Genomic DNA, 115,343 nt, shown 5'->3' on the forward strand with positions numbered 1-115,343 from the left:
GGTGAACTGACGGGGATGGACCTCACGTCCAGTGCCACCGGGCACGTGTACGTCACGGGCAAGGCGAAGTCGGCCGCGACACTGCCGGCCACGGTGCACCTGCGACCAGACGCCCCGGCGGACTCCGTGGCCACGACCCGGGGCGAGTCCCTCGTCACCAGGACGGCCTGGGCCGACGGAAACGCCATGGCCACCTCGTCGCCGGGCCGGCCGACGGCCGTCACCCTGGCGACGGCGGCCACGGGCAAGCCGTACGGCTTCACGGTCGGACCGAACGCCGATGCCCTGAGCACCTCCGACGAGGGCTCCCGGCGCTCGCCGGCGCTGCCCGGTCCTGACCCCGGCCCCGGCACGGCGGCCCACGCGAAGGGACAGGCCCCGGCAGCCGCGGCCGGCGTCGCGGCGGCCGGTGCCGCGGCAGGCGGCGGCTTCGACGACGCCCAGCGCTACTGCGCGGTCGCCCGCAACGACCCCGCCAAGCAGGCGATACAGCCCAAACCGCGCCAGGTCGAATGGGCCGTGGACCAGGCGATCACCGGGAACCTCAACAAGTGGATCTCCCGGCCCGCGAACTGGAAGAACCTGGGCATGGCGGCGTACCAGCCCCAATTCCTCTTCCCCCTCCACGACCTCGACGGCGGCGGCCGCATCCCCGCCCAGGTGATGCTCGGCATCACCGCGCAGGAATCCAACATGTGGCAGGCCTCCCGCGTGGTGGTCCCCGGGGTCACGGGCAACGCGCTGATCGGGAACTACTACGGCATCAAGTACGCCTCCAACGGCCAGCAGGTCGACCCCTGGGGCATCAACTGGGCCGAAGCCGACTGCGGCTACGGCGTCACGCAGGTCACCGACGGCATGCGGCTCGCGGGGAAGGAGAAGACGGGCGAGACGGCGATGAGCGTCACCCGGCAGGAGGCCGTGGCGCTCGACTACACGGCCAACATCGCCGCAGGCGTGAACATCCTCGCCGACAAGTGGAACGACACCCGCCGCGCGGGGCTGGTCGTCAACAACGGGGATCCGAAATACCTGGAGAACTGGTTCTTCGCCCTGTGGGCGTACAACTCCGGCTTCTACCCCCAGTCCAAGGCCGGCGACAACCACGGCGCCTGGGGGGTGGGGTTCACCAACAACCCGGCCAATCCGCTGTGGAAGGCGAACCGCAGGCCCTTCCTGCAGGCGGCAGGCGGTGGAGACAATTACGCCGACGCCGCGCACCCGCAGGACTGGCCGTACCAGGAGAAGGTGCTGGGCTGGGCCGCCCGGCCGCTGTCGGCGATGGAATCCCCGGGCACAATGGTCGCCGGGTACCGGCAGGCCTGGTGGAACAACGACTACTACCGCACCACGGTCAAGCCGCCGGAGGGGCTCTTCTGCACGGCGGACAACCAGTGCGATCCCTCCAAGATCGGCCCGGACGACAGCAACGATCCCGGCAAGGGTGCCTGCACCCGTGACGACCTCTACTGCTGGTGGCATCAGCCCGTGACGTGGAAGAACTGCGCCAACGGCGAGTGCGGCAGCGAGACCCTGCGGTTCAACGCCACCTATCCGGAAGAGGCGGACGGTACGGCGTACCCGCCCAACTGCGGTACCGGGGGGCTTCCGGCCGATGCCCTGATCGTCGACGACGTCCCCGCCGGAACCCCGGTGCACCGGCCCAACTGCACCGTGCCCACCACCACGGGCACGTTCAGCCTCGACTTCGGCTCCGAGTCCGCCCAGATCGACCTGCACCAGCTCGGGGCGGGATTCGGCGGCCACTTCTGGTTCGGGCACACGCGCGCGGACGACGAGACGGGCCGGCGGCTGAAGCTCACCGGTACGTGGAACCTCGGCAGGCCCATGCCCGGCGGCCAGGCCAAGGTCCTCGTCCATCTACCCGACCACGGAGCCCAGACCCAGGAGGCCACGTACGAGGTCAAGACCACGCAGGGCTGGCAACGTGTCGCACCGCTCAACCAGCTGCTGGCAGGGGCGAAGGGGACCAACCGGTGGGTGGAGCTGGGCGCGTACCAATTCAACCAGTCCGTTCCCGAGGTCCGGCTGAGCAGCTGGAGCGTCCAGGGGAAAGGCAGCGACGACATCGCGTTCGACGCCGTCGCCTTCGTCCCCGGCGACTACTCCGGCATGCCGTCCATCTCCTTCCCGGACGACAACCCGAACGCGCCGGACATCGACTACGACGTCCAGCCGCTGGATCCGGCGTCCGCTCCCGTCTTCACGTCGGCGACGCTTCCCGGGGCGGCCAAGGCACTGAGCAGCGCCGCCGCCGAGACTCCGCAGAACTGCGCGGACGCGATGAAGAAGGCCAAGGCGGGCAAGTCGCTGTGCGTACGGCAAGGCGCGCCGGCGGCGGCGCCCGCACAAGGGGGCCCCACGCAGGCGCCGCCTGCGGCGGGCGCGGCTGCCCCGGGCGCCGGAGCGTCGTGTCCGCTGCGGCAGAACGTCTTCAACCGCTACCTCGCCTGCTTCGCGAACACCACGCCCATCGAGGTGGTGCTGCTGAACAACGGCAAGCCCGTCGGAAGCGCCTTCTGGAACATCGAACAGCGCATCCAGCTGTACAAGGACGAAAACAGCATCGACCAGACCATCACGATCAACGCGTTGAAGGTGGACCCGGCACTCGCCAGTGTGACGGTGGAGTGGGAGCCCAAGTGCACCGGCGCCTGCACCACCGGCAAGGTGCTGTGGAACGGTTCGCCGACCTGGGTGACCGGTGTCGACCAGCACTCGTCGACTGTCGGCGCCGCCCAGTACTGGACCGGCACGACCGGTGTCAGCCAGCTGAACCTGTCCTGGCAGTTCACGTTCCGCTCGCCGTCCTCGCCCGACACCGGCATCTTGAACTGGTCGGATCCGGACGCCGCGGTGCGCTGCGACGTGATCATGGGCAATGAGGAAGTGCCGCAGACCAAGCCCGGCTGCGTCTTCAACCGGTACGTCCCCACCCGGACGCTCAACACGGCCAAGCGTCCGGCGGCGAACGCCCTGTACTGGCTGCTGATGGAGAAGCTGAAGAGCCATCCCGGCAGCAAGAAGTACAACAGCCCGCTGCACCGCCTGGCCGACGAGACGGCGGCGCAGAAGAACAGGGACAAGATCTGCGACAGCACGTTCGTCCCGCATCCGACGGGCACGGCCGACAAACCGTCGTGCGACGAGTACCCGTTCGCGAAGTCGCGGGAGAGCGGCGGCAGCACGCTCACGTCCGGGAAGGAATGCGCGCAGTTCTACGCCGAGAAGTCCGGGAACCGCTGGCAGCTGAAGTACGACCCCAACTTCAACTTGCCGACCTGGCAGGAGCCGTGCGGCCGCGGAAGCATCCCGCTGCTCCAGAACACCGGCGCGGGAGGTGAGATCGGCCGCTTCACGACGGCCATGCGCCTGCACGACGGGGACGCCTACTTCCTCGACGTGCCCGGCTTCGCCAACTGCAGCCCCACGAGCTGCGACCTGCCGTAGCCGACCGGCGGGGGGTGTGCCGGGGGACGTCTCCCCCGGCACACCCCCCGCCGACCCGGATCCGACCGGCCACGACCAGCGGGCGACCCGGCTGCGACCGGGCCCGTCCGCACCATGGGAGAAGAGGGCCGGTTCCGGCTTGTACGGGGCGCGCGGGCGGTGCGATCCTTCCGCCATGTCGCCCACACAACTGCCGGATTACGGGGAGGTCCTCGCGGAGGTGAGGGAAGTGCGGCGGGCCGGGATCGTCCGACTGCGTGAGCTCCGGCTCCCGGTACTCAGCGGCATGTCGGCCGGTCCGGGGGAGGCCGGCTCGGGAGAGCCGCACTTCCCCGCCGTCGAGCGGCTGTTGCGCACCGCAGTCGCCGCCATGGGCGGGGGCACCCTCCAGGAAGCCGCCGAGTACAGCCTCGGCCTCGCGCGCGGCACCCGGGACTGGCCCCCAGCCGACCGGCGCAGGCGGGCCGCCCAGGTGTACGGGGTCAGCGTGGAGCGCTTCCGCAAACACCAGGAGCTGATGGTGCTCGGGCAGGTGGCCGAACAGCTCGTACGCGCCGCCGCAGGCTCCTTACCCGGCGACGGCGCCGGCCGTCCGCCCGTACTCGGCGGGACGAGCCGTCAACTGGCCCCCAGCCACCGCCCGGTCACCGTCCGCGCGGGCGGCCGCGAGCACCGGCTCACCCTGCACGTGCACCCCGCCGACCTGCTGCGCGACATCGACGTGGTCGTCTCGCCCTCGAACACCCACTTCGCCCTGCCCGAGCCCTACAAGTCCTCCGTCGCGGCCTCCCTGCGCCGCGCGGGCGCCGTACGGGATCCGGCCGGCCGGATCGTCGAGGACCGCATCCGTGACGAACTGCGGGCCTGGACGGACCGGTACGCCCCGCGAGGACTCCCCGTGGCGCCCGGCACGGTCGCCGTGACCGGCGCCGGGGCCCTCGAAGAGCAGGGTATCCGCCATATCCACCACGCCGCCGTGGCGGTACCCCGCCCCGGCACCAACGACTACGACGTCCTGCCGGCGGACGTCACCCGCGCCGTCACCCGCGTCTTCGCCCTGCTGGCGGGCGGCGGCCCCGGCCGGACCTCCGTATGCCTGCCCCTGATGGGCGCCGGCCGTGGCGGCCTCGCCCCCGCCGACAGCCTCGCCGCCGTCTGGGCCGCCGTCGAAGCCGAGCTGGCCCGCGGCGGCGACTGGGACGTCCACCTCCTGGTGCGCAGGCCCGAACGCGCCGACCTTGTGGTGGAGTTGCTCACGACTCCGGAGGGAAGCCGGACATGACCGACCCGTACGCGCGGCTGGCCGCCGCGGCCGCCGACTGGGACGAGCTGCGCCCCCGCCTGGACCCCGCCGCCCTGCGCCGACTCGCTCTCCTCCTCACCACGTTGCGCACGGAGACAGGCGCAGCCGCCCGACGGCGCGCCGCACTGCTCGCCGCCCGGCTGCTGGAGGAGCGGCTGCCGGACCGGTTCCCCGGCGAGAGCCGGCTCACCGCCGCCCCCGATGCCCCCGATGCCCCCGCCGCCGACCATCTCGGCTTCACCGCCGATGACCTGGCCGTCCTCGTCCTCGACGGGCACCGCATGGCCGGGCCTGTCCTCGGGGAGGTCCGCGACCGTCTTCTCGCCGCCCCCGCCCTCGGAGACGCCGAAGTCCTCGAAGCCGGCAGCGACCCGTACGCCCCGTACCTGATCCGGCTGCCCGCCCCCGGCGGGCTGATCCGACTGCCCGCCTTCCAGTTCACCGCCGGCGGACGGGTCCGCCCGGCCGTCCGCGAGGTCAATCTCCTGTTGGGCGCGGACGAGGACCCCTGGGGCGCCGCCGACTGGTGGCTCTCACCGAACGCCTGGCTGGCCGGGTACCCGGCCCCCGTCGCCCTGCTGGACACCCCCGACGAGCAACGGCTCGCCGGTACCGCCGCGTTCCTCGCCGAAGGGGAGTAGCCCGTGCCCAACTACCGGCCGCCCGCCGAGCCGGCCGGCACCCCCGCCAAGGTGACCCTCGCCGCCGGCACCCCGCTCTACCGGGTGCACTCCGCGCGCCGGCCCGGAAGCTCCTTCAACCCCGTGCCCGCCCACTGCCTCTACGGCGGCGGCCGCTTCGACTCCACCTCCTGCGACCGGTACGGCTACCTCTACGCGGGGCTCACCCCGCAGGCCGCCGTCAGCGAGAGCGTCCTGCACTCACTGCCCTTCGACCCGTCGGGCGCGGCCCGGCTGGTGCCCCGGGTGGCCGTCACCGGCCGCCTGCTCTCCGAGCTGCGCCTGACGGAGTCCCTCGACGTCGTCGCCCTGGTCACGGGGCAGGACCTGGCCGCCGTCCACCAGGACGGCTGGCTGGTGCAGGCGGAGGCCCGCGACTACCCGTACACCCGCGACTGGGCGCACTGGATACGCCGACACACCGACCCGTGGGCACAAGGCTTCCTGTGGTCCTCCAAACGGGAGCCGGGCGAGCGGGCCCTGGTCCTCTTCGCCGACCGCTGCCCGCCCGCCGTCCTGGCACCCACCGGCGAGGATCCGGTCGACTTCACGACGCCCGAAGGCCGCCACTGGCTCGACCGGATCCTCCTGCCCTACCACGCGCGCCTCGCGCCCTGAGCCCATGGAGGACCCGTGCCCGCTGCCGCGCACCCCCTGAGAGCCGCCCGCGACGAGGTCATGGCCGCGCTCACCGCGGTCCCCGCCGGCAGCGCCGAGGCGCGGGAACTGTGCGGGCAGGCCGGTGAACTGAGCTACCGGCTGTACGTGGAGCAGGCCGACCGCGAGGACCGGGACCGCGCCGTCGAGGCGTTCGCCCACGCCTTCCGCCGCCGGGCCGAAGGCCCGGCCTGGCCGCTGCGCCGGATCATGTACGGACACCTCCTCGGCCTGCGCCACGACGAGCAGCCCGGCCCGGAACTGGCGGCCGAGATCCACACCCTGCTCGCACAGGGTCTGCCGGAACTGTCCGAGGAGGCCGAACACGACGGGACGGCCGTGCTCGCCCGGTGGCTCCTCGCCTACATCACCAAACGCCGCGTCATGGACGAGCCCGACGAGCCCGCCCTCCTCGACGAGGCCCTGCGGTGGGGCCTGGCCGCACTCGACGACACGGACGGCGAGGACGCGGACCTCCTGGAGGCCCTCGGCTTCCTCTGGCAGCGTCACGCCCTCGCCACCGGCGACACCGCCTCCTACACCCGCTCCGCCGACTACTACGCCCGGGTACTGGCGGCCGGCGACAGGGAACGGGACCTCCCGCTGGCCCGCCTGTCGCGCGCAACGTCCCTCGTACTCCAGGGCTACCACACGGCCGACCGAGCCGTACTGGAGGAGGCCCGGGACGAGATCCTGCGCGCGCTGGCCGAGGCGGGCGGCAGCCACCCCTCATGGGAACGGGAGGCACGATTGCGGGCGGCCTTCGCCCGCGCGTCGATCGCCGCGACCTGGTCCGAGCGGGCGGAGGGCGACCGGGCCGCTGCCGAGCTGACCGCTCTGCTGACCTCCGAGGCGGACATCGACGAGCTGCCCTGGTTCTACCTCGACCGGTTCGGCCGGTTCCTCCTCACCCGCGTCCAGCAGGGACTCGACCCCCAGGCCCTCGACCTCGCCATCGCCCTGCTGACCCGGGCCGTGGACCGGTGGGAGCCCACCGAGGGAAAGGTCACGCCCACGGCCCTGGCCCTGGCCACCGCCCAGCACCTGCGGTACGAGATGGACCAGGACCCGGCGCGCCTGAGCGTGATGGAACGCGCCGGACAGTTGGCCCTGGACGGTGAGGAACTCCCCTCCGACGTACGCGACCTGCTCCTCCTGATGGTTTCCGAGGCGCGGCGCCGCCAGGGGAACGCCCGGTCCGACACCCTGTCCGCCGAGGAGATCATGCGCATCTACCGGGACTTCCGGGAGCGCTACGGGGACGGCGAGTCACCGGACTTCACCTTCGACGAGATCCTGTACGGCGAGGGCTCACCGGCCCGCGCGGCCTGGGACCGGCGCTTCTCGGAGCTGTTCGACATCTGGCGTGCGACGGCGCCCGGAGCCGAGCGGGCCGAGCTCGCGGCGCACCTCCTGCAGAACATGGTGGTCCTGGACCCCGGCGGTGAACGGATCGGTCCCGGGCGCGATGCCGAACTGACCGGAGCCGTCCTCGCGTACGCGGACGAGAACCCCGCCTGGCGCGGCCACGGGTACGCGGTCCTGGGCAACCACCGCCTCGCCCAGGGCATGCTGAACGACAACGCCGCCCGGCTCGCCGAGGCGGTCGAACACTTCGCGGAGGCCACTCGGGCGGGCAACGACAGCCCCTGGGTGACGCACGGCGCCACCATCGCCTCGGGCATGCTCGCGCAACTGCACGGGATCACCAGCGGGGTGGTCCCCGACCAGGCCGACTGGGAGCGGCTGCGGTCCGCCCTGGGCCCGTCCCCCAGGGTGGACCGTCTGCTGCGCCTCCACCAGGCGGGGGCACGGGCGGGCATCGCCGCCAAACGGGGCGACCTGGCCGACGCGGACCGGCATGTGGCAGAGGTGGCTCGGATCGTCGCCGAAGGGGAGGCCGAAGGCGAGGCCGACGACCCGGGCTGGATCGAGGCCTGGGCCATCCTGGAGACCGCGCGGATGTCCCGCAACAACCTCGCGGGCCGCCTCGGAGTCCCCCTTCTGCAGGTGCCCGCAGGACGGCCGTCGACAGCCGAACTGCGGCGCCTGGCGGCGAAACTGCCCCGCGGGCACCGCGCCGGGGTGATCGGTGGCATGGCCCTGGCCTGGAAGCAGGACGCCCTGGTCACGGCCGACCTGCCCCGGATCCGCGAGACCCTCGCTCTCAGCGAGGAAGCCGTCCGACTCAGCGAGCCGGGCGGCGAGACCTGGATCCGCTTCACCTCCGAGGCCGGCTCCGTGTACTGCGCCCTGGTCCTGGCCGAGGAACGGGCGCGCTCCCCGCAGCGGGCCCGTGACCTGGAGCGGGCCATCAGCCTCCTCGAAGGGGCCGTCGGGGCGATGGGCGGCCCCGAGCACCGGCTGTGGGCCATCGCCGTCCACTCCCTCGCGCAGGCCTACCGGCTCCGCTCGGAACCGGCCCGCCGCGACCGCGAACACGGCCGCCGCCTGGGGCTGGAGGCCATGCGCGGCTTCGTGTGCTCCGCGCTGCTCCAGTCCGGCACCCAGGACGCGGCCGAGGCCGCCCGGCTGGCAACCGACCTCTCCGAGGAGGTCGTCGGCTGGTGCGCGGCCGACCGGGCCGCGCAGGACGCCCTCCAGGCCCTCGACGCCTGCCGCGGACTGGTCCTGCACGCCGCCACCACCAGCCGCTCCGTCCCCGAACTGCTCACCGCCGCCGGCCAGGACGCCCTGGCCGCCGAGTGGCACGCCGCCGGCGCCGCGGACGACCCCGACTCCGCGCCGGGCGACCTGCGCCGCCGCGTGGTCCGCGCCCTCACCGAAGCCCGCACCCTGCTGCTGGACCCGCCCTCCCCCGAAGAGATCGGCGCGGCCTTGCGCGCGCAGGGCAAGGACGCCCTCGTCTACCTGGTGGCCGCCACCGCCGAATGCCCCGGCACCGCCGTCGTCGTCACCTCCCGCGGGGACGTCCGCGGGGTGCGCCTGCCGGACCTGCGGGCGGACGCGGGCCCCCTGCGCGGGTACCGCCCCGGCCGGGGCACCGCGCCCCGCGACATCGAACCCGTCCCCGGCCACGGCCCCGCCCGCCCGGACCCGGCCCCGGACCCGCCACTGCGGGACCGGCTCGACCGGCTCTGCTCCTGGGCCTGGCGGGCCGCGCTGCGCCCGCTGCTCGGCCACCTCGGAGTCCCCGGCCGGCCCGGCTGGGTACCTCGGCTGGTCCTCGTACCGATGGGCCCGCTCGGGCTCGTACCCTGGCACGCCGCGTTCTCCGAAGGGAGCACGGGCCGACGGTACGCCCTCCAGGACGCGGAGATCTCGTACGCGGCCTCCGCGCGCCTGCTCTGCGAGGTGGCGGCCCGCCCCGCCGTCCCGCACACCGGCACCGCGCTGGTCGTCGGCGACCCCACGGGCGACCTGCCGTACGCGGGCGAGGAAGCCGACGCCGTCCGGCGCGCCTTCTACCCGGCCGGCGAGCACCTGGGCCTGCGCAGCGGCGACGGCACGCCCGGCGAGGTCGCCCAGTGGCTGCGCGAACGCGCCGACGGCGGCGCCGTCCTGCACCTCGCCTGTCACGGCACGGTCGAGGAGAACCGGCCCCGCAGCTCCTACCTCGCCCTCAAGGGCGGTGTGCTGACCGCCGAGGAACTGACCGGGGCCGCGCACGGGCCGCTCGGCCTCGTCGTGCTCGCCGCATGCCGCAGCCAGGTCTCGGGGCGCGGGCTCAACGAGGCCTACAGCCTCTCCTCCGCCTTCCTCGTGGCCGGCAGCCGCTCGGTCATCGGCTCCCTGTGGCCGGTACCGGACGACGCGACCTCCGTCCTGATGTTCCTGACCCACCACTACCTGCGCCGCGAACAGGAGCCGCCGGCCCGGGCGCTGCGCCGGGCCCAGCTGTGGATGCTGGCCCCGGACCGGACCGCCCCCGAAGGCATGCCGCCCGCGCTGGCGGCCCGGCTCGCCCATCTGGACCCGCACGACCTCTCCGCCTGGGCCGGTTTCACCCACCTGGGGCAGTGAGGGACTGATCCGGCCTGGTCCGTAAGACACGGCCTACGGGACCACCGTGCGCAGGGCCAGGGTGCTCGCCGCCCACTGCCCCGGGCCGAAGGGGTCCGCCGGCAGCAGGTCCCGGCCCCCGGTGGACCGCCCGGGTCCGGCCAGCCGCAGCAGGCCGTCCGCCGGCGCGCGCCGGGGCGCGGCGGCTCGTACGGCATCGGCGTCCGGCTCCCAGCGGCTCAGGTGGAACGGCACCGTGTTCAGCTCCCCCTCGGCCACCACCAGCGTCAGCCAGTCCCGTACCGAGGCCCCCGGACGCACCGGCCGGGACGCGGGCAGCACCAGCCGCAGCGGCTGCCCCTCCAGGGCGTGGCCGGTCATGCCCGGGCCGATGAACTCGCCCGGGAACAGGCCGGTCCCGGCGCCGAACCGGTCGTCGAGGCTGACCAGTACGCACCACAGCGGCCGGGGCCCGGTGTTGCGCAGCCGCACGGTGACCCACGGCTCGCGCCGGCCGGCGTACGAAAGGACGACCTCCCCGTTCCCGTCGGGCCGCAGCGGCTCGCCGTCGCGGGCCTCCCAGGGCAGCACCTCCACCCTGACATGCCCGCTCAGGGGCGACAGGCCGGAGCTGAGGTCGCGGATCCGGTGCCAGTGGACCAGCCGGGTCAGGCAGTCGCCCAGCCGCACCGCGTCCGCCTCCGTGGCCAGTGGCAGCGGCGGCACGTACGGCGATCCGTCTCGGCGCAGCACCCGTGCCCGCGCGCCCCGCACCTCGACCCGCAGCAGCAGCCCCGCTGCGGCCTCCTCCGCCGAACCGGCCGCCACCTCGCGCAGCAGCGGCGACTCGGGCAGCGGGACCGTCCCGGCCCCCTCCCCGTCGAGGAGCACCGCAGCCGGGGGCAGCGCCAGGGCCGTCAGGGCCACCGCGTGCACCGACCCCGGTTCCGGAACCCAGCCGTCGGGAGCGACCAGCGTCCGGTCCGCCCGCACCGCCGTGGCCCGGACGGGGCCGCCCGCCGCCGTGAACTCCGTACCCGCGCCACCGGTCAGGCCGTGCACGCGCCCGCAGTCCACCTCCCAGCCCTCCGGCCCCTCGCGCAGCAGGTACGGGCTCGGCCGCCGGGCCGTGCCGGCCAGCAGCGGCCGGTCCGCGGGCCCCCCGGGCTCGGCCGGGAACAGCACCGGCTGCTGCCCCGCCACCAGCCGGCGCACCCCCGCGTCCGCCTCCGCGAGCAGCTCCCGGACAGTGGCCCCGGGCGCGGCCCGGCGCAGCGCGCGGGTCAGGGCGTACGAGAAGACGCCCTGCGTACGCGGCCCGTCGGGCCCCTCGACGGGCCGCTCGTACGAGGGCTGACCGCTCCGGCTCGCCGCCAACAGGACGTGGCCCGGCGGCCGGGCCGGCCCGCTCAGGTCCCGCGCGCCGACGGCCGGCCGCCACTGCGGCAGCGGCGGCAGCACACGGGGCACGGCCCCCTCCTCCTCGCGGCTGGCGCCGCCCGAGAAGCAGCAGTCCAGCACCGCCACCACCCGGGCACCGCCCGCCGCCGCCCCGTCGAGCAGCGCGCCCAGCCGTTTGTCCGGCAGCGGCCCGTCCGCGCACACCAGCGCCTGGCAGCGGCCGGTCGGCTCCAGCAGCAGCTCCTGCGGGGTGAGCGCCGGGTACTCCGTACCGTGCCCCGAGAACCACAGCAGCGCCGTGTCCCCGGCGCCGGCCCGCCCCAGGTGACCGAGGATCCCCTCCTCCACGGCGGCGGCCGTGGCCGCGCCGTCGGTGAGGACACGGGCACGGACCCGGCCCGGGGCCGCCGCCTCCAGCATGGCGCGGGCACCGGCCACGTCGTTCAGACAGCCGCGCAGAGCGGCACGCATCGCGGCTGGGTACTCGTTGATGCCCACGAGCAGGGCGTACACCGTCTCCATGGCCCCAGTGTGATCCGGCGGGGTGGGCGGCCACTGGCCGGAATCCGGTCGCATCGGGGGCGGCTGCGGGGCAGGAGTGGCTCAAATCCATTTCGCCGGGGGCCGGTTGACGGCAGCAAGTCGATCGGCGAGTCGACCCCACGACCGGCGGGGGCCGACCGGGCGAGAGGGGTTCGCAGGCGCGCTGCCCTGGACAGGATCGACGCATGAACTCCGTGAAGACCGTCCTTACGGCCACCGCCGCAATGCTCCTCGCCCTCGCCACTCCGGCCACCGCAGTCCCCGCGGCTCCCGCCGCCCCGGCCCGCGCCTCCGCGTCCGCCGCGCCACGTGCCTGCGACGGCGCCCCGACCTGCTACGTCGACGTGACGGTCGCTCAGGTCTGGGTGACTCCCGAACAGGTCCGGCCCGTGGACGCTCCGGCGACCACCAATCCCGCGGACATCCGCGGCTGGTTGACCACCATGTCCCTGGACGAGCGGCGTGAGGTCGCCGGGGAGACGCAGGCTCTCCACGGCGTGGCGGTGACCGTCGACCGCACCGAGTGGCAGGGCGGTCTGCTCTGGGACCACGTATGGGTGCACGGCCAGCCCACCCCCAGGGACGAGGCCGGACGGGGCGCCTACCCCGGCTGGATTCCCGACCGGCAACTGACCTCGGAGCACCGGCGCCCGCCCGGCGGTACGCACGAGGAACGCGTTGCCCGCCCCACGGCCCGGGGCTTCGCCACCGCCCAGGCCGCGCTTGCCGACCGCGGATCCGGGCAGGTGGGCGAGTACTCGTACAACACCTCCTTCCCGGTGAAGGCCGGTCCGCTGCCCGGGGTCGTCGCCGCCTACTCCCCCAGCGGTGGCCGGCTGTTCTTCCGGGCTGACGACATGGCGAGGGTGCCGGCCGCACCGAGCGGCGCGGACGTGGTCGCCGCCGCACGCGCCTTCATGGGTCTGCCCTACCTGTGGTCGGGCACGTCCGGATTCGGCTACGACTGCTCCGGTCTCACCGGCCAGGTCTACTCCGCCCTCGGCCTGACGATCCCCCGGGACGCCCAGCCGCAGTTCGAGGCGGGCGGCGGGCAGGTACCCGCCGGCTCGGCCGCGGGGGTGCGGATCACCGGTACGGAGGACCTCAGGCCCGGCGACATCGTCGCCTTCCGCCCCGCCACCGGCACCGAGGTCACCCACGTCGGCATCTATTCGGGCACGAGGAACGGCGAACCCATGATGATCAACTCGCCTCGCACCGGTGACCCGGTCAGGGAGGAGCCCATCGGCTCCACCGGCCGCGTCTACGTGGGCGCCACCCGCTTCCTCACCCGCTGATCCACGTACGCCACTGCCGCACGGCGCGGCCCCGCGGGCCGGTGGGCTCGCGGGACCGGGGCCGGTCCTGAAGGCGGGTGCCGTTCCGGGGGTCAGGGGCAGGTGGCCAGGAGGATGGAGACGACCGTGCAGGTGGCGGTCGCGCTGTCGTTGAGCGGGTTGGGGTCGGACGGAGCGGACACCGTACGGGTGGCGGTGACCGAGACGCGGCCCAGCGAGAGCAGGCTCAGCGGTACCCGGAACGTCTTGGCCGAAGCGGCGCCGGCAGCGATGGTGCCGTAGCCGCAGGTCACGGTGGCCCCCATGGCGGTGCACCCCGGGGACAGCGCGGTGGCGGAGGAGCCCTGCGGCAGGGTCGCGGTGAGCGTGGCCGAAGTGACCGTACCGGGGCCGGTGTTGTGGGCGGTCAGGGTGTAGGTGAGGTACGGGACGAGGAGGCTGAGGCCCGGCTGCGCGGCCAGGTCCACGTCGATGTCGGCGGGCGGGAGCTGGTAGGTGTACCGGCCCGCGCCGACCACGGCGCTGGTCCCGCCCGGCGTGGTGACCTGCACGTCGACGGGGCCGGCGGCGTGCGCGGGTGCGGTGGCCGTGCAGGTGGCTGCGGTGCAGGACAGGGCGCCGGCCGGGTTGCCGGGGCCGAAGGTCAGCGAGGTGGCGCCGCTCAGACCGGTGCCGGTGACCGTGACGACGGTCCCGCCGTCGGTCGGGCCCGCGGAGGGGCTGAGCGAGGTCACCACGGGTACGGGAAGGTAGCGATACCGGACGGCGGGGGACGTGGCACTGGTGCCGGCGGGCGTGGAGGCTTGTACGTCCACCGTCCCGGTCCCGGCCGGTGCGGTGGCGGTGCAGGAGGTCGGGGTGCAGGAGACACCGGTGGCGGGGTTGCCCGCGCCGAAGGTGATGACGGCGCCCGCCAGATCGGTGCCGGTGACCGTGACCGCCGTACCGCCCGCCGCGATTCCGGTGTCCGGGCTGATGCCGGTGACCGTGGGCGCGTCGCGGTGGAAGGCGAACACGATCCTGCCGTCCGCGGCGTTGGCCCCGTCGGTCAGGATGACCGGTGAGCCGGGGACCGTGCCAGAGACCAGGCTGGATCCGCCGCCTCCGCCACCGCCTCCGCCACCTGTGGTTCCGTACCGGCCGCCGGCACCGCCCCGGCCTCCGCCGCCGTAGCCCGCTCCGCCGCGCCCGCCGGCGCCGGCCGGATTGAAGACGCCCTGCGCGGCGGCGCCGCCGGAGCCGTTCGGGTAGGCGCCGGGCGAGCCGTTCGCGCCCTCGTTGTCCGCGCCCTGCCCTCCCGTCCCCGCCGCCCCGCCCGCGGTGTCGGTGCCCGGGCCTCCGCCCGTGCCACCCTGCGCGTCCGGGACCAGGCCGTGGCCGTCGGTGCCCGCGCTGCCGCTGTCACCGCCGGCCGCTCCCGGGTACGCCGGGGAACCGATGCCCGCTCCGCCCGCGCCGCCGCCCGAACCAGCCGTCAGCAAGGGGGTGTTGGAGGCCGTGGTGACCGCGACGAGGGCGCCGCCGAACCCGGACGCGCCGAACTGCGGGTTCGCAGTGGCGTTGGCGCCGCGGCGGCCGACGGTGACGTTGAACGTCTGCCCGGCAGTCACGGGGACGGTCGCCACGAGGTGCGCGCCCTTGCCGCCCGGTGTCCCGTCGAAGGCGTTCCCACCTCCGGCGCCGTCGAGGGTGACCACGGCGCTGGACACGCCGTCGGGCACGGTGAGGCTTCCCGAACCACCCGCCGTGCAGGTGACCGTGGTGACGGCATCCGCCAAGACCTCGGCGGCGCACACCCCTTCCGCCGCCGCCGGAACCGCCAGAACCGCCAGGCTGCCCGCGGTCAGTACGGACGACGCGGCCACTGCCAGCAGCTGGTGGCGCCACCAGGATCTCGGTCCGCTCACCACAGCAGTCGATGACATCGAAGCCTCCCCCTCTCAGCTGCGCCCGGCGGCGGCCGGAGGCGAAGACTCCTGGGAAGCCGCGGCCGGACGCTCCGGCACGACGAACCGGAGCGCCGTCCCGCACACGGGGCCGCCGACGTTCGCCGGTATCACCGAACCCCTCGCGGGGGCGGGGGCCCTGTGACACCGGCGGAAGCATCGCAGCCGCTGAGCCGGGACGCGGGCGAAACTCCAGATCATTCCGCCGGCCTCACCGAAAACGCCGACCGAGGGGACGGGGGCGTTTACGATGCGAAGTTCCGCCCCGACGCCGCTGTTCCCCGAGCCCGCCGCAGGTCCCCGCCGCCGACCCCGCAGCCGGGCACGACCGGCGCCTTGTCGTGCTCGCCGACCCGGTCACCGCGGCCCAGCACCCCTGGCCTGCTCACTCCATGACAGCCGTGATGACGGCTCGACCGCGCCGACTGCTCATCGCTGCGTGCGGCGGGTAAGGCGGGAGCGGCGGGCGGCGGCGAGGTCGAGCACATCGATGGCGGTCTGGGGCGGGCTGTCGATATCGACGGCGTGGCTGCGCAGTATCGAGACCAAATGCCGACCGACCGAGGGGGCTTGGGCGGGGATGCCCCGGTCGAGGGCGGCGTCGAGCATGCCGGCGAGCTCGCGGGTGTGGTGGGCGAGGGCGGTGGCGGCGAGCCGCGCGGCCTCGGCGGGGTGGTGGCGGCGGGTGAGCTGCTGGGTGAGGGTGGCGAACGCTTCCCCGGGCAGGGCGGCGAGAAGCTGCTCGGTGTCGAGCTCGTCGGCGAGTCGGCGCAGCATGGCGGCGGCCGTGGCGCGCGGGAGGTTCGAGCGGACGTCGGCGGGGCCGTGGTTCGGAAGAGTGACGATCAGGCGATGAGTGTCGAGGGAGGCGAGGGTGACGACGTTGGGTGTGCGGTTCACGGGGGCGGGGTTCCTGTCCGGGGTCGAGGTACTGCTCACGCGCGGGAGGAGGCGCGACGGGTCGCGCGGACCGGTCGCGGCAAGGGCTGGAACGGCACATGCGAGCTCTGCGGGGCCCACGGGTCGTTGGGACGATGGCGCGGGTTCCGCGGTCGAAGGTGGCGGCGAAGTTCTCGGCGGCCCGGCGCCGTACCGAGCAGGTCAGGAACAGGCTTTCACCGTCCTTCCGTTCACTGGTCTGCCTTACGAACGTGCGCGGGGTGAATCTGAGTTCGGGGTGAACCTCTTCCGAGTTCAACTGGGCTGGCCATGAGGACTCTTGGGCGGGGCATGCGGCATCGTCGGGTGGTGGTGGTCATGGATGACGCCCTCCCGGTTGCGCAGGACAGGCTCGCCGCGTAGCTGCAGCCGCCCGGCGGGCACGGAGCAGCCGAGTCAACGCTGCTTGGCGTGTAGGGCAGTTGCCGTTGGCGCCGCCGGTCAGGTCGAAGCGGGCGAATCACCGGCCTTCACTGCCGACGGTGACGACCCACGGATCGGGCGAGGCGAGCGGATCGGGCCGCGTCGGTCCGGTCAGGGCGAAGGTGCCCGGGTGGTTGATCCCGAACGGCGACTCGAGGCCGGCGGCGGTACGGGGAAACGGCACCATCGCCACGCCTGCGTCGTTGACCAGCAGATCGAGCCGGTCACGGTCCAGCCGTCACCGAAGGCGCGTACGGGAGTAAGAACGGCCAGGTCAAGGAGGCGCTCCTCGTCTCGTGGGTGAGGGCGTCCGGCGGGCAGCTGGACAGGGACCCGACATAACGCAACCATCAGTTGCGATAGGCTGGAGCCTGACACACAGCCGCCCGCTAACGCAACTAGGAGTTGCAATGGAGTTGGGTTCCTCCGGACCCGTCCGCCCGGTCGGGCGAGGCCGCAAGGCACAGGCGGCGGTGCGCGCCGCCACCCTCGCCGAGTTGGTGGACCGGGGATACGCCGAACTGACCGTCGAGGGCGTGGCTCAGCGGGCCGGGGTACACAAGACGACGCTCTACCGGCGCTGGAAGGACCGCGAGAGCCTGGTCGTCGACGCGCTCTCCGAGCATTTCGCCACCGACATCCCCACTCCGGACACCGGCGCCCTTGAGACCGACCTGCAAACAATCGCGCGTGCGCTCGTGCAGAGCATGACGGGCCCGGTGGGCAGGGCGGTGCAGACCGCGATGTTCTCCGATGCCCGCCGACTGCCAGAGATCGCCGAGGGGCAGCGGCGGGTCTTGGCCGACCGGTTCCGGCGGGCTGCCCCCGTGGTCGCCCGCGCCATCGAGCGGGGCGAGGTCCCGGCAGGAACGGATCCGGCCGAGCTGTTGAAAACGCTGGCCGCTCCGATCTACTACCGGTTGCTTGTCAGCGCCGATCCGGTCGGGGAGGACACCGCTGACCAGGCCGTGCGGATCACGCTCGCCGCTGCCCGCGCCGGCGCGCTGACACAGGGTTCACAGGGTTCTGCCGTAGCCCTCAAGGCGACGGACGAGGACACCGGTCAGGAATGAAGGACAGCGTGCCGTGCCGCCGGGATCAGGTCCTCGGCTTGCCAACGGGAGAGCGGCACGCGGCCGTCCCCCTGTCTGCCATCCGCACCACGTTCGGTGCAGCGGTGCGGACCGCCGTCGAAGCCACCGTCCGACTCCACAGCGATTGACCCGATCAGCGGTCAGTTCTTCTTCAGCTCCTCGGCGAGCATCACAATGATGCCGCTGGGACCGCGGACGTACGCGAGCTTGTAAACGTCCTCGTAGGTCGCCACACCGCGAAGCGGACGGCATCCGTGCTTTGCGGCTGCCTCAAGTGCTTTGTCGATGTCGTCGACTGAGAAGGCGACGCGATGCATGCCAATCTCGTTGGGACGAGTGGGCTCCGTCTCGATCGCTTCGGGGTGGATGTACTCGAAGAGCTCAAGGCGACCGTGCCCGTCTGGCGTCTGGAGCATCGCGATGTTGGCGTGATTGCCATCAAGGCCGACGGCGGTGTCGGTCCACTCACCACTGACCGTGTCACGGCCGACGACCGTGAGGCCGAGGTCGGTGAAGAAGGAGATCGTTGCTTCGAGGTCGCGAACAGCGATGCCGACGTTCTCAAGTTTGATGGCCATGCGTTGCATGCTACCGATCCGGGCCGATCAGGTACTTCCGGCACGGACGCAGCCTACGGACCGCATGGCCTGCCGGGCCTTGAGCCGATTGCTTCCACGACCTGGCCGACGACGAAGAGACTTGGCAGGCCAACCGTCGAGTCGTCCCGCAGGCAAATCGACCGAGCGGAACGGACGACGCACAAAGGCAGCGGCACAAGCCACAGCAGTGCGCTCGCCTCCGGGTCCTGCCGAACACCGCCGACAAGGATCAGTTCGCTCACGAGCAGGGTTTGATTCGTGACGCCTGAGGCTTCGGGCACGCTGGGCCTCCTCCTGCGTGGTCAGACGCCGGCTGGCCTTGGCGCCCGGAACAAGGAGCTGCAGCATCCTGTGGCTTTGTCTCCGAGAGCTGGGTTCTGGCACAGATCTTGGGGAGCGGTCGCGGAGCGTTACCCCGTTGTTCGATTGCGAGGAGACGCTTCGCGTGAGACCGCGTACGCCTTGTCATCCGCCGACCAGAATTGACGCTCCCTCAGGTGCTTGCCTGCCGCTGCTGCGCTCGGTTGTGGGTGGTGATGGTGCTGGTCATGCAGAACGATGCACCGTTGTGGGACTCGCTGGTGTTCGACGGGAACGACGAAGTGGACGTCGAGGCGGTGACGGCCGCGTTCGATACAGTCGAGGTGATGGCAAGAGGCCGCGCGGTGGGGGCGGCATGTCCGGACTGTGGTCGCTTCTCGGACCGAGTCCACGACCGATACCAGCGCAGGCTGAAGGACCTTCCGCTTGCTGAACAGGGCTTCGTGATCCGGCTGACGGTCCGGCGCTTCATCTGCGGAGCGGCGGACTGCCCGCGCCGGACGTTCGCCGAGCCGTTCTCCCGGCTGGCTGCCCCGCACGCAAGGTTCACGACTCGACTCAACCGCGCCTTGGAGCGGGTGGGGCTCGCGCTGGCCGGGCGGGCCGGCGCTCGGCTGGCTGCCCAGTTGGGCTTCGGCGCGGGAAGGATGACCTTGTTACGCAGGGTCATGGCATTGCCCGATCCACTTCAGCACGCCGCGTGTGCTGGGCGTGGACGACTTCGCGATCCGTCGCGGCCAGACCTACTCCACCGTCTTGACCAGCGTCGAAGACCATCGCGTGGTCGATGTGCTCCCGACGCGTGAAGCCGGCCCGCTGGCCGCCTGCCTGATCAGCCACCCAGGCGTGGAGATCATCTGCCGAGACCGGGCGGGTGCCTACGCTGAAGGCGCCCGGCGCGGTGCGCCCGACGCTCTGCAGGTCGCTGACCGGTTTCATCTGTGGCAGGGCCTCGGCCGGGCCGTGGAGACCTGCGTCGCCGCCCGCCGAGACTGCCTGCGCAATCCTTCGCCCAGCGGCATGTTGCCGCAGGCCACCCGACTGGCTTCCGGTCGGCCGCAGGACGACTCGGCGCCCCTCGGCCGACGGGCCGAACGGAAGAAGGCAGCACACGCCCTGGTCCACGAGCTCCTAGCCCAAGGCCACTCACGCCGGGCGATTGCCCGGCACCTGGGCTGGGGTCTCAACACCGTGCTCCGGTACGCGAACGCCGCACGCTGGCAGGACACCTTTCGCGAGAACCGGCCCCGGTCCAGCAGGCTGGACCCCTACAAGCCCTACCTGGAGCGGCGATTCGCCGAGGGATGCACCAGCGTCACCCGACTGCACGGCGAACTCATTGCCGCCAACGCGCCCGTCACCTACCAAATGGTCCGCGCCCACATCGCGACCCTCCGCAGGACTCCGGCCGACGCGGCACCGCGGCCGCCGTCGGTGCGGCAGGTGACCGGCTGCCTCACCCGCCACCCCACCGCCCTGACCGAAGATGACCGCGCCGGACTGAAGGGCATCCTTGCCCGCTGCCCTGAACTTGACACGGCCTCCAGCCATGTCCGTGAGTTCGGCGAGATCCTCACCGGACGCCTCGGCGCCACACTCCCCACCTGGATCGATGCCGTCGACGCCAGCCAGCTACCCGGCCTCACCGGCTTCGCACTCCATCTGCTCCGAGACCTCGACGCAGTGACAGCCGGTCTCACTCTCAACTGGAACTCCGGCAGTATCGAGGGAGCCGTCAACCGCATCAAGAAGATCAAGCGGCAGCTCTATGGCCGCGCCGGATTCGAACTTCTCCGAAAGATGATCCTGCTCCAATAGCACTACGAGACGCTCCCCAAGAGCTACGCGAGAACCGAGAAGTACTGCGCAGGTCAGATACCTTGCAGACATGACCAGAGCGTTGCCTACTGACGTTGCTCACGTACTGGACACAGCTTTGAGCATGGTGGTGGACCCAGGTCTCGCGCTGCATCGGCAGATGCGGCATCTCCGACTGGAGAAGTGCTGTGCGTGCGGCTGCGGTTCGACGTACTTCAGTCTCGATGCGGACGGTGTTTCACCCGCACCCGCGCCTACGGGCACGCAGGTGGTGGCCGACATGGAACTGTTCGGCGCGGACGGAGAGACCGTCGGCGAGGTTCTGGTGTTCGCCGAGGACGGGTATCTGGCGTGGCTTGAGGTCTGCTCTTGGAACGAAGACACCTTCACACTGATCGACGCACACCGGATCCTGTGCCCATGCGACCGATGAGTGCCGGATGAGCGACCAAAGTGCACATCCTGTGCCCATGCGACCGATGAGTGCCGGATGAGCGACCAAAGTGCACTGGAACAGGGGGCCCTGGGCTCGTGACCCTCCCCCGGTAATCGAACGACACCGTCGCCCTCCGCGACCGCTCCCCAAGATCTGTGCCAGAACCGAGAGCTGGCAACGTTTTTTGCTGGCACGTGGGCACGGTCTGTCGGCAGCAGGAGACGTGTTGCCGAGTTCTGGAGACGCACCGGTACTTGCTCGAAGCCCTTCTCGTGTGCTGGTCGACTCGGAACAGGTGGTGATGTGGTGGGCCAGATGCCGAGTGCAGCTACTGGATGCTCGTGAGGTGCGGATGTCCCGGGTCGGCGGGGCAGGCGAAGACGTTCAGCTTGCCCCAGCGGCCCACCGCAACCCCGGTGGACGCGCCACCCCGGCCCACGGCCGGGTCCCGCTCCTCCAGCGGCATCCAGCTGCCGCTTCCGCCGTCCCACTCCGAGCTGTCGATGGTCAGCAGCAGTTCCATCGGGGCCGCGCAGGCAGGGCAGTCCGTGGCGGCGGCGTCGGTCAGGTTCCAGGACGCGTAGCCCCCGGCGCGCCAGCCGGGCGGGATGGACAGGTCGAACTGGTAGGTCGGCCAGTCCCATTCCTCCGCTTCCGCTTCCTCGGCCTCCTCTTCGAGGGCCTCTTCCCTGGCCTCGATCCGGGCGCACAGCTCTTCGGGCAGCAGCCCGGCGAAGGGGTACGTGACCACCTGCTCGGGGTACAGCACGCACGGCTCGGGCACGTAACCCTCGAAGCCCACGACCTCCGGCACGGGCGGCTGCGCCATCGCCCTGTCGACCTCCCACGACCGGCGCCAGCGCAGGTCCAGCAGCATGCCGGTCCGGTTCTCGCCGTGCGCGTCGAAGGGGCACCAGAACACCTGGAGCAGATCGCACTCCTCCGGCCCCGCAAGCAGGTCGGGCACGTCCCGGCGGTACAGCTGGGCCAGACCGATCATCGGGAGCGGATCCGTCTCCCCGCTCTTCCCCGCCGCCCGGTGCCTGTGCCTGAGCTCCTCCAAGAGCCGGCTCTCCTCGTCCGTGAGGCCGGAGTCCTGGTCCCGGGCCCACGCCGCGGCCCGCAGCTGCCGCTCCCGGTGGATGTCTGCGGGGCGCCGGCCGCGCCCGTGGGGGTGCGGATCGGTGCACACCGGCCACGGCTCGTCCGCCGGCCAGAGCATCGGCCCGCCCACGGAGCTCGCCGACGCGTCGGGGCTGCCCGGCCGCGGGTGCAGCCGGGTGGTCGTACCGCGGTGGGCGGCGAGCCCGGGGAAGAGCACCTCGACGTCGAGCGGGCGCGGTGGCGTGGTCCTCGTCATGATCCCGAACCCTAATGCCGCGGCCGGCCTGGCCCCCAGCCGGCCGGTCGCCGGGCCGAGGGGTCCGGCCCCGATGGTCACATCGAAGCAACTGATCCGTCCCCCTCATGTCACGCACCGCAGGGCGCGGTCCACGGGGTCGTGAACAGCCACCACTGGTCAGTGCCGTTCTGCGGGCAGAAGAACGACCGCCACTGCCGAGGTGATGGCGCAACCCTTCACCCGTGTGCGCCAGGCCAAAAACCGGTGCCGGTGGCCCGCGACGAATGTCCTTGCGCTGCGGAGGCCGTTGTGATCAAGGAATCGGCGCCGCTGCGGCCCTACCGGTGACACCCCACGAGGTGTTCGCGCCCACGGGCTGTTCGCCGCGCGACCGAGGATGCGAATGACTCCGTTCTCAAGATCATGGGGAGTAGTGATGGCGCGGACCACCGCGACAACCAGGTTCCTGTTGTACACGGCGTCGGCGGCACTGGCCGTATCGCCCGTTGCGCTGGCCCAGGCGGCACCGGCCACGCAGCAGGGAGCGCAGAGCACGACGACTGCCTGCTCGCCGCAGGAGGGCATGGCCACCGGCACCGGCTGGATTCACGGCAACAACGGCAAGGTTCCCAACAACGAGCTCGCGATGGGCCAGGGCTGCCTGACCACTACGACCTCCGGCGGGACGGCAACGCTCACCTTCAAGGTGAGGGCCAACGCGGCAACGCGCGAGAACAAGGACTCGCCGTGGGTGCCGGCGAAGAACTTCCACGGCTCCGCGAACTGCAAGCTCTACCGGGTGGACAAGAACGGCCACTTCAGCCTGAAGGACAAGGACGTCACCCGGAATTTCCAGGACGCCTCGGGGCCGGTCGACGCCTGCGAGCTCACCGCCAAGTACCCGACGTCCGAGCTGCGCAACCTGAAACTGCGGTGGGGCCTGAGCACCGGCGTGCGCTCCAGCGCGTACGTCACCAAGGACATCAACCTCTACGAGGTGTCCTGGTACTTCGGCCGCGACGCGGCCGCCACCCCCACCGCGGCCGCCGAAGTCGGCAACAGCATCTACCCGCTGTGGTGAGATCCCGGGCAGCCTGACCGCCCCCAGCAGCCAGGCTGCCGAACTGCCCGAGCTCGGTCAGCAGCGCGGCGCCGGTCTGGATCTCGTCCGCTGTCCAGCCGCCACCGACAGCGTGGGCTTGCCCGGAGTCGCCATGGGCTTGCCTGCGTCGCCGGTTTGACAGGTGACGTTGACCGCGTTGACCGCTCGGTTCGGGGCGCGGGCCGCCGGGCGGACACCGGTGGACGCCGCGGCCAGTCGTCCGTCCGATTCGTCCGGTCAGCGGCCACCTGGGCGGCCGAGGGCGTCGCGGAGGAACTCGGTGATCTCCGCCCGTGCCGCCTCGGCCTGCGGCACTACGGCCGGCATGCTGACGAAGGCGTGCGTGGCCTCGGGGAACTCGGTCAGCCGCGCGGGCGTCCCGTCCGCGCGCAGGCGCTCGGCGTAGCGGCGGCCGTGGTCGGCCAGCGGGTCATGGCTCGGCACCACCACCAGCGCCGGGGCGAGGCCGGCGAGACTGCCGGCGTGCAGCGGAGACAGCGCTCGAGGATCGGTTCCCGAGGGGACGGCTAGCCGCTGCAACAGCCGCAGTTGGGGAACGGTCAGGGTCGGACTGTGGGCGTGCTCGGTGACCGAGGGATGGTCGAACATCGTCCTGGTCACGTCCGCGACGGGGTTGACCAGCACCTGCGACCGCAGTTGCAGGCCGGCCTGCCTGGCTCGGACGGCGGCCAGCGCGGTGATCAGTGCGCCGCAGCTCTCACCGAACACAGCGATGCGCGCCGGGTCGATGCCCCAGTCGGCGGCGTGCCGCACCAGGTGGTCGAGCCCGTCCCAGCCGTCGTCTGCGGCGGCCGACAGCGGAGTGTCCGGGGCGAGGAGGCGGTGCTCGACCGAGACGACAAGGGCCGGCAACCGGGCGGCGAGATGGCTGTTGATCCAGTCGCTCTGCACCGCCGTGCCCACGAACCCGCCGCCGTGGACGTGGAGTACGAGGGGCAGGACCCCTGCCCAGTCGGCGGAGCCGGCGCCGAGTTCGCGCACCGGCCGGTGGACCCGGACCGGCAGGCGGCGACCGGTCAGCGCCAGCGACTGCCATTCGATCGCGGCACCGGGGTCCGGCATCCCGGTGATCTCCCGCATCGCGGGTGACGCCCGCCTGCGGTTCTCCGCCTCGCGGTAGGCGGCCAGTTCTTCGGCGGTCATCGCCGCCCAGTCCGGCTCGCCCCCAATGCCTGCTGCCGCAACCCGCCACTGCTCGCCGACGGTTGCCGCGCACCGCTGTCCCCGCTCACGCCTTCTCCTCCCCGAATGATTTCGCTACCTTAGGTATCGATACCTAAGGTAGCGGAACTAGCTATGGTGAAGGAATGACTCGAACGCCTCCTCCCGCCCGACCGCCCGGACGCCCGCGCGCCGGCCTCGACGCCCAGGTCTTCACCGCCACCCTGAGCACGGTCCACGAAATCGGCTACGCGCGCGCCACGGTCGAGCGCATCGCCGCCGCGGCCGGCATCGCGAAGTCGACGGTCTACCGCCGCTGGCCGTCGAAGGGCGCGCTGATCGTGGACTGCCTCCTCGACGCGTTCGGCCCGGTTCCGCTGAAGGACGGCGCCGACCGGGCCGAGCTCATGTCCTCGACCATCCGATGGATCGCAGCGAAGATCGGCGACCCCGGGGTGGGCGACGCGTTCGCGGGCGTGTTCAGCGACGCCGTCAGCGACCCGGCCCTGCGCGAAATCCTCTCCACACGGTTGCAGGACCCCTACCGCCTCGCCCTCCAGGACGCGCTCGACGAGCCGGAGAACAGGGTCCTGTTCTTCATCGATGCCGTCGTCGGCACCCTGCTTCACCGCATGGGCATGACCGGCAGACCGATGGTCGATGCCGATGTCGACGCCCTCGTCGCCATGATGCTGCCGCACTTCGCCCGCGGCGTCGGTCCGACCTGACGGTGGATCGCCGACCCGGCAGCGCAGACCGATGCCGCGGTCGGCACAGACGGCATCGGGCAGGGCTCGCAGGTCACACGAGGACGAGCCGGAGATCAGCTCACGTACCACCCGCTGATCACTGATATCGGCGATTCACAAGAACAGGAGGAGCCGTGTCGCGCTCCGAACCACTGCCCCGCACCGTCCGCCTGCTGTTACTCGCCCGGGTCGTCAACCGACTCGGGGCCTTCTCGCTGCCCTTCCTCACCGCGCTGATCAGCTCCGACCACGGTGCGAGCCTGACCGCCGCCGGGCTGGTCAGCGCCGCCTTCGGGCTCGCCACGATCCCCTCGCGGCTGGCCGGGGGACACCTGGCCGACCGAATCGGCCGGCGCACGACCATCGTGCTCGGGCTCTGCGGATGCGCGGTCGCACAGCTGGCGATCGCGGCCTCCGCGTCGCTCACCTGGGCAGTCGCCGGGGCAGTGCTGCTCGGGCTGGCCTTCGAGCTCTACGAACCCCCGAGCCAGGCGATCATCGGCGAGTCCGTGCCGGAGCAGCACCGGGTGCGCGCGTTCAGCCTGTTCAGCGCCGCTCTCGCAGCGGGCGGCATGGGCGCCGGGCTGCTCGCCGCCCTGCTCGGCCGCTGGGACCTGCGCTGGCTCTTCGTCACCGACGCCGCCACCTGCCTGGCCTGCGCACTGCTGATCCGGCTTGCCCTCCCCCGCGACCGTCCCGAACCACCCGGACCGGACCAGGACGGCACCGCCGTACGACCGCTGCGCGACCGAGCCCTGCTGAGCGTCCTGGCCACCGGCACCGCCTACGCCCTGATCAACCAACAGACCGTGATCACCCTGCCGCTCGCACTCACGCGGCAGGGCCTGCCCGCCGCCGACGCCGGGCTGTTGTTCACCGCCGCCGCAGCCACCACCGTGCTCGCCCAGCCCCTGATCCGCCTGCCCTGCACGACCCGGCTCACCACACCCGTCGCACTCGCCCTCGCCCATCTCCTCCTGGCCGCGGGACTCACCGGCTACGCCCTCACCCGCACCCTGCCGGCACTGCTCGCCTCGGCCGCCGTGATGAGCCTCGGCGACCTGCTGGTCATGGGCCGCATCTACGCGCTCGTCACCGAGCTCGCGCCACCCGGTGCGAGCGGCCGCTACCTGGCCGTCTTCGGTACCAGCTGGGGGATCGCCGCGACGCTCGCACCCGTCCTCGGCACCCAGCTGCTCGCCCACGCGGGGACGACCGCACTGTGGTCCGCAATGGCCGCGTTCTGCCTACTGCTCGCCGCCCTGCACCTTCGCGTGACACCGGAGTCCGCAACGTCAGACGGATCGCCCTACCTGACGGTCGAAAACTGAGCCGGCGTCAGCTGTAGTCGGCTGCGTTCCGTACCTCGCCGAAGCGCGGGAAGCTCCGCTCTACGGTGAACTCGTGCTCGTCCGCGGCCAGTCCGGACATCGCGTCGGCCACGAACTCGAGCTCGTAGCCGTGGTCGGCCGCGGCCCGGGCGGTGGATTCGACGCCCATCGTGGTGACCAGCCCGGCGAGCACCACGGTGTCCACACCGAGCTTGCGCAACTGCTCGTCCAGGTCGGTGCCGTAGAACGCTCCGATGGTGCGCTTGACCACCACGATGTCGCCTTCCTCCACCAGGTCTTCGGCGAAGTCGCTGCCCGGCGGCTGCTCGGCGACGTTCGGACGCTCCACCCGGACCATCACCACCGACCGTCCGCTCGCCCGGAACGACCTGGCCAACGCGCGGCAACGCGCGAGCACTTCATCGCCGGAGTGAGGTGCGAGCGGGAGGCCGATGATGCGCGGCATCAGGTCGATCAGGATCAGTGCGGAGGTCATGGCGACGATCGTAAGGCCGCGGCGGGCGAGGCCGGGGTCGACTGCCGCCTGGTCCGGACGGCGGAACTTCCCCGCGGCGGTCGCCGCGCCTCGGGGCACAGGACGGACCTGAGCTCGGGCGGGCGACCCCGGACCGCCCACTGCTGTCCCGGGTGCCAGGGTGAACAGCCCCGCTGTACCTGGGAAAAGCACTTCTTCAGCCAAGTCATGGGTTTTTACGGAACGTTCCCAGGGGATTGATCAGTTCTTATGGTGGCAAGGAAAGCCCCGTGATAATTTCGCCAACCAGCGAGGGGACTCGTGCCGACTTCTGGGGGACGGTCGGGGGTGGGGAACGTGGTGGTGCGGTTGGGCGTTGGGGAAAAGGCGCGCTTGCGGATGGCGCTCGTGGACGAGCTGAGTGCGCTGGACTGCGTCCGGGATCCCAGCGAGCGGTTGTTGTTCGGACAGAGTGTCGGCGGGTACCTCGAAACAGTCCTGGATCTGCCCGGCAAGAACGCCCGGAACGATACGGTCGCCCTTGTGCAGGCGGTGTTACGGAACCAGCAGGACGTGGAGACGGGCGTGGACGCGCTCCTCTACGCCGTCGAGCTGCACGAGGGCAGTGACGTCGCCGGGCGTGTGCGGGAGCGGGTGCTACGGGCCTGGGAGCCCGAGTCCTCCTCGACGCTGCCCCTGCTCGGCGCATTCGATGACAGAGACCTGAAGGCCGCCCGGGCGCTGCTCGCCGGGCACACAGGGGTCGACGCGGGCGAGTTGCTGGAGCGGCTGAGACGGGAGCTGCGGCTGGATCTGCCCGGCGGACTCATGCCCGGCCAGCTCTTCGACCACCTGGTCGACCTCAACGCCCAGGCCGGCGGACTGCCGCCCGCCGTGGTCCTGCTGGAGTGCGTCGCCGAGCTGATGCCGCAGGACAGCGAGCGGCGGCGCCGGCTCCGGGAGTGGTGCGAGGCCTGGGCGTCCGGCGCGGGAGCCGGCACCGACGAGGCGCTGCACCGGCGGCGCGGGCGGCCGGGCCCCCCGGGCCGGCCGGGCACCACGGGGCCGACCGGCGGGGACGTTCCCCGCTGTCTGATCGTCATGGTGGATCCCGCCCTCGACGGTTCGCCCGACATCTACGTGCGGCACTGGGTCAACCGGACCGCCGGCCACTGGGCCCCGGTCTCGGGCGCCCTGGAACGGGCCACCCCGCCGACCCTTGGCACGGCGGTGGAGCGGGCCGTCCGGCGCGGTGAGGCGTACTGGGCCGACGCGGACAGTGCCGGCGAGGACCCGAGCCCGATCCACATCGAGTTCGTCCTGCCGTACAGCATGCTCAACCACGACGTGGCCGGCCTGGGGCTGCGCGAGGCGGGCGAGGACGAGCCGGTCCCCATAGGGCTGCGCTACTACGTCCACCTGCGCAGCCTGGAGCGGATGCGTACGCGGGACCCGGCCCAGCTGCGCCGCTGGCGGCTGCGCTGGCAGACCCTGCGGGCGGCCAGCGCCGCCCGCCCACACTCCTGGACGGGTGCCGATCCGTCCACGACGGGGCTGCGCATCTGGCGCAACAAGCTGGTCGCGGACCAGCACCTGACGGCGGTGACGCTCGGCGCCCCCGCCCTGGAGGGGCAGGCCCTGGAACCGCTGAAGGCGGCCATCGCCGAGGGCATCGGCGTGGCGCTCTGGGACCGCCGGGACCCCGCGCTGCAGGCTCTGGGCGCCCCGCTCGACATGCTCGTCGGCTATCCCACGACCCAGCTGCCCGGCACCATCCACCGGCTGCGTATGAAAGCCGAGACCGAATTGCACGGAATGCAACTACCCGGCCGCCATGTGGCGTTCTTCTACGATGACCCGTTTCGGCTCATCGACTGCGAGGAGGTACCGGCGTGACCGAGTACGAGCAGGAACAGAAGCCGGAGCACGACACCGCCCCGGCCGCCGGTGGCACCACCGGTAGTGCGCCGGGCGGATCCTGGCACGTCTTCCACGCGACCGGCGCGGCACCGGCCGGTGACCCGCCGACGATCCCGCCCGCCCCGCCCTGGCGGGAGTTCCTGGGCGCGCCGCTCCAGCCCGCCCCCGCAGACGACGACCTTGCCCTGCACCGCCGTCTGGGCGCGCACGACGCCCGGCCCGGACTGCGTGACGAGGAGATCGACACCGTCAACGCCGCGCTGCTGCTGCGCCGTCCGCTGCTGGTGTCCGGGCCGCCGGGGGTGGGCAAGTCGACCCTCGCCTATCTGGTCGCCCGCGAACTGGGCCTCGGGCGGGTGCTCCAGTGGGGCATCGTCAGCCGGACCACGCTGCGCGACGGGCTCTACGAGTACGACTCCATCGGCCGGGCCCAGGCCATCGCGGCCTGGCGGGCGGGCGCCGACCGGCCGGCGCCGGCCGTGGGGCTCCCCGGCCCGCCCGTACCCGAGACGCCCGTACCCGAGACGCCCGTACCCGAGACGCCCGTACCCGAGACGCCCGTACCCGAGACGCCCGCCGCACCGCCCGCCGCCGGGCCCCGGCCCGAACCCGGGCCCTACCTCGGCGACTTCGTCACCCTCGGCCCCGTAGGCACCGCCCTGCTCGCCTACGCCCGCCCCCGCGTCCTGCTGATCGACGAGCTCGACAAGAGCGACATCGACCTGCCCAACGACCTGCTCCACGTCCTGGAGAACGGCAGCTACACGGTCCCTGAGCTGGTCCGCAGCGCCCTGCCGACGGTCAGCGTGTTCACGGACGACCCGGACGGCCGGGCCGAGATCGTCGGCGGCCGGGTCGAATGCCGGGAGTTCCCGCTCGTGGTGATCACCAGCAACGGCGAACGAGAGTTTCCGGCCGCCTTCCGGCGCCGCTGTCTGCCGCTGGAGATGCGTCCGCCCAGTCGGGAGCAGCTCGTCTCGATCGTGGTCAGCCACCTGCGGAGCAGGCCCGAAGCGGTGGACGCGCTGATCGACGACTTCGAGCGGCGGGTGCGTACCGGAGGCACACAGTCGGTCGATCAGTTGCTCAATGCTGTCCATATGACCACAGCGGGTGGTTTCCAGGCGGACTCCGACGGGCGTAAGCTCATTGAACTGCTGTTGCGCGACCTCGCGAAAGGCCGCTGATGGACGGCACTCCCAGGGAGCGCGCACCCGACGCCCGTACCGGGACGGACGGTCCCTCCGGCGACGGTCCGACCTGGCGGGAGGTCGCCGACGCCGTCTGGCTGGCGGCGGCCCGTCGGGCCGCGGCCCCGGCGCCGTCGGCCGAGGAGCAGCGCCCTCCCACGGAGGACGCCCCGGACGACGACCCCGAGCACGCACCGGAGCGCGATCCGGGGCAGGCCGGTGACGTGACCCCGCCCCCGAGCATGCCCGGCGGCCCGCCACAGGCCGAGCCGGTGTCGGGCACGGACGACGCCACCGGATCCCTCGTCACGCCCCCGTCCCCGTCCGACCGTTCGGGCGAGGAGGACGGCCCGGCGGGCCTCCGGGAGACCGGGGCCGAAGCCGAGGCCGGCCGCACCGTGCCCGTCGCCCCCGCCGCCCGGCGGGCCCGCAGACCGGTGCCGCTGCGCCTGGCCAAGGCGCTGCACCTGCTCAGCCGCAGCCTGCCCGCCCGCCACCGCAAGGAACTGGACGAGGAACGCACCGCCCGGTACGGCATCTCCGACAACCTCTGGATTCCGTATGTGCGGCCGGCCACCGAGAAGGCGTTCGACCTCGTGCTGCTCGTCGACGCGGCACCGACCATGCGGATCTGGCAGCAGCGGATCGCCGCGATCGCGGTGGAGGCGGCCCGCAGCGGCGCGTTCCGGGACGTGCGCACGGTCCGGCTGGAGTTACCCCCGAGCGGCCGGGCCCGGCTGCGCTGGCCCGGGGAGGGGACCGGCGATCCGGCGGAGGTCATCGACGCGCGCGGCTCCCGGGTGCACCTGCTGGTCACCGACGGGCTGGCGCACGGCTGGGCCGGACCGGCGGCGGACGACCTGCTGATGCGGCTGGCGCGCAGCGGGCCCACGGCGCTGGTGCACCTGCTGCCCACCTACCTGTGGCACCGCTCCTCCGCCGCGCCGTACCGCGCGGAGCTGGAGGCGGGCGGTTTCGGCGCGCCCAACACCCGGATCGGCCACGGCCCCGCGTACGAGGACCCGGCCGGGGAGCCGCCCTGGGGGGCGGAGGGCAAGCCGGTCGTCCCCGTGCCCGTGCTGAGCCTGAAACCGGAGTCGTTCACTGCCTGGGCCGAGCTGGTGGCCGGGGAGCTCGGCGTACGCCGGACGCTGCCCTTCCTGCTCGCCGGGACGCTGGCCGAGGGCCGGCCGACGCCGGGGCTGAGGCCGCCGCGGACGGAGGGGCCCGGCTCCGCGGAGGCCGCCGAGGCCGCGGTCCGCCGGTTCTTCTCGCTGGCCACGCCGACCGCGCGCCGGCTGGCCACCCATCTGGCCGCCCTGCCCTTCGAGTTCGAGCTGATCGAGGAGCTGCGCGACCGGGCGGTGCCGGAGGCCGGTCCCGGGCACGTGGCCGAGCTGCTGATGGGCGGGCTGATCGACTGGGAAGGCCCGGGCTCCGACGACCGCCCCGACTTCGCCGAGGGCATCCGGGAGGCACTGCTGGCCACCGGTACCCGCAGCCAGCTCGCCCGGACCGTGAGCCTGTTCGCCGATCTGCCGAGCGCCCGCGGGCGCGGCGTACGGCTGCGAGCCGCGCTGCAGGACCCCGAGCACGCCGCCCTGCCGGAGGCGACGGCCGCCGAACGGCCGTGGCTGCGCGTCGAACTGGCCGTGCTCAAGGCCCTCTCGGGCCCGTACGCGCGGCGCGCCGACCGGGTCCTGGCCGCCGTCGGCGGCGGGCCGGGCGGGGCCGGGCCGGGCGGCGTCAGTACGGACCCGGCCGTCATCACGGCGGGTGGCTCCGGCCCTTCCCGCGTACCCGACCTGCCAAGAGAGGGCATACCTCCCCAGGAGATCCCCGTCCCCGCGAACGACGACGCTTCCCCTGGAGAACGTGTGCCGACCACCACCGACCCCTCAGACCCCGCAGTCCGGAAGGCTGAACCGATGGACACCAAGTCCCAAACCCTCTTCGTCCGCTCCGGCCAGCCGAGGGTCATGGGGAACGTCCCGCCGAAGAACCCCAACTTCACCGGCCGGGAGAGCCTGTTGGCGGCCGTCGAGGAGCAGCTGCGGTCGGACGAGACGGCTGCGGTGCTCCCGCACGCCCTCCATGGCATGGGGGGCGTCGGCAAGTCACAGCTGGCCATCGAGTACATCTACCGGCACAGCCACGAGTACAACGTCATCTGGTGGATCCCCGCGGAGCGGGAGAACCTCATCCTCGGCGCCCTCGTCGACCTCGCCCGCGCCCTGAACCTGGAGGTCGGCCCACAGGCCAACACCGCGGTGCCCGCCGTCCGGGAGGCGCTGCGCACCGGACGACCACACGACAACTGGCTGCTGGTCTTCGACAACGCCGAGGACATCGAGACGGTCCGCGGCTACTTCCCCACCGGCGGCCCCGGCAAGATCATCGTCACCTCCCGCAACCGCGACTGGGAGCGGGTCGCCTCCCCACTGACCGTCAACGTCTTCGAGCGCGAGGAGAGCATCGCCCTGCTCCAGCGCCGGGCCCGCGACCTCAGCCACGGGGACGCCAACCGCCTCGCCGAGGCCCTGGGCGACCTCCCGCTCGCGATCGAACAGGCCGGCGCCTGGCACGCCGCCACCGGCATGCCGGTCGGCCAGTACCTGGACCTGCTGGACCAGCGCCGACCCGGCATCCTGGAGCTCGACCCGTCCCCGGACTACCCGGTCTCGGTCGCCGCCGCGTGGAACATCTCCCTGGACCAGTTGGCCGACAGCAACCCGGCCGCCCGCCAGCTCCTGGAGATCTGTGCCTGCATGGCGCCCGAGCCGATCCCCCTGAGCATCCTGCGCGGCACCCGCAACGTCGACATCACCCCGGAACTGGACCCGGTGCTGCGCGACCCGGTACTGCTGGCACGGGCCACCCGCGACCTCAGCAAGCTGTCGCTGATCAAGCTGGACCACAAGAACGGCACCCTGCACATCCACCGTCTGATGCAGGCGGTGCTCGCCGCCGGGCTCGACGAGAGCCGGACCGATGACCTGCGGCGCGCGGCGCACCTGCTGCTGGCCACCGCCGCGCCGGGGGCCCCCAACTCACCCGACCAGTGGCCGGCGTACCAGGCTCTGCTCCCGCACGTGATGGCGAGCGGCGCGGTCCGCACCTCCGACCCGTGGGGCCGCGAACTGATCAAGTCCATGGTGCTCTACCTCTACTACTGGGGCGCACACGAAACCGGTACCGAAGTGGCCCAGGAAGCGTGGCGGACATGGACCGCCCAGTCCGGCGAGGAGGACGCGCAGGTCCTGGTGATGGGCAAGCTCCTGGGGTTCCTGCTGCTCCAGACCGGCGGCGTCACGCAGGCCCTGGAGCTGTTCCAGAAGGTCCTGGAGATCTCGCGGCGGGATTCGGTTCCGGAAGAGGACCTGATCGACTCCATGACGCAGATGGCCGGCGCCCTGCGCTACAAGGGAGACTTCTACGCCGCCCGCGCACTGGACGAGGAGGCCGACAGCCGGGCCCGTGACCTGATCGGCCCGGAGGAGCCCGCCACCCTGCTGGCCGCCCACAGCTACGGGGTGACCCTGCGGGCGTGCGGTCAGTTCGCGGCGGCCCGGGAGCTGGACGAGGAGACCGCCCGGCAGTGGGACATCCTCTACGGCACCACCAACGGTCTGACGCTGAACACGATGAACGGCCTGGCGATCGACATCCGCGAGAGCGGTGACTACCCGGCCGCCCGGGTCATGCAGGAGGAGACGTACCGGATCTACCGCACGGTCTTCGGCGAGGACAACGCGGCCACCATCCGCGCCGCCCGCAACCTGGCGGTGTGCCGGCGCCGGGACGCGGCTCTCCAGGAGGCCTCGGACCTCACCGAGGAGACCTTGGAGCGGTTCACCCTCCGCTACGGTGCCCAGTACCCGGACACCTTGGCCTGTGCCGTGAACGCCACCGTCGACCGGCGGCTGCGCGGGGACTTCACCGCCTCCCGCGAGCTGGGCCTGCAGACCCTGGAGCGCTACCGGGCGACCCTGGGCCCGCAGCACGCGTTCACCCTCATCACGATGACCAACCTCGCGGCGACGCTGCGCGCCCTCGGCGAGGTCGAGGAGGCCGAGGCCCTGGACCTGGAGTCCACCGCCACGTTCCGGGAGACCCTCGGCGAGATGCACACCTTCACGCTGACGGCCATCCTGGGGCTGGCGAACAACCACTACGCCAAGCTGGACTTCGACGCGGCCCGCGCCATCGACGAGGAGAACCTGCCGAAGTTCGTCCGCACCTGCGGCCCCGACCACCCGCTCACCCTCTCCTGCCGGGCGAACCTGGCCCTGGACCTGCGCGGGCTCGGCCGGATCTGGGAGGCCGACGAGCTCAACGCCGACGCTGTGGAGGGCATGACCCGGGTGCTAGGCCCGGACCACCCGTGGCTGGTGGCGGCCCGGCTGCACCAGCGGATCGAGTGCGACATCGCGCCGATGCCCCTGTAGGCGGCGTACGGCGGCACTGCGTCCACGCCGTACGGAGTGGACGGAGTGCCGCCGTCGAACGCCGTGCGCCGCGGTGCCGCCCTTACGCCTCGTACGCGGCCCGCCCTACGTCGCGTACGAGGTGTCAGAGGGCCTCGGCGGAAGACGCGTCGACCGGGGTACGGGGTGGTGGCGGTGAAATGTCCCCGCCCGCACGCTCCGCGCGCGCCCGCAGGCGGCGTACGACGGCCAGCAGGGGCTCGGTGGCCACGGTGGTCGCCAGGGCCATCAGCACCAGCGCGGTGTAGAGCCGGCCGCTGAGCAGACCCGCCTGCAGACCCGCGTTCAGCGCGATCAGCTCGGTCAGACCACGGGTGTTGAGCAAGACGCCCACGGTCCGGGCATCGTGCCGGTCCAGGCCCGCGAGCCGGGCCGCAACGGTCCCGCTCACCACCTTGACGGTGACGGCGAGGAGGGTCACGGCGATCACCGCGATCACACCGGCGGAGTCGAGCGCGCCGATCTCCACGCTGCGACCGGAGACCACGAAGAAGAACGGCAGCAGCAGCATGCCGATGTCGTGCAGCGGCCGGACCAGGTCCGGGTCCAGGGTGCCCCCGTCTTCCCGCGGGGTGACCACGCCGGCGAGCAGGGCGCCGAAGATGACGTGCAGCCCGAGGGCCTGGGTGACCCAGGCCGAGGCGAACGCGAAGCCCACCAGGACGGCGAGCCGCACCGAGGGATCGACCCCCGAGCGCCACAACAGGCGGCGCAGGACCGGCCGGGCGGCGAGCAGCATCACGGCCGTGAACGCGAGCAGCAGCGCCAGCCGCACCGGCCGGGAGAGCCCGCCCTTCGCCTCGGTCTCCAGCAGCGTGCCCACCAGGACGGTCCAGCCCATGACGTCGATCAACCCGGCGGCGGCGACGGCGACGATCCCGGGAACCGTCCCGGCCAGGCCGTTCTCGCGGACTATGGCCGTCAGGACGGGCACGGCCGTGATGGACAGCGCCACGCCGAAGAACAGCACCGAGGCCGCGGACATCTCCTGGGGCGCGCCCAGCTCCGCCAGCCGGTCGTGGAAGACCAGCGCGACGGCGCACCCGGCCGCCATCGGCAGCGCGAACGCCGCGAGCGAGACCGCCACCACGGTACGGGCCCGGCCTCTGACCACGCCGAGATCGAGTTCGTAGCCGACGGCGAACAGGAAGAGGACCAGGGCGATCTGGGAGAGCCCGGTGAGCACCGGGCCCAGTGCCGGGGGGAACAGGATCCGCGACAGTTCCGGGGAGAGCGCCGCGAGCATGGTCGGGCCGAGGGCGACGCCGGCGATCAACTGCCCGATGATCGTGGGCTGTCGCCACCGCCGGGCGAGCCAGCCCGCGGTGTGGGCGACGACCAGGATGAGCGCGGTGGCGCCGACGAGATGGGTGATCATCGCATCAGTACCCATACGGTCCCCCTCGAGGAGTCCGGCGCCGGGCCTGAACGGCCACGGCGGGTGCACGGCAGACCAAAGAGCGCGCACCCGGGTCGAGGGGCACGATTTCAGCATACTGCCAAGTTGACGGCTCGTTATGTGCCACGATCGCGTTCACGGTGACTGGTTGACGTCGGGGTGGGGGCGTATGACGACGGCATTGTTCATCCATGGCACGGGGGTCCGGGAGCCCGGGTTCTCGGAGTTGTACGGGCGCTTCTCGGCCGGGCTGCGCGCCGTGGCCCCGGCCGTCCGCCCGGTCCCGTTCTACTGGGGCGGGGAGTTCGGCGCGACGCTGGCGGCCGGTGGCCTGTCCCTGCCGCAGCCGGGGGGACGCAGCCGCGGCGGCCTCGGCGAGTCGCCCGACGCGGCCCCGGCCGAGGACACCGACAGCGAGCGCTGGGCCGACCTGTACGGCGATCCGCTCGTCGAGCTGACGCTGGTCGCCGCTGACGGCCCGGCCGCCCCCGGCGAACTGCCCCTCGGCGCCGCGATCCCCGGGGAGCGGCCTCGGGCGCTGCTGGCCGCCCTCGAAGGGAAGCTGGCCGATATCGCCGAACGCACCGGTGTACCGGAACGGCACCTGGCCGAGGCCGCTCTGGCGCTCACCCGCAGCCCGCTGCCCGGCCGGGCCGCGAGCGGCCTGCCCGACGACGAGGACCTCGCCCGGCTGCTGGCCCGGGCGGTGGTCGCGGCGGCGCTGTCCGCCGTACTCGCCGAGGACGCGCCCGTCGTCCCCGACGGCGAGGCGCGGGACGCGGCCGTGGTCGCCCTGGCCGAACTCATGGGGGCCCGGCCTGCGGGCTCCGAGCGGGGCCTCGGAGCCCTGCTCGCCCGGCCGGCGCTCCGGCTCGCCTCGCATGCCGCGGTCCGGCGCCGCCGGGCGCTGACCGAGGCCGCCCATCCGGCCGCCGCCGACATCATGCGGTACCTGGCCCGGGGCGGGGCGCTGCGGCGGAGGCTGCGCGAGCTGATCGGGGAGCTGCCGGCGCCGGTGGTCGTGGTCGGGCACAGCCTCGGCGGCATCATCGCCCTGGACACCCTGGTCAGCACGGAGCTGCCGCAAGTGGAACTGCTGGTCACGGTGGGGTCCCAGGGGCCGTTCCTCTACGAGAGCGGGGCCCTTCCCGGGCTCTCGCACCCGGAGCCGCTGCCGCGGCACGTGCCCGAATGGCTGAACGTATACGACCGGCGGGACCTGCTCGGCTACCTCGGGGCGGGGCTGTTCCCCGACCGGGTCACCGACGTCGAGGTCGACAACCGGCAGCCGTTCCCGGCCGCGCACAGCGCCTACTGGACCAATCCGGCCGTCTACCGCGAGATTGCGGCCCGGCTGTCGTGACGGGGACCGCGGCTCCCGCGCCGGAGCGCACCTTCGCAGTGGTCGTGGGCATCGAGCGGTACGCCGCCGGGTCCGGCTGGGACCTGCCCGGGCCTGCCGGGGACGCCCTGCGCTTCCGCTCCTGGCTGCTGCGTGCCGGCGTACCGGAGCAGAACGTCCTGCTCCACCTCGTCCCGCTGACCGACCCGGGCGTGCCGTACCGGCCCGCCGACCACGCGACGCTGCGGCAGCTGGTGGTGTCCGGGCTGCACTCCCTGCGGGGCGAGGCGCTGTGGGTGTGGTGGGGCGGGCACGGGGTGCTGGACCGGGCGGAGCGGTTGCGGCTGTTCTGCGCGGACGCCACCACCACCGACAAGCGCAACCTCGACCTGGACTCGATGCGGCGGACCCTGGCGAGCGACACCTTGCCCGGCTTCGGCCGGCAGATCTGGATCGTGGACGCCTGCCAGACGTTCGAGGAGGAGTACGGCTTCCAGCACACGCTGCCCGCCGAGACCCTGCCCGTGGGACGGCGGGTGCAGTCCCACCACCAGACGCTGCTGCTTGCGGCGACCCGGGGACAGCGGGCCACGAACGACCCCGGGCGCGGCACGGGTCTGTTCTCGGCCAGTGTCCTGGAGGCCCTTGACAGCAGGCGCGGCGCGGTCGGCGCCGGTACGCCTCAGTGGGCGGATCCGGAGGCACTGTTCGGCGACGTCCAGGAGCGGGTGGAGCGACTGCGGGCCGAGCGGCGCACCGACCAGTTGCCGATGATCTGGCTCTACGGCCCCCAGCGGTCCGAGCACCCGGCGCCGCCGACCCCCACGACGACGGCACCGCGGGCCGCCGCGGGGGTGGCGAACACACCCGCTCAGCGGACGGAACGCCTGATCAGCGCCCTGCTCGCCTACCCGATGATGACCGATCCCGAGGAACGGCAGTCGATCGTCACGGAGTTGAGCGAGGCCACCCGCACCGTGGAACGGATGCGCAGGCACGCCAAGCCTCGCACCGACCTCATCGCGATCGTCCGGGCCCTGAGCGAGGTCCCCGGAGAGCTGTGGCTGCTCCACGACGCGGTCACCCTGCTGGACGACGACGAGCAGCGGGCCGTGGCCCTGGAGGCGGCCGTCCACGCGTGTGCCGGACCGCGACCCGCCGGATGAAGGGCCGAGGCATCGTCAGATGGCTTGATCACATGGGCTTTTCGGCACAGCTCCCGTTCGTCATCATGGAGGTGACTCCGGCAGCGCCGGCGGCACGTCCCGTCCGATCGGTGGGAGCGGGGCACTTGAAGGGGGAAGCACGTTGCATGAGCCGGCCAACGCGGACCATCCCGGTGCGGACCGCGCGGAGCACGTCGAATCCGATCTCGCGGATCTGACCGGGGTGAGCCTCGCCGCGATGCGCGGGGTTCCCGCACAGTTGCGCAGCCGACGGCTGCTCGCCCAGGCCCGCCGTGCCCGGAGCAACACCATGGGGCACAGCAATCCGACCGGCGGGGCCAGGGCCGAGTAGATGGCGTCGCAGGAGCACGAAGCGCGGTTACGGATGCCCGGCGCCCGGTTCGACGAACTCGCCTCGGGCGGCGGCTCCGCCGAAGCAGTCGCGTTCCTGGTCCGTGGCGAACGGACCAGGCGCCTGATGCTCCTGGGTGAACTGCTCGACCGGCTGAACGAACTGCCGGGCGCACTGGGCGCACTGGGCCCGGCCGCACCGGTCTGGGAGTTGTTCGCCGAGGCGGCCGAGGCAGCACCGGACGCGTGCGAGACGTTGTTGATGAGCCCGCACATGGGCTGCTGGACGGCGCACATGGTGCGCCGTCTCCACGGCACGACGGGCGGCCCGCCGCTGTGGGCGGATGCGGGGCACCTCTGCGCCATCTCGCTGACCGCCCGGATCCTTGCCGGGCTCGATGTCGAACTGGACGTGCCCCTGCGGGACGGCGGCCTGTCCCTGCCCACCCTGGGCCTGGTCCGGATCGGCGGTCTTCAGGGCTACGGAACGGCCCGGGCGCGGCTGCGGAGCGGCGATCTGCACCTGACCTCGGGCGGCCGCACGATCCTGGTCCGCCCGCTGGACGAGGCCTGGCGCAGCCACTGGACCCCATCGCGCACCTTCGCCGGCACGTCGACGTGGCTGGACGATCTGGACCCCTACCGCGACCTGGACGAACCGGTCAGCCCGCAGCCGCTGTCCGGAGCTGAGGCGGAGCGCTGGCAGCGGCTGTTCACCGAGGCCGCGGCCATCCTGGAGGGGCCCTCGCCGGAGGGGCCGGGCGGGCTGCGGGTGGCCGAGGTCCGGCGCATCGTGCCGGCGGACCTCGCGGAGCCGGGCGGGCCGCCCCGTACGGCATCGAGCGCGCCGGGCCCCGCCCCCACCGACGTACTGGTCAGCGCGACCACGTCGGACGCCTTCGGTTCCATGGTCGTCTCGCGCCCGCCCGACGCGCTGGCGCTCGCCGAGGCGATGGTGCACGAGTTCCAGCACAGCAAGCTCGGCGCGCTGCTCCATCTCTTCCCCCTGCTCCACGACGACGGCGCCGAGATCCACTACGCGCCGTGGCGGCCCGATCCGCGCCATACCACCGGGCTGCTGCACGGCGCGTACGCCTTCACGGGGGTCACCGGCTTCTGGCGTGACCGCATGACGGACCCGGGGGTGGACCCCGGGACCGCGGCGTTCCACTTCGCTCTGCGCCGCCTGCAGACCCGGCTGATCGTCCGTACGCTGCTGACCCGGGCCCGGCTCACAGCACCCGGCACCCGGCTGCTGCGCGGGCTGGCCGCCACCCTCGACGGCTGGTTGCGCGAGCCCGTGGCACCGCGCACGGCGGAGCGGGCGCGGGCCGCCGCGCTGAGCCACCTCGTCGAGTGGCGGCTGCGGAACCTGCGCTGCGACGAGCCCGAACGGATCGCGCTGGCCACGGCGTTCGCCGTGGGAGGCACTCCCCCACCGGCGGGTGCGCACCAGCCGGTCCTGGCCGGTCCGCCGGGTCCGTGGCACGACCCCCGCGCCCGTCTCTACCGCGATCCGCCGCTCACACCGGCCGGTGCGGACGCCCAGCTCGTCGCCGAGGCCCCGCGCACGGCCCAGGACCTCTACGCCGAGACCCTGCGCCGGTCCCCCACGGACCCGCACGCCCTCAGCGGCTGGCTGCTGGCCGAGGCCGTGCTCACCCCGGCCCACCGACGGCTCCTGGCCCGCCCGGAGCGTCTGTCGGCCCTGGCCCCGGGCACGCCGGAGGAACTGCGGGAGGCCGCCGCCTGGCTGGCCGGGGCGTAGCTCGCTTCAGCCGATCGGCTGTTGGGGACCCAGGAGCCCGGGCCTGCAGCGGGTCGGACGGCTCCCCTGGCTGATTTGCCCGCCGCCAGCGACTCGGGCGTCAGGACGCGGGCTGGTGGAGCCAGGGTGCGCTGGTCGCCCAGAACATCACGTCCGCGCCCAGACGCCGGCCGCCGAAGTCGACGAACTCCTCCTTGGTGTACGGCTTGCCGGTCGACGGGTTGGTGTACTCGAAGTCCGGTTCCTGCACCGCCATCGCCACCATGGGGAGCAGCCCGCGGTACCGTTCGAAGAAGGGGTAGGAGTTCTCCATCTGCGCCGGGCGGTTGGGCAGCACGTCCGGTCCGCCCAGACCCACACCGTGGGCCTTGGCGAATTCGAAGGTCCTCGCCATGTAGCCGTGGTCGTTGTTCCACTCACCGGGCCAGAAGTTCACGTACTGGATGAACTGCGTCCGCTTGAAGACCTTGGCGCCGAAGGCCATGTTGTCGAGTTCGGCCCGGAAGTACGATTCGTCGGTGTAGCCGCTGTGGTCCTTTCCCAGATCCACTTGGGTGGCGGTCTCCGGAAGGTTCACCCCTGCCAGACGCCCGTCGAAGCGGTCGGCGAGCGCCCGGAGCAGGCTCTGGAAGCGTTGGCGCACCTCGGGGTTCCACTGGGCTGCAACGGCTCCGGGTTCGCCGGGCCCCAGTCCGTTCTCGTTCGTGGTCGGGGCGGCGCCGCCGGCGTACTCCGGGTCCGTGAGCAGGTAGTTCGGCAGCCGGGTGGGAGCGCTGAAGAAGCGGTCCTGTACCTGGACGAACAGCTTCTTGTGACGGGCCCGGAGGTAGGTGAGGGCCTCTTCGATCGCGGAGAAGTCGTACTGGTCCTTCTGCGGTTCCAGGGCCTTCCAGGGCACGACCACCTGCACACCTGCGATGTCGGGCCGGTCGATCAAGGGCTTGACTTCGGTGTCGAAGTCCCCGATCGAGGAATAGAGGTACTGGGCCGGAGCCGGGGTCCGTGCCGCGTGCCCGGAACCGGCGGGAGCTGCCGCGGCCGTCGGCACGAGGCCGGGGTGCGCGAGGGCCGCGGCAAGGAGAACGCCGAGCACGGCGGAGAGTCGTCGGGTCGTCATGAGCGGCGAGAGTAGGAAGCAATCCTAAGAAGATCGTAAGACCGCCGACGTGCTCAGTTGCTCGTTGTGGCCAGCTTCGCCGCAAAGCCGAGGAATACCGCTCCTGCCGCCGTCGTGAGACCCGCCGACAGCTTTCGGCGGCGGCGGAACTGCGAGGCGAGGTACGTACCACTGAAGATCAACACGGTGACGTACGCGATGCTGATGACCTGGTAGACGACGGCGAGCAGCGCGAAGGACAGCCCCGGGTACGGGTACTGCGGATCAACGAACTGGACGAAGAACGAGATGAAGAACAAGATCGCCTTCGGGTTCAGAAGGGTGATCACCAGGGATCGCCGGAACAGCTTGTCGCCCGTCGACGGATCGGGCGCAGCTGCGGCGTCCTCCGCGGTCTGCCGGTTGCGGCGTCGCCACATCGCCCACGCCGCCCGGATCATGCCCACCGCGATCCAGGTCAGGTAGCCGGCGCCGGCGTACTTCACGACGGCGAACACCAGCTCGTTGGCCTGCAGCAACGAAGCGAGCCCGGCAGCCGTCGCAACCATGAGCAGGGTCTCCCCCAGGAACACCCCTACCGCGGAGCGATAGCCGGCCCTGACCCCGAGCCGCGCGGCGACCGACAGCGTGAACAAGGAACTCGGCCCCGGCAGCAGAATGATCAGCAGCGCTCCCAAGGCATAAGTCAGCGGATTCTGTACTCCCAGCATTCGGCACCCTTCTCCTCGCCCACCGGCTTCCGGCGGGCGACCGCGCTCCTAGCGGCACGGCTATCCGACGTTGTTTCCCGTGCGCACGTTGTGCGCGCTCACCATCTCATCCACTTCACCGATGCGCTCAAGGGCGTAACTCTCGCTGATGTGAGTGAACTTCTCCGCCCAGAAAGCGCCCAGCTCGTCGATGTCGAGCAAATCCTGATCCCCGAACCTGGCGAACATCTCCTCCCTGTCCCGCCGCGTCACGGTGATTCCCAGAGCGGCCAGGTAGCTGTCGATCTCTTCGCTGCTCTTGAAGAAGTTCGGCCGCTCGTAGTCGACCAGCAGATCCCATGCGGGGCTGTTGGGCAACGGAATAAACCGTGAGAACTCCACGGAGGATAGCTCCACCTCCCCCAGCATCTGCCGGATCCCGGCGATGGTGCGGTCCAGCGTCTCCGGCCGCTCGCCCGGCGCTCCGGCGATGTACGAGGCGTGAACCGAGATACCCGCTTTGTTCAGCATGCGGATGGCTTCGAGATTGGTGGCGCCGGTCGTCTTGTTCTTCCGTTGCGCCTCAAGCATTTCGGGGTCGGCGGCGTCCAGTCCGATATTGGCACGTGTGACGCCCAGTCGCCGGAGCTTGTCCACGTTGTTGCGCTTGGTCAGCCCGAGGGCGCGCGCGTAGACCATGACCTGCAGATCGCCGTCGTCGATGCGGCGCTTCAGGTGGGGCGGTGTGGAGTCGATGAGGGCGTCCACGTAGCGGGGGCTGGCGGTGAAGCTGTCGTAGACCTCGAAGAAGAGGTTGATGCCGTGCTCGCGGTTGTACTGGTCGATCGTCTTCCAGAATCCTCGGGGATCACCCGTATTGACGGTCAGGTCCGCGATGGAGCAGTAGGTGCACCGCTTGTAGCCGTTCTCGCAGCCACGTGCGTTGTTCACCGTCACCGGACGCACGTGATGGCCGTGGAGGTGGCCGAACTGCTCGCGGTAGTTCTCTGCATAGACGTCGAGCACGTCGTCTATGAAGGCGAGGTCAGGAATCGTGTTGCGCAGCGAGAGCGCATACTTGGGTGCGGGATTGACGTGGATCATGCCGTCCCGCCGGTAGGCGAGTGACGAGACCTCGGATAACAAGCCCGTGCCGTCGAGGAGCGTGCGGATCAGCTCCACGAACGGAATCTCGCCGCCGTCGTTGGCTATGACGTAGTCGATCTGTGGCCGGTTGCGAAGAATCATGTCGGGAAAGAAGATCGCGTGGTCGTCACCGAGAACCACCTCAGCCCCGCACGCCTTGGCCGTCTCGGCGATTTTGAGAGCCTCCGAGTAGGTGGGTGTCAGCGCGCTGATGCCTACGACGTCGGGCGCGAAATCCCGCACGTACTGCTGTACGGCCTCGGTGTTGCTGATGCCGCCATCGACGACTCGGATGTCGACGCGGTCGCCCAGCGCTTCTCGCGTCGCCGTGGCGAGCTGGACGATCCCTATGTGCGGGTAGCAAGCGTAGTTCGACGCGTTCCTGTTGTCGGTGGGGTTGGGGGCATTCGCGAGCAGTAGCTTCAGCGTCATTCCATCACCTTGTGCAGGGGGATCGAAGCGGACGGCTGGCGGCAGCACGTCCGCACGGATCATGAACATTTGCACACGGGATGTGTATGTACGAGGCACCTATCGGCCAGCGTGGCAGTCGAAACCGGACATCCTGGTTCCGCGGACCGGATCAGCTCGCCAGCGGGGCTCGCCAGCGGGCGTGGCCGCTCTCACCCGTGCATGGCTCGGGCCGGGGAGGGGACGCACAGGCACGGGTGCGCTGCCTCTTGTGGCAGCGCACCCGTGCCGGGATGTCGGTGCGAGCCGTCAGCCGCGCTGTCCTTCGCGGGCGAGGGCGGGTACGAAGCGGGCCGCGTCCAGCGTGCCGACGCCGGTGGCCATGTCGTAGCCGTTCACCGCCGTGTAGCCCGTGACGCCCTCGTAGCTGTTGTTCGTACCGTCGTTGACGTCGACGAGGCCGGTGGAACGGTCATGGGCGGAGCGCCCGTACAGGCAGTACAGCGCCTCGTTGATGTTCCCCAGGCGCTTGCCCGCAGCCTGGTCGGCCAGGGCCACGATGCCGGAGAACAGCGGGCTGGACTCGCTGGTGCCGCCGGAGACGTCCCAGCCGGCGGACGCCGGGTCATAGCTCGTGTAGATCCACGCGCCGCCGTCGACCGCAGCGGCCATCGAGATGTCCGGGGTGCCGCGCTGCGCGCCGACGATGCCCTTGACTCCGTTCTGGAAGGCCGGGCGCTTGAACACGTGCGACTGGCCTCCGCCACCCGCGCCGTTGTCGTTGTAGACGCTCTCGGGGGCGGTCCGCCTGCCCGCGTCGTTCAGGTGCAGCTGGGTGCCGCCGATGGAGGTCACCAACGGGTCCGAGGAGGGCCAGGAGTTGACGGGGTGGTCGTAGTAGGCACTGCCGTCGGCGTTGTAGTCGGTGGCTCCGCCGTCGCCGGAGGAGGCGAGCACGGTGACGTGGTTGCGCGCCGCGGCCTCGAACGCGTAGCGCAGGTTCTTGATGCTGGAGAAGTCACCCTTGTCGAAACCCGGGAAGGTGTTCTCGGTCGCACCGAAGCTCTGCGTGATCACGTCGCCGATGCCGCGGTCGATGAGGGACTTCTCGGCGTCCATCATCTCCGGCAGGCCGGTGGTGCCTTCGGTCTCCGCGACCGCCGTCTCGACCACGACGATCTTCGCGTCCGGCGCCACCGCGTGCGCCATCTCCACGTCGAGGGTCGTCTCGCCGGCCCAGCCCAGCATGTCGGCGTTCTTCGGGTCCCACGCTGGGACGTTGCCCCACTTGATCACCTCGACCTTGGTGCTGGGTATCCCGAACTGCTTGCTGTAGACGTCCAGATCGTGCTGGACGGTCGGCGAGCCGAAGGAGTCCACGATGACGATCGTGCGGCCCTTGCCGGTGATGCCCGCCTTGTACAGCGGGTTCAGGTGGTACGCCTCGCGGTACTGGAGCGGGGTGTAGCAGGCGATCTTCCACTTGGTCCGGCACTCCTCGATGGAGAGCGGGCTGCCCACGGAGCGGATCAGCTGATGTCCCGCGACGGCCGGACGGGCCACGGTGTGCGGGACCACTGAGGTGTGCGCGGCGGAGGCGGTCGCGATACCGGTGCCGGAACCGGTCAGTGGGGCGGCCGCCATCGCAGTGAGCGCGAGGCCGACGGCAGCGGCCGTGGCGGCTGCGGAACGCGGCCACGTACGACGAACTGGATGCATTGCAGACTCCCTGGGGGGTGGCGCCGCGCAGAGCGGCTTCCGTGATCTCACCCGGCAAGTCATGTGCAGGACAAGGCTATTTGACGCTTGATGCCGAACGCTTTACCTGATTGCGCAGTACGCCGCCTCCACGGCCGCCCGCACCACCACGCCCCGGCCACCGGCGAACGCCCGCAGCACCCGCACACCCCGACCCGAGCAAGTCCCGCCCCAGGTCAGCCCTGTCGGGCGCGCCCGAGGCAGCCGATCGCCCACCCAGAACGTCCGCTCAGCGAACACCCAACGGCGAAATCCGGACCCGATTCGGCCGATTCATGACGCGCTCCTGACAAAGATCGCGATCGCTGGCACTCTCTCCCCATCCCCGCACGGACCAGCTCCGCACAGCTCTGCCCGGCCGGCCTCATCCCAGCCGCCCGGTAACCCCCCACAGGCAGAAGGAGTCAGCGTGAAGTCCACGCCTCGTCGTAACACCACCGCCACTGGTGCCCTGCTCGCCGCAGCCGCCCTGCTCACCGTAGGTGTCCAGGCAGGCAGCGCCAGCGCGCAGCCCGAGCAGTCCGCGAAGGCCGCAGCCCCCGAGGGCCAGCCGGTGCGCAACCCGGGCGCACTGCCCGCACAGCTCTCCCCGTCCCAGCGCGCCGAGCTCATAGCGAAGGCCCAGAGCGCCACGGCCGCGACGGCCAAGGAGCTCGGCCTCGACTCCCAGGAGAAGCTCCTCGTCCACGATGTGGTCAAGGATCAGGACGGTACCACCCACACCCGGTACGAGCGCACGTACGATGGACTCCCGGTCCTCGGCGGCGACTTGGTCGTCAGCCGTACGTCGGCCAACGCGACGCAGAGCGTCAGCAAGGCGTCCGACGCCCAGCTGGCGGGCGTCTCCACGTCCGCCCCGGCCGACGCTCCGGCGGCCGCCTCCGCGCAGGCCCTCGACGCCGCGAAGGCGGTCGGCTCCAAGGCCACCAAGGCCGACGCCGCCCCCCGCAAGGTCGTGTGGATGGCCAAGGGCGTGCCGACCCTCGCCTACGAGACCGTCATCGGCGGGCTCCAGGACGACGGCACCCCCAACCAGCTCCACGTCATCACCGATGCCAAGACCGGCGCCAAGCTCCACCAGTGGCAGGGCATCGAGACCGGTGTCGGCAACACCCACTACAGCGGTCAGGTCACCCTCGGCACCTCGAAGTCCGGTTCGAACTTCACGCTGAACGACACGGGCCGCGGCAGCCACAAGACGTACAACCTCAACCACGGTACGTCCGGCACGGGATCACTTTTCAGCCAGACCACCGACACCTGGGGCAACGGAGCCAACTCCAACGCCGCCACCGCGGGCGCCGACGCCGCCTATGGCGCCGGGGTCACCTGGGACTTCTACAAGAACGTCCTGGGCCGGTCCGGCATCCGCGGCGACGGCGTCGCCGCCTACTCCCGGGTCCACTACGGAAACGCGTACGTCAACGCGTTCTGGGACGACAGCTGCTTCTGCATGACCTACGGCGACGGAACCGGCAACAACGACCCGCTGACCTCACTGGACGTCGCCGGTCACGAGATGACGCACGGCGTCACCGCCGCCACCGCCGGTCTCGAGTACAGCGCCGAGTCGGGTGGCCTGAACGAGGCGACCTCCGACATCATGGGCACCTCGGTCGAGTTCTACGCCAACAACTCCAGCGCGCCGGGCAACTACCTCATCGGCGAGCAGATCGACATCAACGGCGACGGCACCCCGCTGCGCTACATGGACAAGCCGAGCAAGGACGGCGGCTCCAAGGACGCGTGGTACTCGGGCATCGGCAGCCTCGACGTCCACTACTCCTCCGGCCCGGCGAACCACTGGTTCTACCTGGCCTCCGAGGGCTCCGGCGCCAAGACGGTCAACGGCGTCAACTACGACTCGCCCACCTCCGACGGTCTGCCCGTCACCGGCATCGGCCGGGACAAGGCGCAGCTGATCTGGTACAAGGCGCTCACCACCAAGTTCAACTCCAGCACCGACTACAAGGGCGCCCGCGACGGCACGATCGCCGCGGCGACCGAGCTGTACGGCGCCGGCAGCCCCGAGGTCAAGAACATCACCGACGCCTGGGCCGCCGTCAACGTGGGCGCCCGTTCGAACGGCGGCACCCCCACTCCGGGCAAGGTCTTCGAGAGCACCACCCAGGTCGCCATCCCGGACTCCCCCGGCCCCGCGGTCACCTCGTCGGTCAGCGTCACCGGTGTCACCGGCAACGCGCCGAGCACCCTCAAGGTCGGCGTGAAGATCATCCACACCTACATCGGTGACCTCCAGATCGACCTCGTGGCGCCCAACGGGACGTCGTACCGCCTGCAGAGCTCCTCCTCGGACTCCGCGGCGAACCTCGACAAGACGTACACCGTCAACGCCTCGGCCGTCGCGGCCAACGGCACCTGGAAGCTGAAGGTCCAGGACAAGGGCGCCGCGGACGTCGGCACCATCACCGACTTCAAGCTCACTTTCTGACCGCCTGACCGCATGACCGCATGACCGCCTGGCTGCAAGACCGCACGACTGGATGACCTGAGCCTGCAAAGGGTCTGAACCCAGGTACGCCGACACCCCCGCCTCCAGGACACAGGAGGACGGGGGTGTCGTGCTGTGGGTGGAGCGAAGTCGCTAGACGAGGAGCCCTCCTATGGGCTGCTCCGTCCAGATGGTCTTCCCGGTACCGGTGAACCGGCAGCCCCAGCGGTCGGTCAGCTGGGCCACGAGGAAGAGGCCACGCCCGCCTTCGTCCGACTCCCGTGCGCGGCGCAGGCGTGGCTGGGTACTGCTGGGGTCGGACACCTCGCATACGAGCACCCGGTCGCGGATCAGCCGGAGCCTCACCGGTCCGCCCGCGTATCGGATCGCGTTCGTGACCAGCTCGCTGACGACGAGCTCCGTCACGAAGCCCAGTTCGTCCAACTCCCATTCGCCCAACTGGCCCACCACCAGTTCACGGGCGTGCGCGACGAGGGACAGGTCGGGTTCGAGCTCCCACTCGGCGACTTGATCCGACGAGAGGGCGTGGGTGCGGGCGAGCAGCAGAGCGACGTCGTCGGCGGGCTCTTGAGGCAGCACGCTTTCGAAGATGCCCTGGCTGATCTCGCCGAGGGTCCGGCTCGGGTCCGCGCCGGCGAGCGAGCTCCTCAGCCTCTCCATTCCCTCCTCGATGTCGCCGTCGCGGCTGTCGACGAGTCCGTCCGTGAAGAACGCGAGCATGCTGCCGGGCTGTACTTCGAACTCCGTGACCTCGAACGGCATGCCGCCGACTCCGAGCGGCGGTCCCGGCATCATGCCGACGAAGGCCGGCTCGTCACCGGGCGATACCAGGGCGGGCGGCGGATGTCCCGCTGTGCCGACGGTGCATTTCCTTGTCACCGGGTCGTAGACGGCGTACAGGCACGTCGCCCCGAGCATCGCCGTCTCGGAGCGCGAATCGCCGGTCATCTCCTCGCTGGAGAGACCGAGCACCAGGTCGTCCAGGTGCGTGAGCAGCTCACCCGGATCCAGATCGAGGTCGGCCAGGGCCTGCACCGCGGTCCTCAGTCGCGCCATGGCCGCGGTGGCGTCGAGTCCATGGCCGACGACGTCCCCGACGACGAACCCGACGCGCAAAGAGGGCAGTGGGATCACGTCGAACCAGTCCCCGCCGACCCCGACGCCGCCACCCGCCGGCTGGTAGACGCCCACCGTCTCCGCAGCCGCGGAATCCAAGGCCGAGCGCGGCAGCAGGCTCCGCTGCAGGGCCACCACCGACCGGTGTTCCTTCGTGTAGCGGCGCGCGTTGTCCACACCGAGCGCGGCTCTGGAGGCGACGTCCTGCAGCAGGGCAGCGTCCTCCCCGCTGAACGCGGAGGGCAACTGACTGCGCCAGACCGTGACGCAGCCGAGGATCAGGCCTCGGGCGTAGAGCGGCACCGCCACGGAGGAGTGCGCCCCGCTCGGCACGAGCAACGGCAGGCTCTCCGGATCCACGCCGAGTCTCGCGTGCAGGATGGCGGCGTCCGGTACCAGCACGGGCAGCCCCTTCATGAGGGGGCGCATCAACGTACTGTCCGTCACGGGAGGAAGTGCCTCGCCCACCGCCAGGAGGTTCTCGGCGGATATCTCGGGGCTCTGCGCAGCGGCGGTCCGGCGCAGGCGGACGTCGCCGCTGGTGTCGAGGTGTGGGGGCTCGTCGCCCACCAGCACCTGCTCGGCGATGTCCACGGTCGCCAGGTCGGCGAAATCAGGAACGAGCAGATTCGCGAGGGTCTCGGCCATCTCGACCACGTCCAGGGAGGCGCCGATGCCCTCGGCGGCGGCATGTGACAGCCCCCTCCGGCGTCGCCACGCGTCTCGCTCCGCTGCCTCCACCGCGGTTTCCGCCGGGGTGACCAGGACGAGCCACTGCGCGGCGGCGTCAGAAGCGCCGGGAGTCTGAGCTGCAAGCCGGACGACCGTGCAGACCAGAGAGCCCATAGGACCCGGAACCTCTTGACCCGCTTGATCGCCACCCGGAACGGTGATCAGGCGACCGGCCGGTCCCTCCCCCGTACCGGCGCGCGGCAGGAGCCCCAGCAAGGAAGCACAGACCTGACCCGGCGAACATTCCAGCAGGGTCGCGGCCAGCTCCGAACGGGCCATGACCACACCTGCGCCGTCCAGTACGACCGCTGCCGTTTCGATGACGGGCACCGAGGCGGGCTTCGGGCCACGACGCTCCGGTTCACGCATGTCGCCTCCACGCACCGTGACCTTCAGTATCGTCCCCGGGGGGAGACCCGGCACCCTCACCGCGCCCCGGCCGGGCGGCGCCTCCGGCTACGGGCCGGTCATCGCATGTCGGCGCTCGGTGACCGTGGCCCGCAGGGCGACCGGAACACCCCCGCTCCCTGAGGGCGGGGGTATCGCGGCTGTCAGGTCAGAAGCTGCATACGACCATTCCGGCGGTGGCTCCGCCGATCATGCCGAGAACGCCGCCGGCGAGGGCGCCGACACCGGCCGCCGGGGCACCTGCCACGGCTCCGGTGATCGCGGTACCGACGGTCCACTGGGCCACGCACTTGTCCCAGGCACCGGCCTTCTTCAGCTTGTCCCCGTACGCCTTCTTCTCCGCGTCCGAGCAGGTATGGCCCTGGGCCCTGGCGCAGGCCTCACCGAGGTCGTCCGTCTGCTGCATCCGCAGCGTCTTCATCAGCTCCGCTGGGCCGTGGCGGCGATGACGAGCCGGCTGCGCCCGGCGGTGGCCGACCGCGCCCGCAGCCACGACGACCCCCGGGTGCGCCGGCTGGCCCAACCGGAGGCCGCCTACGTCGAGTTCCTCGGCCAGTACCCGCCCTCGCTGGAACTGGTCCGGATGGAACGCACGGCCTGTCCGGAGCGCGCCTCGGCAGCTCAATGGCGGGCGAGCGCCTACCTGGCGGGCGCGCCGGGCCTTCCCGTCGACCTGGTGGAACGACTGGCCGCCGACGCGGAGCCCGGTGTAGGGGCATCGGCCGCCGTCAACCCCGGCCTGCCGCTGCACTGCCTGGCCCTGCTGCTGGCGGACCCCTCCCCCTACCTCGCCGAGGCAGCAGGCGCGTCTGCTCTCCTGCCGGTGGCCTGGATGGACTCCCTGCTGGCTCAGGAGGGGCTCTGACCCGGCCGACTGGAGCACCAAGATGACGTTCCCGGCCGGAACCCGTGAAACGCCTGTTCGTACACCGGACCTCGGGACCGGCGGATGGTTTGGGCGGCCCGGCGCTACTGCCTCCAGAGCGCTCTGGTCACCGGGCCTCGCCCGCGCACGCCTTGTCGACGCGGACTGAGCCGACCATAGCCACAGCAAGTCGGCGCCCCGCCTGAGAAGCACAGCATTCGGCATCCCGTGTGACATGCGCGGTCGAGCGTTGACGCCCCACACTGACACCAGGCGCTGGACGGTCATCCCGGAGGCGGCCTTCACCAGTTCCGCCGGCACATCCGGGGACGCGGCACCCCGAGAGCCCCTCCTGCGCGTTGGCTCCGCAGCCTCGCATCCTCGAAGCCGTCGTTCGGAGAGATTTCTCCGTCCATCCGTCACGTTCTCCCTTCGGGGCCCGTCAGTGATGTGACGCGGACCGCCCGACGGGAGGACAACACGATGCTGAAGAACATCATGTACGTGACGCTTTGTGTCACCGACCAGGACCGCGCGCTGAGGTTCTACACGGAACAGCTCGGCCTGGAGAAGCGCGTCGACTCCGCGACCGCAGCGTGACCTTCGACCAGCCCGAACCGGAGGACTACGGGTTCGGTGTTCGCATCGAGGCAGCGGATCCCGACGGCAACCGGATATCGCTGCGCCAGCGCGCGGCCTGGCAGAGCCATGGCGAAGGCTGAGCATTCGCAGGACCGGGGTGGCCGGCGCCGTCCGCCGCCGGTCACCCCGGGATCGGATCTCCGCCGACAACACCAGGCCCTCGTCCGGGCCGGCCGGGGTAGCGCCCGAGCCCGAGCCGAGGCCGGAGACGGAGTCTGGTGATGCGATCAAGGCGGGACGGAGGTGCGATGGAACCGTCCCCACAGACCGTCGCGCGGCCCGCGGCTTCCCTGGAGAGTGACGGTGATCCCCGTGACGACCGTACGCGCCGTGGCCGATGGACGGCGAAACGAACGCCCCCCGCGCGAGCGGAGGTGGAGGGCGGCGGCCGCCGCCGCTGTCTGCGCGCTCTGCGTCGCGTTCGCCTTCGCCACCCCGCCGGCGCAGGCCGCCCCCACCCCGTCCGAGCCGTGCACGTCCGGCTGGGTGTGCGGCTGGACCGGCCCCGACTACACGGGCGTGGCAAGCTTCGTCTCGCAGGACATGCCGCGTTACCCGGAGACGACCGCGTACGTCGGATTCAACGGTGGTGCATCCGTGTGGAACGGTGCCGGAACATGGCGCCGCGGCGGCCTGCAGTGGGGGCGCTGCGTCACCGTGTACAGCGGCACCGAGTATCGGGGGCAGAGCCGGACCATACGCCCTGATCAGGGCATCGCCCGGATCCCCGCGTCGTTCGGGAACATCCACTCCAACCGGTTCCACACGTGCCGGCTGACCTGACCCGGTGCCGGCGGCCGCGCGGGACGATCGCCGCGGTGCCTGCCGCCAACGGCACCATGTCCTCGGCGCTGCCTGAGCCGGCGGGACGGAAGTAGAGGCGGACACCGCCGGTCAGGCAGCACACCGCCTCCTCGGCCTCCGTCTCCGCGTGGAACGCCGCGATCTGCCAGGCGCCGGGACTGCTTCTGCTCGTATGCCGCACCCACGCCCACATACAGCGCGGCCGGGCCGGGCCCGTAGGCGGCCCGGCGCGTCATCCGTCCGAGGGGCGCGCCGGGGCGGTCCGGGCCGGTTGGGGGCCCGTTTGCGGGACGGCGGCAGCATGCGCCGCGGCCCCCTCCCTCTGCGTCGACGCATCCGCGGCGCCTTCGCCGAGCAGTAGTGCAGCGACCGCCTCCGGGGCCTCATGCATCGCGTCGTGGCCGGTTGGGAGGTCGTGGACCTGCCAACCGGGATCGGCTTGGAGTCGGGTGCGGAGTTCGGAGAACGGCGTCCGGTCTTCCCATCCCGAGCAGTAGATGAACTCCCGACGGGGGACCTGGGCGAGCGTGCCTGCGAGCCGGATCGTTTGCAAGAACGAGGCGAGGGGATGAGGACGGCGGCGGGGATCGCCGCCGTCCGGCGGTCGGACGGAGTAGCCGGTGGTCGCGGCGCCGACAGCGAACGCTTCCCGGTAGCGCTCGGTCGTTGACGACCAGCACGACTCGCCGTCGCGCGGTACGTAGGCGTCGAGATGCACCAGTCGTGAGATCCGGCCGTCAGCGCGATCGGCGGCGGCCGCGATCACCATCCCGCCGTAGCTGTGGCCGACCAGCGTCGCGCTGGCGATGTGGGCACGATCGAGGAGCCGCAGTACGTCGTCGGCATGCGTGTCGAGGTTGGCGGTCGCGACCGTCACGTTGTCGTCGTCTGGCCGCAGACCGGTCAGGGTCAGGGCGTGAACGGCATGACCTGCACGCTCCAGCAGCGGAACCACCGCTTCGAACGACCATGCGCCATGCCAACCGCCGGGCACGAGGACGAACGTCGCCATGCGCTTCTCCTTCTCCCTCAAGCCGCGGCATCGAGGCACGCTGCCTCCATGACATGTGGTTCGGTCAGGCGCTCTGCGCGACTGAAGACCACCCCGGCATGGAGGAAGTGTCACCAGATGAAGGTGTGGCTTGTTACCGATAGGATGCCAACTCATGCCTGTTCGCCGCCGACCTTGCCTGATCGCCGGCGTGACGTCACACGTGTGGCCGTCCGGCGGGCGCCACCTCTGGCCGTCCGGCGAAACAAGCGCAGTGCAGTCGCACGCACGGGGACACCTGGTGTACGCAGCCAGCGGAGTCTTGGCAGTTCACACCGGGCGCGGCACGTCGATCGTTCCCGCCAACCGGGTCGCCTGGACCCCCGCCGGGTTCACGCACTATCACCGCGCCCACGGCGACACCGACATGCGGATCGTCTTCCTCACGCCATCCCTCGCCCGGCTCACACCAGACCGTCCCGCCGTGTTCCTGGCCACCGACCTCGCCCGCGAGGTCCTGCTCGCGCTGACCGGCCCCCGCAACTACGACGACGCCAGCGCCGCTCCTGAGTACAGCCGCTCCGCGCGCTCTCGCCTCCTTCGAGTCCTCGTCGATGAACTCCGCGAAGCACACGAACAGCCACTGCACCTGCCGGAGCCGCGGGACGACCGACTACAAGCCATTGCCCGGATGCTGTACGAGAAGCCGGCGGACAACGCCACGCTCGCCGAACTCGGGAAGACGATCGGAGCCAGCACCCGCACCCTCAGCCGACTGCTCCGCAACGAACTCGGCATGACCTTCTATGAGTGGCGCACGCAGCTACGCGTCTACCACGCGCTCGTGCTCCTCGCCGATGGCCACGACACCATCCGAACCGCCTACGCCTGCGGATGGGCCAACCCCAGCAGCTTCATCGCGGCGTTCACCAACATCATCGGAACGACCCCGGGCCGCTACCGAACCAGCCAGCCATCGGCTTGACCACGCGACAAGCCAGGTCCGCACGATCAGGCTCGGAGCGTCGGCCGGCTCCTGCTGAGCCGGCCGCGCCCGCGCGCCTCTTCCCGTACCAGCCGTCAGCTGTCAGCTGTCAGCTGTCTGAGCGCAATGCCCCGTGGACGCGTAGGTCGCCGTTGATCGCAACCAAGTCGTCGCGGGTGTGCATGATCCATCCGACGTCGGCGTTACGGACCGACAGGTGTCCGTTCGCGTTCACCTTTCCCTCGAACTCCGACTCCGCGTGGACGATCAGTCGCGGTGGCCCGTCCTGCGTCTCCAGCACGTTGTCGACGGTCAACCCTCCCTGGAGGGTGAGACGTTCCTTGACCTGGGCTCGATGGGTGATCAAGTCGTTCAGGTCCGCCTTGTCGGCCGCGACGGTGCCCCACTGGCGGTTTTCGGCGCCCTGGAAGACGTTCAGCCCGGCGGCCGGGAATTCGATCCACCCGTCGGCGGCTGTACGGCCCTGCACCCACTTGGTGTTGATGCCGTTCAGGTCCGCCTTGTCGGCGGCGACGGTTCCCCACTCCTGGTTCCCGTCCTTGCGTACGCTCACTCCGGACTGCGGGAACTCGATCCACCCCTTGCCCGCGTCGCGGTCCCCCACCCACTGGGTGTTGATGCCGTTCACGCTGATCTTGTCAGCCGTGACAGTACCCAGATCGCCTCCCGCGCCATGGCCGACCTTGATCCCGTCCGACGGGAACCGGATCCACCCGGCACCACTGTCCCGACCCCGCACCCACGTCGCGGTCACCGTCTCGACGTCTGCCGTGGCCGCCGCGACGGTGCCCAGCGCCTGGGCGTCGTCCTGGAACTGCGCGCCCCGCGTGGTGAAGGTGACCCGGCCCCTGTTCTGCGTGCCTTCGACCCACGGGGTGTGCACCCCGGTCGTCGCCGTCACGCTCTCGAACTCGGGGCTGCGCAGGTGGACGGTGGTCGTGAGGAAGGACCCCGGCTGCTGCGAGCCCGGTGAGGTGGCCATCAGGATGTACGTGGCATCCCGCTTCGGCTCCTGGCCCGCCTTCGGCGACCACTCCCAGCCGGACGCCCCTTTCAGGCGATAGGCCGCGTCGCTGCACGCCTTGTGCGTGGCCGTCACGTCCAGCCAGCCCGCCGAGAACTTGTGCGAGGCCCCGGGGTACTTCTTCGCGAGCGACTCAACCTTCGCCGTCACCGCGTCCACGAACTTGCCGTACGTCGCGTCGCCGTGCGCGCTGTCGGGGAGGTCGAAGTCGATGACCTCGTCCACGCCGATCGCCTTCGCCGAGGCCGTGAACTCGGCCGTACGCGCGGACACGATCTTGTTTGCGCCGTCGGTGGGCCAGTTCAGGTCGTGCCAGTGGTCCGGGGCCGCACACCGGTCACGCAGTCCCCAGGCTCCGACGTTCATCAGCCTGGCCAGGCCGTCGTTCTCGCCCCTGCTGACGAGCACGAGGTACACCGGACGGCCCGCTGCCTTGTGCTCCAGGATCGACCCGGCCATGCCGATGGCCTCGTCGTCCTGGTGCGGGGCGTAGAAGATCGCCGGGGCGCCGGCTGCGGAGGCGCGAGGAGCTCCGAGGGCGGCCTGTGTCGCCACGGCGGCCGCGGTCAGTGCGCCGGCGGCCAGGACGTGGCGGCGGGAAAGGCCATGGGTGGTGCGGTCGTTGTGCTGTTCGTGCTCACGAGTGTTCCCCTTGAGATGATCGGATCGCTCCCTGACGTACGGTGGCGGGCACCCGGACCGGTGCGCCGTCACCGCTGCGTGTACGGCCGATGCGAAGGCAGGCGTGAGGCGGCGCACCCGGCCGGCCGTCGGACACGCGCGCCCGGCGACCGCTGCCGCGTTCCCCTGTCCGGGACGCTGCCTCGCAGGCCAAGTCGATCACTGCGGAGTGGCTGGTTCCAGACGGTTTCACCAGCAGGAATACGGACCGGCTTACTCTTGCCGGAAGCAACTCGCGTGGCTGTGCCGCGCCGACCGGGGGACGCCGCACCATCCCCCCTCGCAGCCAGCCCCTCCGCCAGGGCCGGCTGGACAGGCCGGCGCACCGCGCTGCCCAGGCCAGGGCGGCGGCCACCGTGCCAGTACACCCTCCACGTAGGTCGCACTACTCCCACGTGACCAGGTAGCTCTCGTGCCGAACGCACCCGCCGTCGGCAAGGAGCGTCGGCTCCCCCGAGTACCAGTCGGGCCTCAACGACAGTTCGATGCCATGGTCGTTGGTCGTCCGAACCCCCGGCAGGCCGGCTCCCGGCTCACCGTTTCCGGGCGCGGCTATGTCGTGCACCTTCAGGCCCTGCCCAGACCACGCATCGCGGAGTGTCTCCAGCGCTGCCGCGTACGCCCCGCGGTCCGCGAAGTCGGGTGCCCAGGTGACGCTCGGCTGGTCACGGGTGACGCCCTCGGAGTCGACACCGAGATCGTCCTTGCAGGAGGCGTTGGCCATCTCACGCCGGTCCACGATTGACGAGGGGACCATCCCCAGCCCCCGCACCGCGTCCTCGCCCGCCTCCTGCGTCAGCCTCAGGTGCTCGCGAAACTCCGTCTCCGACATCACCCGACCGCCCGCGCAGCCTTGAGTAAGTGCCCCGACGAGCAACACCGCGCCGCCCACGGTCAGCACCCTGCCTCGCCGGCGAAACGGCGCGGGGTCCCGCGGACGGGTGGTGGGAAAGAGAGTCGTAGTCATGGGCCCATCCCAGCAGGCGGATCCCACCGGCCACTACCGCTCCCGTACTCAGACGCCGGTGAGTACACGGAGCACCTGCGACCAAACGACCGTCGGCGCGACCGGCCGCGATCGTTGAAAAGGAGGGCGCTGCGCGTTCAGTCTCTCGCTGACCAACCCGGCAGTCCCTGCCGAGCAGCGGGTCCGGATGGCAAATCCCTCCCGGACCACGACCTGGTCCCCGTCGAAACCGGTGATCGCCTTCCCGGAGGAGACGCGCTGCGCCGGGAGCCGGGTCTCAGGTACTCCGGTGGCGACGATCTCTATCCGACCAGGCGCCGGCGCCACTCCAGGGAGGCGGTGATGCCCCGGCCCGGGTCACCGTCCCAATCGGCCTGGAGACCGACTGCTTCCAGGGCGGCCACGACCTCGTGGCCGATGGCCGCAGTGGTCTCGGACGAGCCGTCGAAGCCTCCGTACAAGAGCATCAGTCCGTGGCCGGCAGCGGCGGAGTCCGTGCACTGGGAGTGGAAATAGACGAAGCCACGGGCGTCGGTCCCGCCTTCGCCACCGATCTCGGACTGGCCGCAGCTGCGGCAGCAGGTGAAGTTCTCGCGGGCGGTGATACCGGCCTCCTGCAGGGCGGTGAACGCGCGGGTGAGCCGTTCCGGGTCGGTCTCGCCCTGCCATCCGGCCTGCTCCGCGACGCGCTCCAACCACATCCGGTCGGCCAGTGCCTCCGCCTGCCCGCGGGATACGGGCCGACGGTCCGCGGTGACCAGGTACTCCTCGGCGAGCTCCGCCAGTTCGGCGCGGTCGGCATAGCCGCCGGCCAACACCTCGCGGACGCGCTTCTCCAACTCCTCGCGCTCGCCTTCGTCCAGGTCGAGCGGCGGCACCTCACGCGTGGGGCCCATATCCAGCAGAGACCAGGTCAGATCAGTGCTCCAACCAGACCGCTGCCTGGCCCAGCCGGTCATCGCCTCAATCACGGCCTCGGAACCGTCGACCATCACCTGGAAGTGCCGGTCGGCGGCACCGTCGCGGTGCTCCAGCGTGTAACCCCCGCCGGCCTCGTGCCAGACCTGGGCGAAGACGTCGGGCAGGTCGGGTATCCGATGAACCACCAGAAACCGGTCACCCTCACCGCCGATTCGCCGGACCAGCCCAGCCAACCCTTCGGCGAACACACGAACGTGCCGCTCCCCGTTCTCCGCCTTCACCACGATCTCAAGCATGCGCAGACTCTGACACACCCCCCTGACCGCAGACCCCCCGGGACCCACGACGCAGCTTGAGGAAACGGCTTTGCGCCCCATGTGATCGGCGTGGATGCTGACTGACCGGAGGTACTGAAGATGATCGATGTTGTGCTGAAGCTGTCAGCCCGTGATTTGGTGCAGGCGGATCTGGCGTCGTGCGGGTGGGCAGGGTCTGACCACCACTTGGCCGGCGTCGCCGAGCAGTTGGAGCGTGCCCGGATCGGTGAGGTCGACTACCTGGCGGTCTGCCCTGCAACGGACATCCCAGTGGCGAAGGGCGGCGTCGACTACCAGGCCAAGGAGGGCGTCGGCACTTTGTGGCAGCTGGCAGTCCACCCCGCATTGCAGTCGTGCGGGATCGGCACGTTCCTTGTCGAAGCAGCAGAACTGCGGATCAGGAACCGCGGTCTGCGGCATGCCGAGCTGGCTGTGGAGGAAAGCAACCCCCGGGCACGTGCGCTATACGAGCGGCTGGGCTATGTCGCATACGGCCGCCAGCCGGACTCGTGGGACGAACAAGCTCCGGATGGATCGCTGCACCGCTACGAAACGATGTGCATGTTGATGCGGAAGGAGCTCTCTTAGGCTCAGCCGCGGGCGCCACCCTCCAAGTTCGTCAGCCATGGTGGAGGCCTCACTGTCGGAGATCCAGTAGCTGTGGCGAAGCGACCGCCTCGCATGGGTGCGCAAGGCGGCCGGGGCCAGGTGCTCTGCGGGCAGAGTCAGGCGGACCGGCGACTGCCGGCGCCGGGTCGCGCAGGCCGAGGGGCATCATGATCCGTATGACTTCCGCAGAGTTCCTTCCTTCCATCGATGCCTCCTCTTCCAGCGTCACCGCGCGGGATTTTGCGTCGACCGGCCGTCGTGTGCTCATCAGCGGTGCCTCGCGGGGACTGGGCCGTGCGCTCGCTCAGGCGTTCGCAGCCAATGGGGACCGGGTGGCTGTCCACTTCGGCTCGCGGCGTGGGAAGGCTGAGGAGACCCTCGCTTCCCTCGCCGGTACGGGGCATGTACTTGCCGGGGGCGACCTGTCCACACCGGACGGTGCGCGAGCCGTGGCCGAGGCCGCGGCCGGAGGGCTCGGCGGGCTGGACGTACTGGTGAACAACGCCGCTGTGAACCTTCCGCATCCGCTCGCCACCACCTCGTACGAGAACTGGGCGGCCGCCTGGCAGAGTCACGTATCCGTCAACCTCCTCGCGACGGCGAATCTCAGCCACCTCGCGGCCAGCCGGATGATCGAGCAGGGCGGCGGTGGCCGGATCGTCAATGTCGGCTCGCGCGGAGCCTTCCGTGGCGAGCCCGACCACCCGGCGTACGGGGCGACGAAGGCGGCGGTGCACGCGCTGGGCCAGTCCCTCGCCGTGCACCTCGCCCCGTACGGAATCGGCGTCGCCTCCGTCGCACCCGGGTTCTTCGAAACGGAGCGGGTCGCGCACCGGCTGAGTGGGGCGGAGGGCGATGCGATCCGTGCCCAGAGCCCGTTCGGGCGAGTGGCGTCGGCGGACGAGATCGCGGCGGCCGTGCTGTGGCTGGCGTCACCGGCGGCCGAATGGGCCTCGGGGACGGTTCTGGACCTCAACGGGGCCTCATACCTGCGTACCTGAGACACGCAAACAGGAAAACTACGCCCGCGCGCCGCCCTCCGCGAAGGCTTTCCGGTAGCCGCAGTCGGTCGACCTACCAGGTCACGGCGCCCGTTCTGCCCAGCCGTGGAGCCTTGACGCAGCGACGGAGATCCATCGCGTCGGCAGCGGACTCGCTCGGCTGCGGGCCGCGCTGCACTTGGCCGCCCGCGACGAATTCCAGCGGGCACTCACCCGGGACAGGATGCGCCAGAAGGTCTGACGGCCGGCTGCGGCCCGCCGGCCGGCGTAGCGGCGCGTCCCCGGCTTCGCGAAATCGGTGTCGGATCTGCGCCGGTCGTACACGGCCTCGCGGCGCCAGCGGGCTCGGGCGGGTGGCGGTGGCCCGGTCCCGGCCGGCCTACGCCGAAGCCGGCCCGATCGCGCCAGCCCGGCCCTCTGCTCATCCACGCTCGAAGGCGTGAACGCCGTTCGTCGCCCTGGCTCCCTGACCAGCGAAGACAAGGCCCACGGCTGTGGTGTCAGTCTGCTGAAGTATCCTTCCCGCCACCGCACACCGACTCGGAGGACCAAGAGAGTTGACTGGCCTGTCTGCGTTCCCTCTGCCCTTTCGTGCTTCCCGTTCCATATCGTTCGCGACACCCCGAACGCTGCGGGAACTTCAGATGATGCAGTGCAGCGCACTCATTCGGGCGAAGCCGGCGTGGTTCGACAAGATGAACGATGCCGACATCGTCGCCAGGTGGACGCAAGAAGCGGTCGCCCAGGGCCTCACCGAAGCGCAGGTTCGTTACGTGCTTGCCGAACTCGTGCATTACGCCGCGCTGCGGGACGGACGAACCGGCGTCGAGGTGTCCGCCGTCGACGGGGTGTGGCAGTCGGACACGCTGGTCGACGACAAGCTCAGGTCCCGGCTGCGCGAGGCGGTGCAGGTTCTGGAGCAGGTCCCGGAATCGGAACAGGACTGGCATCCCGGATCCGATGGCCAGGTGCTGGATCTGGTTCATCCCTCGCTGTTCTGCCTGGTGAGAGAGGTGAGCGGTGCTCCCGAGCGGGCTTGGCAGAATCCGACGGACCGCTATTCGAGGTACGAATTCTCGGAGAAATTCCAGTGGCTGCCCACGGACGTCGACGTCAGTGAAGACGGCGATGTCGCCTTCCGTTCGTACGTCAACAACGTCCACCCCGAGAATCATTGCGAACTAGTGTCCGTCCTGCCAGACTTGTTCGCGCGCTTTCGCCCGCTGCTGGAGAACGTGCTCACCGATCTGCGCCATCCGCGGCCCCTGCGGATCGAGGCGGATCCTTACGGGTGGTACGACTCGGAGCCGGAATATCCGGACAAAGCCTCCCACGGTGATGATGAGGCTTACGCAGAAGCCGTTCGTGCGTACGAAGAGGCCCAGGACGACTGGTGGGAGAACCGCCGTCCGGTCATCCCGGACGCCCCGGCGTTCACCCCTCCCGAGTTGCCCGACGCATCCGCCCGAGTCGACCTGCGCGGCCGTCGTCTCCAGGTCATCGTCAAGCTCGCAACCATTCACCTCACCCCGGACAAGCCCGAGTACCCCGGCGGTTCCTGGCACGTCGAAGGGATGATGAACGAGCGGATCGTCTCGACCGGCATCTACTACTGGGACAGCGAGAACATCACCGAAAGCCGGCTGAGTTTTCGGGCGGCGCTCGACGACCTGAACTACGAACAGAACGACGACAACGGCATGCGTGAGGTCTACGGCCTGGAGGACGAGGACACACTGAACCAGCTGCTGGGATCGACATCGACCCCGGCGGGCCGCTGTCTGGCGTTCCCGAACATCCTGCAACACCGCGTCGACTCATTCCGCCTCATGGACACCACCCGACCGGGATATCGCAAAATTCTCGCGTTCTTCCTGGTTGACCCGTCGGAAAAGATCGTCTCGACATCCGATGTGGCACCGCAACAACCATGGTCCGAAACCTCGACCATGACGCTCGAACAGGCAAAGAACCACCGCGAACAACTCATGCAGGAGCGCAAGTTCTTCGTCGACGAACACAACGAGCAGCTCTACGAACGAGAATTCTCGCTCTGCGAGCACTGAAACCTCGGCCTTGGACCCGCCGGAGCAACGCCAGATTAGATGATTCCTGAGTTCCTGAGTCATCTCCTGCGTGCTCTGTCAGTCACGAAGGATCTTCCAGGTCTTCATGCGGGCGAAGACGTGTCCGCCGTGGGCGCGGGCCTGCTCATGGGACTTGTTGTGGGCCCCCTTTCCGGTCCGGGAGTTCGGCCTGGCCGCGCTCGCGGCGGTGCGGGATGAGGAGTCCGGTGCCGGGGCAGCCGCCGTCAGCGAACGTTGTGGTCTTGCCGACGGCGGCCATGGCGCCGGATTCCTCCAGGCTCCGCAGTCGTTGCGGTTTCCGGCCGACGGCTGCCCGACCACGACGGCCGGGCGGGCGTCGGCGTCGATGACGGCCTGGCGGATGTACGTCTCCCCGGCAGGGCCACCACCTCCCCTGCATCGGTCCGGGATCGGTCCGGGATGGCGCGAAGATGGGTAATTCCGGGGATTCTCATGGGGGTTCCGCCCCCGCCCGTTCACCTCTCGGCGACCTCCGCGTCGTCTCGGACGATGAGGTTTGCTGCCATGGACCTTCCCGATTTCGGTATCCCCCAGAAGCTCGCCTCCCGGATGAGCATGGCCGAGCAGCACGACTACCTGCGTGCGAAGTTCACCCGGCGCGGCGCGCTGCGCGCGGGTGCGGTGACCGCGGCCGTCGCCGGTGCCGGCCTGAGCGTCGGCGCGGCCTCGCCCGCGTACGCGGCTCCGGCCGTGCTGACCTCCACCGAGCGGCGCGGTGTCGACGGCGCCCTGGCCGCACCGTTCGCACGGCACCTGCAGTACGGCGCCGACCCGAAGACGCAGATGCGGGTGTCCTGGCAGGTGCCGTTCGCCGTGAAGAAGCCGTACCTGCGCGTGGGCACCAGCCCCTGGGCGCTGAGCGTGAAGATCGATGCCGAGGTCCGGCACCTGAGCACCCCGGTCCTGAACGGCGGCAAGATCGCCGCGGCCGAGCAGTTCTACCTGCACGTGGGCCTGGACCGGCTGAGGCCCGGTCAGACCTACTACTACGGAGTCGGTCACGACGGCTTCGACCCCGCCGACCACCGCAACCTGGGTACTCTCGGCACCTTCACCACCGCCCCCTCACGCGCCGAGAACTTCACCTTCACCGCCTTCGGCGACCAAGGCGTGAGCTACCACGCGCTCGGCAACGACGCAGTGCTGCTGGCCCAGAACCCGGCCTTCCACCTGCACGCGGGCGACATCTGCTACGCCGACTCCTCCGGTTCGGGCACCGCCGGCGACACCTACGACGCGCGGGCCTGGGACCAGTTCCTGGCCCAAACGGAGACGGTGGCCAAGACCGTGCCGTGGATGGTGACGACCGGCAACCACGACATGGAGGCCTGGTACTCCCCCCAGGGCTACGGCGGCCAGAACGCCCGCTGGTCCCTGCCCGACAACGGACCGGACCCGGTCAACCAGCCCGGCGTGTACTCGTTCGTACACGGCAACGTCGGGGTCGTCGCGCTCGACGCGAACGACATCTCGTACGAGATCCCCGCCAACTTCGGGATCAGCGGCGGAAAGCAGACCGCGTGGCTGGACCGGCGGCTGGGCGAACTGCGCCACCACCGCGACGTGGACTTCATCGTGGTGTTCTTCCACCACTGCGCGTTCTCCACCACCAGCGCGCACGCCTCGGAAGGCGGGGTGCGCGACGTGTGGGTGCCGCTGTTCGAGAAGCACCAGGTGGACCTGGTCATCAACGGCCACAACCACGTGTACGAACGCACCGACGCGATCAAGGGCAACAAGGTCGGCCGGAAGGTCCCCATCGGCGAGCGCACCGACCCCACGCAGGACGGCATCGTGTACGTCACCGCCGGCGCGGCGGGGCGCTCGCTGTACAGCTTCCCGGTGCCGGACTCGTACGAGGGCCACGTCGCCGACCGCGACAGCGTGGAGTCCTACCGCTGGGTCAAGGGCGGTTCGAAGGCGACCGAGACGGTCGAGTGGTCGCGGGTGCGGTACACCAACTACTCCTTCCTCGCGGTCGAGGTCGAGACGGGCCGCTCCCCGAAGCTGAAGGTCAGCGCACTGGCCGAGACGGGCCAGCGGATCGACCACTTCGAGATCCAGAGGGGACGCGGCCGCTAGCGTCTTTCGCGGCGGAAGCCTGTCCGAGTCGAACGAAGCCCCGGGCCTGCGACCTGGGGCTTCTCGGCCCCCGGCAGGAACGGCCGACAGGCCTGACCGGCATCCCCTGGCGTCACCTGCGTACGCCTTCGCTCCGTGCGAGACGGGCCACGGGTACTTCACGGCAGGAAGGCGTCTACGGCCAGCTCACCGGCCCGGCCGAACAGCCCTGGGCCCGCTCCAGCAGAGCGCCGCCGAGCTCGCTCGTCGCGTAGTGCACCTCGCGCCGGTAGCGGTGGCTCGTGACGAGACCGGCGTCGCGCAGCACCGCGAGGTGCTGGGAGACCGCGCCGAGGCTCAGCCCGGTCCGGGCGGCCAGCTGCGTCGTGGTGGCCGGCGACGTGGTGAACGCCAGGAGCCGGGCCCGGCTGCGGCCCAGCAGCCGGGCCAGCCCTTCTCCGGAGGCGGCTCGCCGCTCCCACAGGGTGCCGACGGCCCGCGACGGGTAGACGACGGCCGGCGGCACCGGCCCGGGTCCGGTCAGCAGCCGGCAGCGGAGCGCGAACGCGCTCGGGGCCAGCGTGAGCCCCTTGCCGTCCAGGTCGAGGACGGCCGGGGCCAGGTCCGGTGAGTCCAGCCGGTCGCCGCTCCAGCGCAGCGTGGGATGCAGGCGGGCGAGTACCTCTTGGATGCCGTCCTCCGCGAGCTGCCGGGTCCGGTACGCGATGTCCGCCTCCAGGACCGCCCGGATCCGGGGCCAGTACGGTCTCACCGCCGCCTCCCACCAGGCCCGCAGGGCCTCCCCCAGCCCTGGCAGGTCCGCCCCGGGTTCCGGGGCCGCTGCGGCCATCAGGATCGCGAGCTCCTCCTCGAATTCGGCCAGCGGGCAGCGCGGAGGGGGCGTCAGGAAGCCCGGCGGGTCCGGCCGGAGGGGATCCGCGCTGACCAGGGCCCGCAGCGGAGCGGTCCGCCGGGCGAGGGCCCGGTCCTCCCACAACGGCCGTACCGCCGCGATCCACGGCAGGTGGACGGCATGGCGCCCCGGATCCGCGACGGCCGAGAAGCTCACGACCGTCTCCCACAGCGGCGATATCGCGAACCTGACCCCCGCCACGTCATGCACCCCGAACCGCACCTCGCCCATGCCCGGGCCCCCCTCAACGCCGCCCACCACGTTTCGGCCCAGACTAAAACAATGGCCGCGCGGCCCCCGCGCCGGTGATCTTCGCACCCATGACGCACTCCCGCCCGGGCACCGCCCACCGCCACCGACGAGCCGAACGCCCCTCCTCCACAGCCGGTTTCCGCACGCTCTGGGCCGCCGACACCGTGAGCCAGTCCGGCTCCGCCGTGACCCTCCTCGCCCTTGCCCTCGTCGCGATCGGCACCCTCGACGCCACGGCGTTCGAAAACGGCCTGCTCCTCATGTCCGAGTACCTGGCCTTCCTTCTCATCGGCCTGCCCGCCGGTGCCTGGGTGGACCGGCTGCCCCCGCGGACCGTGCTCGTCGCGGGCGACCTCGGCCGCGCCGCCCTGCTCCTCTCGATCCCCCTCGCCGCCTGGCTGGACGCACTGACACTCCTCCAGCTGTACGCCGTCACCTTCGGGATGTCGGTGTGCACGGTCTTCTTCGACGTGGCCGCCCAGAGCGCACTGCCGCGGCTGGTGGGCGGGACGGAGCTGATACGGGCGAACGTGCGACTGGAAGCCACCCGAAACATCGCCCAGGTCGGCGGCCCGGGCCTGGCCGGAGCACTGGTCGCTGCCCTCACCGCACCCGTCGCACTCGCCGCCGACGCCCTCAGCTACGCCGTCTCGGCGCTCCTCGTCGCGCGCGTCAGGCCCCTCGGCGAACGCCCCGCGGCGCGGCCGGACGCGTCGCTGCGCGGCGAGATCACCGAAGGCCTCCGCTTCGTCTTCGGGCACCGGATCCTGCGGGCACTGACCTTCGCCGCCGCCGTCTCCAACCTCTGCGGTACCGTCGGGGCCGCCGTGCTCCTGGTCCTGCTCGCCGGAGACCTCGGGCTGTCACCTCTGCTGTGCGGTGCGGTCTTCGCCGCAGAGGCCGTGGGCGGGCTGATCGGCAGCCTCCTCACCCGACGGATCGCCGCCGCGCTCGGGCAGGGGCGGGCCATGTGCGCGTCCGTCGTCGTCAGCGGCCTGCTGTGGCTGCTGGCGCTGCCCTTCTACCAGGCGGACCGGCGGTTCGCCATCGCCGTCCTGCTCCAGGGTCTGGGGTGGACCGCCTTCATGACCTTCAAGGTCACCTCGGTCGCCTACCGGCAACGGCTGTGCCCCGAGCCCCTCCTGGGCCGGATGACCGCGACCATCCGCTTCGTAGTGTGGGGGGCCATGCCGGTCGGTGCACTCCTCGGAGGGCTGCTGGGACAGCACTTCGGGGCCCGGACGGCTCTGTGGATCGGGGCACTGGGCGAGTTGCTCGCCGTGGTCCCCCTGCTCCTGTCGCCGCTGAGGTCAGCCCGCGAACTGCCGGCGCCGCCGCTGTGCGCTCAGGCTTCGACGTAGGCCACGATCGTGATGGTCCGCAGGGCCGTTACGTAGTAGATGACGCGTATCCCGTCGATCTCGTCCGCATAGTCGCGCAGCAGGGTGCCGGGCACCTCGGTGCCGAGCTCGGGGTTGACGCTGATGGCGACGATCGCGCGGTCCAGGCGGTGCGTCTCGTTCGCCGTGAGCTTGGCGAGCTGGGTGAGCGCGGGCTCCACCATGACGACGCGCGAGCGGCGCGCGGAGGGGTCAGGCGACACGGGGCTGCTCGTCCGCGAGGCGGTTGAGGTGGCCGTCGCGAGCGGTCTCCCACAGCACGCCGGCCTCCGGGGACGGGTAGCCGTTCGCGGCGATGTCCTCGAGCACGGAGGCGAGGACGTCCACTTTCGCGCGCTGGTCGGCCGCGTAGGCGAGGACGGACGCGGCGGCGTGCTCGTCGAGGGGTTGGCGGTCCGGCACGGGCGCGGTGGCCGGCTGCTGGCTCATCCGGGGCTCCTGGGCTGTCATCTGGCGTGGTGCGTCCACGGTATCGCCACGCTGGGGCACGGGAAGCTGGTACGGGCGAACCCGGCTCAAGGAGTCGCATGCGAGCGGTCCGGGGGCCGGCCTCGGCGCACGGCGCCCTCAGTTCCGCCGGTTCCGTACCGCCAGAACCGCGCTGACCAGCCCGGCCATCCCGCCGCCGATCAGCGGGGCGGCCTGCCCCGAGGCCTTGTGGTCCACCGCGTAGAAGCCGAGCCAGACGAAGGCCACGCCGAACCCCACGACGATCGCGTACTCCAGCAGCCGGAAGCCGTAGCCCGTCCACTGGTCGAGGCGCTCCTGCCGCAACTGGCGCTCCACCAGGGCGCGCCGCCACGCGAGGTGGTCCGGTTCGATGTCCTTCCACTTCGACGCCTCATCCGCGTGGGGGAAGGAGGGCATGGCACTCGGGGACGGTGCCGCGGGCGCGACCGAGGCAGCCGCCGGTGCCGGTGTCGGTGTCGGAGTGACGGGCTCCTGGTCAGGCATCGATGCCCCCGTTCCGGTTCGGCCGGGGCGAGGCGGCTGCCAGCCGCTGGTCGACCCGGAGCAAGGACTCGTCCACGGCCCGCTCGGCCGCCTCGCGGCGGGCCGCGAGCTCGTGCGGCGACCACCGCGGCGGCGGTAACAGCGACAGCCGCGACCGTACGGGGTTCCGCGCGCCCTCCTGCCGTACGGTGGCCCGCGCTTGGTGCCCCAGTACGAGCAGTCCGAGCGCGAACACCAGCCACGACAGCACGGCCGGCCAGAAGGAAGCCGCCGCGAGGGAGCCGGCGTACTCCAGCACCGGGCGCGCCAGCAGAACGCACACCGCGACCAGGGACAGCAGGAGCAGAGCCGTCACGACCAGGGCGCTGTTGCCGCCGGATGCCGTAATGGGGGGAGGGTGCACGGGCATGGGCATGGGCTCGGGCATGGCTTGCGCGGGGGCGTCCTCGCGGACGGGCGCAGCAGCCATGGGCATGCGGTCGAGTCTGGTTCGCAACGGGGCGTCCTCGGCGGCGGGCGCAGAAGGGTGGTTCAGGTAACCCCAGGCCTGGGCGATCGTGAGGCGGGCCGCGGGGTCCCTCCGCAGGAGCCCTTCGATCAGCGGTTCCAACGGCGAGGCGCGCCGCATCGGTGGGGGCGGCCGGTGCAGGATGGCGGTCAGGATGGCTGCGGGAGAGTCACCGCGGAACGGCGAAATCCCCTCGACGGCCTCGTACAGCGTGACCCCGAGGGAGTACAGATCGCTCGCCGGCTCCGGAGGGAGTCCCTGGATCCGCTCCGGCGCGAGGTGGTCCAGCCGGCGCATGAGCCCGCTGACTGCGGCCGGGTCGCCGTCCCCGAAGTCCCCGTACTCCCCGAGGTGGACAACGGTCTCCGGGTCGATGAGCAGGACCACCCTGTCGCCGTCCAGCATCACGTTGTCAGGACAGACCGCGCCGTGCACGAACATCGCGTTGTGTGCCGCCTGCAGAGCGGCCAGCAGGACGGTGGCGACGCGTACGGCCTCCGGTGCGCGCAGCGGCCCCTGCTCCCGGAGACGGGCCGCCAGCGATCGCCCTTCGACGAACTCCATGACGGTCCAGAGGCTGTGGCCGTCCACCAGCAGGTCATGGACGGCCACCAGGTTCGGATGCCGGGGCAGTCCCGCAGCCCGACGGACCTGCCGTTCCGTCCGCCGTAGCCAGTTCCCGCGCTCGGCGTCCGTCAGCGTCCAGGGCGCCCGTAACTCCTTGGCCACCACGCGGGTACCGAGGAGCTCGTCGTGCGCCTGCCAGGTCAGTCCGGATCCGCCGGCACCCATCGGGCGCACGAGCCGGTACCGGCCCCCGAGCACGAGCCCTGCTCCCTCTGCGCCTGCCATGTTCCCCCAGTCGGTCTCACCCCTGCGGATGCACGCAGCGTACGGAATCACAGGAGCGTGCGCTGGGCCATCGACCGAATCTGCGGCGCCCATGCGTCCGGCCCCAAAAGGCAGGCAGGGGTGCCCTCGTCGTGCCGCGCGGGGTGAGGATCCCGGGACCCGACCGACCGGCCATCTGTCCGTCGAAGGCGGGGCCACCGCCTTGTGGGGCGGGCGGTCAGCAGTGCCCGCGGCCGTGTCGAGGTAATCCGTGAGCGAGCCACCACAGGTGTCGGAGACGCCCACATCCTCGGTCGTGCCGTCCACAGCGTGCGCGGAGGGGACTGCGCGCAGGCCGACTGCGGCCGTCAGGGCGACGAATACGAGACCACCCGTGGCGTGATTCATAGTCCGCCAACGAGCCGGGCGCCTGATCGTCTCAGCCCATGCACCGGGACCGGGCCGGGCAGCGTATGGCGGGTGCCCGTCAGGAGTCCGGGGGTGGGGCTCCCGGGTCGTTGCGGTCGCGGTCGTCCTTCGTTTCCCCGGGTGCCTCGTCCTGCGCCGGGCCGATGCGGATCTCGAACCCGCCCGCGTACTTCTCGTGGCCCGCGACCACGGCTTCCTCCACCGCCTCCTCGGCGAGTTCGCTCCGGACGATCAGCGGGTCCTGGCGGAGGTCCCGCAAGAGGGCCCAGCACATGCCGATCATCACCAGGGCGAACGGGGCCGCGACGAGGATCGTCAAGTGTTGCAGGCCCGCGAGGGCTTCGCCCTTGCCCTCACCGACGAGGAGCATCACGGCCGCCACACCACCGGTCACCACGCCCCAGAAGACGACGACGAACCGATCGGGTTCGAAGGTGCCCTTCTGGGACAGGGTGCCCATCACGATCGACGCCGCGTCGGCGCCGGAGACGAAGAAGATGCCGACCAGGATCATCACGAGCAGGCTCATCACGCCGGCGATCGGGAACTCCTGGAGCACGCCGAAGAGCTGCGCCTCGGGCGTCGTCGCGCCGCCGAGCTTTCCCTGCTCCTTCAGGTGCATGGCCGTACCGCCGAAGATGGCGAACCAGACCAGACTCACGGTACTGGGCACCAGGATGACGCCGCCGACGAACTGACGGATCGTACGGCCCCGGCTGATGCGGGCGATGAACATGCCGACGAACGGCGTCCAGGAGATCCACCAGGCCCAGTAGAAGACCGTCCAGCTGCTCAGCCAGTCGGCGACGTCACCGCCGCCGGTGGACGCCTCGGTGCGGCCGATCAGCTGGGGCAGTTCGTCGAAGTACGCGGCGAGGGAGGTGGGGATCAGGTCGAGGACCAGGATGGTGGGGCCGACGACGAACACGAAGCCCGCGAGGATGACGGCCAGCACCATGTTGATGTTGGAGAGCCACTGGATGCCCTTCTCCACTCCGGAGACGGCGGAGAAGACGAAGCAGACGGTCAGCACGCCGATGACGGCGACGAGCAGCCCCGTACCGGCCTTGCTCAGCCAGCCCACCTCGTGCATGCCGCTGCCGATCTGGAGCGCGCCGAGTCCCAGGGACGTGGCCGAGCCGAACAGCGTGGCGAAGATCGCCAGGATGTCGATCACCCGGCCCGGTGCGCCCTCGGCGCGCTCCTTCCCGAGGAGCGGGACGAAAACGGCGCTGATCGTCTGCCGCCTGCGGCGCCGGAAGGTGCTGTACGCGATGGCCAGGCCGACCACCGCGTAGATGGCCCACGGGTGCAGCGTCCAGTGGAAGAGCGTGGTGGCGAGCGCCGTCTGCATGGCGTCCGCCGAGTCGGCGGGGTCGGTGCCCGGCGGTGGATTGGTGTAGTGCGCGAGGGGTTCGCTGACGCCGTAGAACATCAGGCCGATGCCCATGCCGGCGCTGAACATCATGGCGACCCAGGAGACGGTGCTGAACTCCGGCTTCTCGTGCTCCTGGCCCAGCTCGATCCGTCCGTACCGGCTGATGGCTAGCCAGAGCGCGAAGACGACGAACCCCGAGGCCGCCAGGACGAACGCCCAGCCGGCGTTGTGCATCAGGCCGTTCAGCAAGATGTCGGAGACGCTCTCCAGCGAGCTGGTGGCCGTGACTCCCCAGATCACGAAGCCCAGGGTCAGTACGGCCGTCACTCCGAAGACCACCCGGTCCGTGACGGCCGTCTCGTCCTCGTGCGGGTGGCGGCCGGGCAGGGCCGCCTTCACGGGCAGCCGCCGCCTCTGCCCCGGCTTGCGTTGCTCCTGAGACACAGGCGGCACCTTTCGCGATCACGGGCCGATTTGGCTTCTGACATCCCCTACCACGGCGCGCACGCCTACCCCGGCACCAACAGGCGTCGACGGGCGCCCCGCTGCGAGGCGATAGGCCGCACAGGTGCCGAGCAAGATCCCAGGCTCACTGCGGCCTGGTACAGCCCCGGCGGCACGTGCTGGTCCGAGCGCGGGACGGGCCGGCTCAGGTGGCAGGCCTCGGCATACGCGAGACGATGGGGAGGAGGACAGGAGGCTCTGCAGCCTGTTCCACTACTCGGATCCACCTTGCAGCGATGAGCCGGCAAGGCGGTTGACGCCCGGCTGACGGTCTTGGGGAGCCGTGGGCAGAGGAGCCGTGGACCATGCCCTGGAACTACTCGACAATCCGAGCGGAACCGCGTAACGGGGTCCTCTGGGCCACGATCGACAATCCCCCCATCAACCTGATCGACGAACGGTTCGTAGCCGACCTGATCTCATTGCTCGACGACACCGACACGCACGGCAGCGTGCGGGTCGTCGTCTTCCGCAGCGGGGACCCCGACTTCTTCATCCCGCACGTCGACCTCAAGCGAATCGCCGAGTACACGGCGATGGCGGCGACGTCCGGCGGGCCCGATGACAGCAGCCTCGGCACACTGTTTCGCAGACTCAGCGAGGCGCGCCCCGTGACGATCGCGGTCCTCGAAGGCCGGGCGCGCGGCGCCGGCGCGGAATTGCTGTACGCGTGCGACATGCGGTTCGCGTCTGCCGAGCATGCGGTGATCGGCCAGCCGGAGGTGGGATCGGGCGTCTTTCCCGGCGCGGGTGCGGTGCAGCACCTCGTGCGGCTCGCCGGCCGCGGTCAGGCCATGCAGGTGATCCTGGGGTCCGAGGACCTCGACGGGCGAGAGGCCGAACGCATCGGCCTGGTCAACAAGGCCTTGTCGGACGATGAGTTGATCCCCTACGTCGAGCACCTCGCCGAACGTATCGCCAGATTCCCGGAGGCGGCGGTGCGGCTGGCCAAACGCCGGATCAACGCGGCCGGTCTTCCGCCCAAGGAGGATGTCCAGGTCGACTCGGCCCAGTTCCAGATACTGGCACGTGATCCGGAGAGCGCCGACCGGATGGCCGCCCTCATGCAGCGCGGGCTGCAGGAGCGCTCCCGCACCGAGCTCGAGTACGGTTCGGTGCTCGGCGAGCTGTGAACGCGCGGGGCAGACGTCCTCCCAGCCTGCGCCACCGTGGTCACCGTGCCGGCCACGAACCACTGGAGCCGTCGTTCAGGAGCACCACGCCGTTTCGGGTACCCGCGGTCCGTCCCCAGAGGCGAAAGCAAATCCCTGCGCCCACGGGAAGCCCGCAGCCCACGCGCCGAAGGCGCGCTGCGGTCCGTGAGGAGTGCCTCCCGCGCCCCCTCAACTGGTGGTTTCACTGCGTGAGGACCATGAAGGCCGTGGCGGTGCCCCTAGCTTCGGGTGTGCCGGCGGCCCGGGGAGGCCGCAGGCACACTCCACAGAGGGGAAAACTGCACATGCCCATGAGCAAGAGGACCCGCGCAGCCGTATGGACCAGCGTCGCCCTCGGTCTCCTCGCCGGCGGAACATGGGCGGGGACAGCGGTGGCCGCTCCCCCGGGCTCCGCAAAGGTGACCGCCCCCTACGCGCAGGCCGCGGCCGTGGTCAACGCCAACGGCAGCGTCAACCGGTCGAAGGGCGTCGAGGCCGTCACCAAGCCTGCGGCGGGCCACTACTGCGTCGAGTTGGAGGACAAGGACCTCGACATCCGCAAGCTCGTCCCCACCGCCACCCTGCAGTACATCAGCTTCGAATACGACGTCCGGATCTCGATGTGGCCGCACCCCTCGTGCGGGACCCGCCCCGACACCTTCCTCGTCATCACAGGAAAGCCCGGTGTCTACGAAGACGCCGCCTTCTCCATCGTCGTCCCCTAACCCCTCCACGGGCCGCGGGCCGGCACGACAGGTTCCCGCGCGCAATGCCGGCCCGCGGCCCGTCCCCCGCGCCCGAACCCAGGTCGGGGCTGAACTCCAGCCGCCAGCCCCGACCCGGCAGCACAAGGGCCAGTCCCTGGAGGGCGGTTGCGCCGTGCTCAGTTCAGCCGGGTGGTGGCGTAGGCCTCGATGGCGTCGCGCTGGTACGCGGCCAGACCCGGGGCGATCGCTTCGTAGGCCGTGCGCCAGGCGTTGTTGTCGACGCAGGAGCGCCCGATGGCCCGGAACTGCTCGACGGAGACGCTGTGCAGCCGGGTCAGCGCCCGGTACTGGGCGTCGATCTGGGCCTGCACGGGGTCTGCGTCGGCCGGGTTGCCCGCGGCCATGAGTTCGGCCAGCCGGATCATCTGCGCGGTGCGCTCACGGTGCACGGCGTCGGCGTCGGCCTGGCTCATCGTGGCAGCGCGGCGTCCGACCGCCTCGGCGAGGTCGGGGAAGTCGGACATGTTCTGCGCGTACTGGGAGGGCTGGACGCCCTCGAAGAGGTTCTCCGGGCGGTTGATGGTCATGGGGTTGCCATCCTTCCTGGACTGCTCCAGTTCGGCGATCGTGCGGGAGACGGTGTCGGCCAGGGCATCGAGCCGGTCCCGCTCCGCGAGCAGCCGCTGGTGGTGGCTCCGTAGCGCGTCCACCTCGTCGACCTGCGCCGCAAGGATCCGGCCGATCTCCGGCAGCCCGACGCCCAGCGCCCGCAGTACGAGGATCTGCTGCAGCAGCAGTAGCTGGCGCTCCTCGTAATGGCGGTGGCCGTTGGCGCCGATCCGGGCCGGCGGCAGCAGGCCGATCTCGTCGTAGTGGCGCAGTGTCCGGGCGGTCACGCCCGACATCCGGGCCACCTCCGAGATCGGCCAGTCCATCACGACTCCTGCACGTGTGTGTCGCCGGGCCGGTCTCTCCGGCCCTGGTCACGACGGTAGGAGCTGCCGCAGCGGCAACTTCAACCCCCGAAACCCGACTCATCGGGTCAGCAGAGACGGTGCTCCCGCTGCCCCGCTCATGATCAGGACCGTCGTCCGCAGCCATGCGGAGCAGCGGGGTTACCGAATGTGGGGCCCGCACTTCCTAGTCAGCAGCCCGCAGGCCTGCTACCTGCGCGGTCGGCAATGCGGGCACGCGTCGATGCCGTCGGCGAGGGCCTGGACGCGGGCCGCCGGAGCGGAACTCGCCTGGACCAGCCTCCGGGTGTCTGACCCGCTCGATCGCGGCGTGCGGTCGATGAGCCTTCCCAGGCCCGGTCGGACGGGTCGGACGGGTCGGACGGGCGGATCAGCGCAGTCCGGCGAAGAGATCGTTCTCGGGTACGGCCGCGCCGGTGGCGTCCTTGACACGTACGAAGGTCTCCATGCCCATCAACTCGCCGAACCTCTCCTTGCCCATCCTGAGGAAGAAGATGTTCTCGCCCTGGCTGGCGTGCGCGGCCAGCGCATCGAACTTCTGACCGCTGAATGCGGTGCTGTCCACCCACGTGGTGATCTCATCGTCGGGGAGGCCGATCTCGGCCAACGCGGCGGCCTCGGCAGGATCCGGCTCCGGCATGTCCTCTTGGAACTCGCGCATGATCTCCCCGAACCGCTGCATCATCGAGCGGGGCATCGTCGTCCAGTACACCTTCGGTGTCAGTTCGGTCATCTCCAGCGCCGCCATCGTGATGCGGTGGGCCTGGATGTGGTCGGGGTGGCCGTAGAAGCCGTTCTCGTCGTAGGTGACGACCACATCGGGTCGGTAGTGCCGCATGAGTTCCGCAAGTCGGGCGGCGCCTTCCTCCACGGGGGTCTGCCAGAAGGATCCGGGGGCGTCGTTGCTCGGCCAGCCCATCATCCCGGAGTCGGCATAGTCCAGCATCACCAGATCGCTGACCTTCAGGACGGCACAGCTCGCCTCTAGTTCTTGACGGCGCATCAAGGCAATGGTCGCCGGATCGTGCCCGGGATCGCCCGGCTTGGAACCACCCGGTCCGTCACCGCAACGGCCGTCGGTACACGTCACGAGAACCGTGCGGATGCCTTCCGCCGCGTACCGCGCAAGGACCCCTCCGGTTCCGGTGGCCTCGTCGTCGGGGTGGGCGTGTACTGCCATGAGCGTCAAGGGCCGGTCAGTCATGAAAACAGTCCTCCTGCAGAAATACTTCTTGGTCCGAGCGCGCGGCGGGCGTACCGCGATCCTGGGGCCCGGATCCTGGGTGGAGCGGACGACCTCGTGGTCTCCGTGTTCCCCGCCCGTGCGGCGCCGGTCCCTCGGTCGATGCAACCACGCCGACCGGACCGGCTGTTCCCGGCATGGCCGCTTGGCTTCCAGGCGTCGGCGCGGCCAACCTGGCGGCCGGCCTCTTCCAGGTCTTCCCCGTCAGTACGAGCGGGTGGCGTACGGCAGTGGCGGAGCGCGGGGGCCGGGAGCCGACTCACCCCGGCCGCCCGCCACCACGCCCCGTGGGGACGGGGTCAGGCGGCGTCCCGTCCTGCCCGGCGCGAGGCTCCGGGCAGCGGCCCAGCGCGGCCCGCAAACCGCCGCCGCCCGGTCCGGATGGCAGGACCTGGCGGGGCCTGGGAGCATGGCTCCCTGGAGGAAGCCATGACCCGTGACCCGCAGGTGCCTCCGCTGCAGGAGCCGGCTCCGCGCACGCGCCACCGGCTGTTCCACCTGACGCTCCCCGGCTGCTGGGGCGCGCTGGTCCTGGCGTGCTTGTCCTTCACGCCGTCGCTGCTTCCCCGCGGGGGCATCCTGCAGGGGCTGATCTGCGGCATCACCGCGGCCATCGGGTACGGGATCGGGGTGCTCGCCGCCTACGTGTGGCGCGCCTTCGCCGACCGGGACCCGCGGAGCCCCTCGCGCAGGTCGTGGCTGGTCCTGCTGGTCTGCGCGATCGTGCTGTTCGCCCTCGCATTCGGGCTCGGACAGTACTGGCAGCACGAGATCCGCCGGCTCATGGGCGTCACCGACTACAGCGTCATCGGCGCCGTCGCCTCCCCGTTCGTCGCCGCGCTCGTCTTCTGGCTCCTGCTGCTGGTCGGGCGGGGGCTGCGGCGCGTGTTCCACTGGGTCGCCGACCTGCTCGACCGGTGGACCGGTCCGCGGGCGGCGCGGGTGGTCGGCTGGCTGCTGGTGGTGGGGCTGGCCTGGTCCGTGTTCAGCGGGCTGCTGCTGGGCGGCTTCGTGAACGTGGCCAACGAGGCCTTCTCCGTACGCGACACGCAGACGCCCGAGGGGGTGCACCAGCCCACCACCGTCCTGCGCTCGGGCGGGCCCGGCTCCCTGGTGCCCTGGGACACGCTCGGCCGGCAGGGCCGGGCCTTCACCGGCAGCGGTCCGTCGGCCGGTGAGATCGGCGCGTTCACCCACCGCACGGCGCAGGAGCCCATCCGGGCCTACGCCGGGCTGTCGACCTCCGGGGACACGGAGAGCCGCGCCGAGCGGGCCGTCGCCGACCTCGAGCGGGCCGGCGGATTCAAGCGGGCGAACCTGCTCGTGATGACCACGACGGGAAGCGGCTGGGTCGATCCCGCCGCCGTGGACTCCTTCGAGTACCTGGGCAACGGCGACTCGGCCACCGTGGCGATGCAGTACTCGTACCTGCCTTCGTGGCTGTCCTATCTCGTCGACCAGTCCAAGGCGCGCGAGGCGGGCCGGCAACTCTTCGACGCGGTCTACGACAAGTGGTCCAAGCTGCCCCAGGACCAGCGTCCGCGGCTGTTCGTTGCGGGCGAGAGCCTGGGGTCGTTCGGCGGCGAGACGGCTTTCAGCGGGGAGTACGACCTGCGCAACCGCACCGCCGGCACCCTGTTCGCCGGGCCGCCGAACTTCAACACCCTCTTCCGCGAGTTCAGCGACCACCGCCAGGCGGGCAGCCCCGAGATCGAGCCCGTCTACAAGGACGGGCGGACCGTCCGCTTCACCGACGACCCGACCGCCGGCATCCCCCCGGCGGACCGGCCCTGGGACGGCACGCGGGTGCTCTACCTCATGCACCCGTCCGACCCGATCGTCTGGTGGAGCCCCAGCCTGGCCCTCTCCGAACCCGACTGGATCGGACAGGCGCCCGGCAAGGACGTGCTCGGCGCGATGGTCTGGATGCCGTTCGTGACCTTCTGGCAGGTCACCGCCGACCTGCCGTTCTCCACGGGCGTCCCGGACGGCCACGGGCACACCTACAAGGCGGCGTACGTCGACGGCTGGAACGCAGTGATGCGGCCGACCGGATTCACGGCGCAGGACCTGGACCGGCTGAGGGACATCGTCCGGCCGGCGCCCTGAGCCGGCCCGCCGCGACGGCGCGCCGTCCCTCACGTCCCACGTCCGACCCCCTGGGTTGCACGGTCAGCGCAGCAGGAATCCGACGAGGTAGCCGAAGGCGTTGACTGCCCAGTGCAGGCCCATGGGAGCCAGCAGACTGCCGCTGCGGCGGCGCAACTCGCAGAACAGGACGCCCGCCGCAGCGGTGAACAGCACGGCGCCCACGACCGCCAGGGCGGCGCCGAACGCGGAACCGCCGAAGACCGTCGTCAGGGTGGGTTTCGCCGCTGCCAGGTGCAGGGACGGCAACACGTGCCACAGACCGAAGAGCAGACTCGACACGGCGGTCGCCCAGACCGCCCCGCGCACGCGTAGCACCAGTCCGTAGAGCACGCCGCGGAAGGCGACCTCCTCGACCAGGACGGTGCCGACGGGCACCAGTACGAGAACGCGTACGAGTACCTCGCTGCCGCTCATCCCGTAGTACCGCCGGTCCTCGAACAGCATTCGGGTCGCCGGCAGCAGTGCCCCGACGAGGTAGACGACGCCGACCATGGCGATCAGTGCCAGCGCCCACCGGGCCCCGCGGGCCAGGGTGCCCGCAGCCAGGCCCGCGTCCGCCCGGGTGCCGCCGGCCCAGCGGAGCACCCCGAGCAGCAGGGCGCTGACCACGACGGCCGTCACCAGGCCGGGCAGACCGCTCCAGCGGTGCAAGGCCAGGTTGGCGGCGACCAGGACGGCCATCGTGATGCCCACGGCCGTCCACGTGCCGATCCGTCGGCGGCGGTCGCGGGGAGGCATGGGGGTCCTTCCTTCGGTTCCGCCGATGGTGCGTCTCGCCTTCCCCCGGCCTCACGCTACCGGGCGCCGCCGCGGGCGACGGGGAATCGCCTCCCCGTCGCCCCGTGTTGCGCCAGCAACGCTCCCGACCGAGGGGGCCGGCGGCGGGCTCGGGTTCAGTCGAGGGTGACGACCATCTTGCCGAGGGCTTCTCCTGCCTCCATGGCCCGATGGGCCTCGACGATCTCGTCGAACCGGAAGACCCGGGTGGGACGGGCCCGCAGGGCGCCGGCGTGGACCTTGGCGTAGATCTCGTCCAACGGCACGTCGGTGAGCGGGAACGCGGGGGTGCCCAGGACGAAGGCGCTGCCGAAGAAGCTGAGCCGCACCCCGCTGGGGAGATCGGCGATCGGGTCGAAGTCCCGCACCGGCTCGAATCCGCCCAGGAAGCCGAGCTGGCACACTCGGCCGCGCGGCCGGACCAGGGCCAGCGAGTCGCGCAGGACGTTGTTGCCGACGACGTCGAACACCGCGTCGACTCCGACCTCCCGCTCCGAGACCTGGGCGGCGAGCGCGCCGTCGTCGATGAGTACGTCGGCGGCCCCGAGCTCCTTCAACAGCGGCGCTCGCCGCGGGTCCCGGGTCGTGGCGAGCACGGTCGCGCCGTGGTCGACGGCCAGGTTGACGGCGGCCTGGCCCAGCGAGGAGGTCGCTCCCCTCACCACGACGGTCTCGCCGGCCCGTAGGTCCAGATTCCCGAACAGGCCGCTCCACGCGGTCGCGTACACCTCGGGAACCGCCGCCAGATCGGCCCAGTCCAGTGGCGAACGCACGGCCACCACGTTGGTCGCCGGAACGGTCACCAGCTCCGCGTAGCTTCCGTTGCGGGTCCTCCCCATGCCGCCGAGGATCGCCACCACTCTCGTCCCGACGGGGAGCCCACCGGACGGGTCGGCCTCCACCACCCCGGCGCACTCGATCCCGGGGACGGCGGCGACCTTCCCCCAGGCGCCGCTGCGCATGTACGCCTCGGCGTGGTTGAGGCCGAACGCCTTGACCCGGATCAGCACTTCGCCGTCGGCGGGTACCGGGTCGGGCAGTTCGGTGGAGGTGAGGACCTCGGGGCCGCCGTGGGCGGAGATGACGATGGCTTTCATGTACTGACTCCATTCTTGAGCGGTCATTCAACTATCGGTGCGGAAGAAGGGCCACCGCGTACGGTGGCCCGAGTGGCGTGCGCCCCGCCGTCAGGCGAGAGCGGTGAAGGCGTTGTCGACGATCGTTCGCAGGAGCGTCTCGTCGGGATTGGCCTTCCCGACGACCATCAGCCCCTGGCAGGTGGCGACGAGCAGCTTGGCGCTTCCGGCGCAGTCCAGTGAGGCGCGCACCTGGCCCCTGCGGGTGGCGTTCTCCAGGGCGTGGGTCATGCACCGTTCGAGCCGGGCCAGGTGGCCGCGGACGACGGCCGCCGCCTCGTCGTCCTCGGCGGCGTTCTCGATCGCCGTGTTGACGAGCAGGCAGCCCTGCCGACCCTCGGGGCTGAGCAGGTCGCGCACCAGCCCGTCGAAGTAGCCGCGGATCTCGGCCACCGAAGCCCCCGGAGCCTCCAGCTCGCCCAGCTTCTCGGGGACGACCAGCTTCGAGTAACGCTCCAGCGACTTCAGGAACAGCGCGTGCTTACCGCCCGGAAAGACACCGTAGAGGCTGCCGGGCTTGACTCCGGTCGCCTTCACCAGATCCTCGATGGACGTCGCCCGGTACCCGCGTTCCCAGAACCGCAGCATGGCCGCGTTCAGGACGGCGTCGGGCTCGAACTCACGAGGTCTGGGCATACCTGAAAAATACATGAACGATCATTCAAGAACAACTGTCGCCGGCGATGCAGCGCCCGGCTCTCGCGCCGGCTTCATCGCCGACACCCATGGAGCAGCCCTCGGCCGCACCGCCTACGGGGTCTGCTCCGGGGTGAACTTCGCGAGGATCAGCAGGGTGTCGACGAGGTCCTCGGCGGGGGCCCCGGTGGCCAGGCGGCGCAACTGCTGCCCGAAGACCAGGGCGACGGCCACGCCGGCCAGGCGTTCGGGGTCCGCAGCACCGAGTTGGATCAGGATCCGCGTGGCCAGCAGGTCGTAGGCGGCGAAGCATTCGGCAGCGGCGGCGCGCAGCCGCTCGTCGCGGCCGGCCTGGACGTACAGCTCGAAGGGCGCGATGTGGCGGCTGTCGAAGGCGTTGCCGCCCGCGACCTGGGCCACCACCTCGGCCGCCTGCCCGATGTCGAAGCGGTCGTCGGAGCATGCGTCGGCGAGCGCCGTGAAGTGCCGGGTCTCCTCGCCCACGAAGTGCAGCAGGCTCTCGCGCAGCAGCTCGTGCTGGGTGGCGAAGTGGTAGGTGACGGAACCGAGGGAGACGCCGGCCTCCTTGGCGATCCGCCGGTTGGTGACGGCGGCGATGCCGTCCTGCCCGATGATCCGCAGTACGGCGTCGATGATGCTCTGGCGGGTGTCGGAAGCGTGGGGCATGTCGACATTCTGCCCCATCGGCCGCCTCGATCGTCCGGGCAGGGGCAGGGAGTTGGGGACGACCGTGGTGTGGACACGGGGCGGAGCGATCCCTACGAGGGGCCAGGGGACCGACACGGTGACCACCACCTACCAGGGCCATTCCCCGTACGGCAACGACCAGTGGGCGTACGTCGCCTTCGACGTCCCCGCCGGCGTGCAACGGATCTCCGTCTCCACCTCCCACGACGCGGCCGCCGGCATCCTGGACCTCGGCGTCTTCGGCCCGTCCGGCTTCCGCGGCTGGTCGGGCGGCGAACGGTCCGGGTTCACCCTCTCCGCGGCGGACGCCACTCCCGGGTACGTGCCCGGGCCGGTCGAGAACGGCGGTTGGTCCGTCATCCTGGGGCCGATGGTCGGCGCCGCCGGCGGCATGGCCTGGCAGGTCGACGTCATCCTGCACGCCGGAGACCCGCTGCCCCGGACCCCGTACGACATCCTGCCGGCCTCGGTCGCGGGGCGGGGCCCGGGCTGGTACCGGGGCGACCTGCACCTGCACAGCGTGCACTCCGACGGGAAGCGCACGGTGGACGAGATCGTCGCGGCCGCCCGCCAGGAGGGGCTGCACTTCATCGCCACGTCCGACCACAACACCAGCTCCACCGGGGTGACATGGCACGGAAACGTCCCGACGGACCTGCTGGTCATCAACGCCGAGGAGGTCACCACCCGCCACGGCCACTGGCTGGCCGTCGGCCTGCCCCAGGGCGAATGGGTGGACTGGCGCTACGGCCCCGCGGACCAAGGGGCGTTCGAAGGCCACGCCCGGCGCGTGCACAGCCTGGGCGGCCTGACGATCGCCGCCCACCCGCTCACTCCGGCAGCGGGATCCTTCTGGGAGTTCGGCCTCGACCGCGTGGACGCGCTGGAGGTGTGGAACGGCCCCTGGACCCTGGACGACGCGGCGAACATCGCCGCCTGGCACGTCATGCTCTGCCTCGGCAAACGGGTCGCCGCCGTGGGCAACAGCGACGCCCACAGCCCCGCGGACGCCGTCGGCCGGCCCCACAACGTGGTGCGCGCCACCAGCCTGTCGACGCCCGCCGTGCTGGACGCCCTGCGCCTGGGCCGGTCGTACGCCGTCGAATCCGCGGCCGTGACCGTGGACTTCACCGCCCGCGTCGGCGGCGGCACGGCCGCGGGGCCGGGTGAGGAGCTGCCCTTGTCGTTCTTTGACGCCGTCGACGTCACCCTGAACGTGACGGGCGCCCCGGACAGCATCGCCACGCTCCACACCGAGTGGGGCATCATGGCCGCCACCTGTATCGACGGCAGTGGTCAGGGACAACTGCGCTGGCGCGGCTGGGGCAAGGCCTCCCTGTTCGCCCGGGCCGAGGTGCGCAGACCCAAGCCCGCCTCCACCACCCTGGACCAACTGGTCGCCATCACCAACCCGGTGTGGTTCTACTCCGCGCAACTGCCCCCGTACGACGTCGAGCGGCGCGCGCTCTTCCACACCGAGCGCCGCCCCGACGGGTCGTGGAGCAGTATGCGTCCGCTCCCGGGTGCCGCCTCCGGCGCCGCATCGTTCGCGGGGGTCCAGAGCGCCGCAGCCGGCATGGCGGACGGCTCCGTCGTGGTGCTGGGCATCGCGCCCGACAACGATCTGTGGCTGACCGCCGTACGGGGTGCGGCCACGCTCCAGCCCTGGCAGCGCGTCGCAGGGCCGGACGGCTCGACCGGGTTCACCGTCCGGGAGGCGGACATCGCCGCCTTCCCCGACGGCACCTGCCAGATCGTGGTGACGGCCATGGACGGCACCGTCTTCCACCAGCAGCGCCGCGCCGACGGCACCCTGCCCGGGTTCCGGGCCCTGTCCGGCTTCACCGTGAACAGCCGCTGGGGTGCGACGAAGGTGTCGATCGCCGCCATGCCCGACGGGTCCGCCCAGCTGCTCAGCTACGGCATGGACGGCGCGATGTACCACTGCGTCCGGGGGCGTGACGGTACGTGGACGGCCTGGGGGCGCCTGGCCGGCTACGACGGGGCCCCGACGTTCTCCGGCCCCGCCCTGGCGATCACCGGTATGCCCGACGGTTCCTCCCAGGTCCTCGCGATCGGCCTCGACGGGTTCGTGTACCACCAGCAGCGGCGGCCCGACGGCTCGTGGACCGGATTCCGGCCGCCGCGGGGCGTCACCACCGCCGCCATGGGAGCCAGCGCCATCGGCATCGCGGGGACGCCCGACGGCTCCGCCCAGGTCGTGGCGGTCGGGCTCGACGGCCGGATCTGGCACAACGTCAGGATGCCGGACGGCTCCTGGACGCCGTTCTCGCAGATACCCGGCCCGAACGGGAGGGACCCCTTTCCCGCGGGACAGGTCCGCATCACCGCTCTGCGCGACGGCACCGCGCACGTGACAGCCATCAGCGCCGGCTAGCCGGAGCCTTCCGCCACCGCGAAGACGTGCGTCCCCAGGGCAGGTCTCGCGCGCAGGTGAAAAGGTCTGGGCGGTGGTGTCTTCGTGCGGGGAACCGGCGTTGGGCTAGCGGCAAGTCCATCGGTCTTGAGCGGCGACCGTGCCGCGCAGCGAAGTACGAAGTCTGGAGTGGTTCTCATGCTGGACATCCCGGTCGGCGGGACGGGGCGAGCGCCTCATGTGGCCGTGTTCAACGTGCCGATGCACGGGCACGTGATTCCGACCTTGGCAGTCGTACGGGAACTGGTGAGCCGTGGCCACCGGGTGAGCTACGCGGTGACCTCGGAGTTCGCCGATGACGTACGCGCCGTCGGAGCGCAGCCCGTTCTGTACGAGGCGACTGCGGTGGGTGAGGCTCCTGAGGACATGGCTGTGGGCGTGACCCAGGCGGTCGTCGTCAACGTGGCCGCGCTGCCGGAGCTGGAAGCCGCGTTCGGCACGGACGTGCCGGATGTGGTGCTGTCCGACGTATACGCCTGGGCAGGACCGCTGCTCGCGGCCCGCTGGGGCGTGCCCGCCGTCCAGCTGGCGCCGACGCACATCCCGTACGACGGCCTGGTGCGGGAGTTCTTCGGCCTCGATGACATCGCGCAGATCCCCGGCTTCCCCGAGCTCGCCGGGGCGCTGGAGGAGTTCGGCGTGCCGGGCGGAGTCCATGCTCTGACGCTGGCACCGCCGCGGACCGTCGCGTTCTTCCCCCGTTCCTTCCAGCGGCGGCCGCAGACGGTGCAGGCGGGCGAAGCGCACTGGGTGGGGCCGGCGATCTCCGACCGGTCCTTCCAGGGCCGGTGGCGCAAGCCGGACAGTGGACGGCCGGTGCTGTACGTATCGCTGGGCTCGCAGTTCAACCGGCGCCCGGAGTTCTACCGCTCCTGCGTGGAAGCATTCGCGGGCCAGGGGTGGCACGTGGTGATGAGCGTGGGTGCCGAGGTGGCGGCGGCCGGACTCGGTGTGGTGGGTGACGGTTTCGAGGTGCATGCGAGCGTGCCGCAGCTCGATGTCCTGGCCGCCGCATCGGTGTTCGTGACGCATGGTGGGATGGGCAGCCTGATGGAGGCCTTCTCGCTGGGCGTACCGGTCGTCGTGGTGCCGCAGATGGCCGAGCAGCGGGTCAACGCGGGCCAGGTCCAGGAGTTGGGTGTGGGCCGCTGGCTGCCCCGTGAGCAAGCCACCGCTGAGGCGCTGCGGGACACGGTACGGGCGGTCATGGAGGACCGGCAGATCGCGGCCGCGGTGGCCGGGCTGCGGCAGGAGATCAGCGAGGCCGGCGGCGCCACGGCCGCCGCGGACGTGATCGAGAAGGTCCTGGCGGACCTGCCAATGTTTCGGACTGTCCCAGCTGCTGGCTGACCCGCTCCTGTACCCCCGGCCCCCGGATCAACGGTGACCTGTTCGACTCACGGTGGTTCAGGTCACCGTCGGCAGCGTCGGCGCGGCCTGCTCCATGGCATCGGACGGCGCTCGGCCTCGCATACGGATACGGATACGGATCGCGGGGCCGGTCGCGGGCGTGGTCAGGAGTCCCAGTACGGCGACCGCGGCACCGCCCCACAGGACGGCGGCCAGTCCGTGGGTGAACGGGACGGGCCCGGCGGTGGATCCCTGGCGGGTGAAGAGCGCAGCGGAGGCGGCGACCCCGGCCAGAGCGCCGAGCTCCCGGACCGAACTGTTGACGCCCGACGCCGCCGAGGCTCTCCCCTCGGGCGCGTTCGCCAGGAGAGCCTCCGGCGCCGCCGTGAAGAACAGTGCCATCCCCACCCCGCCGGCCAGCAGGCCCGGCAGCTGCATCACGTACGCGGTCTGCGGGGTGAGCAGCACCGCGAACCAGGCCGAACTTGCCGCGGTCAGCAGGAAGCCGGCCGCAAGGACGGGACGCGTCCCGGTACGGGCCATCGCCAGTCCGGCCAGGGGCGCCACCAACAGGGGCATCGCCGTCCACGGGAGGATGCGCAGGCCCGCCTCCCAGGGGCTGTAGCCCTGAACGGCTTGGGGAAATTGCGCCAGCCAGAACACCGTCCCGAAAACGGCTGCGTGCATCAGGAAGCCGCAGGCATGCACGGCCGGGACACCCCGAAATGCGTGTCGGCGCCCGAACCCGGCCCGCAGGCCGCCCAAGGGGCGGGGCCCGGCCACGGCCCGAACCCCGGCTGCGGGCGGCTCGCGCAGAAAAACCAGCGCTGCGACGGCCAGCAGACACCCCAGGGGCACGTTGATCCAGAAGACGTACTGCCAGCCGCCCCACTCGACGACGGCGCCGCCGACCAGCGGACCCACCGCCACGGCCAGCCCGCCCAAGGCCCCCCACACTCCCAGTAGTACGGGCCGGCGGCGCGGGGACACGGCGGCCGCTACCAGGGTCAGGCTCAGCGGCAGGACCCCCGCGGCGCCCACCCCCTGCACGGCACGGGCGATCGTGAGGAGTTCCGCGGTCGTCGAAGACGCGGCCGCGGCGGATCCGGCGGTGAACACCACCAGCGCGGCAGTGAACACGCGCAGCTGCCCGTAGCGCGAGGCGAGCCTGGCCACGGGAAGAGGCAGAACGGCCACCGGCACGAGATAGGCGTTGACGAACCAGCCGGCCGCCGCGCCTTCGGCGTCCCGGCCCAGATCGGAGCGGATCGTGGTCAGCGCGGTGAGGAGAACCAAGTGGTCGAGCCCGCACAGGAATACCGCCAGCGCAGTGACCGCACACGCCGGCCAGGCGGAGCGCCCCTTGGCCGTCGGTACCTCAGCACCCATCACGCGCCCCCTTCCCGACGACAGCACGACTCGGGCTGCTCGGGCCTTGCATCCATCGGCCCTTGTCCCACGGGCATGGCTACGACGGCCCGAGGTCACGAACACGGACCGTCAAACGATCAAGAGCGGGCGAGGACACGATCCCCCGGCTTGCAGACGGCGACCGCCCACTGCCGCAGGCCGCTGCCCGGCGGACTCAGTGAAGGCAGAGGCAGAACGGATGGCCGGCCGGGTCCGCGTAAACCCGCCAGTTGGCGTCCGGGCGGAGCTGGTCCGTCCGCTCCAGCACGGTCGCGCCGAGGGCGAGCGCCCGCTTCTCCTCCCCGTCGAGGTCGTCCACGTCGAAGTCCAGGTGGAGCTGCTGCGGGTGCCGCTGGCCGGGCCATTCGGGCGGTCGGTAGCCGTCCACCCGCTGGCAGGCCAGCGGCGTTCCCTCGAATCCGTGCACCTCGACCCAGTCGGAATCCTCCGGGTCCGCGACCACCCGGCCGCCGAGCAACTCCGCGTAGAACTGTGCGAGCCGTACCGGATCGGCACAGTCCAGCGCCACCGCCTGCAGCTTTCGAATCACTTCCGACACCCCTCATTCCACGGCAGTACGGGAGGCGTCGTACCCGCCACCCCGGCGGACATGCGTGCACGACAGGGTCTGCTGCGGACTCGGCGTCCTGATCGCGCGGTGACCTGGGAGGATGCCGGCGCGCGACCTGCGACGTCAGCCGATGCTCTGCCGATCCTGGATGTCGCAGTCGGTGTAGACCGGCGGCCTGGTCATCAGCGCCGAGAGCTGCTGAGCCAGCTCGTTGGTCTCGGGCGCTTTGCTGTTGGCCATGGCGGCCTCGTAGGAATCGAACTCGACCACGGCGAGGTAGCGGTTGGGGTTGGCCCGGTCCTTGAGCAGGGTGCGGGAGTCGGGGGCGCCGGTCCGGCCTTCCGAGCGGGCCCGCTCCTCGTAGGAGCGCAGGAGGTTGCGCACCTCGTCGATGCGCTCGGTCTCGAAGTCGATGATCTGGGCGAACTTCATGCTTCCGGTTCCTCCTGGCGTATACCGGCCCCGCGGGTGAGGCCCTTGCTGCCGCCAGCAAACACCGCCGCACGGGCCGCCCCCGGCTCACACACCCGCCGACGCGGCAATTCCACGAGGTTGGCCGGTAGCGGGCCGACAAGTTCAACCCGCTTGCCGATATGCGCAGCTCCACCAGCTCCGGCCGATCCCCGTTTGACACGCCTCGGAGGGATGGCAGGGTGGTACGTGGGGTCATCGCTGGGAGGCTCGGCATGGTTTCCTGTGGGGCATGGCGTTCGGCGGCGCGGCAGCTTCCGCTCAGGCTCACGGCCGGCGCGTTCTTCCTGAATTCCGGGCTCGCGAAACGCGGTGCGGACGAGGCCACGGCCGAGCGACTCCATCAGTTCGCCGCCGGGACCTACCCGTTCCTGGGCGAGCAGGACGCCCAGAAGTTCGTCCGCGTGCTCTCCGCCGGGGAGCTCGCCATCGCCGCCACGCTGCTGGTGCCGCTCGTCCCTGCCGCTGTCGCCGGTGTGGCGCTGACCGCGTTTACCGTCGGCACCCTCGGGCTCTACCTCCGTACGCCGGGCATGCGGCAGGAAGGCAGCCTGCGTCCCACCGAGCAGGGGATCGCGCTGGCCAAGGACGTTTGGCTGCTGGGCATCGGCGTTTCCCTCATCGCCGAGGGCGTGAAGGAACACGGGTGACGCGCCCGAGCGCGTGGCCCGGGCCGACTGCGTGCTCCCTCTCCTGAAGCGTCCAGCACCGAGAATTCCCGTCCGGTTGAATGGATGCCGTGACGCATGCTCTGGCTTTCACCGAGGAAGACCTGCGCCGACTGGCGGGCGCACGCTCCTTCGAGCGGGGGGTCGGCTATGCGTCGGCGGTGTCCCGGCTGGAGATCGGGGGCGAGACGACCACCGTAACCGTGGACGGCACCGACGCGTACGAGGTCGAGCTGACCGAGGACGAAGACGGCCGGCTCAGCGGATGGTGCGACTGCCCGTACGGGCGGGAAGGCAACTTCTGCAAGCACTGCGTGGCGGTGGGTCTGGCCGTCCTGGAACAGGCCGGATCGGCGCCGCGGCAGCGGTCGGCCGCCGCCTCACGCACCCGGCTGCTGGACGACTGGCTGGAGTCGCGCACCCGCGAGGAACTGGCCGCCCTCATAAGGGAACAGCTCGCCGTCGACCGTGGCCGGGGCCGCCGGCTCGAGCTGCGTGCGGCCACCGCCGGGGATGACACCGCCATCGTCCGGGAGCGCATCCTGAGCCTCCTGGACACCCGCCCCTTCGCCAGCTACGGCTACGTCGAATACGCCTACGGGCAGCAGGCGGCGGAGGCGGTCGCCGCCCTGCGGGCACTGACGGCGGGCGGCCGGGCCGCCGACGCGGTGGAGGTGGCCCGCGAGGCGCTCCGGACCTTGAGCCGGACGTACGGGGAGATCGACGACTCGGACGGCCTGATCGGGGACATCGCCACCGGCCTGGCAGAGGCCCACTTGGAGGCCTGTCCTCCCGCCCCGACCCGGTGGAGGCCGCCGAGTGGCTGGTGCGCCACCTGTTTAGCTGGAGGGCGCGGGCCGCAAGGCCGAGGCCCTGGAGTGGGCCGAACGTGGGTTGCGGGGGCCGAGTCCGAGTGGGGGCCGGATGACGAACTGGTCGCTTTCGTCTGCGATCGGGACACGCGGGCCGGCCGCCTGGCCGATGTGGTCACGATCCACCGGGATCTGCTGGGGGCCCGTCCTTCCCTGACCGCCTACCAGCATCTTCGTACCGCGGCCCGTACGGCCGGGACCTGGGAGGGCGCCGAGCGCGCGGGCGCCCTGGGGGCACTGAGGGCCTCCGACCTGCCGGTGAAGGGCCGTTGGTACGGCGGTTCGGTGCTGGTCGACGCGCTCATGGACGACGCCGACGTCGAGGCCGCCTGGCAGGCCGCCGCTGACGGATATGCGGACCAGCGGCAGTGACTGGCCCTGGCCGACCGGATCCGCGACGAGCAACCGGCCGACGCGCTGACCGTCTACCTGCGCTGGATCGAGCCACTGCGTACGGAGACCGGTGACCGCACGTACGAACGCATGGCGGAGCTGCTGCTCAGCGCCCGCGCCTGCCACCGCACGCTGGGCACCGAGTCCGAGTTCGCCACGTACCTGGCCGCTCTGCGCGCCGACCGGAAACGCAAGCGGAAGCTGATGGCGACGCTTGATCAGCACGGACTGTGAGTGCTCCCTCGATCAGCTCACCCGGAGACCGCACGCCGACAGGGGCCCGCATGAACCCTCCGGACACGGGCAGTCGCCCGTATGTCCGCCGCGCCGATCGCGGCGTGGGGGGGCGATCGAGGAGGTGAGCGGTATGGCGGGAGAGAGCACGGACCCGGACGTCGTCGCGGTGATCCTCAAGGACCATCGCACCATGGAGGAACTGTTCCGCCGCATGCGGAGCGTCGAGGCCGACCGTGCGGGGGCCAGGGAGAAGTTCGCGGCCCTGCTCATCGCGCACGGCGAGGCCGAGGAGGCCGAGGTCTACGGAGCGCTCAAGCGCTTCAGGGGCGTCGACAACGAGGAGGTCGAGCACGGCGAGGAAGAGCATGCCGAGGGCAACAAGGCCCTGCTGGCGCTGCTCGAAGTGGACGACATCGGCTCCGAGGAGTGGGACACGCGGCTGGAGGCCCTGGTCAAGGCCGTCTCCCACCACCTGGACGAGGAGGAGCGGACGATCCTCAACGGTGCCAGGGAGAGCGTTCCCGACGAGCGCAGGGCCGAGCTGGGCACCGCGTTCCTGCGGGAACGCGAGAAGCAACTGGCGTCCGACTGCGGCCGCATCGAGAACATACGCAAGATCGTCGGCCGGTGATCCGGTCGAGGCTCAGGCGACGAGCGGTGTGCACCAGGTGGTAGCGCCGCTTGATGTCGTCGAAGTCGACCGTGTCCTGTCTGTCCCGTCCCGTACCTAAGGGACACGCGGCGGGCCGACGGCCGCATGGGAATCCGGTCGCCGGGTAGGCGCCGGGTGCCTTGGGCCTCGGCGCGCGAGCAGCATGTGCTGCTGAGGCACCGTGGCGGACGGCGCGCGCGGCCCGTGGCCGCCGGTGCTCCAGTCGATCACGTGCAATTCGCCGTTCGATCTCGGCGCCGCCGAAGCCCTGTGGCAGGGCCGGTCTGGACCCGGGCGGGATCACGCGGGGCGAGGCCCTCTCCGGGTCGCGGGAAGGACGGTGGGCAGACCATGGCACGCGTGAGCATCGAAGGGGCCGAGGTCGTCGTCCGGCTGGGGTTGCGGGAGGGGCTCGCCGCACGACGGCGCGAGGTCCGCGTACCCGTCTCGGCGCTGCGCCGGGTCGATGTCGAGAGCAGCTGGTGGCGCGTGCTGCGCGGGCAGCCCGGTCACGGCCTGTGGGCCCCAGGGCGGTGCGTCGGGATCCGGCACGCGCTCGGCGGTGAGGACTTCGTGGCGGTGCGGGCCGGCAGTGTGGTGCTGTGCATGGATCTGGGCCCCGGCGCGCCGTTCAGCCGGGTGGCCGTCTCCGTTGCCGAACCCGAGCGGACGGGGCAGGCCCTGCGCGCGGCGATGCCAGAAGAGCCGGCCCCGGCTTCAGGGGCACCGCAGCGGCCGCTTCTCCAGCACGAGGAGGAAACGGCGGACGACCACGGGCGGCCGCCCCTCGACGAGGAACGGGTGCGCCGTGCCAACGCCGACCGGATCCGGTGGGACCACGTCATCCACCGGGACGAGGGCCAGGGATAGGCAGCCTTTCCGGTGCGGGTGCGGCGAACTGCGGCCCGTTCCGCTACGGCTCCCCCTCTTGCCCGTCCAAGTCCTCGATGACGTGCATGGCGGCCTCCTCTGCGGAGGCGGCACCGGCATCGATGCCGACGTCGTACGCAAAGACGTTGTTCTCGTGGGGGAACGTGGTGGTCGGCGCCAGCCGGCCGGCGCGCGCACCGCCCGCCTGCGGGTCCACGGGCTCGCCCGCACCACCCGTCAGGTCCCCGATCCCGTCGCCGTCGGGCGCCTCTCCCTCGGGGAGTTCGCGGGCGAGGCGCTCGTCGAGGCTGTCCCCCCGCTCTTTCGCGAAGGGCCAGTCGGGTGGCGAGTAGCCCTGGTCGATCAGGGCATCGGTGCCGGGTTCCCCGATGCTGTCGTCCATGTCCGGCTGCCGCTCGGAGGGCTCGTCCTCGGGCTGGGGCTGGTAGACCTCGTCGCCGCGGGCTTCGGAGTCGCTCATGAGACTGTCCTCTCCTCGTCGCAGCGCCGGTTCGGGTCGCGCTGCGCGCTCTCTGTGCGTCTCCCCAGGAATGCGCAGAACACGCGGCGCGGCAGGGGACCGCGCCCGTACGACCGACCGACCACACCGGCCCCGCGGAGCACACGAAGCGCGCGCGGAAGCCGCTGCCCGGCAAGGTGCCCGAGGGACCGCCCGACGAGCGGTTCGTGTACCTCTCCGACGTACTGCCGACGGCCGGGGCAGGGCCGGACCCCGTCCCCGCAGCCCGCCAGGAGGTCAGTGGTGCGGTGACCAGAGGGCCGTCAGGTACCCCGCACCGGGGGTCAGGGCCTCCCAGCCTCCCGGAAGGTCCACCACCGCGACCGCCGAGGTCCGCAGCCCCGCCCTCAGCTCCTCCAGCAGCTTCGGCGGACCGGAACCGCACAGGGCCGAGGCCAGGTCGTGAATGCCGGGGTTGTGGCCGATCAGGGCCACGCAGCCGAGGCCGGCGGCCCGCTCCGCCAGTACGGTGACCAGCGCGTTCGGCGGCCCGCCGTAGAGGCGCTCGTCGTACACGGCGGACGGCGCCTCCGCCAGCGCCGGGACCAGCAACTGCCATGTCTGCCGTGTGCGGAGTGCCGGGGAGCACAGCGCCAGGTCGGGTGTGAAGCCCGACTCGGCCAGCCAGCGGCCCGCCCGGGGCGCGTCGGCCCTGCCGCGCTCGCTGAGGGGTCGCTCGGCGTCCTGGGCCGGATCTTCCTTGGGTACGGCCTTCGCGTGCCGCACCAGCAGCAGCCGACACGCGGCGGCCCCCTCCGAGGCCGAGGACGTCGTGGGTGGGGCGGGACCCGAGGACATGGCCGCCTCCTTCGCCGCGGGGTACCCGTACACGGTCATGGTGCGGTCCGTGCGGGATCGGCGCACCCTCACCCCGGCCGGCGAGCACGGACTACGCTCCGCAGGATGGAACGCGCAGAGGTACTCAAGCGGGTGATCGGCATCCTCACCGAAGCCCAGGACATCCGCCGGGCCATCGAAACCGGCCAGGACCACGACGGTTACGGCGACGCCCACGGGGACGGTGACGACGGCCCCGGCGCGACGGCCGGTGTGGCCACCACGCTCCTGAACGAAATCCTGCCGTCCATCAGCGTGCCGGCCGACGCGTCTCCTCAACAGGTGGCGGCGCTGGTGGCCGAAGCGCTCGGTCCGGCCCTGCACACGATGGTCTCCGGATTCAGCCTGGCGTTCACGAGCCTCGCGATCGCGCACGACAGCGGCCGCACGGACGTCACCTCGATCGAGGTCCTCCAGGAACTCGCCCTCGAAGTCGAGGCGGGGACCTACGACGAGGGGGCGTAAAGACGCAGGTGCGCATCCGCGGGACTGGCGCCCGTACGGCTTCGGCGATCGAGACGGAATCATTCGTCCATCACCGAAACAATCAGGCATCCTGAAGACATGAACGAGCCCCCCTCCTCGATGCCCACCGATGCCCCGGCCCCCGCGGCCCGCCTGGCGGCCTTCGCCGCAGCCCTCGCCGACGAGACGCGGGCCGCGATCTGCATGACGCTGCTGGAGGGCCGCGCCTGGACCGCGGGCGAGCTGGCCCGGATCACCGCCGTGGCGCCCTCCACCGTCAGCGGCCACCTGACCCGTTTGCTCGACGCCGGCATCTGCGTGACCGAGCGGCAGGGGCGCCACAGTTACGTGCGCATCGCCGACGCCGCGACCGCCCGCCTGGTCGACGAAATCGCCTCGCACGCGATTCCGGACCGGGACGCGGCGCATGCCGTACCGGTGGTGGCCGCGCCGGACCCGCTGGCTCGCGCACGGACCTGCTACGACCACTTCGCCGGGCGGTTCGGCATGGCGGTCACCGATGCGATGGGGCGGCGCGGGCTGCTGCGCACCCAGGGCGTGTTCGAGCTGACGGATGACGGCCGGGCCTGGTGCACCGAGGCCGGGATCAGCCTCGCCGGCGCCGGTTCGGGTCGCAGACCACTGGCGAGTTCCTGCCTGGACTGGACCGAGCGGCGCCGCCACCTGGGCGGCCTCACGGGAGCACGCCTGTGCGCGCGGGCGCTGGACGCGGAGTGGGTGGTGCGTCCGGCGGGCGGGGGGCGGGGGCTGGAGGTCACCGCGGCCGGGGAGCGGGCCTTCGGGGAGCTGCTGGGGATCACGCCCGCGGCGTGGAGCTGAGCCGAAGCGGAAGCCGGAGCCGGAGCCGGAGTCGGATCAACATTTCGGTCGACACCGAAACGTTCGCCCCATAGAGTGGACCAATGACGTTCCGCTCAAGTCACCTCACACCCGGCGTCGTCACGGTGGGCGCTGTTTCCTTCACCGTGTTCGCCTGGGCCTCCGCTTTCGTATCGATCCGCAGTGCGGGCGCCGCCTACTCACCTGGTGCGCTGGCCCTCGGCAGGCTGCTGTCCGCTTCACTGGTGCTCGCCGTCCTGCTCCTCGTACGCCGCCAAGGCCTGCCGCCCCGCGAGGCCTGGCGCGGCATCCTGCTGTCCGGCGTGGTGTGGTTCTGCGGCTACACGATCGCGCTGAACTGGGGTGAGCGGCTGGTCGACGCGGGTACCGCGTCTCTGCTCGTGAACACCGGGCCGATCCTCATGGCGCTCCTCGCGGCCCGCCTCCTCGGCGAGGCGCTCCCGCCGCGGCTCTTGGCGGGCATGGCCGTCTCCTTCGCCGGAGCGGTGGTCGTGGGGCTGTCGATGTCATCCGGGGACGGCGGCTCGACCTCGCTGCTCGGGGTCGTGCTCTGCCTGCTCGCGGCGGTCGCCTACGCCACCGGCGTCATCGCCCAGAAGCCCGCCCTCTCGTACGGAACGCCGCTGCAGATCACCGCGTACAGCTGCCTGACGGGAACCGCGGCCTGCCTGCCCTTCAGCGGGCAGCTGCTCCAGGAACTGCCCCGGGCGCCGGCGTCCGCCACATGGAACATGGTCTACCTGGGCGTGGTGCCGACCGCCCTCGCCTTCACGACGTGGACCTACGCCCTGGCCCGCATGCCCGCCGGCAAGCTGGGGGCGACCACGTACGCCGTCCCGGCCGTCGTCGTCCTGCTGAGTTGGGCCCTCCTGGGCGAGGTACCGGCCTGGCTGACCCTCCTCGGTGGCGTGCTCTGCCTGGCCGGAGTGGCGGTGTCCCGGTACGCGCCGCGCCCCCGGCGCACTCCGGTCGACGAAGGCGGCAAGCCTGGCACGGACCGGCCCCGGACCGAATCCCCGCTCCCCTGAACCCTGTCGGTGATCCATAGGCGATGTGTCGGTGGCTGCTGGAACCGTGGGTGTCGAGTTGCCGGCGGAGCAGTCGCAGCCGCCTTCACCAACAAGGGAGCCCCGTCGCCATGTCGTCCGCATTTTCCGCCCCCACCCCGCCTTGGAACGTCCAACGGCTGCCGCGTGCCGATGGCCGCGTCTTCCTGGTCACCGGCGGCAATGCCGGCATCGGGTACTTCGTCGCGGAGCAGTTGTCGGCAACCGGAGCCACCGTCGTACTCGGCAGCCGGAACCCCGCCAAGGCCGAGGTCGCCACGGCCTCGATCCGCGCGCGCGTTGCCGGTGCACGGGTGCGGGCCGTACGGCTGGACCTCGCCGACCTCTCGACGCTCGAAACGGCGGTGGAGTCACTGGAGGTGGAGCGCCTTGACGCGGTGGTCCACAACGCCGGCGTCGCGCTCGACGACCCGCCGCGCAGGGTGACCGAGGACGGTCACGAGCTCATGTTCGGAACGAACCACCTCGGCCACTTCGCCTTGACCCAGTGGCTGATGCCGCTGCTGTCGGCCGCACCGGCGGCCCGAGTCGTGACCATGGGCAGCTTCGCGGCGAAGTCCGAGCGGCTCGACCTGGACGACCTGCAGTCCCGGAAGGACTACCAGCCCAAACGCACCTACGGACGCTCCAAGTTGGCACAGATGTACTTCGGCGTCGAACTCGACCGCCGCCTGCGCGCTGCCGGCAGCACGGTGACGAGCATGGTGGCCCATCCCGGCGGGGCGCTGGACTCCCTCACCCCGTCACGGCCGCCGGTTCACGTACGAACCACCGGAGCCCGGCTGAGCGCGGCACCTGCGGCCCTCCTCGTCCAGGGCAAGCACGCCGGCGCATGGCCCGCAGTACGAGCGGTGCTCGACCCGGCCGTGCGTGGAGGCCAGCTGTGGGGACCACGCGTCTTCGGCCTGCGCGGCGAGCCCCGACACGAACCGATGTGGAACCACCTCGCCGACACCTCCGTCGCGGCACGGTTGTGGGACGCAAGCTGCGACCTGACCGGCGTCGACCCCGGTGCCATCCCCGGATAACCCACATACAAATATCCCCGCCTCTCGCGAGTGGAGAGGCGGGGATATTTCGCTGACGTCATCAGCCGTCATCAGCCGTCGTCGGCCGAGCGGGAGTGACGCTTCTTCCGGATCGCGCCACCCGCCACACAAACAACGAGGAGTACGAACACAACGGGAATGAGCGGGCCAAATCCCATGGTTCCGAACACGGCATCTCCTTGACCACAGAGAAATCAGCTAGCCGATACAATGCATTTCGGCGACCGTAGGCCCATGGGACCTACTCGTCCTTGAGGTAACCGCCGACGAAGCCCCGGTAGTCACCCCAGACGCGCTCCCGCTCGTCCCAGGAGCTGCCCCAGCACGACGCCGTCCAGACGGTCTCGCTCTGGGCGTTGTCGGCCGGCGGCGAGGAGATCCACTCCTTGACCGGGCTGTGGGAGAAGTCGCATCCCGGCACGTAGAGGTAGTGGGAGGCGCTGCCCGGGTACACCTTCGTGGTGTCCTTGCCCTTGACCTGGTAGTTGGTCCGCACCGTGACCCGCGAGACCTTCACGCCCAGGAACTTGTCCGTGTACGAGTACGAGGCCCACATGTCGTGGTAGCCGGCGGCCCTCAGCGCGATGCTGGAGTTGGGGGAAGCGTCGTCGCCACCGCCGGTGGACTCGCGCTCGACCACGACGTCACCGCCCGCCAGCACCGACCGCGTGATACCCGCGACAGCCGGGGACTCGGCATCCTCGAAGAGCTGCTTCATCAGGGATCGGTCCTCGAGCAGGTCGAGGAACCGGGTCTTCTGGGCGCTCGAAAGGGCCGAGAACCCCTGCACGGTCTCCTTGGCCTGCTCGTCCCCCTGAGCCGCCTTCATCGCGAGGTAGGCCTGGTACTTGGCGACCCGGGCGGCCTGCGAGACCAGGCCGTCGTCGGCCTGCGCCGAGCCGGGCACCATCGCCAGAGCTATTCCGGCAAGAGCGACGGCGGCAGTGGTGGTGAGGCCTTTTCTGATCACGGAGCGCATTCTGGTTTTCTCTCCCCTTCGCTTTCCACTCGATTAATTCGGGCAGGAAAGGGAGAGGTGCACAAAATGCGCCCCCAGACCCCGGCCCCCCGTGTCGCGCCCGCCTTTTCGATCCCCGCGGTCGCGCCTCACAAAGATTGCCCGAGCGCGTCGCGACACGTCAATCGATCTCAAATCTTTTGAGGTTCATCTGAGTTAAGGCGACCCCGCAGCCCGCCAACAATCCGGAATCAAAGAATCCGCCAATATGGAATTTACTAGTCCATGAAACTGGAACGTGCTAATGCCCCGGAATACCCGCTTTCCCCTCGCCCCGGACCCCCGCCTCCTCCCGGGCCGCCGCCGGGACCGGGTACACCGAGCCGTCGTACGAGGCTGCGAGGAAGGTGTCCGCCTCCGGTGCGTAGTGGAGGCTGGAGATGCCCGCGGTGGTCGGCTTGCCGACGTACGGCCAGGTTCCGGTGCGCGTGTCGTAGACGGCCACCGTGCCCCCGTACGAGCCGGTGGCCACCAGGGCTCCGTCGGCCGAGGCGGCGACGCACTTGACGGAGTGGTCGTGCGGGGTGGGTACGGCCGTGGCGCCGTCGCCGTCCCACAGGCGCAGGACCAGGTCCCGGCTGACGCTGGCGAACCGGCCGCCGGGCAGCGGTGCGCAGCCGTTGGCGATCCGGGTGTGCGCCTCCTCCACGCGGGCGGTCTCCTGGAGGGTCTGCGTGCTGAACCAGCTGGCCGAGGCGTCCGCGCACACCGCGAAGATCGTGTCGCCGGAGACGGCCAGGCCCTTCACGGCGTTGGCGAGCAGCGGGAGCGTCGCCACGTGCTCGACCACCCCGTCCGCCCGTACGGCGAAGACGAGACCCTCACCGGTGTAGGCGCCGACGACCACGTGCGGTACGCCGTCTCGCTCGAAGGCGGCCGCGCAGTTCAGCGGGGAGCGGTGCTGGTGGAGCGTCTCGCCGGTGTCGGCGTCGAAGACCCTGCCCAGCTGGCCGCCGGTGAGCACCCTGCCGCCCACGGGGACCAGGAAGTTGCACAGGCTGTCCGGGCGTCCCCCCTCGACCCCGTCGACGCGGACGACGCCCGCGTCCCCGACGGTGTAGGTGCGCCCGTCCGGCAGGGTGGTGACGGCGTTCACGCACCGGGTGCCTTCCACCAGCTCCAGGTTCCAGGTCGCGGAGACGGTGTCGTACGTCGCGTACGTGGAGCCGAAAGTGGCGAAGGCGAGCGTGTGGTCGTCGAGGAACGCACAGGACCGGGCCCAGATCTCGGCGGGGAACTCGGTGGTGTGCAGCGGGCGCAGCCCCTCGGCCGTGTCCCAGACGCGCAGGGAGCGGTCGTAGCTGAGGCTGACGAGGGCGCCGGTCGCGGAGTTGAGGACGAGGCGCTTGATGCCGGCGTCGTGGGCCGGGAAGTACTCGGTCTCGCCGTTCTCGATGCGGATGATGGCGCCGTCGTCGTTGCCGGCGAACACCACGCCGCCGCGCGTGATCGCGATGGTGTCCGTCTCGACGCCGTCGAGGTCGATGTCGGCGGTCATCTCACCCGTGGCCAGCGACCAGCGCTTGATCGTCCCGTCGTCGCTGGAGGAGATCAGCTCGCCGGTGGCGGGCAGCCATTCGACGGAGATCACATCGGCGGTGTGGCCCTCGAAGCGGCGGACCACCGCGCCGGAGAAGTCGTACACGCGGACCGTGTGGTCGCGGGAGGCCGTGGCGACCAGCTGCTGCTCGGGGTGGAAGACGGACATCTCCACGTCGTCCTTCTGGTCCCCCAGCACCGCGCGCAGCCGCAGGTCGGGTACCGACCACAGGCGTGCGGAGTAGTCGCTGGAGGAGGTGACGAGCAGCGAGCCGTCCGGACTGAACGCCACCTGGTTGACCAGATGGTCGTGCACGCCGCGGGCCAGGGGTGTGTGCCCGGCGGCGTCCCAGAGGATGACCTGGTTGTCGTAGCCGGCGGTGGCCACGTAGCGGTCACCGAAGGTGGCGACCCCGCTGATCGGGCCCTGGTGCTTGATCACGCGATCTTCTCCTTGAGGCTGATGGTGTGCAGCGTCTTGTCGGCCTTCGCCGTGAGGTACGAGATGTTGTGGGGGTTGGCGAACACCCCTGTCCGTACGGTGCTGCGCACGACGATGCCGTGCCGGGTCAACTGGCCGGACTTGTCGGGGTTGTTCGTGAGCAGATCGACCTCGGTGATCCCCAGCGTGCGCAGCATCTGCGCCGCGGCGGTGTAGTCGCGGAGGTCATCGCCGAGGCCCAGGGCGCGGTTGGCCTCGTACGTGTCCAGGCCGTCGTCCTGGAGCCGGTACGCGTCGAGCTTGTTGTAGAGGCCGATGCCGCGCCCCTCCTGCCGCAGGTAGAGCAGCACGCCGCCGACGCCGTCGATCATCCGCAGGGCCTCGTGCAGCTGCGGACCGCAGTCGCACCGGGCCGATCCGAAGACATCGCCGGTCAGGCACTCCGAGTGGAGGCGGACCAGGGGGACTCCGTCGGCCGGGCGGACACCGAGTTCGAGGGCCAGGTGCTCCTTGCCGTCGGCCAGGCCGTCGAAGGTCATCACCTGCGCGTCGAGCTGGGGGCCGGGCCCGAAGCCGATCGGGACGCGCACCTGGGAGCGCACCGCGGCGCGGGACCGGAGGGGCCCGGGGTGGGCCGTCCTACGGGATACTTCGGCAACTTCCTGCATGGTGTTTCCTCCTAGACGTTCGATTCGGAGGCGCCCGGCGCGGACGGCCGGACCCAGCCCTTCCGGCCGCGCCTCAGGTACCAGAGGGCGGAGCATGCGCCGAGGCCCAGCACGAGGAACGTCCCCCGTGCTCCGACGGCCTCGGTCAGTGACGGGGTGACGGCGGGCGAGAGCAGCGCGGCGCCGCCGGTGATGAGCCACATCAGCCCCGAGGCGCGCCCCAGCACCGGGCCGGGCAGGTACTTGACCCGCATCATCACGACGGTGCTGAGGACGGCGCCCTCGCCGAGCGCGCCGAGCGCGACGGCCGCGAGGAACACCGGCCACCACGGCACGGCCAGCAGCAGCAGCGACAGGCCGCAGGCCGTCATTCCCAGCGTCAGGGAGATCCACGGGCGGATCCGCTTGCGCTGGGCGACGAGCAGGTTGCCGGCGAGCATGCACGCGTTCATCACGGTGATGACGGTGCTCACGGCGCGGTCGGAGAGGAGCCAGGTGTGGCCCAGCGAGTAGACGACCAGGGCTTCGAAGCCCGCACCGCAGGTGATGGCGAGCACCACCTGCACGATGAGCATGTCGAGGACGCGGCGGTCGGCGACGATCGCCTTCCAGCCCTCGGAGAGCTTCCAGTTGCGGCCCGCGCCCGGCACGCCCGGGTGAACGCGGGGCGGGTGCACCCCCATCGCCCAGACCGCGACCGGCGCGAAGAAGGTGGCCAGGTTGAGCCACAGCAGACCCTCGTAGCCCATGAAGGGCAGGCAGAGGGAGAAGACCACGGGGCCGATGAGGGTGGCGGCGAAGAAGAGGCTGTTCAGCGTCCCTCGCGCACGCACCGGGCAGTCGGGGAACATCCCCGGCACTCCGGTCATCCAGCCCGTCCGGTACGCGGCTCCGCCGATCGCGACGAGCAGCGCGCAGACGAAGAGCGAGGCCGGGGTGGGCGTGCCCGCGTGCAGGACGAGGTTCATGACCAGGGCCGCGGCGGCCTGGAGCAGCAGACCCGGTACGACCAGGGCCCGCGGCCCCCAGCGGTCGGCCACCCAGCCCAGGGACGGCGCGAGGAGCATGCCGACGGGGACCGCGGCGGCCAGCAGCGTCATGATGGCGAGCGAGCCGGTCAGCCGGTAGGCGAGCAACGGCAGGGCCGTGGCGTACATCGCCTCGCCGATGTTGTTGATCGCGTTTCCCGCGGCGAACACCGTGAACCGCGGGTTCTGGAAGGGTGAGGGCTCCACCACCGAGTCCGAGCCGGAGGCGGAGCCGGCCTCGGGCGTGGTGGCCGCGGGAGAGCTCATCGTGCGCCGGCGTTCGGGTAGTCGCCGGTGGAGGTGGGGAGCCACAGGTCGCGCACGGCGGTCAGGACGCTGTCCTTGCGGTCGCGGTCCAGCCGGTAGAGCCGGAGGAATCCACCGCGGCCGCCGATGACGACGTACGTGGTGCCGTCCTGGCCGCGCAGCAGGGCGATGCCCTTGGGGAAGTCGGGCAGATCCTCGTGGAGCCCGAGGAGTTCACCGGATTCGTGGTCGTACGCCGCGACCTGGAGACCGTACGTGATCGCGACGAGGATGCCGTCGGCCACGACGCAGTTCTCGCCGGTGTTGTCGAGCAGCTCGGTGAAACGCTGCGCGAGTCGGGGCTGTCCGACCTCGAACTCCTTGATGCCGCCGCCACCGGTGGCGCGTACCCGGTGGCCGTCGACGAGGAGGCGCTTGGGGTAGCTGCCGAGTTCGGTGGTCCAGGTGGCCTCGCCCTCGGCGGAGTAGGCGGCCATCACCCCGTTGCGGGTGGCGATGAGCCGGCTGCCGTCCTCCAGGTAGGCGCTCGCCCAGGCGCTGGCGGGCAGGTCGTCGATCCGGGACAGCTCCTCACCGGTCGCGGCGTCGAGCTCGATCGCGCCGGCGTTGCAGGCGACGAGCAGCCGGCTGCCGTCGGGGGACCGGCTGAGCGTGTGCGAGATGGCGGGCATCTTCCGCTCCCACAGCAGCTGGCCCGCGCCGGAGACGCGGCGTACGGTCCCCGGCCAGAAGACTCCCGCCCAGCCGCCGTCGAGGGTGACGAGGCGGCGGGTGAAGCCGAGGCCCGAGAACTCCTGTCCGGCCAGGACGAGCGCCGGGTGGCCCGGGACCTGCTCGACCAGGCGCAGCAGGGCGGTGCCGTCGTCGGTCGCGGCCAGCAGGGCGCGGTCGTCGCCCGGAACGGGCTGGAGGTCCCACACGCACTGGCGCTCGTAGCCGAGCCGGGCGCGTACGGTGCCGTCCGCCGTCAGCGCGGTCACCTCACCGTCCTGGGTGAGAGTGTAGACGTCGCCGTACTCGTCGACGGTGATGTCGATGATCTGGTGGCTGAAGCCGCCGACCCGCTTGGCCACGCGCAGCTCGGGCTCGGTGTTGTCGAAGATCAGCAGCTCGCCGTCGAAGCCGCCGGTGTAGACGGAGGTGAAGTCGGGCGAGAAGACGAGGCCTTCGACGTCGTTGCGCGCGTAGTCGAAGCGCTCGCCGACGGTGCCGTCGAGACCGACCGTGATCACGCCGTTCTTGATGTTGTGGGTCTCCCCCAGTCCCGCGTCGCCGAGGGCCCACAGGCGGTTGTGCCGGGCGTCGTAGACGACCCGGTGGACGTTGGAGGTGTCGACCTGGACGACCGTCGGGAAGGAGAGTTCCGGCAGCGAGCCGAGGTGGATGCGGCCTGACCGGTCGGAGACGGCGTGCACCCCGGGGGCGTCGGTGCAGAACCATTCGAGCATGTCGTAGCCGTGCGGCCATTCGGTGATCCGCTCGATGGTGAAGGTCTCCAGGTCGATGACGACCACCTGGAAGTACCCGTTGTTCGTGTAGAGCTTGCCGTCCCAGACGCCGATGCCACGGAGCATGGTGGGGGCGGGCTGCTCGCCTTCGAGGAGCAGCGAGGTGTCGGCGGTCGCGGCGGCGTCGAGGCGGTCGGAGAGCCGCAGGGTGTCGGCGTGCCAGCGGGAGATCGTGCCCGTCTTGTCGCGCGTGATGATCCAGTCGTCGACGAAGGTGACGGCGTAGACGGGGTCGCCGGCGGGGTCCTGCGACGGGGCGGAGGAATTGGACGAACTCAGCACGTTGAGATCGCGGTCGAGCCAGTGCAGACCACCACGGGCATCCGCGCCCAGGAGGCCCCGGCCGGGACTGTTCACGATACGGGTAAGGCGCTCCAGGTTCGCCATGGGAATACCCCCTGTTGGTAAATGGGTTCAATGGGACAGCCCCCGGGGAAAGCCGATCGCTTTCCCCGGGAGACAAGTGCCCGAGGGGTTCACCCCTCAGCCGAGATGCGGCTTCCGCATCAGATGTCGTGGCGGACGACACGACGAATGATCTTCTCCATGGGAATCACCTCCCTCTACGGGTGAGATACCGGAAGTGATCCGGCCCCGGGGGCTCATATCTCGTTGCGGATGACCCGACGCACGATGCCCTTGGCCATGGAAGTCACCTCCCTCACTGCGCGATACCGGGAATGATCCGGCGGCCCCGGAGGACGCGGCTCAGATCTTGTTACGGGTCACGCGGCGGGCTACCTTGTTCACGGAAGCCACCGCCTTCGCGAATACGCCGGCGGAAGCGACCGATCCGGCCCGGAAGGGCTCAGATCCTGTTGTTGACGACGCGACGGACGACATTCTTCTTCATGGAAATCACCTCCTTCTGCGGGTGGAAAATGGCCGTGCCCGGCTGGAGACCGCCGTCTCGACGGGCATGTCTGTGGGTGTGTCCGAGGGAGCCTGGGGATCTAGGCCGCGACAGGGACTCGCTGGTGAGCGCGTACCGCGGCGACGGCGGCGTCGACGAGGCCTTCGAGCTCCGCCACCACCGAGGGGTCGGTGATGGTCCCGTCGCGGCCGACCAGGAATTCGGCGTTGCCGACGGCCACCCGCGCATGGTCGATCAGTACGGCGCCGCACCTTTCGAGGACCCTGCGCGTGTCGGGCTGCGCATCGACGCCGCCGTATGTCCCCGGGGAAGCAGTGAGGAGCGCGACGGGTTTACCGGAGAGCGAACTCGCCTTCCATGGCCGGGAGAGCCAGTCGAGGGCGTTCTTCAACGCCCCTGTCATGGCACCGTTGTAGGAGGGTGTGCTGATGATCGCGGCATCGGATGCGATGAGCAGCTCGCGTGCGGCACTCACCGCTGCCGGCCCGGGGCCCACGTCCAGATCCTCGTTGTAATGGGGAAGATCGGCGACCCTGATCTCCGACGTGTGGAATTCGCCGTCACGCCGGTCGAGAATGCTGCGGATGGTGGCGAGAGCAGCAGTGTTCACCGACTGCCGGCGCAAACTCCCCGACACGAGAACGATTCTGGCCATACCCCGACTCCCTACCGATCAGCGACCCTCCGTCTCCTTGGCGGTTGGCCTTCCTCGTAGGAATGAGATTGCCGTCTGGAGTTCAATGGCGAGAACTCGTATTTCAGGCTGAATCAAGTCGGAGCCGAACCGGTCCCGGAATCTGGCATTCCCACCGGTGCGGCTCAGATATCGGCTCGCGCTCGGGGCCCTCGCGCTGTCACGACGAGCCTGGGCGCGGCTTTCCGCGCAGCCAGGCCCGCTTCACCCGGCGCTGCGGCCGCCGCGTCGGGTCCGGAAGCCGAACAGGACGCCCCCCAGGGCGAGCAGGAGAACCGCCAGCCACGGGCCGTTCCCACCCCCACCCGTCAGCCTGGTGGCGTCGTCCTTGAGCCCGTCCCAGACGCCCTGCTTCGGCGCCTGGACGGAGCCACCCAGCCAGATCGCACCGTCAGCCGTGGTGACCGGCTTGCCGGCGGAGCCCTGCACTGCCTGAGCGACCTGCGGGTACCGCTGATGCACTTCGGCCGCGCCCACGGTGGTCAGTTGGACGTTCGTGAGGTCTGCCCCGCCGTAGACGTACCGGGTGACGCGCCGGCCGCCGCCGTCGGTGGTCTCCCGCGTGATGTCGAACTCCTTGTCACGGTACGAGCGGACGTAGTCGTCGAAGACCCGCTTCGGGCGCCAGTTGTCGTCCAGCCGGGCCGGGCCCAGGTTCCTGGAGTCGATGATCTTGTCGAACGAGGTCCTGTGCCCCTGCTGGTGCCGCTCGCGGACCCACTGCGCGATGATGCGCGCCATGAACGCGCGGCGCAGGGGTGCGCACCGGCGCGGTGTTGACAGCCTTCACCACCTCGGGCAGCACGAGGGTGCGCTCCAGCTCCTCGTTGCGGGCATCGGTGGCCGGATCGGTCTTGCACGGCTGGGAGTACGGGTCGTCGACGTGGTCCGACTTCGTCTTCACGTCGAGCAGCGCCTTGAGGATGTAGAGCGACCCGCCGTCCTCGCGCACCTCCACCTGCCCGGGCACGATCCACATCCGGGCGGAGAAGCGCCGGTGATCCGGTGGTCCACGCTGAATCCCACGAAGGTCACGATCCCGAGCGGGAGCAGGTAGGACTTCGGGGTCAGTGGCCCTTCGCGCAGCTGCCGGAAGACGATCGGGATGAGGGCGATGTCGGTGATCCATGTGGTCGTGGTCATGCCCTCAAGCCTGCTGTGAGCAGGCACGCGGCGCCTGGACCCAAGGGTGGAGACAGGGGGTGGAGATCCGCGCCGTCAAGAGGGGGATGGATATCAGGGGCGGTTCAGGGCCCACGTCTGCAAGGTGTAGGGCCGTCCCTTCTCCTCGCCCTCGATCAACGGGACGCCGAGCAGGCTGAAGCCCGCCTTCACGGCGACCGCGACGCTGGCGGCGTTCTCGGCCTCCAGCTCAAGGATCACCTGGTCCACGCCCAGCTCCTCGAAGGCATACGCGGCCATCACCCGCACTGCCCGTGCAGCCAGTCCCCGGCCGCGGTGAGCCGGTCCGACCGCGTAGCCGAGCTCCGTACCCTCGGGAGCGCGCCGCAGCATCACCTCGCCGAGCGGTGCGTGGCCGTCGACGGTGATGGCGAGCAGGACGACCGTGCCCTCGGCCCGCATCTGCCGGTCCCGTTCCAGCCGTGCGCGGGCGGCCGCTCCGTCGAAGGGCGAGACGATGGGCGTCCAGTACGCGACGTCGGGGTCGTCGAACAGCGCGGGCATGGCGGTCAGGTCCGCTTCCGTCCAGTCGCGCAGGATGAGGCCCTCCCCGGTGAGTTCGATGCGGTCGGGGAAGGACGACGTGGTGCTGCTCATGGCGGGGTGGCCTCCGTGGTCTGTTGACGACTGACCAGGGTATCTGCGGAGTCTTCGGCTCCGCAGATACCCAAACCCCTGAGCCACTGAGCCCCTGAGCCCCGGTAGGGCGGTGGGGCCGAGTCAGCGGGACGTCAACGGCCCTGCAGGGTCTTGACGTTGTCGCCGAAGGTCCAGCCCTTTGAGCCGTCCCAGTTGACCGACCAGGTCATGAGCCCCTTCAACGACCCGGCGAAGGCGTTCCAGGACTGGCTGACCAGGTTCGGAGCCATGTAGCCGCCGCCCGCGCCGGGCTGGGCGGGCAGGCCGGGCACCTGCTTGTCGTAGGGCACCTTGATGGTGGTGCCCTGGATGGTCAGGCCGTTGTTCAGGCACGTGGTCTGCACGGTGAAGCCCTGGACCGTGCCTGCCTGGTAGGAGTCGCCGGAGCAGCCGTACATGCTGCCGTTGTAGTACTGCATGTTCAGCCACCACAGGCGGCCGTTGTCGGCGTACTTCTTGATGACCGGCAGGTAGGCGCCCCAGATCGACCCGTAGGTGACGCTTCCACCGGTGACGTACGCGGTTTCGGGGGCCATGGTGAGGCCGAAGCCGGCCGGCATCTGCGCGAGGACGCCGTCGATGATGCGGATCAGGTTGGACTGGGAGGGGGACAGCGTGTTGATGTCGCCGCTTCCGGACAGGCCGGTCTCGATGTCGATGTCGATGCCGTCGAAGTTGTACTTCTTGAGGATCGGGATCACAGTCGCCACGAACCTGTCGGCGACGGTACTTGAGCTCAGGTCGATGCCGGCGGCGGCGCCGCCGATCGACATCAAGAGCGTCGCCCCGGCCGCCTTGGCCTGGCACATCTCGGCGGGGGTCGAGACCTTGACGCTGGCATCCATGCCGTCCTGCCACAGGACGGTGCCGTCCGAGAGGATCACCGGGAAGGCGGCATTGATGACGTTGTAGCCGTGCGCGGCGATCCGGCTGTCCGTGATGGGGACCCAGCCCATGCCGGGGTGGACGCCGTTGGAGGCGCCGTCCCAGTTCTCCCAGTAGCCCTGCAGGACCTTGCCTGACGGCCTGGGCTTCGTGGGACAGGTGTCACCCGGCGGGGTGGTGGTCGGTGGGGCGGTGGTCGGTGGGGCGGTGGTCGGTGGGCTGGTCGGTGGGGCGGTGGTCGGCGTGGGGTCCGTGCCGCCGGGGCCGCTGAGCGACACGTCGTCCGCGTAGTACGCGGGCTGCCCGTACCAGCCGTGCAGGTAGACGGTGACCGAGGTGGTGCTCGGCCCGGTGGTGAATGCGACGCTGAGCCGGCTGTACGACGGGCTGTCCGGCGTCCACGTGGACGTGGTGCCGGCTAGGAGGCATCTACCAGGCATCCAGGAGGGACGCCATGCCGTACCTGAACATCACCGAAGTCGAGTCCGGCGTGACCAGCCTGGCCGCCGCGTTCCCGACGGCCGACCTGATCGAGCTGCCCGAGCCGACCTTCGAGGGCCGGACCTGCCACGCGCTGCGCATCGGCACCCACCGCCTGGAGCCGAAGCCCGCCGTCGTCCTGATCGGCGGCGCACACGCCCGCGAGTGGGGCAGCAGCGAAATCCTGGTCAACCTCGCTGCCGACCTGTTGCACGCACACGCCGGCGGTACGGGCCTCGCGTACGGCGGTACGAGCTTCACCTCCGCCCAGGTGCGCACGCTCATGCAGGAGCTCGACGTCGTCGTCTTCCCGCTCGTCAACCCGGACGGCCGGCACTACAGCCAGACCGTAGATCCCATGTGGCGGCGCAACCGCAATCCGGCCCGGTCCGGCGGCAATCCGGCGGCGGTCGGCGTCGACGTCAACCGCAACTACGACCACCTCTTCGACTACCGGACCGCCTTCCACCCGCTCGCCCCCGTGCGGGTGTCGGACGACCCGGCCGACCCCGACCAGGTCTACCAGGGCCCTGAGCCCTTCTCGGAGGTGGAGACCCGCAACGTGCGCTGGTTGCTGGACCGGTTCATCCGCACCCGTTGGTTCATCGACGTCCACAGCTACACCCAGAAGATGCTCTACGTGTGGGGCGACGACCAGAACCAGTCCGTCGACCCGGCCAAGAACTTCCGCAACCCCCTCTTCGACGGCAAGCGCGGCCTGAAGGACGGGCTGCTCTACGCCGAGTTCATCGACGAGGGCGACGCCGACGACTCCGCCGTGCTCGCCGAGCGGTTCTGCGAGGCCCTGAAGGGCGTACGCGGCACGGAGTACACCCCTGAGCCCGCCTTCGACCTGTACCCGACGTGTGGAACGAGCGACGACTACACCTACGCCCGCCACATCCTCTCGGGCCAGGAGGAGGAGAAGATCCTCGCCTTCACGATCGAGTGGGGAACGGCCTTCCACCCACCGTGGGCGGAGATGAAGAAGATCGTCCTCGATGTCGACGCCGGCCTCGTGCAGTTCTGCCTGACCGCTGCCGCGTAGGACACCTGTTGAGGGCATGCGTGTGCATCACTTTCGATGCGTTTCACAATCCCGCCAAGTCAAGCCTTGGGGGCACCCATGACACAGATCCGGATTTCCACGTTCAACCTTGAGAATTTCGACGAGACCGCACCGACCGACCACCCGACACTGGACGAGCGCATCCGGCTGATGAAGCCGCAGATCAGGCGGCTTCGGGCCGACATCGCTTGCTTCCAGGAAGTCCACGGGCAAGAGCGCCCCGGCCAGCCGCGTGCGCTGCTGGCCCTCAAGGAGCTGCTCACGGGGACCAATCTCGACGGGGCCGAGCTGGTGAGCACGAAACCCGAAGACGACGCGGTCTTCGACGTCCGCAACCTGGTCATCGCCACCCACCTGCCGGTCATCAAACACGAGCAGCTGAAGAACGAGCTCGTCGCCGAGCCCCACTACCAGCGGCTCACCGCGCTGCCCCCCGACACGCAGCCGATCGCGATCGGGATCGAACGCCCCGTCCTGCACGCTCAGATCGACACCGATCACGCAGCACCCGGCCGCGTGCTGCACGTCATCACCGTGCACCTGAAGTCCAAGATCCCGAGTGAGATCCCCGGTCAGGTGATCGAGCCCAAGAAGGGCAACTGGCGCAGCGCCGACGCCTGGGCCGAAGGCAGCTTCCTGTCATCCATGAAGCGCATGAGCCAGGCCCTGGAAGTGCGGCGCCTGGTCGACCAGATCCTCAAGGACGACCCCGACGCGCGGATCATCGTCGCCGGCGACTTCAACGCCGAGCCGGAGGAGGTCCCGGTCCTGGCGATCTGCGGCAACATCGAGGACACCAACAACGGCGAACTCGCCCCGAAGGTCCTGGTCCCCATCGAACGCACCATCCCGGGCGATGCCCGCTACACCCTCTTCCACCACGGTCGCGGCCAGATGCTCGACCACATGCTCGTCACCCGCAACCTCCTCGCCCACTACCGCGGCTCGGAGATCCACAACGAGCTCCTCCACGACGACTCCCTCGCCTTCGCCACCGACGACAAATTCCCCGAATCCGACCACGCCCCCGTCGTCGCCACCTTCGAATTCGACTGAGTCCTGGAATCCGTTCGGCTCCGCCGGGTCCTGCGCGGTCGTCTACGGTCGGTGAGATCCGGTCGCCGCAAGGGCCCGGCCGCGCAGCAGCTTCTTGTCGGGCTTGCCCGCGTCGGTCAGGGGCAGTGCGTCGACGAAGTCGATGCTTGCGGGCTCGTACATGGCACCCTTCCGCTCCCGCACCATGGCCCGCAGCTCTTCCTCGCCGACGTCGCCGCCCGGCCTGCGGACGACGACCGCGTGGACCTGCTCCATGAGGTTGGCGTCGGGGACTCCGAGCACTGCGCTCTGCAGGACCTGTGGATGGGAGTTCAGCACGTCTTCCAGTTCCGCCGTGTACACGTGGCCTCCCACCACCACGATCATGTCCTTCAGCCGGTCCACGATCGTGATGTAGCCGTCCGAGTCGACGAACCCGATGTCACCGGTGTGGAGCCAGCCGTCGCGCAGTACCTCCGCGGTGAGTTCGGGCTGCTTCCAGTAGCCCTTCATCACGTGCGGGGAACGTACGCAGATCTCGCCGTACTCGCCCGCGGGCAGGTGTCGTCCGTCGGGACCGCGGGTGGCGACCTCGACACCTTCCATGGCCTTCCCGGCGGTCCGCAGCAGCTCCGGGCGGCGCGGATCGTGGTCCTGGGGGGAGAGCATGCTGATCCCGCCCGCTTCGTTCTGGCCGTAGAACTGGTTCAGTACGGGGCCGAAGCGGCGGACCGCCGCCGCGAGTCGGGTCGGGGAGGAGGCGCAGCCCCCGTACGTGAGCATGCGCAGGCTGGAGGTGTCGGTGCGGTCGACATCGGGGTGGTCCATCAACTGGTAGAGGAGCGGCGGCAGCAGGAACATGTGGGAGATGCGCTCGCGCTCGATGGCGGCGAGCACTGCACCGGCTTCGAACTCGTCCAGCAGGACGACGGTGCCGCCGCGGCGCAGCGTGGTGTCCGCCACGAGGCCCGCAGCATGCGCAAGAGTGGTGCACACCAGGGCCCTGACCTCCCCCTCCTCGGACCAGTCCGGTCCGATCGACGCGCACTGCTCGAAGGTCGTGCAGATGGCCTTGGGGTGACCGGTGGTCCCACCGGTGTGACGGATGGTGCAGATGTCCTGTGGCTGGGCCGAACCGGTCAGGACTTGCGCGGACTCCTCGGCAGCGAGCTCCACCAGGTCCAGGCCCGCGCCGGGGCCCACCTCTGCGCCAGCGCCTGCACCGAGGACCAGCACCCGTTCCAGCGGGACCCGCTGGGCCAGGTCTGCGGCGCGCGCCCCGTAGGCGGGGTCGACCATCAGCGTCCGGGTCTCGACGTCCCGGAGGATGTCGGCGTGCACGTCGGCCGAAAGGCCGGCGTAGAGGTGGTTCACGGCGCAGCCGAGCAGCCCGGCGGCGTAGCGGGCCGCGATCGTCTCGGGAATGTTGCCGGAGAGGAGGGTGACTGTCTGACCGCGCGTCACCCCCTGGGACCGCAGCGCACGGGCCATGCCGTAGACGAGGCCGCGCAATTCACCCGCGCTCACGCGCCGGCCCCGGTGCACCAGGGCCTCACGGCCCGGTTCCTTCTCCAGGGCGTCAAGAATCTCTTCCACGTGGCTGCGGAAGTGTGCGGTGGTGTCGTCCATACCCGATCCCTATTGGTTGACTTGAGCAACTAGGGGAGGGTAACGGCCGATGATCCACACGCCCAAGCCGGACGCCGACATCCAGCCAACGTCCGTACCCCCGCCCGCGGAGCTGCACCGTAAGGGCCTGACGGGCGTGGAACGGGCCGCGGCCGCGCAGGCCGGCGGGCCGACCCGTTGCCGATGATGGCCGAACTCACCCGCTGAGACCGTCCCCGCATCTGACGGACGGCATGCATCCATTAGGGAACAAAACTGGTTTTCCGCTGATGTTTCGGGACATTAGCGCTGAGGAGTGTCGGGCAGGAATCCTGGCGATCCGTGGTTCCGCGGGAGTGGCTTGCGGACCGGTCGGGCAAGGCAAGGGAGCCCCGCATGCGAGCGAACCGTACGTCCGCCATCGTCGTCGCCGCCGCTCTGGCGGCCGTCGCGAGCGCGGGCACCGCGCGGGCGGCAACACCGGGCGGCCTCGGGGCCCCATCGGCCTGTCGGCCGGCCAACCACCTCGCGAAGATCACGCAGGACCAGGCCAGTTCCGGGCACATCCACTTCCGCGTCACACTGACCGCGCCGAAGGGGTACGCGGCGTGCAGGCTGGCCGGATCCCCGACCGACGTCGTCTTCGCACACCTCGGAACGACGCTGGACGTCACGGTCGGCCGGTATGGCGACCAGACCACCGGCGTGACCTTCGGGCCGGGCCGGCCCGTCCACTTCGACATCCAGGTGCCCGACCAGGGCCACGGCACCCCCGCGGACGAGGCGTCGTTCACCCTCCGCGCCCCGGACGGCGAGATTCCGGGCACCTCCGTTGCCGAGGGCCGCTTCGAGGTGGCCCCCGGCACCGTCATCGGCCCGGTCCGACCGGGAGCCTGACACGGGTTCGGATCACCCGAGCCGGCGCTTCCCTCTCTAGTCCTCTCGGTGAATCGTGTCGAGCAGTTCGTCAGCCCAGGCGGTGCTGTAGTCGTCCAGGCGCGGCAGGCCGCCCTCGTAGGGGGAGCCCGTCCACGTGAACGTGGCGCCGGGGTTGTGCGAGGCGTAGCCGCCCGCGGCGAAGAGGTGCGGGCTGCCCTGGATCTGCGGCCCTTCGGCGGTCCGCCACTGCGCGTAGACCTCGGCACGCCCGTCGCCCCGGGCCAGCGCCTGCGCCAGCGCCTTCGCGTCGACGTGCTCGCACTGCTCGGCGATGTCGAGGATCACCGCGTGGACGCTGATGCACCTGCTGTCGGCGTAGAACGCCCGGCGCAGTCCCTCGTCCAGCTCGTCGCTGCCCCGCAGCCCGCCTATCGCGGGGTCCTTCGCGGCCTGGATCGCTTCGAGGGCCGGCAGGGTCGTCACCGGGTAGGTGTGCGCCGGGCCGTCCCACATCCGCCAGCCGAGCTCGGGCAGACGGGCGGCGATCGTCATGATCTCCGGGTCCACGATGAACTTGGGGGTGGGCTCCCGGTTGAACAGCTCCAGCGGGAAGGCCAGGTGGTCGATGAGCAGCGGCAGGGAACGGCGCCGGGCCGCGGCGCGCAGCGTGTGCAGGGCGAGGGTCGCCCAGGGGCAGCCGACGTCCGACCAGACGGTCACCGTCGGGATGTTCGTTTCAGTCACCATGTCAGATCCTCCTGGGTGGGGGCACACATCGGTCAGAGCTCGACGCGGACGTCGTACTCGGTGACCCAGGTGTTGAACTCGATGAGCCGCTCCAGCACGGCGCGGGCGCTCCACGGGCCGCCGACGGCGTAGGAGCCGACCGGCCGGTCGAGCAGCTTGCGGATGTCCGCCTCCGAGACCAGCCGGAGCACCGGGGCGCCCTCGACGAGGATGCCTTCGACCTTCTCGCGCAGGGCGATCTCGTACTTGCGGTCCTGGGTGGAGGGGTACGGGTTCTTCTTGCGGTCGAGCACCGAGTCGGGCAGGACTCCGCGCATCGCCGCGCGCAGCAGGCTCTTCTCCCGGCCGTCGAAGCTCTTCATCGCCCACGGGGTGTTGTAGACGTACTCGACGAGGCGGTGGTCGGTGAAGGGAACCCGCACCTCCAGGCTCGCCGCCATGCTCATGCGGTCCTTGCGGTCCAGCAGGAAGTTCTCCCAGCGGGTGAGGTTGAGGTAAGTCCGCTCGCGCATCCGCTCCTCGAAGCCCGTCTCCCCCTCCAGCCGGGGCACTTCCTCCAGGGCCTGGGTGTAGCGGTCCTTCACGTACTCGGTGAGCCCGAGCCGGTCCCACAGGCCTACGTCGCGCAGCGCGCCGATGCCGCCGAGCTTCTCGAAGGGGTGGTGCCAGGGGAAGTTGTCCAGCTCGACGGCTTCCTTGTCGTGGAACCAGGTGTAGCCGCCGAAGAGTTCGTCCGCCGCCTCACCTGAGAGCGCTACGGTCATCCGCTCCTTCAGCGCACGGCACAGGATGAGCAGCGAGAACTCCATGTCGCCCGTGGAGACCGGCAGGTCCTGGGCGCGCAGGACGGTACTGCGCACCTCGGGGTCGAGGATGTCCTCGTTGTCGAGCTCGACGATGATGTGCTCGGCGCCGACGCGCTTCGCGACCTCGACCGCGAACGGGGTGTCCGGGTCGGCCCACTGCATGTTGGTTTCGAAGCGGTTGTCGTGACCGGTGAAGTCCACGGAGAAGGCGCGGATGGGCTGTTCGACACCCTGCTTGGCGAGGGCCTTGGCGGCGAGGGCGGTCACCGCGCTGGAGTCGAGGCCTCCGGAGAGCAGCGTGCCGACGGTGACGTCCGCGACGAGCTGGCGCTCCACGATGTCTTCGAGCAGATCCCGGACGTTGGCGATCGTCGTGTCGAGGTCGTCGGTGTGCGGCGTGGCCTTGAGCTCCCAGTACCTCGTGCTGCTCTGCCCCTCGCGGGTGAAGCGCACGGTCGTGGCGGGGACGACCTCGTGCATACCGCGGAAGACCGCGTGCCCGGGGGTCTTGACGATGCTGAAGATCTCCTTCAGCCCCTCGGGGTCGACCACGGCCTCGGCGTCCTGGTGGGCCAGGATCGCCTTCGGCTCGGAGCCGAAGAGCACGCCGTCGGCGGTCGGGTAGTAGTAGAGCGGCTTGACGCCCATCCGGTCGCGGACGAGGAGCAGTTCCTCGGTACGCGGGTCCCAGATCGCGAAGGCGTAGATGCCGTTGAGGCGCTCCGCGAAGCCGGCGCCCCACTCCAGGTAGGAGCGCAGGACGACCTCGGTGTCGCTGGACGTACGGAACTCGTGGCCGAGTCCGCGCAGTTCCTCGCGCAGCTCCCGGAAGTTGTACACCTCGCCGGTGTAGGTGATGACCGGCTGCGTGTCGTCGTTCTCGACGGCGGCCATGGGCTGCCGGCCGCCCTCCAGGTCGATGATCGCCAAGCGGCGGTGCCCGAGGATCGCGCGGGGCGAGGTCCACAGCCCACCCGCATCCGGGCCGCGGCACTCCAGGGTGCACGTCATGGCCGACGCGATTTCCGAGTGCGCCGTCAGATCGCGCTGAAAGCTGACCCATCCGGCAAGGCCGCACATAGGTGATCGGTTCCTCTCGACAAAGGGGAGATGAGCAGGCGACCAGGTGACCAGGTGTCTGTGGCCGATTCCCCAGAGTGTCGAGCGGCCCGGAATCCGAAATCCAGCGGCGCCGGTTCACTTTGTCAGGTGGCCAGGGCCCATGCTCCCTGAGGCCGCACAGGGAGGGGAATCGGGCCGCCCGCCCGACCTGACACAGGGCTCCCCCGTCGATTGCGGCGGCCCGTGCTCGGGCGCACATTCCATGAGGTGACACAGACGTCTCTCGACACCGATTCCGCGGCCACGAGCCGTCCCGTACGCGCGCCCGGGCGCCTGCCTCCCCTCCTGGTGACCGCCGGCTACGAGTTCGCGCTCACCACCGGCATGCTGTTCACCGTGGTCACGGCCGCCCGCTGGATGGCGGGACCCGGCTCTCCCTTCTCCGGCCTGCTGCCGACCCCGCGCGGCCAACTGGTGGTGATGGGGCTGCTGGTCGGAGCGGTCGTCACCGCCGTACTCGGGCCCTCCATGCGCCGGGAGACCGCCGGGCATCTCAATCCCGCGGTCAGTATCGGGCTGTGGCTGCTGCGCGTCTTCCCCGGAAGGGCTGTGCTGCCCTTCGTCGTGGCGCAGCTGGCCGGCTCCGTGTGCGGGGTCGCGCTGGCGCGGCTCGTGTGGGGCGACGCGGCCGACGCGGTCGGCGACGCCGCGCTGGCCCCCGGCCCCGGCTGGGGCGCCGGCCCCGTGTTCCTGGCCGAGGCGGGGTCCATGGCTGTGATCATGCTGATCGTGGCCTGCTTCGGTGCCCGTCCACCGCTGCTGCGCCATCTACCGCCCGTCATCGGCGCCTGTGTCGCGGCCGTCATCATCTTCCTCGGGCCGCTCTCCGGCGGTGGCGGGAACCCGGCGCGCCAGCTCGGGCCGGCCCTCGTCTCCGGTACGACCGGCTTGCTGTGGGTCTACCTGCTCGCACCCGTCGCCGGAT

97 protein-coding genes and 1 pseudogene (2 of these 98 running past the window's edge) are annotated in these 115,343 nt (G+C 70.9%); 49 read left to right on the forward strand and 49 right to left on the reverse strand.

The genetic code is table 11. The features are described from left to right. The 5 genes from OG509_RS02055 to OG509_RS02075 all read left to right on the forward strand — a co-directional run. A protein-coding gene (locus OG509_RS02055; RefSeq protein WP_406179541.1) for a hypothetical protein crosses the window boundary here: on the forward strand, positions 1-3,471 show its 3' portion. The gene continues 936 nt to the left of window position 1, outside the view; the window shows 3,471 of its 4,407 coding nt (coding positions 937-4,407); the start codon falls outside the window, past its left edge; the stop codon is at positions 3,469-3,471. A 175-nt stretch (positions 3,472-3,646) separates the two neighbouring features. Then, on the forward strand, positions 3,647-4,753 hold the full coding sequence (locus OG509_RS02060) for a hypothetical protein (protein ID WP_406179542.1): 1,107 nt from the start codon (positions 3,647-3,649) through the stop codon (positions 4,751-4,753). Further along, on the forward strand, positions 4,750-5,415 hold the full coding sequence (locus tag OG509_RS02065; RefSeq protein WP_406179544.1) for a hypothetical protein: 666 nt from the start codon (positions 4,750-4,752) through the stop codon (positions 5,413-5,415). The genes OG509_RS02060 and OG509_RS02065 overlap by 4 nt, the downstream gene beginning before the upstream one ends. A gap of 3 nt (positions 5,416-5,418) precedes the next feature. Beyond that, positions 5,419-6,072, forward strand: coding sequence for an RES family NAD+ phosphorylase (locus tag OG509_RS02070; RefSeq protein WP_406179546.1), 654 nt, complete (start codon positions 5,419-5,421; stop codon positions 6,070-6,072). A gap of 15 nt (positions 6,073-6,087) precedes the next feature. Then, positions 6,088-10,095, forward strand: coding sequence for a CHAT domain-containing protein (locus OG509_RS02075; protein ID WP_406179548.1), 4,008 nt, complete (start codon positions 6,088-6,090; stop codon positions 10,093-10,095). Positions 10,096-10,128: 33 nt separating this feature from the next. On the opposite strand, the gene OG509_RS02080 is transcribed toward OG509_RS02075, so the two are convergent. Beyond that, positions 10,129-11,997: a caspase domain-containing protein gene (locus OG509_RS02080; RefSeq protein ID WP_406179550.1), complete on the reverse strand. Its 1,869-nt coding sequence runs from the start codon at positions 11,995-11,997 to the stop codon at positions 10,129-10,131. 206 nt (positions 11,998-12,203) lie between these two features. Between OG509_RS02080 and OG509_RS02085 the strand changes: the two genes are divergently transcribed. Next, positions 12,204-13,316: a C40 family peptidase gene (locus OG509_RS02085; RefSeq protein WP_406179551.1), complete on the forward strand. Its 1,113-nt coding sequence runs from the start codon at positions 12,204-12,206 to the stop codon at positions 13,314-13,316. A gap of 92 nt (positions 13,317-13,408) precedes the next feature. On the opposite strand, the gene OG509_RS02090 is transcribed toward OG509_RS02085, so the two are convergent. The 3 genes from OG509_RS02090 to OG509_RS02100 all read right to left on the reverse strand — a co-directional run bounded on the left by OG509_RS02090 (position 13,409) and on the right by OG509_RS02100 (position 16,811). Beyond that, positions 13,409-15,223: an IPT/TIG domain-containing protein gene (locus OG509_RS02090; protein WP_406179552.1), complete on the reverse strand. Its 1,815-nt coding sequence runs from the start codon at positions 15,221-15,223 to the stop codon at positions 13,409-13,411. Between the two features lie 468 nt (positions 15,224-15,691). Further along, a complete protein-coding gene (locus tag OG509_RS02095) occupies positions 15,692-16,162 on the reverse strand; it encodes a hypothetical protein (RefSeq protein WP_406179554.1) in 471 nt (156 codons plus the stop codon). A 499-nt stretch (positions 16,163-16,661) separates the two neighbouring features. Continuing rightward, positions 16,662-16,811 carry a hypothetical protein gene (locus OG509_RS02100; RefSeq protein ID WP_406179556.1) on the reverse strand — a complete coding sequence of 50 codons (150 nt, stop codon included), beginning with the start codon at positions 16,809-16,811 and terminating at the stop codon, positions 16,662-16,664. A 286-nt stretch (positions 16,812-17,097) separates the two neighbouring features. Here OG509_RS02100 and OG509_RS02105 point away from each other — a divergent pair, with 286 nt between their 5' ends. Then, a complete protein-coding gene (locus OG509_RS02105; RefSeq protein WP_406179558.1) occupies positions 17,098-17,697 on the forward strand; it encodes a TetR/AcrR family transcriptional regulator in 600 nt (199 codons plus the stop codon). Positions 17,698-17,858: 161 nt separating this feature from the next. Here OG509_RS02105 and OG509_RS02110 read toward each other — a convergent pair whose 3' ends face one another. Continuing rightward, positions 17,859-18,296 carry a VOC family protein gene (locus OG509_RS02110; protein ID WP_406179560.1) on the reverse strand — a complete coding sequence of 146 codons (438 nt, stop codon included), beginning with the start codon at positions 18,294-18,296 and terminating at the stop codon, positions 17,859-17,861. A gap of 569 nt (positions 18,297-18,865) precedes the next feature. Between OG509_RS02110 and OG509_RS02115 the strand changes: the two genes are divergently transcribed. The 3 genes from OG509_RS02115 (at position 18,866) to OG509_RS02125 (ending at position 20,889) form a co-directional block, all read left to right on the forward strand. Beyond that, positions 18,866-19,444, forward strand: a complete 579-nt coding sequence (locus OG509_RS02115) for a transposase family protein (protein WP_406179562.1) — start codon at positions 18,866-18,868, stop codon at positions 19,442-19,444. Next, positions 19,395-20,456 (forward strand): transposase, encoded by a 1,062-nt coding sequence (locus tag OG509_RS02120; RefSeq protein WP_406179564.1) that lies wholly within the window; start codon positions 19,395-19,397, stop codon positions 20,454-20,456. The genes OG509_RS02115 and OG509_RS02120 overlap by 50 nt, the downstream gene beginning before the upstream one ends. A 70-nt stretch (positions 20,457-20,526) precedes the next feature. Continuing rightward, complete coding sequence (locus OG509_RS02125; RefSeq protein ID WP_406179565.1) at positions 20,527-20,889, forward strand: hypothetical protein; 363 nt, start codon at positions 20,527-20,529, stop codon at positions 20,887-20,889. 331 nt (positions 20,890-21,220) lie between these two features. Here the strand turns inward: OG509_RS02125 and OG509_RS02130 are convergent, their stop codons facing one another. Continuing rightward, positions 21,221-22,252, reverse strand: coding sequence for a hypothetical protein (locus OG509_RS02130; protein WP_406179567.1), 1,032 nt, complete (start codon positions 22,250-22,252; stop codon positions 21,221-21,223). Positions 22,253-22,670: 418 nt separating this feature from the next. Here OG509_RS02130 and OG509_RS02135 point away from each other — a divergent pair, with 418 nt between their 5' ends. Then, entirely contained in the window at positions 22,671-23,315 is a 645-nt protein-coding gene (locus tag OG509_RS02135; protein ID WP_406179569.1) for a hypothetical protein, read from the forward strand. Positions 23,316-23,573: 258 nt separating this feature from the next. On the opposite strand, the gene OG509_RS02140 is transcribed toward OG509_RS02135, so the two are convergent. Beyond that, entirely contained in the window at positions 23,574-24,500 is a 927-nt protein-coding gene (locus OG509_RS02140) for an alpha/beta hydrolase (RefSeq protein ID WP_406179571.1), read from the reverse strand. 164 nt (positions 24,501-24,664) lie between these two features. On the opposite strand from OG509_RS02140, the gene OG509_RS02145 reads away from it, so the two are divergent. Both OG509_RS02145 and OG509_RS02150 read left to right on the forward strand, forming a co-directional pair. Next, positions 24,665-25,246, forward strand: coding sequence for a TetR/AcrR family transcriptional regulator (locus OG509_RS02145; RefSeq protein WP_406179573.1), 582 nt, complete (start codon positions 24,665-24,667; stop codon positions 25,244-25,246). A 155-nt stretch (positions 25,247-25,401) separates the two neighbouring features. Further along, entirely contained in the window at positions 25,402-26,598 is a 1,197-nt protein-coding gene (locus tag OG509_RS02150; RefSeq protein ID WP_406179575.1) for an MFS transporter, read from the forward strand. 7 nt (positions 26,599-26,605) lie between these two features. On the opposite strand, the gene OG509_RS02155 is transcribed toward OG509_RS02150, so the two are convergent. Further along, positions 26,606-27,094 (reverse strand): isochorismatase family protein, encoded by a 489-nt coding sequence (locus OG509_RS02155; protein ID WP_406179576.1) that lies wholly within the window; start codon positions 27,092-27,094, stop codon positions 26,606-26,608. A gap of 387 nt (positions 27,095-27,481) precedes the next feature. On the opposite strand from OG509_RS02155, the gene OG509_RS02160 reads away from it, so the two are divergent. The 3 genes from OG509_RS02160 to fxsT are packed head-to-tail and all read left to right on the forward strand — an operon-like array spanning position 27,482 to position 34,631. Next, positions 27,482-28,969 (forward strand): effector-associated domain 2-containing protein, encoded by a 1,488-nt coding sequence (locus OG509_RS02160; protein WP_406179578.1) that lies wholly within the window; start codon positions 27,482-27,484, stop codon positions 28,967-28,969. Then, entirely contained in the window at positions 28,966-30,180 is a 1,215-nt protein-coding gene (locus OG509_RS02165; RefSeq protein ID WP_406179579.1) for an AAA family ATPase, read from the forward strand. Before OG509_RS02160 ends, OG509_RS02165 begins: the two co-directional genes overlap by 4 nt. Continuing rightward, a complete protein-coding gene (fxsT, locus tag OG509_RS02170) occupies positions 30,180-34,631 on the forward strand; it encodes an FxSxx-COOH system tetratricopeptide repeat protein (RefSeq protein WP_406179581.1) in 4,452 nt (1,483 codons plus the stop codon). Before OG509_RS02165 ends, fxsT begins: the two co-directional genes overlap by 1 nt. A 124-nt stretch (positions 34,632-34,755) precedes the next feature. On the opposite strand, the gene OG509_RS02175 is transcribed toward fxsT, so the two are convergent. After that, positions 34,756-36,063, reverse strand: a complete 1,308-nt coding sequence (locus tag OG509_RS02175) for a cation:proton antiporter (protein WP_406179583.1) — start codon at positions 36,061-36,063, stop codon at positions 34,756-34,758. 175 nt (positions 36,064-36,238) lie between these two features. Between OG509_RS02175 and OG509_RS02180 the strand changes: the two genes are divergently transcribed. From OG509_RS02180 to OG509_RS02195, 4 genes are all read left to right on the forward strand, one after another. Continuing rightward, entirely contained in the window at positions 36,239-37,432 is a 1,194-nt protein-coding gene (locus OG509_RS02180) for an alpha/beta fold hydrolase (protein WP_406179585.1), read from the forward strand. Next, a complete protein-coding gene (locus OG509_RS02185; protein WP_406179587.1) occupies positions 37,429-38,577 on the forward strand; it encodes an effector-associated domain 2-containing protein in 1,149 nt (382 codons plus the stop codon). Before OG509_RS02180 ends, OG509_RS02185 begins: the two co-directional genes overlap by 4 nt. Before the next feature lie 142 nt (positions 38,578-38,719). After that, complete coding sequence (locus OG509_RS02190; protein ID WP_385575349.1) at positions 38,720-38,929, forward strand: aldo/keto reductase; 210 nt, start codon at positions 38,720-38,722, stop codon at positions 38,927-38,929. Beyond that, on the forward strand, positions 38,930-40,696 hold the full coding sequence (locus OG509_RS02195; RefSeq protein ID WP_406179588.1) for an HEXXH motif domain-containing protein: 1,767 nt from the start codon (positions 38,930-38,932) through the stop codon (positions 40,694-40,696). It begins immediately after the preceding gene. 100 nt (positions 40,697-40,796) lie between these two features. Here OG509_RS02195 and OG509_RS02200 read toward each other — a convergent pair whose 3' ends face one another. The 4 genes from OG509_RS02200 to OG509_RS02215 all read right to left on the reverse strand — a co-directional run bounded on the left by OG509_RS02200 (position 40,797) and on the right by OG509_RS02215 (position 45,778). Further along, positions 40,797-41,813, reverse strand: a complete 1,017-nt coding sequence (locus tag OG509_RS02200) for a hypothetical protein (RefSeq protein WP_406179589.1) — start codon at positions 41,811-41,813, stop codon at positions 40,797-40,799. 53 nt (positions 41,814-41,866) lie between these two features. Further along, on the reverse strand, positions 41,867-42,523 hold the full coding sequence (leuE, locus tag OG509_RS02205) for a leucine efflux protein LeuE (protein ID WP_406179591.1): 657 nt from the start codon (positions 42,521-42,523) through the stop codon (positions 41,867-41,869). Between the two features lie 60 nt (positions 42,524-42,583). After that, positions 42,584-44,149, reverse strand: a complete 1,566-nt coding sequence (locus OG509_RS02210) for a B12-binding domain-containing radical SAM protein (RefSeq protein WP_406179593.1) — start codon at positions 44,147-44,149, stop codon at positions 42,584-42,586. A gap of 219 nt (positions 44,150-44,368) precedes the next feature. After that, a complete protein-coding gene (locus tag OG509_RS02215; RefSeq protein WP_406179595.1) occupies positions 44,369-45,778 on the reverse strand; it encodes a S8 family serine peptidase in 1,410 nt (469 codons plus the stop codon). A 448-nt stretch (positions 45,779-46,226) separates the two neighbouring features. Between OG509_RS02215 and OG509_RS02220 the strand changes: the two genes are divergently transcribed. Further along, complete coding sequence (locus OG509_RS02220) at positions 46,227-48,269, forward strand: M4 family metallopeptidase (protein WP_406179597.1); 2,043 nt, start codon at positions 46,227-46,229, stop codon at positions 48,267-48,269. A gap of 153 nt (positions 48,270-48,422) precedes the next feature. On the opposite strand, the gene OG509_RS02225 is transcribed toward OG509_RS02220, so the two are convergent. After that, positions 48,423-50,252, reverse strand: a complete 1,830-nt coding sequence (locus OG509_RS02225; RefSeq protein WP_406179598.1) for a SpoIIE family protein phosphatase — start codon at positions 50,250-50,252, stop codon at positions 48,423-48,425. A gap of 442 nt (positions 50,253-50,694) precedes the next feature. Then, the gene (locus OG509_RS02230; protein ID WP_406179600.1) at positions 50,695-50,967 is read right to left on the reverse strand and encodes a hypothetical protein; all 273 of its coding nucleotides are present in this window, start codon (positions 50,965-50,967) and stop codon (positions 50,695-50,697) included. A 24-nt stretch (positions 50,968-50,991) separates the two neighbouring features. Between OG509_RS02230 and OG509_RS02235 the strand changes: the two genes are divergently transcribed. The 4 genes from OG509_RS02235 to OG509_RS02250 all read left to right on the forward strand — a co-directional run bounded on the left by OG509_RS02235 (position 50,992) and on the right by OG509_RS02250 (position 52,836). Further along, on the forward strand, positions 50,992-51,411 hold the full coding sequence (locus tag OG509_RS02235) for a hypothetical protein (RefSeq protein WP_406179602.1): 420 nt from the start codon (positions 50,992-50,994) through the stop codon (positions 51,409-51,411). A gap of 483 nt (positions 51,412-51,894) precedes the next feature. Beyond that, positions 51,895-52,011: a VOC family protein gene (locus OG509_RS02240; protein WP_406179603.1), complete on the forward strand. Its 117-nt coding sequence runs from the start codon at positions 51,895-51,897 to the stop codon at positions 52,009-52,011. Beyond that, positions 52,008-52,133 (forward strand): hypothetical protein, encoded by a 126-nt coding sequence (locus OG509_RS02245; protein WP_406179605.1) that lies wholly within the window; start codon positions 52,008-52,010, stop codon positions 52,131-52,133. Before OG509_RS02240 ends, OG509_RS02245 begins: the two co-directional genes overlap by 4 nt. 232 nt (positions 52,134-52,365) lie before the next feature. Continuing rightward, complete coding sequence (locus tag OG509_RS02250) at positions 52,366-52,836, forward strand: peptidase inhibitor family I36 protein (protein WP_406179606.1); 471 nt, start codon at positions 52,366-52,368, stop codon at positions 52,834-52,836. A gap of 253 nt (positions 52,837-53,089) precedes the next feature. On the opposite strand, the gene OG509_RS02255 is transcribed toward OG509_RS02250, so the two are convergent. Next, positions 53,090-53,869, reverse strand: coding sequence for an alpha/beta fold hydrolase (locus tag OG509_RS02255; RefSeq protein WP_406179607.1), 780 nt, complete (start codon positions 53,867-53,869; stop codon positions 53,090-53,092). 253 nt (positions 53,870-54,122) lie between these two features. On the opposite strand from OG509_RS02255, the gene OG509_RS02260 reads away from it, so the two are divergent. Then, on the forward strand, positions 54,123-54,833 hold the full coding sequence (locus OG509_RS02260) for an AraC family transcriptional regulator (protein ID WP_406179609.1): 711 nt from the start codon (positions 54,123-54,125) through the stop codon (positions 54,831-54,833). A 109-nt stretch (positions 54,834-54,942) separates the two neighbouring features. On the opposite strand, the gene OG509_RS02265 is transcribed toward OG509_RS02260, so the two are convergent. The 3 genes from OG509_RS02265 to OG509_RS02275 all read right to left on the reverse strand — a co-directional run bounded on the left by OG509_RS02265 (position 54,943) and on the right by OG509_RS02275 (position 58,743). After that, positions 54,943-56,433, reverse strand: a complete 1,491-nt coding sequence (locus tag OG509_RS02265; RefSeq protein ID WP_406179611.1) for a PIG-L deacetylase family protein — start codon at positions 56,431-56,433, stop codon at positions 54,943-54,945. Positions 56,434-56,944: 511 nt separating this feature from the next. Then, positions 56,945-57,391, reverse strand: coding sequence for a hypothetical protein (locus tag OG509_RS02270; RefSeq protein ID WP_406179613.1), 447 nt, complete (start codon positions 57,389-57,391; stop codon positions 56,945-56,947). Positions 57,392-57,828: 437 nt separating this feature from the next. Then, positions 57,829-58,743, reverse strand: coding sequence for a DUF6891 domain-containing protein (locus tag OG509_RS02275; protein ID WP_406179615.1), 915 nt, complete (start codon positions 58,741-58,743; stop codon positions 57,829-57,831). A gap of 120 nt (positions 58,744-58,863) precedes the next feature. On the opposite strand from OG509_RS02275, the gene OG509_RS02280 reads away from it, so the two are divergent. The 3 genes from OG509_RS02280 (at position 58,864) to OG509_RS02290 (ending at position 62,440) form a co-directional block, all read left to right on the forward strand. Next, positions 58,864-59,352, forward strand: coding sequence for a GNAT family N-acetyltransferase (locus tag OG509_RS02280; protein ID WP_406179617.1), 489 nt, complete (start codon positions 58,864-58,866; stop codon positions 59,350-59,352). A gap of 197 nt (positions 59,353-59,549) precedes the next feature. Continuing rightward, complete coding sequence (locus OG509_RS02285) at positions 59,550-60,374, forward strand: SDR family NAD(P)-dependent oxidoreductase (RefSeq protein WP_406179619.1); 825 nt, start codon at positions 59,550-59,552, stop codon at positions 60,372-60,374. 557 nt (positions 60,375-60,931) lie between these two features. Beyond that, positions 60,932-62,440 (forward strand): DUF4246 domain-containing protein, encoded by a 1,509-nt coding sequence (locus OG509_RS02290; protein ID WP_406179621.1) that lies wholly within the window; start codon positions 60,932-60,934, stop codon positions 62,438-62,440. 81 nt (positions 62,441-62,521) lie between these two features. On the opposite strand, the pseudogene OG509_RS02295 reads toward OG509_RS02290, so the two are convergent. Next, positions 62,522-62,818: pseudogene (locus OG509_RS02295) on the reverse strand (transposase family protein); the annotation flags it as partial. A 168-nt stretch (positions 62,819-62,986) separates the two neighbouring features. Here OG509_RS02295 and OG509_RS02300 point away from each other — a divergent pair. Further along, the gene (locus OG509_RS02300) at positions 62,987-64,564 is read left to right on the forward strand and encodes a purple acid phosphatase family protein (protein ID WP_406179623.1); all 1,578 of its coding nucleotides are present in this window, start codon (positions 62,987-62,989) and stop codon (positions 64,562-64,564) included. Positions 64,565-64,739: 175 nt separating this feature from the next. Here the strand turns inward: OG509_RS02300 and OG509_RS02305 are convergent, their stop codons facing one another. Further along, a complete protein-coding gene (locus OG509_RS02305; protein WP_406179625.1) occupies positions 64,740-65,687 on the reverse strand; it encodes an ArsR family transcriptional regulator in 948 nt (315 codons plus the stop codon). A gap of 89 nt (positions 65,688-65,776) precedes the next feature. Here OG509_RS02305 and OG509_RS02310 point away from each other — a divergent pair, with 89 nt between their 5' ends. Continuing rightward, the gene (locus OG509_RS02310) at positions 65,777-67,069 is read left to right on the forward strand and encodes an MFS transporter (protein WP_406179627.1); all 1,293 of its coding nucleotides are present in this window, start codon (positions 65,777-65,779) and stop codon (positions 67,067-67,069) included. Here the strand turns inward: OG509_RS02310 and OG509_RS02315 are convergent. From OG509_RS02315 to OG509_RS02335, 5 genes are all read right to left on the reverse strand, one after another. Beyond that, on the reverse strand, positions 67,054-67,311 hold the full coding sequence (locus OG509_RS02315; protein ID WP_403731596.1) for a hypothetical protein: 258 nt from the start codon (positions 67,309-67,311) through the stop codon (positions 67,054-67,056). The two genes, OG509_RS02310 and OG509_RS02315, sit on opposite strands and share 16 nt — an antisense overlap. Continuing rightward, positions 67,301-67,537 (reverse strand): hypothetical protein, encoded by a 237-nt coding sequence (locus OG509_RS02320; RefSeq protein WP_406179628.1) that lies wholly within the window; start codon positions 67,535-67,537, stop codon positions 67,301-67,303. Before OG509_RS02320 ends, OG509_RS02315 begins: the two co-directional genes overlap by 11 nt. A gap of 138 nt (positions 67,538-67,675) precedes the next feature. Continuing rightward, positions 67,676-67,975: a hypothetical protein gene (locus OG509_RS02325; protein WP_385575291.1), complete on the reverse strand. Its 300-nt coding sequence runs from the start codon at positions 67,973-67,975 to the stop codon at positions 67,676-67,678. A gap of 79 nt (positions 67,976-68,054) precedes the next feature. Beyond that, a complete protein-coding gene (locus tag OG509_RS02330) occupies positions 68,055-69,395 on the reverse strand; it encodes a serine/threonine-protein kinase (protein WP_406179631.1) in 1,341 nt (446 codons plus the stop codon). A 493-nt stretch (positions 69,396-69,888) separates the two neighbouring features. Then, on the reverse strand, positions 69,889-71,661 hold the full coding sequence (locus OG509_RS02335; protein ID WP_406179632.1) for a BCCT family transporter: 1,773 nt from the start codon (positions 71,659-71,661) through the stop codon (positions 69,889-69,891). A gap of 356 nt (positions 71,662-72,017) precedes the next feature. Between OG509_RS02335 and OG509_RS02340 the strand changes: the two genes are divergently transcribed. Next, complete coding sequence (locus OG509_RS02340; protein ID WP_406179634.1) at positions 72,018-72,845, forward strand: enoyl-CoA hydratase/isomerase family protein; 828 nt, start codon at positions 72,018-72,020, stop codon at positions 72,843-72,845. A 332-nt stretch (positions 72,846-73,177) separates the two neighbouring features. Next, positions 73,178-73,591 (forward strand): hypothetical protein, encoded by a 414-nt coding sequence (locus tag OG509_RS02345; RefSeq protein WP_406179636.1) that lies wholly within the window; start codon positions 73,178-73,180, stop codon positions 73,589-73,591. A gap of 158 nt (positions 73,592-73,749) precedes the next feature. On the opposite strand, the gene OG509_RS02350 is transcribed toward OG509_RS02345, so the two are convergent. Beyond that, the gene (locus OG509_RS02350) at positions 73,750-74,508 is read right to left on the reverse strand and encodes a MerR family transcriptional regulator (RefSeq protein WP_406179638.1); all 759 of its coding nucleotides are present in this window, start codon (positions 74,506-74,508) and stop codon (positions 73,750-73,752) included. 409 nt (positions 74,509-74,917) lie between these two features. After that, positions 74,918-75,751: a PIG-L family deacetylase gene (locus tag OG509_RS02355; RefSeq protein ID WP_406179639.1), complete on the reverse strand. Its 834-nt coding sequence runs from the start codon at positions 75,749-75,751 to the stop codon at positions 74,918-74,920. A gap of 468 nt (positions 75,752-76,219) precedes the next feature. On the opposite strand from OG509_RS02355, the gene OG509_RS02360 reads away from it, so the two are divergent. Beyond that, on the forward strand, positions 76,220-77,899 hold the full coding sequence (locus OG509_RS02360) for an alpha/beta hydrolase (RefSeq protein WP_406179641.1): 1,680 nt from the start codon (positions 76,220-76,222) through the stop codon (positions 77,897-77,899). Between the two features lie 63 nt (positions 77,900-77,962). Here OG509_RS02360 and OG509_RS02365 read toward each other — a convergent pair whose 3' ends face one another. The 4 genes from OG509_RS02365 to OG509_RS02380 all read right to left on the reverse strand — a co-directional run bounded on the left by OG509_RS02365 (position 77,963) and on the right by OG509_RS02380 (position 81,177). Continuing rightward, a complete protein-coding gene (locus tag OG509_RS02365; protein WP_406179643.1) occupies positions 77,963-78,679 on the reverse strand; it encodes a CPBP family intramembrane glutamic endopeptidase in 717 nt (238 codons plus the stop codon). A gap of 155 nt (positions 78,680-78,834) precedes the next feature. Next, complete coding sequence (locus OG509_RS02370) at positions 78,835-79,815, reverse strand: zinc-binding dehydrogenase (RefSeq protein WP_406179645.1); 981 nt, start codon at positions 79,813-79,815, stop codon at positions 78,835-78,837. Positions 79,816-79,905: 90 nt separating this feature from the next. Further along, on the reverse strand, positions 79,906-80,490 hold the full coding sequence (locus tag OG509_RS02375) for a TetR/AcrR family transcriptional regulator (RefSeq protein ID WP_406179647.1): 585 nt from the start codon (positions 80,488-80,490) through the stop codon (positions 79,906-79,908). A 114-nt stretch (positions 80,491-80,604) separates the two neighbouring features. Further along, complete coding sequence (locus tag OG509_RS02380; protein WP_406179649.1) at positions 80,605-81,177, reverse strand: TetR/AcrR family transcriptional regulator; 573 nt, start codon at positions 81,175-81,177, stop codon at positions 80,605-80,607. Between the two features lie 118 nt (positions 81,178-81,295). Between OG509_RS02380 and OG509_RS02385 the strand changes: the two genes are divergently transcribed. Together OG509_RS02385 and OG509_RS02390 are read left to right on the forward strand one after the other, a co-directional pair. Then, a complete protein-coding gene (locus OG509_RS02385; RefSeq protein ID WP_406179650.1) occupies positions 81,296-83,596 on the forward strand; it encodes a CehA/McbA family metallohydrolase in 2,301 nt (766 codons plus the stop codon). A 177-nt stretch (positions 83,597-83,773) separates the two neighbouring features. Then, positions 83,774-84,985 (forward strand): macrolide family glycosyltransferase, encoded by a 1,212-nt coding sequence (locus OG509_RS02390; protein ID WP_406179652.1) that lies wholly within the window; start codon positions 83,774-83,776, stop codon positions 84,983-84,985. A gap of 57 nt (positions 84,986-85,042) precedes the next feature. Here the strand turns inward: OG509_RS02390 and OG509_RS02395 are convergent, their stop codons facing one another. From OG509_RS02395 to OG509_RS02405, 3 genes are all read right to left on the reverse strand, one after another. Beyond that, complete coding sequence (locus tag OG509_RS02395; protein WP_406179654.1) at positions 85,043-86,374, reverse strand: MFS transporter; 1,332 nt, start codon at positions 86,372-86,374, stop codon at positions 85,043-85,045. A 196-nt stretch (positions 86,375-86,570) separates the two neighbouring features. Beyond that, positions 86,571-86,945 carry a VOC family protein gene (locus OG509_RS02400; RefSeq protein WP_406179655.1) on the reverse strand — a complete coding sequence of 125 codons (375 nt, stop codon included), beginning with the start codon at positions 86,943-86,945 and terminating at the stop codon, positions 86,571-86,573. 144 nt (positions 86,946-87,089) lie between these two features. Next, positions 87,090-87,398 carry a putative quinol monooxygenase gene (locus tag OG509_RS02405; protein WP_406179657.1) on the reverse strand — a complete coding sequence of 103 codons (309 nt, stop codon included), beginning with the start codon at positions 87,396-87,398 and terminating at the stop codon, positions 87,090-87,092. Positions 87,399-87,652: 254 nt separating this feature from the next. Here OG509_RS02405 and OG509_RS02410 point away from each other — a divergent pair, with 254 nt between their 5' ends. The 5 genes from OG509_RS02410 to OG509_RS02430 all read left to right on the forward strand — a co-directional run bounded on the left by OG509_RS02410 (position 87,653) and on the right by OG509_RS02430 (position 91,129). Then, positions 87,653-88,087, forward strand: coding sequence for a hypothetical protein (locus tag OG509_RS02410; protein ID WP_406179659.1), 435 nt, complete (start codon positions 87,653-87,655; stop codon positions 88,085-88,087). An 89-nt stretch (positions 88,088-88,176) separates the two neighbouring features. Continuing rightward, positions 88,177-89,349, forward strand: a complete 1,173-nt coding sequence (locus OG509_RS02415; protein ID WP_406179660.1) for an SWIM zinc finger domain-containing protein — start codon at positions 88,177-88,179, stop codon at positions 89,347-89,349. Between the two features lie 111 nt (positions 89,350-89,460). Beyond that, the gene (locus OG509_RS02420) at positions 89,461-89,604 is read left to right on the forward strand and encodes a hypothetical protein (protein ID WP_406179661.1); all 144 of its coding nucleotides are present in this window, start codon (positions 89,461-89,463) and stop codon (positions 89,602-89,604) included. A 133-nt stretch (positions 89,605-89,737) separates the two neighbouring features. Further along, on the forward strand, positions 89,738-90,238 hold the full coding sequence (locus OG509_RS02425) for a hemerythrin domain-containing protein (RefSeq protein ID WP_406179663.1): 501 nt from the start codon (positions 89,738-89,740) through the stop codon (positions 90,236-90,238). A 381-nt stretch (positions 90,239-90,619) separates the two neighbouring features. Continuing rightward, complete coding sequence (locus tag OG509_RS02430) at positions 90,620-91,129, forward strand: hypothetical protein (protein ID WP_406179665.1); 510 nt, start codon at positions 90,620-90,622, stop codon at positions 91,127-91,129. A gap of 43 nt (positions 91,130-91,172) precedes the next feature. Here the strand turns inward: OG509_RS02430 and OG509_RS02435 are convergent, their stop codons facing one another. After that, positions 91,173-91,610, reverse strand: coding sequence for a DUF5709 domain-containing protein (locus OG509_RS02435; RefSeq protein WP_406179666.1), 438 nt, complete (start codon positions 91,608-91,610; stop codon positions 91,173-91,175). 276 nt (positions 91,611-91,886) lie between these two features. After that, positions 91,887-92,486 carry a SixA phosphatase family protein gene (locus OG509_RS02440; protein WP_406179667.1) on the reverse strand — a complete coding sequence of 200 codons (600 nt, stop codon included), beginning with the start codon at positions 92,484-92,486 and terminating at the stop codon, positions 91,887-91,889. Positions 92,487-92,552: 66 nt separating this feature from the next. Between OG509_RS02440 and OG509_RS02445 the strand changes: the two genes are divergently transcribed. The 4 genes from OG509_RS02445 to OG509_RS02460 all read left to right on the forward strand — a co-directional run bounded on the left by OG509_RS02445 (position 92,553) and on the right by OG509_RS02460 (position 95,907). Further along, positions 92,553-92,951, forward strand: coding sequence for a hypothetical protein (locus OG509_RS02445; RefSeq protein WP_406179668.1), 399 nt, complete (start codon positions 92,553-92,555; stop codon positions 92,949-92,951). A gap of 99 nt (positions 92,952-93,050) precedes the next feature. Then, positions 93,051-93,791 (forward strand): ArsR/SmtB family transcription factor, encoded by a 741-nt coding sequence (locus OG509_RS02450; protein ID WP_406179669.1) that lies wholly within the window; start codon positions 93,051-93,053, stop codon positions 93,789-93,791. 83 nt (positions 93,792-93,874) lie between these two features. Next, positions 93,875-94,840: a DMT family transporter gene (locus OG509_RS02455; RefSeq protein ID WP_406179671.1), complete on the forward strand. Its 966-nt coding sequence runs from the start codon at positions 93,875-93,877 to the stop codon at positions 94,838-94,840. Positions 94,841-94,950: 110 nt separating this feature from the next. Next, on the forward strand, positions 94,951-95,907 hold the full coding sequence (locus OG509_RS02460) for an SDR family NAD(P)-dependent oxidoreductase (RefSeq protein ID WP_406179673.1): 957 nt from the start codon (positions 94,951-94,953) through the stop codon (positions 95,905-95,907). A 262-nt stretch (positions 95,908-96,169) separates the two neighbouring features. Here the strand turns inward: OG509_RS02460 and OG509_RS02465 are convergent, their stop codons facing one another. The 9 genes from OG509_RS02465 to OG509_RS02505 all read right to left on the reverse strand — a co-directional run bounded on the left by OG509_RS02465 (position 96,170) and on the right by OG509_RS02505 (position 107,112). Next, positions 96,170-96,898 (reverse strand): hypothetical protein, encoded by a 729-nt coding sequence (locus OG509_RS02465; protein WP_406179675.1) that lies wholly within the window; start codon positions 96,896-96,898, stop codon positions 96,170-96,172. 289 nt (positions 96,899-97,187) lie between these two features. Next, positions 97,188-98,927, reverse strand: coding sequence for a WD40 repeat domain-containing protein (locus tag OG509_RS02470; protein WP_406179676.1), 1,740 nt, complete (start codon positions 98,925-98,927; stop codon positions 97,188-97,190). Continuing rightward, positions 98,924-99,595, reverse strand: coding sequence for a GTP cyclohydrolase II (ribA, locus tag OG509_RS02475; protein WP_406179677.1), 672 nt, complete (start codon positions 99,593-99,595; stop codon positions 98,924-98,926). The genes OG509_RS02470 and ribA overlap by 4 nt, the downstream gene beginning before the upstream one ends. A gap of 11 nt (positions 99,596-99,606) precedes the next feature. Next, complete coding sequence (locus OG509_RS02480) at positions 99,607-100,890, reverse strand: MFS transporter (RefSeq protein ID WP_406179679.1); 1,284 nt, start codon at positions 100,888-100,890, stop codon at positions 99,607-99,609. Further along, positions 100,887-102,785, reverse strand: a complete 1,899-nt coding sequence (locus OG509_RS02485; RefSeq protein ID WP_406179681.1) for a PQQ-binding-like beta-propeller repeat protein — start codon at positions 102,783-102,785, stop codon at positions 100,887-100,889. Before OG509_RS02485 ends, OG509_RS02480 begins: the two co-directional genes overlap by 4 nt. 566 nt (positions 102,786-103,351) lie before the next feature. Continuing rightward, complete coding sequence (locus tag OG509_RS02490; RefSeq protein ID WP_406179682.1) at positions 103,352-103,927, reverse strand: NADPH-dependent FMN reductase; 576 nt, start codon at positions 103,925-103,927, stop codon at positions 103,352-103,354. A 243-nt stretch (positions 103,928-104,170) separates the two neighbouring features. Continuing rightward, positions 104,171-104,707: a hypothetical protein gene (locus OG509_RS02495; protein ID WP_406179684.1), complete on the reverse strand. Its 537-nt coding sequence runs from the start codon at positions 104,705-104,707 to the stop codon at positions 104,171-104,173. 495 nt (positions 104,708-105,202) lie between these two features. Next, a complete protein-coding gene (locus OG509_RS02500) occupies positions 105,203-105,745 on the reverse strand; it encodes a GNAT family N-acetyltransferase (protein WP_406179686.1) in 543 nt (180 codons plus the stop codon). A gap of 134 nt (positions 105,746-105,879) precedes the next feature. After that, the gene (locus tag OG509_RS02505; RefSeq protein WP_406179688.1) at positions 105,880-107,112 is read right to left on the reverse strand and encodes a chitinase; all 1,233 of its coding nucleotides are present in this window, start codon (positions 107,110-107,112) and stop codon (positions 105,880-105,882) included. Positions 107,113-107,126: 14 nt separating this feature from the next. Here OG509_RS02505 and OG509_RS02510 point away from each other — a divergent pair, with 14 nt between their 5' ends. Both OG509_RS02510 and OG509_RS02515 read left to right on the forward strand, forming a co-directional pair. Continuing rightward, entirely contained in the window at positions 107,127-108,200 is a 1,074-nt protein-coding gene (locus OG509_RS02510) for a M14 family metallopeptidase (RefSeq protein WP_406179690.1), read from the forward strand. 78 nt (positions 108,201-108,278) lie between these two features. Next, positions 108,279-109,277: an endonuclease/exonuclease/phosphatase family protein gene (locus OG509_RS02515; protein ID WP_406179691.1), complete on the forward strand. Its 999-nt coding sequence runs from the start codon at positions 108,279-108,281 to the stop codon at positions 109,275-109,277. A 42-nt stretch (positions 109,278-109,319) separates the two neighbouring features. On the opposite strand, the gene OG509_RS02520 is transcribed toward OG509_RS02515, so the two are convergent. Then, positions 109,320-110,885 (reverse strand): AMP-binding protein, encoded by a 1,566-nt coding sequence (locus OG509_RS02520; RefSeq protein WP_406179692.1) that lies wholly within the window; start codon positions 110,883-110,885, stop codon positions 109,320-109,322. Between the two features lie 375 nt (positions 110,886-111,260). On the opposite strand from OG509_RS02520, the gene OG509_RS02525 reads away from it, so the two are divergent. Then, positions 111,261-111,761 (forward strand): hypothetical protein, encoded by a 501-nt coding sequence (locus OG509_RS02525; protein WP_406179694.1) that lies wholly within the window; start codon positions 111,261-111,263, stop codon positions 111,759-111,761. A gap of 36 nt (positions 111,762-111,797) precedes the next feature. Here OG509_RS02525 and OG509_RS02530 read toward each other — a convergent pair whose 3' ends face one another. Beyond that, a complete protein-coding gene (locus OG509_RS02530) occupies positions 111,798-112,490 on the reverse strand; it encodes a DsbA family protein (RefSeq protein ID WP_406179696.1) in 693 nt (230 codons plus the stop codon). A gap of 32 nt (positions 112,491-112,522) precedes the next feature. Continuing rightward, positions 112,523-114,376 (reverse strand): asparagine synthase (glutamine-hydrolyzing), encoded by a 1,854-nt coding sequence (gene asnB, locus OG509_RS02535; RefSeq protein ID WP_406179697.1) that lies wholly within the window; start codon positions 114,374-114,376, stop codon positions 112,523-112,525. Positions 114,377-114,625: 249 nt separating this feature from the next. Between asnB and OG509_RS02540 the strand changes: the two genes are divergently transcribed. Next, positions 114,626-115,343 carry the 5' portion of an MIP/aquaporin family protein gene (locus OG509_RS02540; RefSeq protein WP_406179698.1) on the forward strand. 59 nt of this gene lie beyond the right edge of the window, so 718 of the gene's 777 nt are visible here — the first part of the coding sequence; it begins with the start codon at positions 114,626-114,628; its stop codon lies off the right edge, out of view.

Origin of the sequence: Streptomyces sp. NBC_01006, from assembly GCF_045162725.1 — a bacterium.
Classification (GTDB): domain Bacteria; phylum Actinomycetota; class Actinomycetes; order Streptomycetales; family Streptomycetaceae; genus Streptomyces.

What these genes read in the sequence shown, in the direction of transcription:
- OG509_RS02255 (WP_406179607.1), bottom strand. Translation starts at nt 53,869, where the DNA reads ATGGCGACGTTCGTCCTCGTGCCCGGCGGTTGGCATGGCGCATGGTCG.
- OG509_RS02125 (WP_406179565.1), top strand. Translation starts at nt 20,527, where the DNA reads ATGACCAGAGCGTTGCCTACTGACGTTGCTCACGTACTGGACACAGCT.
- OG509_RS02390 (WP_406179652.1), top strand. Translation starts at nt 83,774, where the DNA reads ATGCTGGACATCCCGGTCGGCGGGACGGGGCGAGCGCCTCATGTGGCC.
- OG509_RS02485 (WP_406179681.1), bottom strand. Translation starts at nt 102,785, where the DNA reads ATGGCGAACCTGGAGCGCCTTACCCGTATCGTGAACAGTCCCGGCCGG.
- OG509_RS02420 (WP_406179661.1), top strand. Translation starts at nt 89,461, where the DNA reads ATGGCGGAGCTGCTGCTCAGCGCCCGCGCCTGCCACCGCACGCTGGGC.
- OG509_RS02365 (WP_406179643.1), bottom strand. Translation starts at nt 78,679, where the DNA reads ATGCCTCCCCGCGACCGCCGCCGACGGATCGGCACGTGGACGGCCGTG.
- OG509_RS02505 (WP_406179688.1), bottom strand. Translation starts at nt 107,112, where the DNA reads ATGCCTGGTAGATGCCTCCTAGCCGGCACCACGTCCACGTGGACGCCG.
- OG509_RS02440 (WP_406179667.1), bottom strand. Translation starts at nt 92,486, where the DNA reads ATGACCGTGTACGGGTACCCCGCGGCGAAGGAGGCGGCCATGTCCTCG.
- OG509_RS02450 (WP_406179669.1), top strand. Translation starts at nt 93,051, where the DNA reads ATGAACGAGCCCCCCTCCTCGATGCCCACCGATGCCCCGGCCCCCGCG.
- OG509_RS02080 (WP_406179550.1), bottom strand. Translation starts at nt 11,997, where the DNA reads ATGGAGACGGTGTACGCCCTGCTCGTGGGCATCAACGAGTACCCAGCC.
- OG509_RS02130 (WP_406179567.1), bottom strand. Translation starts at nt 22,252, where the DNA reads ATGACGAGGACCACGCCACCGCGCCCGCTCGACGTCGAGGTGCTCTTC.
- OG509_RS02225 (WP_406179598.1), bottom strand. Translation starts at nt 50,252, where the DNA reads ATGGGCTCTCTGGTCTGCACGGTCGTCCGGCTTGCAGCTCAGACTCCC.
- ribA (WP_406179677.1), bottom strand. Translation starts at nt 99,595, where the DNA reads ATGCAGGAAGTTGCCGAAGTATCCCGTAGGACGGCCCACCCCGGGCCC.
- OG509_RS02350 (WP_406179638.1), bottom strand. Translation starts at nt 74,508, where the DNA reads ATGGACTGGCCGATCTCGGAGGTGGCCCGGATGTCGGGCGTGACCGCC.
- OG509_RS02230 (WP_406179600.1), bottom strand. Translation starts at nt 50,967, where the DNA reads ATGAAGACGCTGCGGATGCAGCAGACGGACGACCTCGGTGAGGCCTGC.
- OG509_RS02285 (WP_406179619.1), top strand. Translation starts at nt 59,550, where the DNA reads ATGACTTCCGCAGAGTTCCTTCCTTCCATCGATGCCTCCTCTTCCAGC.
- OG509_RS02445 (WP_406179668.1), top strand. Translation starts at nt 92,553, where the DNA reads ATGGAACGCGCAGAGGTACTCAAGCGGGTGATCGGCATCCTCACCGAA.
- OG509_RS02155 (WP_406179576.1), bottom strand. Translation starts at nt 27,094, where the DNA reads ATGACCTCCGCACTGATCCTGATCGACCTGATGCCGCGCATCATCGGC.
- OG509_RS02280 (WP_406179617.1), top strand. Translation starts at nt 58,864, where the DNA reads ATGATCGATGTTGTGCTGAAGCTGTCAGCCCGTGATTTGGTGCAGGCG.
- OG509_RS02520 (WP_406179692.1), bottom strand. Translation starts at nt 110,885, where the DNA reads ATGGACGACACCACCGCACACTTCCGCAGCCACGTGGAAGAGATTCTT.
- OG509_RS02455 (WP_406179671.1), top strand. Translation starts at nt 93,875, where the DNA reads ATGACGTTCCGCTCAAGTCACCTCACACCCGGCGTCGTCACGGTGGGC.
- OG509_RS02145 (WP_406179573.1), top strand. Translation starts at nt 24,665, where the DNA reads ATGACTCGAACGCCTCCTCCCGCCCGACCGCCCGGACGCCCGCGCGCC.
- OG509_RS02530 (WP_406179696.1), bottom strand. Translation starts at nt 112,490, where the DNA reads ATGGTGACTGAAACGAACATCCCGACGGTGACCGTCTGGTCGGACGTC.
- OG509_RS02110 (WP_406179560.1), bottom strand. Translation starts at nt 18,296, where the DNA reads ATGGCCATCAAACTTGAGAACGTCGGCATCGCTGTTCGCGACCTCGAA.
- OG509_RS02405 (WP_406179657.1), bottom strand. Translation starts at nt 87,398, where the DNA reads ATGAAGTTCGCCCAGATCATCGACTTCGAGACCGAGCGCATCGACGAG.
- OG509_RS02200 (WP_406179589.1), bottom strand. Translation starts at nt 41,813, where the DNA reads ATGACGACCCGACGACTCTCCGCCGTGCTCGGCGTTCTCCTTGCCGCG.
- OG509_RS02380 (WP_406179649.1), bottom strand. Translation starts at nt 81,177, where the DNA reads ATGCCCCACGCTTCCGACACCCGCCAGAGCATCATCGACGCCGTACTG.
- OG509_RS02325 (WP_385575291.1), bottom strand. Translation starts at nt 67,975, where the DNA reads ATGCCCTCCTTCCCCCACGCGGATGAGGCGTCGAAGTGGAAGGACATC.
- OG509_RS02235 (WP_406179602.1), top strand. Translation starts at nt 50,992, where the DNA reads ATGACGAGCCGGCTGCGCCCGGCGGTGGCCGACCGCGCCCGCAGCCAC.
- OG509_RS02395 (WP_406179654.1), bottom strand. Translation starts at nt 86,374, where the DNA reads ATGGGTGCTGAGGTACCGACGGCCAAGGGGCGCTCCGCCTGGCCGGCG.
- OG509_RS02175 (WP_406179583.1), bottom strand. Translation starts at nt 36,063, where the DNA reads ATGGGTACTGATGCGATGATCACCCATCTCGTCGGCGCCACCGCGCTC.
- OG509_RS02480 (WP_406179679.1), bottom strand. Translation starts at nt 100,890, where the DNA reads ATGAGCTCTCCCGCGGCCACCACGCCCGAGGCCGGCTCCGCCTCCGGC.
- OG509_RS02065 (WP_406179544.1), top strand. Translation starts at nt 4,750, where the DNA reads ATGACCGACCCGTACGCGCGGCTGGCCGCCGCGGCCGCCGACTGGGAC.
- fxsT (WP_406179581.1), top strand. Translation starts at nt 30,180, where the DNA reads ATGGACGGCACTCCCAGGGAGCGCGCACCCGACGCCCGTACCGGGACG.
- OG509_RS02345 (WP_406179636.1), top strand. Translation starts at nt 73,178, where the DNA reads ATGAGCAAGAGGACCCGCGCAGCCGTATGGACCAGCGTCGCCCTCGGT.
- OG509_RS02500 (WP_406179686.1), bottom strand. Translation starts at nt 105,745, where the DNA reads ATGAGCAGCACCACGTCGTCCTTCCCCGACCGCATCGAACTCACCGGG.
- OG509_RS02460 (WP_406179673.1), top strand. Translation starts at nt 94,951, where the DNA reads ATGTCGTCCGCATTTTCCGCCCCCACCCCGCCTTGGAACGTCCAACGG.
- OG509_RS02510 (WP_406179690.1), top strand. Translation starts at nt 107,127, where the DNA reads ATGCCGTACCTGAACATCACCGAAGTCGAGTCCGGCGTGACCAGCCTG.
- OG509_RS02495 (WP_406179684.1), bottom strand. Translation starts at nt 104,707, where the DNA reads ATGGCGCGCATCATCGCGCAGTGGGTCCGCGAGCGGCACCAGCAGGGG.
- OG509_RS02340 (WP_406179634.1), top strand. Translation starts at nt 72,018, where the DNA reads ATGCCCTGGAACTACTCGACAATCCGAGCGGAACCGCGTAACGGGGTC.
- OG509_RS02310 (WP_406179627.1), top strand. Translation starts at nt 65,777, where the DNA reads ATGACGCACTCCCGCCCGGGCACCGCCCACCGCCACCGACGAGCCGAA.
- OG509_RS02240 (WP_406179603.1), top strand. Translation starts at nt 51,895, where the DNA reads ATGCTGAAGAACATCATGTACGTGACGCTTTGTGTCACCGACCAGGAC.
- OG509_RS02210 (WP_406179593.1), bottom strand. Translation starts at nt 44,149, where the DNA reads ATGTTCATGATCCGTGCGGACGTGCTGCCGCCAGCCGTCCGCTTCGAT.
- OG509_RS02180 (WP_406179585.1), top strand. Translation starts at nt 36,239, where the DNA reads ATGACGACGGCATTGTTCATCCATGGCACGGGGGTCCGGGAGCCCGGG.
- OG509_RS02490 (WP_406179682.1), bottom strand. Translation starts at nt 103,927, where the DNA reads ATGGCCAGAATCGTTCTCGTGTCGGGGAGTTTGCGCCGGCAGTCGGTG.
- OG509_RS02425 (WP_406179663.1), top strand. Translation starts at nt 89,738, where the DNA reads ATGGCGGGAGAGAGCACGGACCCGGACGTCGTCGCGGTGATCCTCAAG.
- leuE (WP_406179591.1), bottom strand. Translation starts at nt 42,523, where the DNA reads ATGCTGGGAGTACAGAATCCGCTGACTTATGCCTTGGGAGCGCTGCTG.
- OG509_RS02140 (WP_406179571.1), bottom strand. Translation starts at nt 24,500, where the DNA reads ATGACCGCCGAAGAACTGGCCGCCTACCGCGAGGCGGAGAACCGCAGG.
- OG509_RS02375 (WP_406179647.1), bottom strand. Translation starts at nt 80,490, where the DNA reads ATGCCCAGACCTCGTGAGTTCGAGCCCGACGCCGTCCTGAACGCGGCC.
- asnB (WP_406179697.1), bottom strand. Translation starts at nt 114,376, where the DNA reads ATGTGCGGCCTTGCCGGATGGGTCAGCTTTCAGCGCGATCTGACGGCG.
- OG509_RS02275 (WP_406179615.1), bottom strand. Translation starts at nt 58,743, where the DNA reads ATGCTTGAGATCGTGGTGAAGGCGGAGAACGGGGAGCGGCACGTTCGT.
- OG509_RS02215 (WP_406179595.1), bottom strand. Translation starts at nt 45,778, where the DNA reads ATGCATCCAGTTCGTCGTACGTGGCCGCGTTCCGCAGCCGCCACGGCC.
- OG509_RS02270 (WP_406179613.1), bottom strand. Translation starts at nt 57,391, where the DNA reads ATGTCGGAGACGGAGTTTCGCGAGCACCTGAGGCTGACGCAGGAGGCG.
- OG509_RS02355 (WP_406179639.1), bottom strand. Translation starts at nt 75,751, where the DNA reads ATGACTGACCGGCCCTTGACGCTCATGGCAGTACACGCCCACCCCGAC.
- OG509_RS02435 (WP_406179666.1), bottom strand. Translation starts at nt 91,610, where the DNA reads ATGAGCGACTCCGAAGCCCGCGGCGACGAGGTCTACCAGCCCCAGCCC.
- OG509_RS02195 (WP_406179588.1), top strand. Translation starts at nt 38,930, where the DNA reads ATGGCGTCGCAGGAGCACGAAGCGCGGTTACGGATGCCCGGCGCCCGG.
- OG509_RS02100 (WP_406179556.1), bottom strand. Translation starts at nt 16,811, where the DNA reads ATGGTGCCGTTTCCCCGTACCGCCGCCGGCCTCGAGTCGCCGTTCGGG.
- OG509_RS02525 (WP_406179694.1), top strand. Translation starts at nt 111,261, where the DNA reads ATGCGAGCGAACCGTACGTCCGCCATCGTCGTCGCCGCCGCTCTGGCG.
- OG509_RS02515 (WP_406179691.1), top strand. Translation starts at nt 108,279, where the DNA reads ATGACACAGATCCGGATTTCCACGTTCAACCTTGAGAATTTCGACGAG.
- OG509_RS02085 (WP_406179551.1), top strand. Translation starts at nt 12,204, where the DNA reads ATGAACTCCGTGAAGACCGTCCTTACGGCCACCGCCGCAATGCTCCTC.
- OG509_RS02410 (WP_406179659.1), top strand. Translation starts at nt 87,653, where the DNA reads ATGGTTTCCTGTGGGGCATGGCGTTCGGCGGCGCGGCAGCTTCCGCTC.
- OG509_RS02370 (WP_406179645.1), bottom strand. Translation starts at nt 79,815, where the DNA reads ATGAAAGCCATCGTCATCTCCGCCCACGGCGGCCCCGAGGTCCTCACC.
- OG509_RS02060 (WP_406179542.1), top strand. Translation starts at nt 3,647, where the DNA reads ATGTCGCCCACACAACTGCCGGATTACGGGGAGGTCCTCGCGGAGGTG.
- OG509_RS02305 (WP_406179625.1), bottom strand. Translation starts at nt 65,687, where the DNA reads ATGGGCGAGGTGCGGTTCGGGGTGCATGACGTGGCGGGGGTCAGGTTC.
- OG509_RS02300 (WP_406179623.1), top strand. Translation starts at nt 62,987, where the DNA reads ATGGACCTTCCCGATTTCGGTATCCCCCAGAAGCTCGCCTCCCGGATG.
- OG509_RS02135 (WP_406179569.1), top strand. Translation starts at nt 22,671, where the DNA reads ATGGCGCGGACCACCGCGACAACCAGGTTCCTGTTGTACACGGCGTCG.
- OG509_RS02360 (WP_406179641.1), top strand. Translation starts at nt 76,220, where the DNA reads ATGACCCGTGACCCGCAGGTGCCTCCGCTGCAGGAGCCGGCTCCGCGC.
- OG509_RS02320 (WP_406179628.1), bottom strand. Translation starts at nt 67,537, where the DNA reads ATGAGCCAGCAGCCGGCCACCGCGCCCGTGCCGGACCGCCAACCCCTC.
- OG509_RS02115 (WP_406179562.1), top strand. Translation starts at nt 18,866, where the DNA reads ATGCAGAACGATGCACCGTTGTGGGACTCGCTGGTGTTCGACGGGAAC.